The sequence below is a fragment of the Micromonospora sp. NPDC049529 genome, from assembly GCF_055586685.1.
In genome coordinates, this window is sequence record NZ_JBVJHT010000001.1 from 375890 (window position 1) to 491232 (window position 115343).

94 protein-coding genes and 3 tRNA genes (2 of these 97 running past the window's edge) are annotated in these 115343 nt (G+C 70.8%); 55 read left to right on the forward strand and 42 right to left on the reverse strand.

The features are described 5' to 3' along the window. Both ACZ6QQ_RS01780 and ACZ6QQ_RS01785 read right to left on the reverse strand, forming a co-directional pair. Window positions 1–1261, reverse strand: the 5' portion of a protein-coding gene (locus ACZ6QQ_RS01780) for a MinD/ParA family ATP-binding protein (protein WP_465873777.1). It extends 686 nt beyond the left edge of the window; only the first 1261 of its 1947 coding nucleotides appear in the window; it begins with the start codon at window positions 1259–1261; its stop codon lies off the left edge, out of view. A gap of 847 nt (window positions 1262–2108) precedes the next feature. Beyond that, complete coding sequence (locus tag ACZ6QQ_RS01785) at window positions 2109–3110, reverse strand: diacylglycerol kinase family protein (RefSeq protein ID WP_465873468.1); 1002 nt, start codon at window positions 3108–3110, stop codon at window positions 2109–2111. Between the two features lie 127 nt (window positions 3111–3237). Here ACZ6QQ_RS01785 and ACZ6QQ_RS01790 point away from each other — a divergent pair, with 127 nt between their 5' ends. Continuing rightward, complete coding sequence (locus tag ACZ6QQ_RS01790; protein WP_465873470.1) at window positions 3238–4524, forward strand: adenylosuccinate synthase; 1287 nt, start codon at window positions 3238–3240, stop codon at window positions 4522–4524. A gap of 111 nt (window positions 4525–4635) precedes the next feature. Here ACZ6QQ_RS01790 and ACZ6QQ_RS01795 read toward each other — a convergent pair whose 3' ends face one another. After that, a complete protein-coding gene (locus ACZ6QQ_RS01795) occupies window positions 4636–5556 on the reverse strand; it encodes an endonuclease domain-containing protein (protein WP_465873471.1) in 921 nt (306 codons plus the stop codon). Window positions 5557–5775: 219 nt separating this feature from the next. On the opposite strand from ACZ6QQ_RS01795, the gene purD reads away from it, so the two are divergent. From purD to ACZ6QQ_RS01835, 8 genes are all read left to right on the forward strand, one after another. Further along, window positions 5776–7029 carry a phosphoribosylamine--glycine ligase gene (gene purD / locus ACZ6QQ_RS01800; RefSeq protein WP_465873472.1) on the forward strand — a complete coding sequence of 418 codons (1254 nt, stop codon included), beginning with the start codon at window positions 5776–5778 and terminating at the stop codon, window positions 7027–7029. A 157-nt stretch (window positions 7030–7186) separates the two neighbouring features. Further along, window positions 7187–7879, forward strand: coding sequence for a hypothetical protein (locus tag ACZ6QQ_RS01805; protein ID WP_465873474.1), 693 nt, complete (start codon window positions 7187–7189; stop codon window positions 7877–7879). A 204-nt stretch (window positions 7880–8083) separates the two neighbouring features. Beyond that, entirely contained in the window at window positions 8084–8731 is a 648-nt protein-coding gene (locus ACZ6QQ_RS01810) for a hypothetical protein (RefSeq protein WP_465873475.1), read from the forward strand. Further along, window positions 8731–10755 (forward strand): flotillin family protein, encoded by a 2025-nt coding sequence (locus tag ACZ6QQ_RS01815; protein ID WP_465873477.1) that lies wholly within the window; start codon window positions 8731–8733, stop codon window positions 10753–10755. The genes ACZ6QQ_RS01810 and ACZ6QQ_RS01815 overlap by 1 nt, the downstream gene beginning before the upstream one ends. A 19-nt stretch (window positions 10756–10774) precedes the next feature. Then, window positions 10775–15802: a DNA repair ATPase gene (locus tag ACZ6QQ_RS01820; RefSeq protein ID WP_465873478.1), complete on the forward strand. Its 5028-nt coding sequence runs from the start codon at window positions 10775–10777 to the stop codon at window positions 15800–15802. 389 nt (window positions 15803–16191) lie between these two features. After that, window positions 16192–16749, forward strand: a complete 558-nt coding sequence (locus ACZ6QQ_RS01825; RefSeq protein WP_465873479.1) for a hypothetical protein — start codon at window positions 16192–16194, stop codon at window positions 16747–16749. 211 nt (window positions 16750–16960) lie between these two features. After that, window positions 16961–17473 carry a SigE family RNA polymerase sigma factor gene (locus tag ACZ6QQ_RS01830; protein ID WP_465873481.1) on the forward strand — a complete coding sequence of 171 codons (513 nt, stop codon included), beginning with the start codon at window positions 16961–16963 and terminating at the stop codon, window positions 17471–17473. Next, window positions 17466–18245: an RICIN domain-containing protein gene (locus ACZ6QQ_RS01835; protein WP_465873483.1), complete on the forward strand. Its 780-nt coding sequence runs from the start codon at window positions 17466–17468 to the stop codon at window positions 18243–18245. The genes ACZ6QQ_RS01830 and ACZ6QQ_RS01835 overlap by 8 nt, the downstream gene beginning before the upstream one ends. A gap of 33 nt (window positions 18246–18278) precedes the next feature. Here the strand turns inward: ACZ6QQ_RS01835 and ACZ6QQ_RS01840 are convergent, their stop codons facing one another. The 6 genes from ACZ6QQ_RS01840 to ACZ6QQ_RS01865 form a co-directional block, all read right to left on the reverse strand. Beyond that, a complete protein-coding gene (locus tag ACZ6QQ_RS01840; protein ID WP_465873484.1) occupies window positions 18279–18779 on the reverse strand; it encodes a hypothetical protein in 501 nt (166 codons plus the stop codon). A 93-nt stretch (window positions 18780–18872) separates the two neighbouring features. After that, the gene (locus ACZ6QQ_RS01845; RefSeq protein ID WP_465873779.1) at window positions 18873–19067 is read right to left on the reverse strand and encodes a DUF397 domain-containing protein; all 195 of its coding nucleotides are present in this window, start codon (window positions 19065–19067) and stop codon (window positions 18873–18875) included. A 66-nt stretch (window positions 19068–19133) separates the two neighbouring features. Beyond that, window positions 19134–20345, reverse strand: coding sequence for a serine hydrolase domain-containing protein (locus ACZ6QQ_RS01850; protein WP_465873486.1), 1212 nt, complete (start codon window positions 20343–20345; stop codon window positions 19134–19136). Between the two features lie 145 nt (window positions 20346–20490). Beyond that, the gene (locus ACZ6QQ_RS01855) at window positions 20491–21069 is read right to left on the reverse strand and encodes an LURP-one-related family protein (RefSeq protein WP_465873488.1); all 579 of its coding nucleotides are present in this window, start codon (window positions 21067–21069) and stop codon (window positions 20491–20493) included. Window positions 21070–21110: 41 nt separating this feature from the next. Continuing rightward, on the reverse strand, window positions 21111–22325 hold the full coding sequence (locus ACZ6QQ_RS01860) for an acyl-CoA dehydrogenase family protein (protein ID WP_465873490.1): 1215 nt from the start codon (window positions 22323–22325) through the stop codon (window positions 21111–21113). Between the two features lie 34 nt (window positions 22326–22359). Continuing rightward, window positions 22360–22812: an SCP2 sterol-binding domain-containing protein gene (locus ACZ6QQ_RS01865; RefSeq protein ID WP_465873492.1), complete on the reverse strand. Its 453-nt coding sequence runs from the start codon at window positions 22810–22812 to the stop codon at window positions 22360–22362. A gap of 72 nt (window positions 22813–22884) precedes the next feature. On the opposite strand from ACZ6QQ_RS01865, the gene ACZ6QQ_RS01870 reads away from it, so the two are divergent. Beyond that, the gene (locus ACZ6QQ_RS01870) at window positions 22885–23541 is read left to right on the forward strand and encodes a TetR/AcrR family transcriptional regulator (RefSeq protein ID WP_465873494.1); all 657 of its coding nucleotides are present in this window, start codon (window positions 22885–22887) and stop codon (window positions 23539–23541) included. Here the strand turns inward: ACZ6QQ_RS01870 and ACZ6QQ_RS01875 are convergent. From ACZ6QQ_RS01875 to ACZ6QQ_RS01885, 3 genes are all read right to left on the reverse strand, one after another. After that, a complete protein-coding gene (locus ACZ6QQ_RS01875; RefSeq protein ID WP_465873495.1) occupies window positions 23538–24761 on the reverse strand; it encodes an acyltransferase family protein in 1224 nt (407 codons plus the stop codon). The two genes, ACZ6QQ_RS01870 and ACZ6QQ_RS01875, sit on opposite strands and share 4 nt — an antisense overlap. A 111-nt stretch (window positions 24762–24872) precedes the next feature. Beyond that, window positions 24873–25787, reverse strand: coding sequence for a MaoC/PaaZ C-terminal domain-containing protein (locus ACZ6QQ_RS01880; RefSeq protein WP_465873497.1), 915 nt, complete (start codon window positions 25785–25787; stop codon window positions 24873–24875). Continuing rightward, the gene (locus ACZ6QQ_RS01885) at window positions 25784–27298 is read right to left on the reverse strand and encodes a 3-oxoacyl-ACP reductase (protein WP_465873499.1); all 1515 of its coding nucleotides are present in this window, start codon (window positions 27296–27298) and stop codon (window positions 25784–25786) included. The genes ACZ6QQ_RS01880 and ACZ6QQ_RS01885 overlap by 4 nt, the downstream gene beginning before the upstream one ends. 57 nt (window positions 27299–27355) lie before the next feature. Here ACZ6QQ_RS01885 and ACZ6QQ_RS01890 point away from each other — a divergent pair, with 57 nt between their 5' ends. Next, the gene (locus tag ACZ6QQ_RS01890; RefSeq protein WP_465873501.1) at window positions 27356–28681 is read left to right on the forward strand and encodes an acetyl-CoA C-acetyltransferase; all 1326 of its coding nucleotides are present in this window, start codon (window positions 27356–27358) and stop codon (window positions 28679–28681) included. Window positions 28682–28769: 88 nt separating this feature from the next. On the opposite strand, the gene ACZ6QQ_RS01895 is transcribed toward ACZ6QQ_RS01890, so the two are convergent. Next, window positions 28770–29639: an aldo/keto reductase gene (locus ACZ6QQ_RS01895; RefSeq protein ID WP_465873503.1), complete on the reverse strand. Its 870-nt coding sequence runs from the start codon at window positions 29637–29639 to the stop codon at window positions 28770–28772. A 186-nt stretch (window positions 29640–29825) separates the two neighbouring features. On the opposite strand from ACZ6QQ_RS01895, the gene ACZ6QQ_RS01900 reads away from it, so the two are divergent. From ACZ6QQ_RS01900 to purB, 3 genes are all read left to right on the forward strand, one after another. Further along, the gene (locus ACZ6QQ_RS01900) at window positions 29826–31097 is read left to right on the forward strand and encodes an MFS transporter (RefSeq protein ID WP_465873505.1); all 1272 of its coding nucleotides are present in this window, start codon (window positions 29826–29828) and stop codon (window positions 31095–31097) included. Window positions 31098–31185: 88 nt separating this feature from the next. Then, window positions 31186–33117, forward strand: coding sequence for a molecular chaperone HtpG (gene htpG / locus ACZ6QQ_RS01905; protein ID WP_465873507.1), 1932 nt, complete (start codon window positions 31186–31188; stop codon window positions 33115–33117). Between the two features lie 133 nt (window positions 33118–33250). Beyond that, the gene (gene purB, locus ACZ6QQ_RS01910; RefSeq protein WP_465873509.1) at window positions 33251–34696 is read left to right on the forward strand and encodes an adenylosuccinate lyase; all 1446 of its coding nucleotides are present in this window, start codon (window positions 33251–33253) and stop codon (window positions 34694–34696) included. 48 nt (window positions 34697–34744) lie between these two features. Here purB and ACZ6QQ_RS01915 read toward each other — a convergent pair whose 3' ends face one another. Both ACZ6QQ_RS01915 and ACZ6QQ_RS01920 read right to left on the reverse strand, forming a co-directional pair. Continuing rightward, on the reverse strand, window positions 34745–35209 hold the full coding sequence (locus ACZ6QQ_RS01915; protein WP_465873511.1) for a YbjQ family protein: 465 nt from the start codon (window positions 35207–35209) through the stop codon (window positions 34745–34747). Window positions 35210–35461: 252 nt separating this feature from the next. Then, window positions 35462–36142: a S1 family peptidase gene (locus ACZ6QQ_RS01920; RefSeq protein WP_465873513.1), complete on the reverse strand. Its 681-nt coding sequence runs from the start codon at window positions 36140–36142 to the stop codon at window positions 35462–35464. Window positions 36143–36551: 409 nt separating this feature from the next. Here ACZ6QQ_RS01920 and purS point away from each other — a divergent pair, with 409 nt between their 5' ends. From purS to ACZ6QQ_RS01940, 4 genes are read left to right on the forward strand one after another with little or no spacing between them, the layout of a single operon-like run. Then, complete coding sequence (purS, locus tag ACZ6QQ_RS01925; protein ID WP_329105341.1) at window positions 36552–36806, forward strand: phosphoribosylformylglycinamidine synthase subunit PurS; 255 nt, start codon at window positions 36552–36554, stop codon at window positions 36804–36806. Next, window positions 36803–37486 (forward strand): phosphoribosylformylglycinamidine synthase subunit PurQ, encoded by a 684-nt coding sequence (gene purQ / locus ACZ6QQ_RS01930; protein ID WP_465873515.1) that lies wholly within the window; start codon window positions 36803–36805, stop codon window positions 37484–37486. The genes purS and purQ overlap by 4 nt, the downstream gene beginning before the upstream one ends. Then, window positions 37483–40212, forward strand: a complete 2730-nt coding sequence (gene purL, locus ACZ6QQ_RS01935; protein ID WP_465873517.1) for a phosphoribosylformylglycinamidine synthase subunit PurL — start codon at window positions 37483–37485, stop codon at window positions 40210–40212. Before purQ ends, purL begins: the two co-directional genes overlap by 4 nt. Beyond that, window positions 40205–40972: a 2-phosphosulfolactate phosphatase gene (locus ACZ6QQ_RS01940; RefSeq protein WP_465873519.1), complete on the forward strand. Its 768-nt coding sequence runs from the start codon at window positions 40205–40207 to the stop codon at window positions 40970–40972. The genes purL and ACZ6QQ_RS01940 overlap by 8 nt, the downstream gene beginning before the upstream one ends. 123 nt (window positions 40973–41095) lie before the next feature. Here ACZ6QQ_RS01940 and ACZ6QQ_RS01945 read toward each other — a convergent pair whose 3' ends face one another. Next, window positions 41096–43345, reverse strand: coding sequence for a carboxypeptidase-like regulatory domain-containing protein (locus ACZ6QQ_RS01945; RefSeq protein ID WP_465873521.1), 2250 nt, complete (start codon window positions 43343–43345; stop codon window positions 41096–41098). 188 nt (window positions 43346–43533) lie between these two features. Here ACZ6QQ_RS01945 and ACZ6QQ_RS01950 point away from each other — a divergent pair, with 188 nt between their 5' ends. The 5 genes from ACZ6QQ_RS01950 (at window position 43534) to amcA (ending at window position 48339) form a co-directional block, all read left to right on the forward strand. Next, complete coding sequence (locus ACZ6QQ_RS01950; RefSeq protein ID WP_465873780.1) at window positions 43534–43860, forward strand: sterol carrier family protein; 327 nt, start codon at window positions 43534–43536, stop codon at window positions 43858–43860. A 169-nt stretch (window positions 43861–44029) separates the two neighbouring features. Continuing rightward, the gene (gene purF, locus ACZ6QQ_RS01955; protein ID WP_465873522.1) at window positions 44030–45601 is read left to right on the forward strand and encodes an amidophosphoribosyltransferase; all 1572 of its coding nucleotides are present in this window, start codon (window positions 44030–44032) and stop codon (window positions 45599–45601) included. 101 nt (window positions 45602–45702) lie between these two features. Then, complete coding sequence (gene purM, locus ACZ6QQ_RS01960) at window positions 45703–46869, forward strand: phosphoribosylformylglycinamidine cyclo-ligase (protein WP_465873524.1); 1167 nt, start codon at window positions 45703–45705, stop codon at window positions 46867–46869. 158 nt (window positions 46870–47027) lie between these two features. After that, window positions 47028–48131: a cyclophane-forming radical SAM peptide maturase AmcB gene (gene amcB / locus ACZ6QQ_RS01965; protein ID WP_465873525.1), complete on the forward strand. Its 1104-nt coding sequence runs from the start codon at window positions 47028–47030 to the stop codon at window positions 48129–48131. Beyond that, on the forward strand, window positions 48100–48339 hold the full coding sequence (gene amcA, locus ACZ6QQ_RS01970) for a multiple cyclophane-containing RiPP AmcA (protein ID WP_465873526.1): 240 nt from the start codon (window positions 48100–48102) through the stop codon (window positions 48337–48339). The genes amcB and amcA overlap by 32 nt, the downstream gene beginning before the upstream one ends. Window positions 48340–48529: 190 nt before the next feature. Here the strand turns inward: amcA and ACZ6QQ_RS01975 are convergent, their stop codons facing one another. After that, window positions 48530–48748, reverse strand: a complete 219-nt coding sequence (locus tag ACZ6QQ_RS01975; RefSeq protein WP_329105325.1) for a DUF3073 domain-containing protein — start codon at window positions 48746–48748, stop codon at window positions 48530–48532. A gap of 494 nt (window positions 48749–49242) precedes the next feature. Then, entirely contained in the window at window positions 49243–50325 is a 1083-nt protein-coding gene (locus ACZ6QQ_RS01980) for a Glu/Leu/Phe/Val family dehydrogenase (protein WP_465873528.1), read from the reverse strand. Between the two features lie 207 nt (window positions 50326–50532). On the opposite strand from ACZ6QQ_RS01980, the gene ACZ6QQ_RS01985 reads away from it, so the two are divergent. Beyond that, the gene (locus ACZ6QQ_RS01985; RefSeq protein ID WP_465873529.1) at window positions 50533–51372 is read left to right on the forward strand and encodes a DUF8083 family protein; all 840 of its coding nucleotides are present in this window, start codon (window positions 50533–50535) and stop codon (window positions 51370–51372) included. 357 nt (window positions 51373–51729) lie between these two features. Further along, window positions 51730–51939 (forward strand): BldC family transcriptional regulator, encoded by a 210-nt coding sequence (locus tag ACZ6QQ_RS01990; RefSeq protein WP_007073996.1) that lies wholly within the window; start codon window positions 51730–51732, stop codon window positions 51937–51939. 113 nt (window positions 51940–52052) lie between these two features. Here ACZ6QQ_RS01990 and ACZ6QQ_RS01995 read toward each other — a convergent pair whose 3' ends face one another. The 4 genes from ACZ6QQ_RS01995 to ACZ6QQ_RS02010 all read right to left on the reverse strand — a co-directional run bounded on the left by ACZ6QQ_RS01995 (window position 52053) and on the right by ACZ6QQ_RS02010 (window position 59735). Beyond that, on the reverse strand, window positions 52053–52760 hold the full coding sequence (locus tag ACZ6QQ_RS01995; RefSeq protein ID WP_465873530.1) for an ABC transporter ATP-binding protein: 708 nt from the start codon (window positions 52758–52760) through the stop codon (window positions 52053–52055). Beyond that, entirely contained in the window at window positions 52757–53740 is a 984-nt protein-coding gene (locus ACZ6QQ_RS02000; protein WP_465873532.1) for an ABC transporter ATP-binding protein, read from the reverse strand. Before ACZ6QQ_RS02000 ends, ACZ6QQ_RS01995 begins: the two co-directional genes overlap by 4 nt. After that, the gene (locus tag ACZ6QQ_RS02005; RefSeq protein WP_465873533.1) at window positions 53740–56463 is read right to left on the reverse strand and encodes an FtsX-like permease family protein; all 2724 of its coding nucleotides are present in this window, start codon (window positions 56461–56463) and stop codon (window positions 53740–53742) included. The genes ACZ6QQ_RS02000 and ACZ6QQ_RS02005 overlap by 1 nt, the downstream gene beginning before the upstream one ends. 68 nt (window positions 56464–56531) lie before the next feature. Next, complete coding sequence (locus ACZ6QQ_RS02010; RefSeq protein WP_465873535.1) at window positions 56532–59735, reverse strand: FtsX-like permease family protein; 3204 nt, start codon at window positions 59733–59735, stop codon at window positions 56532–56534. A 258-nt stretch (window positions 59736–59993) separates the two neighbouring features. On the opposite strand from ACZ6QQ_RS02010, the gene ACZ6QQ_RS02015 reads away from it, so the two are divergent. Together ACZ6QQ_RS02015 and ACZ6QQ_RS02020 are read left to right on the forward strand one after the other, a co-directional pair. Continuing rightward, complete coding sequence (locus tag ACZ6QQ_RS02015) at window positions 59994–60773, forward strand: class I SAM-dependent methyltransferase (RefSeq protein ID WP_465873537.1); 780 nt, start codon at window positions 59994–59996, stop codon at window positions 60771–60773. Continuing rightward, window positions 60773–61363, forward strand: coding sequence for an RNA 2'-phosphotransferase (locus ACZ6QQ_RS02020; RefSeq protein WP_465873539.1), 591 nt, complete (start codon window positions 60773–60775; stop codon window positions 61361–61363). The genes ACZ6QQ_RS02015 and ACZ6QQ_RS02020 overlap by 1 nt, the downstream gene beginning before the upstream one ends. A 72-nt stretch (window positions 61364–61435) precedes the next feature. Here the strand turns inward: ACZ6QQ_RS02020 and ACZ6QQ_RS02025 are convergent, their stop codons facing one another. Next, window positions 61436–61723 carry a hypothetical protein gene (locus ACZ6QQ_RS02025; protein WP_465873541.1) on the reverse strand — a complete coding sequence of 96 codons (288 nt, stop codon included), beginning with the start codon at window positions 61721–61723 and terminating at the stop codon, window positions 61436–61438. Between the two features lie 222 nt (window positions 61724–61945). On the opposite strand from ACZ6QQ_RS02025, the gene ACZ6QQ_RS02030 reads away from it, so the two are divergent. The 4 genes from ACZ6QQ_RS02030 (at window position 61946) to ACZ6QQ_RS02045 (ending at window position 65207) form a co-directional block, all read left to right on the forward strand. Continuing rightward, window positions 61946–62494 carry a hypothetical protein gene (locus tag ACZ6QQ_RS02030; RefSeq protein WP_465873542.1) on the forward strand — a complete coding sequence of 183 codons (549 nt, stop codon included), beginning with the start codon at window positions 61946–61948 and terminating at the stop codon, window positions 62492–62494. Between the two features lie 52 nt (window positions 62495–62546). After that, window positions 62547–63527 (forward strand): hypothetical protein, encoded by a 981-nt coding sequence (locus ACZ6QQ_RS02035; protein ID WP_465873544.1) that lies wholly within the window; start codon window positions 62547–62549, stop codon window positions 63525–63527. Between the two features lie 70 nt (window positions 63528–63597). Further along, on the forward strand, window positions 63598–64455 hold the full coding sequence (locus tag ACZ6QQ_RS02040) for a 3-hydroxyacyl-CoA dehydrogenase family protein (protein WP_465873546.1): 858 nt from the start codon (window positions 63598–63600) through the stop codon (window positions 64453–64455). Continuing rightward, a complete protein-coding gene (locus ACZ6QQ_RS02045) occupies window positions 64431–65207 on the forward strand; it encodes an enoyl-CoA hydratase/isomerase family protein (protein WP_465873782.1) in 777 nt (258 codons plus the stop codon). The genes ACZ6QQ_RS02040 and ACZ6QQ_RS02045 overlap by 25 nt, the downstream gene beginning before the upstream one ends. A gap of 10 nt (window positions 65208–65217) precedes the next feature. Here the strand turns inward: ACZ6QQ_RS02045 and ACZ6QQ_RS02050 are convergent, their stop codons facing one another. Then, a complete protein-coding gene (locus tag ACZ6QQ_RS02050; RefSeq protein ID WP_465873548.1) occupies window positions 65218–65823 on the reverse strand; it encodes a hypothetical protein in 606 nt (201 codons plus the stop codon). Window positions 65824–65952: 129 nt separating this feature from the next. Further along, window positions 65953–67305, reverse strand: a complete 1353-nt coding sequence (locus tag ACZ6QQ_RS02055) for an ABC transporter substrate-binding protein (RefSeq protein ID WP_465873549.1) — start codon at window positions 67303–67305, stop codon at window positions 65953–65955. Between the two features lie 205 nt (window positions 67306–67510). Between ACZ6QQ_RS02055 and ACZ6QQ_RS02060 the strand changes: the two genes are divergently transcribed. Together ACZ6QQ_RS02060 and ACZ6QQ_RS02065 are read left to right on the forward strand one after the other, a co-directional pair. Then, the gene (locus ACZ6QQ_RS02060; protein WP_465873784.1) at window positions 67511–67897 is read left to right on the forward strand and encodes a hypothetical protein; all 387 of its coding nucleotides are present in this window, start codon (window positions 67511–67513) and stop codon (window positions 67895–67897) included. A gap of 44 nt (window positions 67898–67941) precedes the next feature. Then, the gene (locus ACZ6QQ_RS02065; protein WP_465873550.1) at window positions 67942–68697 is read left to right on the forward strand and encodes a DUF2786 domain-containing protein; all 756 of its coding nucleotides are present in this window, start codon (window positions 67942–67944) and stop codon (window positions 68695–68697) included. Here ACZ6QQ_RS02065 and ACZ6QQ_RS02070 read toward each other — a convergent pair. After that, window positions 68653–69168 (reverse strand): SRPBCC family protein, encoded by a 516-nt coding sequence (locus ACZ6QQ_RS02070; protein ID WP_465873552.1) that lies wholly within the window; start codon window positions 69166–69168, stop codon window positions 68653–68655. The genes ACZ6QQ_RS02065 and ACZ6QQ_RS02070 overlap by 45 nt on opposite strands. Window positions 69169–69406: 238 nt before the next feature. On the opposite strand from ACZ6QQ_RS02070, the gene ACZ6QQ_RS02075 reads away from it, so the two are divergent. Next, on the forward strand, window positions 69407–69973 hold the full coding sequence (locus ACZ6QQ_RS02075) for a snapalysin family zinc-dependent metalloprotease (protein WP_465873553.1): 567 nt from the start codon (window positions 69407–69409) through the stop codon (window positions 69971–69973). An 83-nt stretch (window positions 69974–70056) separates the two neighbouring features. On the opposite strand, the gene ACZ6QQ_RS02080 is transcribed toward ACZ6QQ_RS02075, so the two are convergent. Continuing rightward, window positions 70057–70647: a hypothetical protein gene (locus ACZ6QQ_RS02080; RefSeq protein ID WP_465873555.1), complete on the reverse strand. Its 591-nt coding sequence runs from the start codon at window positions 70645–70647 to the stop codon at window positions 70057–70059. A gap of 193 nt (window positions 70648–70840) precedes the next feature. Here ACZ6QQ_RS02080 and ACZ6QQ_RS02085 point away from each other — a divergent pair, with 193 nt between their 5' ends. The 8 genes from ACZ6QQ_RS02085 (at window position 70841) to ACZ6QQ_RS02120 (ending at window position 76175) form a co-directional block, all read left to right on the forward strand. Further along, complete coding sequence (locus tag ACZ6QQ_RS02085) at window positions 70841–71422, forward strand: helix-turn-helix domain-containing protein (protein WP_465873556.1); 582 nt, start codon at window positions 70841–70843, stop codon at window positions 71420–71422. Further along, on the forward strand, window positions 71419–71781 hold the full coding sequence (locus ACZ6QQ_RS02090) for a hypothetical protein (RefSeq protein WP_465873558.1): 363 nt from the start codon (window positions 71419–71421) through the stop codon (window positions 71779–71781). The genes ACZ6QQ_RS02085 and ACZ6QQ_RS02090 overlap by 4 nt, the downstream gene beginning before the upstream one ends. Before the next feature lie 35 nt (window positions 71782–71816). After that, window positions 71817–72206: a DUF2304 family protein gene (locus ACZ6QQ_RS02095; protein ID WP_465873559.1), complete on the forward strand. Its 390-nt coding sequence runs from the start codon at window positions 71817–71819 to the stop codon at window positions 72204–72206. 262 nt (window positions 72207–72468) lie between these two features. Next, window positions 72469–72969 (forward strand): hypothetical protein, encoded by a 501-nt coding sequence (locus ACZ6QQ_RS02100; protein ID WP_465873560.1) that lies wholly within the window; start codon window positions 72469–72471, stop codon window positions 72967–72969. Window positions 72970–73027: 58 nt separating this feature from the next. After that, window positions 73028–73762 carry a glycosyltransferase family 2 protein gene (locus tag ACZ6QQ_RS02105; protein ID WP_465873562.1) on the forward strand — a complete coding sequence of 245 codons (735 nt, stop codon included), beginning with the start codon at window positions 73028–73030 and terminating at the stop codon, window positions 73760–73762. Between the two features lie 174 nt (window positions 73763–73936). Continuing rightward, window positions 73937–75127, forward strand: coding sequence for a helix-turn-helix domain-containing protein (locus tag ACZ6QQ_RS02110; RefSeq protein ID WP_465873564.1), 1191 nt, complete (start codon window positions 73937–73939; stop codon window positions 75125–75127). Between the two features lie 163 nt (window positions 75128–75290). Next, the gene (locus ACZ6QQ_RS02115; RefSeq protein ID WP_465873565.1) at window positions 75291–75488 is read left to right on the forward strand and encodes a hypothetical protein; all 198 of its coding nucleotides are present in this window, start codon (window positions 75291–75293) and stop codon (window positions 75486–75488) included. Window positions 75489–75941: 453 nt separating this feature from the next. After that, a complete protein-coding gene (locus ACZ6QQ_RS02120) occupies window positions 75942–76175 on the forward strand; it encodes a hypothetical protein (RefSeq protein WP_465873567.1) in 234 nt (77 codons plus the stop codon). Between the two features lie 174 nt (window positions 76176–76349). Here the strand turns inward: ACZ6QQ_RS02120 and ACZ6QQ_RS02125 are convergent. From ACZ6QQ_RS02125 to crtI, 7 genes are all read right to left on the reverse strand, one after another. Further along, window positions 76350–76423: transfer RNA gene (locus ACZ6QQ_RS02125), tRNA-Phe, on the reverse strand. 106 nt (window positions 76424–76529) lie between these two features. After that, window positions 76530–76606: transfer RNA gene (locus ACZ6QQ_RS02130), tRNA-Asp, on the reverse strand. A 68-nt stretch (window positions 76607–76674) separates the two neighbouring features. Continuing rightward, window positions 76675–76747 (reverse strand) — tRNA-Glu (locus ACZ6QQ_RS02135). Window positions 76748–76879: 132 nt separating this feature from the next. Continuing rightward, window positions 76880–77695: a polysaccharide deacetylase family protein gene (locus ACZ6QQ_RS02140; RefSeq protein WP_465873569.1), complete on the reverse strand. Its 816-nt coding sequence runs from the start codon at window positions 77693–77695 to the stop codon at window positions 76880–76882. A gap of 126 nt (window positions 77696–77821) precedes the next feature. Continuing rightward, a complete protein-coding gene (locus tag ACZ6QQ_RS02145) occupies window positions 77822–78814 on the reverse strand; it encodes a MerR family transcriptional regulator (RefSeq protein WP_465873570.1) in 993 nt (330 codons plus the stop codon). Then, complete coding sequence (gene idi, locus ACZ6QQ_RS02150) at window positions 78804–79427, reverse strand: isopentenyl-diphosphate Delta-isomerase (RefSeq protein WP_465873571.1); 624 nt, start codon at window positions 79425–79427, stop codon at window positions 78804–78806. The genes ACZ6QQ_RS02145 and idi overlap by 11 nt, the downstream gene beginning before the upstream one ends. Then, on the reverse strand, window positions 79424–80905 hold the full coding sequence (gene crtI, locus ACZ6QQ_RS02155; protein ID WP_465873573.1) for a phytoene desaturase family protein: 1482 nt from the start codon (window positions 80903–80905) through the stop codon (window positions 79424–79426). Before crtI ends, idi begins: the two co-directional genes overlap by 4 nt. Before the next feature lie 239 nt (window positions 80906–81144). On the opposite strand from crtI, the gene ACZ6QQ_RS02160 reads away from it, so the two are divergent. Then, window positions 81145–82053, forward strand: coding sequence for a phytoene/squalene synthase family protein (locus ACZ6QQ_RS02160; RefSeq protein WP_465873575.1), 909 nt, complete (start codon window positions 81145–81147; stop codon window positions 82051–82053). Here ACZ6QQ_RS02160 and ACZ6QQ_RS02165 read toward each other — a convergent pair. Further along, window positions 82050–83252 carry a serine hydrolase domain-containing protein gene (locus tag ACZ6QQ_RS02165; protein ID WP_465873576.1) on the reverse strand — a complete coding sequence of 401 codons (1203 nt, stop codon included), beginning with the start codon at window positions 83250–83252 and terminating at the stop codon, window positions 82050–82052. The genes ACZ6QQ_RS02160 and ACZ6QQ_RS02165 overlap by 4 nt on opposite strands. 178 nt (window positions 83253–83430) lie before the next feature. Between ACZ6QQ_RS02165 and ACZ6QQ_RS02170 the strand changes: the two genes are divergently transcribed. The 11 genes from ACZ6QQ_RS02170 to ACZ6QQ_RS02220 all read left to right on the forward strand — a co-directional run bounded on the left by ACZ6QQ_RS02170 (window position 83431) and on the right by ACZ6QQ_RS02220 (window position 101116). After that, entirely contained in the window at window positions 83431–84825 is a 1395-nt protein-coding gene (locus ACZ6QQ_RS02170) for a dihydrolipoyl dehydrogenase family protein (protein ID WP_465873578.1), read from the forward strand. Between the two features lie 76 nt (window positions 84826–84901). Next, complete coding sequence (locus tag ACZ6QQ_RS02175; RefSeq protein WP_465873579.1) at window positions 84902–85903, forward strand: LacI family DNA-binding transcriptional regulator; 1002 nt, start codon at window positions 84902–84904, stop codon at window positions 85901–85903. 268 nt (window positions 85904–86171) lie between these two features. Then, a complete protein-coding gene (locus tag ACZ6QQ_RS02180) occupies window positions 86172–87548 on the forward strand; it encodes an ABC transporter substrate-binding protein (RefSeq protein WP_465873581.1) in 1377 nt (458 codons plus the stop codon). Window positions 87549–87633: 85 nt separating this feature from the next. Further along, window positions 87634–88590, forward strand: coding sequence for a carbohydrate ABC transporter permease (locus ACZ6QQ_RS02185; protein WP_465873582.1), 957 nt, complete (start codon window positions 87634–87636; stop codon window positions 88588–88590). Between the two features lie 13 nt (window positions 88591–88603). Next, entirely contained in the window at window positions 88604–89491 is an 888-nt protein-coding gene (locus tag ACZ6QQ_RS02190) for a carbohydrate ABC transporter permease (RefSeq protein ID WP_465873584.1), read from the forward strand. Between the two features lie 100 nt (window positions 89492–89591). Beyond that, window positions 89592–91220, forward strand: coding sequence for a glycoside hydrolase family 13 protein (locus ACZ6QQ_RS02195; RefSeq protein WP_465873585.1), 1629 nt, complete (start codon window positions 89592–89594; stop codon window positions 91218–91220). 2 nt (window positions 91221–91222) lie between these two features. Then, window positions 91223–91525, forward strand: coding sequence for a hypothetical protein (locus ACZ6QQ_RS02200; RefSeq protein WP_465873587.1), 303 nt, complete (start codon window positions 91223–91225; stop codon window positions 91523–91525). Window positions 91526–91595: 70 nt separating this feature from the next. Continuing rightward, entirely contained in the window at window positions 91596–94538 is a 2943-nt protein-coding gene (locus ACZ6QQ_RS02205) for a galactose-binding domain-containing protein (RefSeq protein WP_465873589.1), read from the forward strand. 226 nt (window positions 94539–94764) lie between these two features. Further along, window positions 94765–99075, forward strand: a complete 4311-nt coding sequence (locus ACZ6QQ_RS02210; RefSeq protein ID WP_465873590.1) for a discoidin domain-containing protein — start codon at window positions 94765–94767, stop codon at window positions 99073–99075. Window positions 99076–99218: 143 nt separating this feature from the next. Further along, window positions 99219–100253: a Gfo/Idh/MocA family protein gene (locus ACZ6QQ_RS02215; protein WP_465873592.1), complete on the forward strand. Its 1035-nt coding sequence runs from the start codon at window positions 99219–99221 to the stop codon at window positions 100251–100253. A gap of 119 nt (window positions 100254–100372) precedes the next feature. Beyond that, complete coding sequence (locus tag ACZ6QQ_RS02220; protein WP_465873594.1) at window positions 100373–101116, forward strand: hypothetical protein; 744 nt, start codon at window positions 100373–100375, stop codon at window positions 101114–101116. A gap of 117 nt (window positions 101117–101233) precedes the next feature. On the opposite strand, the gene ACZ6QQ_RS02225 is transcribed toward ACZ6QQ_RS02220, so the two are convergent. From ACZ6QQ_RS02225 to ACZ6QQ_RS02255, 7 genes are all read right to left on the reverse strand, one after another. Then, complete coding sequence (locus tag ACZ6QQ_RS02225) at window positions 101234–101749, reverse strand: hypothetical protein (RefSeq protein ID WP_465873596.1); 516 nt, start codon at window positions 101747–101749, stop codon at window positions 101234–101236. A 180-nt stretch (window positions 101750–101929) separates the two neighbouring features. Then, window positions 101930–103159: a hypothetical protein gene (locus tag ACZ6QQ_RS02230; protein WP_465873597.1), complete on the reverse strand. Its 1230-nt coding sequence runs from the start codon at window positions 103157–103159 to the stop codon at window positions 101930–101932. 106 nt (window positions 103160–103265) lie between these two features. Next, entirely contained in the window at window positions 103266–103787 is a 522-nt protein-coding gene (locus ACZ6QQ_RS02235) for a pyridoxamine 5'-phosphate oxidase family protein (RefSeq protein ID WP_465873599.1), read from the reverse strand. 207 nt (window positions 103788–103994) lie between these two features. Next, window positions 103995–105023, reverse strand: a complete 1029-nt coding sequence (locus tag ACZ6QQ_RS02240; RefSeq protein ID WP_465873601.1) for a zinc-binding dehydrogenase — start codon at window positions 105021–105023, stop codon at window positions 103995–103997. A 97-nt stretch (window positions 105024–105120) separates the two neighbouring features. After that, window positions 105121–105780, reverse strand: coding sequence for a response regulator transcription factor (locus tag ACZ6QQ_RS02245; protein WP_329105237.1), 660 nt, complete (start codon window positions 105778–105780; stop codon window positions 105121–105123). After that, a complete protein-coding gene (locus ACZ6QQ_RS02250; RefSeq protein ID WP_465873604.1) occupies window positions 105777–107264 on the reverse strand; it encodes a sensor histidine kinase in 1488 nt (495 codons plus the stop codon). Before ACZ6QQ_RS02250 ends, ACZ6QQ_RS02245 begins: the two co-directional genes overlap by 4 nt. Continuing rightward, window positions 107242–107712, reverse strand: coding sequence for a hypothetical protein (locus ACZ6QQ_RS02255; RefSeq protein WP_465873605.1), 471 nt, complete (start codon window positions 107710–107712; stop codon window positions 107242–107244). The genes ACZ6QQ_RS02250 and ACZ6QQ_RS02255 overlap by 23 nt, the downstream gene beginning before the upstream one ends. A 294-nt stretch (window positions 107713–108006) precedes the next feature. Between ACZ6QQ_RS02255 and ACZ6QQ_RS02260 the strand changes: the two genes are divergently transcribed. Then, window positions 108007–115343, forward strand: partial view of a right-handed parallel beta-helix repeat-containing protein gene (locus ACZ6QQ_RS02260; RefSeq protein ID WP_465873786.1) — the 5' portion only. It continues 1168 nt past the right edge of the window; only the first 7337 of its 8505 coding nucleotides appear in the window; the start codon lies at window positions 108007–108009; its stop codon lies beyond the right edge, outside the window.

Here is a 115343-nt window from a genome sequence, read left to right on the forward strand (position 1 = left end):
GCAGCAGGATGGCCACCGTCTTGCCCGCCCCGCCCTTCGGGTTGACCACGGTCACCTGGCGCAGCCCACCGAAGTTCCGGCGCACCATCTCGATGTCCTGCCGGATCTCCTGCTCGTGCCGTCCCGGTGAGAGCCGGACCAGCCCGAGCGTGGTCTTGTTGACCGCCGCCCGTACGCCCATCGTGGCGACCGGGTCGGCCGGCCGGCTCGCCCGGCGCCGGGCGAACTCCTCGGCGGTGGGGGTCGACGAGTCCGGCGTCCAGGCCGGCTCGGGGTACGCCGTCGCTGGCGGCATCCTGGTCACCCCGGCCGCCTCCCGGTACGGCTGCTGCGACACCTCGGCCACCCCGGGATACACCTCGGCCCCCGGCTGCCGCCCACCCACCGGCGGGTACGGCACCGGCTGCCCCGGCCCAGCCGTATACCCCGGCCCTCCGGTCGGCCCCGGATAGCTCCCGCCGGCCTGGCCATGCTCGGCCGCTGGATGCTGCTGCCCGGCGTATCCCGGCTGGCTGTCGTAACCCGGCTGGCTGCCGTATCCCTGCTGGCTGCTGTGGCCCGGCTGGCTGCTGTAGCCCGGCTGGCCGGAATGGCCCTGCTGGCTGCTGTGGCCCGGCTGGCCGGGGTGGCCCGGCTGGGCTGGCATCGGGTGGTGCTGGCCGGCGTGACCGGGCTCCACCGGTACGGGGTGATCCCCGCCGGTCGGGTAGCCGTGGCCGGACGGGGGAATCCGGTCGGACGACGTCGATGGCTGGGCCGGTCCGGCTGGCGTCGTGGCCGGGTACCCGGCTCCGCCCGGCACCGCTGCCGCTCCCCGTGGCACCGGCGCCGTTCGCTGCACCGCCGCTGTTCCGTGTGCCGCCGATGCCGCCGCTGGTCCCGGTGCTGCCGGTGCGGCTCCTTGCGCGGCCGTTGCTCCGTGTGCCGCCGGTGCCGGCGCTGGTTCCTGTGTTGCCGGTGCCGCTACTCGCGCTGCGGCTGCCGGTTCCCGTGGTGCCGGGGACGGCGGTGCCGGGCGGTCGGTGCCGGGTTCGGTTACCGCTGGCGGTGCCGCCGGATGGTCGACGGCGGGGCGCTGTGGTGGCTGCGCCCAGGGCGACTCGGGAGCAGTCACCCGACCGGTCCGGCTTCCGGTGCCCGGTGTCCCGTCCGTCGTACCGGTCGAGGCCTCGGGGCCACCGGCAAACAGGGTGTCGATGGTGAACGGGTCGTCGAGGCGTACCGAGGGGATCGCTGGTCCGGGTGCCGTACGCCGGTTCAGGGTGCCGCCGGTCGGAGCCCAGGGATCCGGCGGTGACTGGTGGGGCGCGGGTGGGACCGGGGTCGAGTCATCACCGGCTCGGGTCGGTTGACCCGCCGGTCGCCCGGCGGCCGCGCTCGTGATCAGCGGCCAGGCCCGGGTGGGCTGCTCGACCGCCGCCCGCGTCTGTTCCGTCGCACCCCCGGTCGAGACGCGCCCACCCGACCCATCCCCTTCCGCTCCCGTCCCGCCTGCTCCCGTCCCGCCTGCTCCCGTCCCGCCTGCTCCCGTCCCGGTCGCTCCGGGGCCGGACGCCAGGGAGGTGCTTGTTCCGGGGCCGGTCGCTCCGGAGATGGTTGTTCCGGGGCCGGTTGTTCCGGGGGTGGCGGTGGTCTCCGGGGTGAGGGGGAGCGGCGGCGGGGCAGGTGGTGTCGACGGCACGGGCGGCACCGGCGCGACCTGGGTCAGCGCCAGCACCGTCGGTGGCATCGCGGGAGGTGGTGCCGCTGGTGGCATCGCGGGAGGTGGTGCCGCTGGTGGCACCGTCGGACGGGGCGGCTCGGGGGAGGGGACCGGACCGCCGCCCCAGGCGACGTCCGCGCCGACCCCCGGAAGCTGCGACGGGCTGCCGATGCCCGACCCCGCGTGGGTCCCCGGTGCGCCGCCGCCGGGCGGTGGCGGTTCGGCGACGATCTCGTCCGGCGGCCAGAACGGCTCCACGTCACGGGGCGCCGCCCCCTGGCCCGGCCCGCGGAACTGGTCCGGTTGGTCGTCCACCACGGCTAACTCCCCCCTGCTCCGCCCGAGGATATGCCCGCCGGGCGGGATCAGCCGGGCACCGAGCCCGGCTGTCGGCCGACGTACGCGGTCAGCGGGCGTACACCGCCCATGCTCCTGGCTCGATCCACCAGGACCGTTTGCGGCTCAGGTCCCCGCTCACGCCGTCGTCCACGTACGGCAGGTCACCGTCACGGGGGACGACGGCGACCGCGCGTCCCCGGGCGCGGCGGACCTCGATGCGTACCTTCTTGCGTCCCCAACGGCTACCGGTGAGCACCGGGACCGCCACCGCGACCTCGATTGTCCCGCTGGCCGGGTCCGCCTCGGTCAGCAGCGGCAGCCCGGCGAGTTCGGAGTACCCGCGCCCGTTGCCGATCGCGCAGGCCAGCACCGGGTCGTCGCCTCCGGTGAGGATGGTGTCGTCCACCTCGACCCGACCACGCCAGGGGATGGTCCGGCCCTCCTCGTCGCCACCGCCGAGCAGCACCCCGTCCAGGGTGACCGAGCCGCCGTCGTTGCGGAGCAGGTCGAGTCGGCGGACCGGGCCGTCGAGCAGCGCGGCGGCGACCTCGGCCGGATCGCGGGGCAGCCCGAGTTGGGCGACCAGGTCGACGGGTGCCCCGGCGCCCGCGCCGGACGTCCCGGCCGGGTCGAGCGGGAGCAGGCCGATCGCCGGCAGGTCCGGCACGGTCCGGTTGCCGGCGAGGTCGGCTGGGCGGCGGCTGGGCGGCGGGGCGTACCGACGGACCATGCGGCGGATTACAGCGCGTAACTGGCCGTCACTCGCGGTGGCGATGATCAGGCGGGTCTTGCTGTCCCCGTCCGGCCAGGTGAGGCCGTCCGGGCGGGTCGGGCCGTCCAGTCGGGCCAGCACCTCGTCGATCTCCGCGTCCGATCCGGCGGTGATCATCTCCACTCGGGCACCCCGGGCGGTGAGCGCGTCCGCGCAGTTCAGAACCGGTACCCGAGGGGTATCGGTGCAGCTGTCGGCGGCACCCTCGGTGCTCGTACCGCAGCATCCGTCGCCGCCTGCGCAGCCGCCGGAACCGTCCCGGCCCGACCCGAGGGTGAGCAGCACCACGTCGTACACGGGCGGTGGCCTCCTGCCTGTCTCCCCGGCCACTACCGGCGGGGCTGTCACTTCTTGTTAATCTGACACCTCGGGCTCGCCACGCGGTCGCCGACCTGGCACCCGAGCCCCTCGAAGGCGGGTTGAGATGCCAGCGATCGTGCTCATCGGGGCGCAGTGGGGCGACGAGGGCAAAGGCAAGGTTACCGACCTGCTCGGCGAGCAGGTCCACTACGTCGTCCGTTACTCCGGCGGTAACAATGCCGGACACACCGTGATCACCCCGGACGGGCAGAAGTACGCACTGCACCTGATGCCGTCCGGTGCACTCTCGCCGAACGCGATGATCGTGATCGGCAACGGTGTGGTGGTCGACCCGAAGGTGCTGCTCGACGAGATCGACGGACTGGCCGAGCGGGGCGTCGACGTCTCCCGGCTGCGGATCTCCGGCGACGCGCACCTGATCATGCCGCACCACCGGGCCCTGGACCGGGTGGTCGAGCGTTACCTCGGCTCGGCCCGGATCGGCACCACCGGCCGGGGCATCGGCCCGGCGTACGGCGACAAGGTCGCCCGGATGGGTATCCGGCTGCAGGACCTGCTCGATCCGGGCATCCTGCGCAAGAAGCTGGAACTCGCGCTGCGCGAGAAGAACCAGATGCTGTTCAAGGTCTACAACCGCAAGGCGCTGGACGTCGACGCGGTGACCGACGAGTACCTGGAGTACGCGAAGCGGCTGCGGCCGTACATCGCGGAGACCCGGGCGATCCTCTGGGACGCGCTGGACCGGGGCGAGACGGTGCTGCTGGAGGGTGCCCAGGCGACCATGCTCGACATGGACCACGGCACGTACCCGTTCGTGACCTCGTCGAATCCGACCGCGGGTGGGGCCTGCGTGGGTGCCGGCATCCCACCGACCGCGATCACGAAGGTGATCGGGGTGACGAAGGCGTACACCACGCGGGTGGGCTCGGGTCCCTTCCCGACGGAGTTGTTCGACGACAACGGCACGCACCTGCGCAAGGTCGGCGCCGAGTACGGCACCACCACCGGCCGCGAGCGGCGGACCGGCTGGTTCGACGCCGTCGTCGCCCGGTACGCGACCCGCCTGAACGGCATCACGGATCTGGTCGTCACCAAGCTCGACGTGCTGACCGGCCTGGAGAAGGTGCCGATCTGCGTCGGCTACGAGATCGACGGTGAGCGGTTCAGCGACATGCCGATGACGCAGACCGCGTTCCACCACGCGACGCCGATCTACGAGGAGCACGACGGTTGGTGGGAGGACATCACCAAGGCTCGTACGGAGGCCGAGCTGCCGGAGAACGCCCGCCGCTACATCGCCCGCATCGAAGAACTCTGCGGCACCCGAGTGAGCGTCGTGGGCGTAGGCCCCGGCCGCGAGGAAAACGTAGTCCGCCACCCCCTCCTCTAACCGCCCCCGCGACCCCCGCGACCCCCGCGACCTCTTCGGCCCCTTCGACCTCTTCGTTGATCATGAAGTTAGCGACACGGAAAGTGCCCCGGGCCCGCGCTAACTTCATGATCAACGGACTGGGTGGGTCAGGAGCGCGGTGCGGATGGTGTCGGGGATGTAGGTGGGGTTGAGGGTGTCGGACCAGGTGAAACGGAGGATGCGCCAGCCGGCGTTGGCGATCCGGTTCTGGCGTCGGCGGTCGCGGTAGAGGGCCTCCGGGGTGGCGTGCACCCTGGTGCCGTCGGCTTCGCCGATGATCCGTTCGCGAAGCCAGGCCAGGTCACCCACGGCCAACAGGTGGCCGTCCTCGTCGCGTACCGGGTGCTGTAGCTCGTCGGGCGGGACTTCGCCGTCCACGCAACGCAGGCGTACCCGGGTCTCCAGTGGGGACTCGGCGCGACCGTCCGCCTCGGCCAGGTAACGCCGGGCGGCCACCGCTCCCCGGCGCCGAGCGAGCATGGACCGTACGACCGGCAGATCCGGCTCGGTGATCGATCCCTGGTGCAGTGCCGAGTCCAGCACCGACACGGCAGCGAAGCGGTCCGTTCGGAGTAGCAGGTCGGCGGCCGTACGGATGGAAATGGTGGTCCGGATTCCGGCGACCGTGCCGATCTCCCCGGAGGGGATGACCAGCTGGTGCACCACGACGGCCGGATCCCTCGGCCGCAGCGGTCGGGCGGCCGGGCCGGGCACGGAGACGTGGATCCGTGGATCCGTCCGCAGTCCCGCGAACCCGTGCAACTCGGCGGCGGTCCCGAGCACCGCCGTCGCCGGCACCCCGAGCGATGCCACCGCCGCCCGAATCCGGGCTCGTCGGGCGGCCAACTGACTCGGCGCCGGTTCCACGAGGTACGCCGCCCGAGCCAGCCTCCGCCACCTCCGGCTGCGGCACAGCCGCTCGATCTCGCGCACCGTCAACCCCGCGGCCAACGCCTGTTCCCGAGTGACGACCCCGTCCTGCCCCGCCGCCACCCGGCGAACCACCGCCATGCCATCCACGCCCCCACCCAACCGCCCCCACCCCACCCCCGCCACCACCCCTGTGGATAACCCCCCGCCCCACCTGTGGATAACCCCGCCCCGGCCCCGTTGATCATGAAGTTGGCGACAGGGAACGAGCCCTGGGCCGTCGCTAACTTCATGATCAACCGGGCCGGGGCGGGGTTGATCGAGTAGCGGGGGGTGGTGGGGTGCGTAGGATCTGGGGTCGTGCGGGTTCTTGTGGTGGGTGGTGGTGGGCGGGAGCATGCGCTCGCGCTCGGGTTGGATGCTGATCCGGCCGTCGAGGCGGTGGTGGCGGCGCCGGGCAATCCGGGGATCGCGGCGGTGGCGGAATGTCTGCCGGTCGACGCGCTCGATCCGGGAGCCGTTGCCGCGCTGGCCGTGGAGACCGGTGCGGATCTGGTGGTGATCGGGCCCGAGGCGCCACTCGTCGCCGGGGTCGCCGACGCGGTCCGCGCCAAGGGCATCGCGGTCTTCGGCCCGTCCCAGGCGGCCGCCCAGTTGGAGGGCTCCAAGGCGTTCGCCAAGGAGATCATGACCGCCGCCGGGGTGCCGACGGCCCGCGCGTACACCTGTGTCGACGCGGCCGAGGTGGCTCGGGCGCTGGACGAGTTCGGTCCGCCCTACGTGGTGAAGGACGACGGACTGGCCGCAGGCAAGGGCGTGGTGGTGACCGAGGACCGGAACCGGGCACTCGCCCACGCCGCCCAGTGCGCCCGGGTCGTCGTCGAGGAATATCTCGCCGGACCCGAGGTCTCGCTCTTCGTGGTGACCGACGGGGAGGCGGCGTTGCCGCTGCTGCCGGCCCAGGACTTCAAGCGGGTCGGAGACGGCGACACCGGTCCGAACACCGGCGGCATGGGGGCGTACGCGCCACTGCCGTGGGCGGCACCGGACCTGGTAGACGACGTGATGACCCGGGTGGTCGAGCCGACCCTGGCCGAGATGCGCCGACGTGGCACCCCGTTCTCCGGGCTGCTCTACGTGGGTCTGGCGATCACCGCCACGGGACCGAGGGTGATCGAGTTCAACGCGCGCTTCGGGGATCCGGAGACGCAGGTCGTACTCGCGCTGCTGGAGACGCCGCTGGCCGGCCTGCTGCACGCGGCCGCGACCGGGACGCTCGCCGAGCACCCGCCGCTGACCTGGCGCGGCGGTGCCGGGGTCGCGGTGGTGGTGGCCTCGGCCGGCTATCCGGAGGCGGCCCGCACCGGCGACGTGATCACGGGCGCCGACCGGCCCGGCATCATCCACGCCGGGACCGCGCGCCGGGACAGCGACGGTGCCCTGGTCTCCGCCGGGGGCCGGGTCCTCTGCGGTACGGCGATCGGCCCCGACCTGGAGGTCGCGCGGGACGCGGCATACGCCCTGGTCGAGGAGATCGAGTTGGCCGACTCGCACTATCGGCGGGACATCGCGTTGGCGGCGATCGAGGGTCGGGTCGCCCCGCCCAGCCGCTGACCCCCGCCGCTGACCCGCCCCCGCCGCTGACCCGCCCGAGCGGCACGGGACCGGTACGGCACGAAAGCGGGATTCGCCGGAGCCGGTCCGGTCCTTACCTTGGGATCCGACACCCGGTCGATCATCGGCCGGGGCCGAGTTTCCGCAGGGAGTGACCATGAACACGATCGTGGCCAGCCGGTACGTCGGGCGGCGCGCCGACGACGAGCCCACCCGCCGGGTGTCGTGGCGTACGGCCGGCCGGCTGACGATTCCGCTGCTGGTGGGCGTGTTGGCGGTGGCGGGCGGAGCCGGCTGTTCGGCGAAGGACCGCGCCCCGGCGTCGTCGGCGGGTCAGGTCTCCGGTGGTTCGGCGACCGGCCCGGTCCCGAGCGCGTCGGCGACGGACACCGGTGCCGGGCCGAGCGCCACCTCCGGTGGTGAACCGGGCGGCAATCCCGGTGCGCCGGGTCAGCCGGGTCAGCCGGGCGGCGGTCCGGGGAAGCCGGGTTCCGGTCCCACCGGCCCGGCCAAGCCCGGCGCGGCGACGTCGCCGGTGCAGATCGTGCAGTTCCGGATCGAGCAGAAGCCGACCTGCCCGCAGGGTGCCTCGGAGTTTCCGGTGGAGGCGACGCCGCTGGTGATCGAGTGGAACGTGACCGGCGCGGAGACGGTGGAGTTGGCCGTGGACGGGCCGGGACTCTACGGCCGCTATCCCGCAAAGGGTACGGAGAGCTTCACCTTCTCCTGCGGCGGAACTCCCGGCAGCACGGAGAAGCACACGTACAAGCTCACCGCCAAGCACGGAACATACGTCGAAACCCGTACGCTCACCGCCACCGCGACGGTGTACGACACCGCGACCGTCTGAGGAGGTGGTGCCGGTCGGGCCGCCCCGATCGGCACCGCTGACCGATCGGCCTTTTCGGACCATCCGATCGGTGTAACGACCGGGCATCCGTCGTTGACACCCCGTGCCATGATCAGCCTGTCGCGCGGATCGGATCGATGTCCAGCTCTGTATGGGCAGGCTCCGCGCCGTGCGTTGGCAGCGTGGGGAGGTCGACGAATTTCGATGGGTGAGTTCCTGGGCGTGGCGTTCGGCTTTCCGACCGCGCTCTTCAGCTCCCTGCTCGTGGTGGTGGTCGGCTACTGGCTGCTGGTGCTGTTCGGCGTGGTCGGACTCGATGACGACACGACGGCGGAGCCCGGCGGGGCGGCCGGTTTCCTGGCCGGACTCGGGCTCGGCGGCCCACCGGCCACGGTTGTCCTGTCACTGCTGATCGCGGTGGCCTGGTTCGTCAGCCTCGCCGGCACCGTGCTGCTGGAGCAGCCCGACCTCTCCGGCGTACCGGCGGCGCTGCTCGCCACGCTCCTGCTCCTGGCCGCCCTGGCCGGCGGGTGGCTGGCCACCCGAGCACTGGTTCGGCCACTGCGGCAGTTCTTCCAGACCGATCAGACCGTTTCCCGTAACTCCTTCGTCGGTCGGGTCTGCGTGATCCGCACCGGCCTGGTCAGCGTCGACTTCGGGCAGGCCGAGGTGACCTCCCCCGACGGCTCGTCGGCGGTGATCCAGGTCCGGCAGGCCAGCGGCGACAATCTCGGCTCCGGCAGCCGCGCGCTCATCTACGACTACGACGCCGACCGCGAGTTCTTCTGGGTGCTGCCGGTGGAGGCCACCGGTGACCCCGACTACCACCCCCACGGACAGAAGGACCACTGATGGATGTGATCACCACCGGCGTCGGCGTGCTCCTGGCCGTCGTGCTGCTCGTCGCGATCGGCGTGGTTTTCCTGGTCAGCCGCCTGTTCAAGAAGGTCGAACAGGGCAAGGCGCTGATCATCTCCAAGGTCCGCCGGGTGGACGTGACGTTCACCGGTGCGGTCGTGCTGCCGGTGCTGCACAAGTCCGAGACCATGGACATCTCGGTGAAGACGATCGACATCGAGCGGACCGGCCAGGAGGGTCTGATCTGCCGGGACAACATCCGGGCCGACATCAGGATCACGTTCTTCGTCCGGGTGAACAAGACCACCGAAGACGTGATCAAGGTGGCGCAGGCGATCGGCACCGCGCGGGCCAGTGACCGGGAGACGTTGCAGGAACTGTTCAACGCGAAGTTCTCCGAGGCGCTGAAGACGGTCGGCAAGCAGCTCGACTTCGTCGACCTCTACACCAAGCGGAACGAGTTCCGGGACCAGATCATCCGGGTGATCGGCACCGACCTCAACGGCTACAGCCTGGAGGACGCGGCGATCGACTTCCTGGAGCAGACCCCGCTGTCCAAACTGGACGCGGCGAACATCCTCGACGCCCAGGGCATCCGGAAGATCACCGAGCTGACCGCAATCGAGCACATCCGTACCAACGAGTTCCAGCGCAACGAGCAGAAGGAAATCACCCGGCAGAACGTCGACGCCCGGGAGGCCATCCTGGAACTGGAACGGCGCCAGGCCGACGCCGAGCTCAAGCAGAATCGCGAGATCGAGACGCTGCGGGCCCGCGAGGACGCGGAAATCTCCCGGGTACGGGCGGAGGAGCGGCTCCGGGCGGAAACCGCGCACATCCGTACGGACGAGCAGTTGGGCATCCAGAAGGAGAACAAGGCTCGGGAGATCGCGGTCGCGGAGAAGAACCGGGAACGGGTCATCGCGATCGAGTCGGAGCGGATCGAGAAGGACCGGATGCTGGAGGTGATCGGCCGGCAGCGGGAGACCGAACTGTCCACCATCTCCAAGGACAAAGAGGTCGAGGTCGAGAAGCGGGCGATCGCCGAGGTGATCCGGGAGCGGATCGCGGTCGACAAGACCGTCGCCGAGCAGGAGGAGAACATCAAGCGCCTGCGGGTGGTCGAGGAGGCCGAGCGGACCCGGCAGGCGGTGATCATCCAGGCCGAGGCGGAGGCGCAGGAGGCGCTGGTCAAGGACATCAAGGCGGCCGAGGCGTCGGAGCAGGCGGCCAAGCACAAGGCGCGGGAGAACCTGGTCCTGGCCGAGGCCCGGCAGCAGGCCGCCGAACTGGAGACCCGAGCCAAGATCCGGCTGGCGGAGGGTGCGCAGGCCGAGGCCGCCGCGACCGGTCTGGCCGAGGTCCAGGTACGCGAGCGCGGCGCCGAGGCCATCGAGAAGGAAGGCCGGGCCGAGGCGATGGTCGAACGCGAGAAGGCGCTGGTGCTGGCCGACGCGTTGCGCGACAAGCTCAAGGGCGAGGCGGAGGGTCTGACCGAGAAGGCTGCCGCGATGGCCGCGCTGACCGACGCGAGCCGGGGGCACGAGGAGTTCCGGCTGCGGTTGGAGGCGGAGAAGGATCTCCGGCTGGCCGAGATCAACGCGCAGCACCGGGTGGCCGAGTCGCAGGCGATGGTGCTCGCCGCCGGGCTGGAGAAGGCGAACATCGACATCGTCGGCGGGGACACCATGTTCTTCGACCGGCTGGTCAACTCGATCACGCTCGGCAAGAGCGTCGACGGCTTCGTCCAGCATTCCGAGGTCGCGCAGAGCCTGGCCAAGCCGTGGCTGGACGGGGAGGCGAGCTTCCCCGCCGACCTGACCCGGATGATCGGCTCACTGAGCACCGGAGACGTACAGAACCTGACCGTGTCGGCGTGGCTGTTGCAGCAGATCAAGGCCGGCGGCTCCAACTCGGACAAGTTGCAGGACCTGCTCCGGTCGGCGCAACAGCTCGGCCTGGCCGACCAGCCGATCGCCGCCCTGAGCGGCCCGAGGCAACGGGGTACGGGTGAGTGACCCCTCGACCACCAGCGGCGTGACCAGCACAATCGACCCGCCCGCCGACACCGGTGCCGGCGGCGGCGTCGACGCCGGCACGTACGAGGTGTTGCGGGCCCGGCTCGCCGAGCGGGCCGGGGAGCTGGCTCGGCGGGCCGAATGGCTGAACAGCCGCCGGTTGGAGGTGTTCGGCGGCACCGAGTTGCGGCTGATCGGCACCGAGCGGATCCGTACCCGGAACAACTGCGTACCCCGGGACATCGTCTCGGTCGGCGGCCTGATGCTGTTCGGCTACAACGTCTTCATCGGGCTCAAGCCCGAGACGACCGTGGACGACGTCTTCTCGCTGCACCACTTCACCCGTGGCCGGGCCGCGAGCGACGACCCCACCAACGAGGACGAGGACGAGGACGCGTTCCGGTTCGACGACGTCGATCCGGGGCAGCTCGCCGGGCTGCTGCGCGACCCGCAGTTCGAACGCGACTTCGGTGAGCTGTACCGCTACTACCGGGAGACCCGGCTGGTGCAGTTGCGGCGCCTCGACGGCCGACTGCTCGCCGTTTTCCAGACCGGGCCGCGTACCGAGGACATCCGGGTGCTGCGGTGGCAGGTCGACGTCGACGGCAGCGTCACGTACCTGGACAACCGGGGCGAGCGGGACCATGTCTTTCCGCCCTCGCACGACTTCGAGTGGACGCCGACCACCCGCGACGACCACATTCTCGGCCGGCACCCGCACATCTCGATCGAGGACGAGGTGTTCGTCGAGACGGTCGGCGGCACCCTCACGGTCAAGCTGGAGAACAACACCGAGACCGGTGAGGGGATCTACTCCGAGCCGGTCGACGAGCCGTTGCAGAGCCTCGCCGACGCCGACGTCCAGCATGCCCGGATCGGGCCGTTGATCCTGCTGCGGATGCGGCCGTACAAGGAGACGCGGTGGCGGCACCTGGTCTTCAACACCAGGACCAAGGAGGTGGTCCGGCTCGACGGTATCGGGCAGGCCTGCCAGCGGCTGCCGGAGGACCACGGCATCATCTTCCCCGGCGGCTACTACCTGGCGACCGGGGTCAGCCGGACCTTCGACACCGACACCGAGGGGCTGGAGTTCGAGCGGACCATCCGGTCGACCAACGGCGAGGACGTGCTCTTCGTCTTCCACGCCCGAGGCGCCGGGCGGACGCTGCTGCTGCCGTACAACGTGATCCGCAAGGAGGTCGCCACCCCGGTTCCGTGTCACGGTTACTCGCTCTTCGACGACGGGACGCTGGTGGTGTTCCGGGCCACCTCGGACGAGCCGACCCGGGTGCACCCGATGCAGGTGTGGCAGACGCCGTACCTCTCCGACAGTTACGCCGCCCGGCAGCCGGTCGGCACCGGTCCGCTGGAACGGGTCGGCAACGCGGACCTCGTACGCGGAATCTCGGACTGCCTGTCGGTGGCCCGGATGGTCAACGAGATGACCCCGACCCTCGGGGTGTTCGAGGCGCTGATCGTCGCCTGCGCCCGGATCTTCGACCACTACCACTGGCTCGGCGAGGCCGACCTCGGTGACCTGCGGGCTCCGCTGAGCGAGGTACGGGCCACCGGCAAGCAGGTGCTGGACGAGTTCGAGAAGGTCCAGTCGCTCACCGCGCACGCCGCCGCCACCCTGGACGAGGCCGCCGACCGGACCGCTTCCCTGGTCCGGCAGGTACGCGGTGAGGCCCCGCGCACCGCCGACGACTGGGTACGCCAGCTCGCCGGTCTCCGCCAGGCGCAGGGCCAGCTCGTCACCCTGCGCGACCTGCGGTACGTCGACCTGGCCCGGATCGACGTGCTGAGCGAGGACCTCGCCGCCGAGCTGACCAACACCGGACAGCGGGTGGTCGCCTTCCTGCAACGCGACGACGCGTTCGGCGACTACCAGGCCGAGGTGGAGCGGCTGCGGAGCGGCGCCGCCGCGATCGGTACGGTGGCCGAGGCCGCCCCGCTGCGCGACCGGCTCGCCGAGCAGGCCGAGGGCCTACAGGTGGTGACCGAGGTGGTCGGCTCACTGGAGATCGCCGACGCGACCGTACGGACCGGGATCCTGGCCCGCATCGGTGAGGTGCTCGGCGCGGTGAACCGGGCTCGGGCCACCCTCGACGGCCGCCGCGCACAGTTGCTCACGGCCGAGGGGCGGGCCGGGTTCGCGGCCGAGTTCGCCCTGCTCGGGCAGGCGGTGACCGGTGCGCTCGCGGTCGCCGACACGGCGCAGCGGTGCGACGAGCAACTGGGCCGGCTGCTGCTCCAGGTGGAGAACCTGGAGTCACGCTTCGGAGAGTTCGACGACTTCCTCGCCGAGCTGACCACCCGCCGGGCCGACATCTACGAGGCCTTCTCCGCCCGCAAGCAGGCCCTGCTGGACGAGCGGGCCCGCCGCTCCGACCGGCTGGTCGGCTCGGCCGAACGGATCCTGGTCAGCGTGCACCGGCGGCTGTCCGGGCTGCGCTCACTGGACGAGATCAACACGTACTTTGCCTCCGATCCGATGGTGGCGAAGCTGCGCGGGGTCGCCGACGAGCTGCGTACGCTGGGCGACCCGGTCCGGGCCGAGGAGCTGGCCGGGCGGATCAAGGCCGCCCGGCAGGAGGCCGGCCGGGCGCTGCGCGACCAGCAGGACCTGTACCTCGACGGCGGTGCGACGATCCGGCTCGGCCGGCACAGCTTCTCGGTCAACACCCAGGAGATCGACGTCACGCTGGTGCCGCAGGACGGCCGGTTGGCGGTCGCGGTGACCGGCACCGACTACCGGGCACCGATCCTGGACGAGACGTTCCAGCAGACCAGCGCCTTCTGGGACCAGTTGCTGGTCTCCGAGTCGCCCGAGGTGAGCCGGGCCGAACACCTCGCCACCTCGATCCTCACCGACGCCGAGTCTCATGCGGGTGGGACGAACCTGGAGGCGTTGCACGAGGCCGCGGTGAGCCAGCCGGCGCTGCTGGACCTGGTCCGCCGGGTCGCCGAGGGCCGGTACGACGAGGGTTACGAACGCGGCATCCACGACCACGACGCGGCGGCGATCCTGGAACCGCTGCTCCGCCTCTACGACGGCGCCGGGCTGCTCCGGTTCCCGCCGGCGGCCCGTGCCGCCGCGCAGCTCTTCTGGACCTTCGGGCCGGACGAGTCGACCCGTACCGCCTGGTCCACCCGTGCCGGTTCGCTGGCCCGGGCCCGGACCGCGTTCGGCGGCACGGACGCGATCACGGAACTCTGTACGGAACTGTCCGGCGCGGCGGAGGCGTTCCTGCGTACGGCAGGGTTGCCGGAGCAGGCGGAGGTGGCGCCGCTCGCCGCCGCGTACCTGTTCGAGGAGCTGTCCCGGGCGCCGTTCGGCTTCGTCACCGGCGCCGGTGCCCGCGCGCTGCTCGACCGGTTCCGGCGCACCCTCGGCGGGCCGGCGTCAAAGTCGGTGCAGGAGTTCGACGAGGACCTGCGGGCGCTCGGCGACGACCTGGCCGCCCGGCACCAACTGGTCGAGGCGTGGCTGGAGTCGTTCCTGCGTACGGCGGACGGGTCGGCGTCGACCGGGCAACCGCTGGACGCGTACGACCTGCCGGAGGCGGTGGCGATCGAACTCTGCGGCACCGCCCTGCCCCGGCACGAGTCGGCGGCGACCCTGACCGCAGAGGTGACCGGGCTGCTCGCCACCCATCCCCGGATCGTCGACGCCCGGCTGCCGCTGCGGATCGACGAGCTGCTGTCGCGTACCCGCGAGTTCCGGACCGTACGGGTGCCGGCGTACCGGGCGTACCAGAAGCGGCGCAACGAACTGGTGGCCAGTGAGCGCAAGCGGCTTCGGCTGGCCGAGCACCAACCGAAGGTGCTCGGTTCGTTCGTCCGCAACCGGCTGCTGGACGAGGTCTACCTGCCGCTGATCGGGGACAACCTGGCCCGCCAGATCGGCGCGACCGGCGACGGCAAGCGGGTCGACCAGATGGGTCTGCTGCTGCTCATCTCCCCACCGGGCTACGGCAAGACAACCCTGATGGAGTACGTCGCCAGCCGGCTCGGCCTGGTCTTCGTCAAGGTGAACGGGCCGGCCCTCGGTTCGGCGGTCACCTCGGTCGACCCGGCCGAGGCACCGAACGCCACCGCCCGGCAGGAGGTGGAGAAGATCTCGTTCGCGTTGGAGCTGGGCAACAACGTCATGCTCTACCTGGACGACATCCAGCACACCTCGCCGGAGCTGTTGCAGAAGTTCATCTCGCTCTGTGACGGGCAGCGCCGGATGGAGGGAGTGTGGGACGGCCGTACCCGAAGCTACGACCTGCGCGGCAAGCGGTTCGCGGTGTGCATGGCGGGCAATCCGTACACGGAGTCGGGGCGGCGGTTCCGGGTGCCGGACATGCTGGCGAACCGGGCGGACGTGTGGAACCTCGGTGACGTGCTCTCCGGTCGGGAGGAGGTGTTCGCCCTCAGCTACCTGGAGAACGCGGTCACCTCGAACCCGGTGCTGGCACCGCTCGCCGGCCGGGACCGTGGTGACCTGCAACTGCTGGTACGGCTGGCCCGAGGCGACGAGTCGGTCCGCGCCGACCAGCTCACCCACCCGTACGCGGCGGTCGACTTGGACCAGATCCTGTCGGTGCTGCGCAAACTGCTGCGGGTGCAGGAGGTGGTGCTGGCGAACAACCGGGCGTACATCGCCTCGGCGGCGCAGGCGGACGCGTCGCGTACGGAGCCGCCGTTCCTGCTCCAGGGTTCGTACCGGAACATGAACAAGCTGACCGAGCGCATTGTGCCGGTGATGAACGACGAGGAGTTGGAACGGGCCGTTGACGACCACTACCTCGGTGAGGCGCAGACCCTGGCCGCCGGTGCCGAGGCGAACCTCCTCAAACTGGCCGAACTACGCGGCCGCCTGACCCCCGACCAGGCGCGCCGCTGGTCCGAGGTCAAGGCCGGCTACCTGCGTGAACGCGCCCTCGGCAGCAACCCCGACGACGGCATCGGTCGAGCCATCGGCGCCCTAGGCCTCCTAGCCGACCGAATAGCCGCCATCGAATCCGCCATAACCCGAGCCACCCACCCCACCCCCTAACCAGCCCCCGCCCCGCCCCCGCCCCGCCCCCGCCCCGCCCCGTTGATCATGAAGTTAGCGCAGATTCTTCGCGTTCAGAGCGCGCTAACTTCATGATCAACGCGCACCTGGGGGGATTCCTTGGGAGGGGGTGAAACCGGGGGGTGGGGGTGGGCGTGTTGGGGGTGTGTCGGTGTGGTGGGGGCCGGCGCGTGTCCATGGTGATCGCCCGGCGGACAGGTGCGGCGGGCAGTGCGTGTGAGGAGTTCGGCATGTCCAAGGTGAAATGGTTGACCGGGGCGACGATGCTGGCGTGTACCGGAGCGCTGGTGGCGTGCCAGAGCGGTTCGCCCGCGAGCCCTACCGCATCCGCCGGGCCCACCGCCTCTGCTTCCGCGACGGCATCACCGGTGGCCACTGTCACGGCACCGGCCTCGCCGTCCGTCGCGCCGCCGCCCGCACCGGGCAGTCCGTCCGTCGCACCGCCGCCGGCACCGGGGGGTTCGACCGACGCCGTGCTGTCGGGCAAGCGGGAGGTGACGATCGTACGGGTGCAGGCGTCCGAGGGCGGGGTGTCGCTCGACGGTCGGCTGGTCGAGGCCGACGACGACAGTGGTCGCCAGTTGTTCGTGCCGACGCCGCTCGGCGGGGACACGTACCTGGTCAAGGCGTTCGGCAAGGCCAACAACCACCCCGCCGCCGACGAGCCATCGTGCTGGCAGGTGCACAACCCGCGTACGTCGGAGCCACTGACGGTCGAGGGGGCCGTTTGTGACCAGGCCAATCCGGCTCAGCGGTTCACGATCTCCGCCAAGGGCAAGGGGACCTACGCGATCAGCAACTCCTCGGCGTACCTCCAGTTCCCCTCGTCCCGGGGTCTGATTCTGGAGGAGTTGGGCGACGCGCCGCTGCTCAGCACGTTCCGGTTCGTCGACAATGGCCCCGCGCGCCGTCCGGCCGGCGGCTGACCGCGTACGGGCGCGACGGTGGTCGGGGAGGCGGCGGCAGCGACCGTCTTCCCGACCACTCGGGGAGCGCTCCACCCCCGTGCCTGACGGTCGGTGTCGGGCGCCTACCCTCCTCGACGGAAGTCGATGACGGTCAGGCGCGTATCGAAGCCGCACGCTGGGTAAATGGGTCAGCCGGATGTGGTCCGGTCGGGGTGGGAGTGCATGGCACATGCGTAACGCCGAGGAGTTCGACGACTTCTACGCCGCGTCCTCCCGGCGGGTACTCGGTCAGGTGTACGCGATGGTCGGCAACCGCACCGAAGCCGAGGACGCGGTGGCAGAGGCGTACCTGCGGGCGTGGGACCGGTGGAGCCGGGTGCGCGAGTGCGACAGCCCCGAGGCGTGGGTGCGCCGGGTCGCGTACCGGATCGCGGTCTCGGCTTGGCGGAAGGCGGCGAACCGTCTGCGGGCGCATCGCCGGGAGGTGACCGACGACCATGTCGATCCGGTGAACCCGGACCATGTGGCGCTGGTGCAGGCTCTGCGCCGGATCTCGGCCGATCAACGTAGGGTCGTTGTCCTGCATCATCTCGTCGGTCTCAGTGTCGCCGAGATCGCGGCGGAGATCGGAACCTCCGCCAACACGGTCAAGACCTGGCTTGCCCGGGGCCGCCGGGCCCTGGCCGAGCACCTGACCGGCAGCGAGCAGTACGTCATGGGCGGGAGGGGCCGTGATGCGTGACGACCATCTCGACGACGGTCTGCGTTCGCTGGCCGCACACGCTGCCCGTACCGGTCGGCTCACCACCGTCGCGGGCGACATCCGCCGGCGCGGCGACGCGCGCCGCAGGCGCCGGCACGTCGCCACGGCAACGCTCGGTGTGGCGCTGGTGGGTCTGCTCGGCGCGGGCATCGCCGTGACCCGGCCGGACAGCCGGCCGTACCCGGGTCTGCCGGCGGCTCCGTCCGCGTCCGCCGGACCCACCGATGCGCCGACCGCGACGCCGACGCCGATGCTGTCGCCCCCACCGCCCGTTCCGGGGAGTGCGACCGATCTGCTGCTTTCCGGTACGCGTGAGGTCACGATCGTGCGGGTGCAGGCGTCGTCCGGGTCGGCCTTGTCGCTCGACGGTGGGTTGGCGGAGGTGGACGACGACAGCGGTCGCCAGTTGTTCGTCCCGACGCCGCTCGGTGGGGACACGTACCTGATCAAAGCGTTCGGCCGGCCGAACAACCACCCGGCCTCGGATGAGCCGTCCTGCTGGCAGGTGCTGAATCCGGGCACCTCGGAGTCGCTGACCGTCGAGGCGGCGGTCTGTGACGCGGACAGTCCGGGTCAGCGGTTCACCATCACCGCCAAGGGCGCGGGCGCGTACGCGATCAGCAACTCCTCGGCGTTCCTCCAGCGTACGGCCGCCGGTGGTCTGATTCTGGAGGAGTTGGGCGACGCCCCGTTGCGCAGCACCTTCCGCTTCGTCGACAACGGTCCGGCTCGCCGTCCGGCCGGCGGCTGATGGTGTTTCGAGACGTGGTCCCCGGGGTGATCGTCAGCCGCGTTTCCAGTCGACGTGGGCGCCGTCGGTCAGACTGTCCTTGTCGGCGTCGTACCGGTAGTTCTCGATGACCTCGGCGGGTGGCGCGTTGGTGACGCAGGAGAACTCGTAGTCGACGCGCAGCGTGTCGCCGGAGAGAACGCCGAGGCCGGAAAACTCGACCGGGTTGCCGTCGCACTCGCTCGCGCCGTCGTCGGTCTGGATGACGTCGTGGTCCACGGACGACCCACGTTGGGTGATCTTGAGAACCCGTTTGCTGCCGTCGTGGTCGGTGGTGGTCCAGGTGCCCGAAAGGGTCGTACCGGCGACGTGGGGCTTCTGCGACGGGCTGGCCTGCCCCGTGCTCTCCGATGTGCCGACCCGATCGGAGTTGCCCGGCCTGCTGTCGAGGTAGGCGAACAGGCCGACGACCGCGCTGATCAATGCCGCTACGGCGCCGACCATCACGGCGACGGCCTGCCACCGACCGTCGCTACCGGTGCCTGTTGTCTCCATGGAGCCATTGAATAGCAGCCCCGCATACGCCCGGAAGCAGCCGATCCGGCTGAGCCGGGCGACTCCCCGGCTCAGCCCACCCGCGCTACGCGATCAGCGGGTCTTCGCGAGTTCCACGAAGGCGCGCCAGACGTCGGGGGCGAAGCCGAGGGCGCCGCCGTCGCGGTCCTTGGTGTCGCGTACGAGCACGCGGGGCAGGTTGTCCGCCACCTCGACGCACGCTCCGCCGTTGCCGCTGCGCATGGTGCTCTCGGTGCTCTTGCGCCAGTCGGCCTCGGCCACGTCCATCATGTCTCCGCACGTATTTGCCCTAGATCGACGAGGAGAGAGGGGAGCGGAGGCGCGGCGCGTGGGTTAGTGCAGGGCGAGGGCGGCGTTGATGATCGCCCCGCTGACCTTCGTCTGGTCGTCGCCTTTGGCGTCGGTCGAGGTGATCGAGAAGGCGATCCGGAAGGTGCCGTCCCGGCTGGCCGCGATCGCGCTGGAGTAGCCGTACCGGGAACCGCTCTTGACCCAGAGCACCTCACCCGTCGGCAGGGTGAACGCGGTCAGCCCGATGCTGTACGCCGCCCGCCCACCGTCGACGTCGTCGACCTGTGGCAGGGTGAACATCTCGTCCAACTGCGCCGCCGGCAGCAGCCGACCACCGAACAGTGCAGCGCCGAAGCGGTCCAGGTCGGCGAGGGTGGAAATGATGTCACCCGACGCCGGGGTGATCGACTGGTTCCAGTTGGTCACGTCCACCAGCTCGGTCCGCCCGTCGCGGACCACCTGCTGGTAGCCGTGGGCGTGCGGGCCGTCGATGGTCGGGTCGTTTCCGGGTACGGAGGTGTCCCGCAGCCCGAGCGGCCTAAAGATCCGGTCCTGCATCTCCCGCGCGTACGAGTGCCCGGTGACCTTCTCGATCAGCATCCCGGCCACGATGTAGCCCATGTTCGTGTACTGCTGCTTCGAGCCCGGCGGGGTGAACACCGGGTCGTTGCGCAGTGCCTCCCGGACGATCCGTTCCTGCGTCCAGCGGTCGTACCGGTGGTCGATCGCCCACTCGATGTCGTCCGGCCGCGTCGGGCTCGGCAGTCCGCTGGTGTGGTCCAGCAGCTGCCGTACGGTCACCCGGTCGTAGTCGGCGGTCAGCAGACCGGGCAGGTAGCGGCGGACCGGGGCGTCCAGGTCCACCCGGTGCTCGGCGGCGAGTTGCAGGACGACGGTGGCGGTGAAGACCTTCGTGACGCTGCCGATCCGGAACCGGGCGCCGCGTGGGACCGGTGCCCCGGTCCGGAGGTTGCCGACCCCGTCGGCGCCGGTCCAGCAGCCGACCGGGGTGGTCAGCCGGACCTGGGCACTGGTCGCCTCGTCGGTCGGCAGGTCGTCGATGGCGTCCCGCAGTCCGGTGCCGTCGAGGGTGCCGGCCGGGCAGGTGACGGGCAGGTGTGCGGCGGCCCCCTGAGCAGACGGCAGTGCGGCGGTTCCCCGAGATGCCGCGAGCGCGGGGCCGGCAGTGCCGACGGCGAGGGTCGTACCGAGCAGGAGCGCGAGGGCGCCGGTCTGGCTCTTGGTGAATCTCATGCGACCCACCCTCTCGGGCGGCGACCCGCGTCACATCCGGGTCACGACCCCCGGCTTCCCCGGAGCCGTCGCCCTACGGGTCGCACGAGGCCCGCCCACACCGGAGGTCCGATGTGGGCGGGGCGGATCGAGACGTGCCGGTCGGTCAGCGGGCCTGGAGGGCGTCCAGTCCGATCGCCATGGCGATCACCAGTCGGCGGTCGAGCTGCGGGTTCTGCACCTCGATGAGGTACTTGTCGCGCAGGCCCCACTTCTTGACCACCGAGAACGCCGGCTGCTCGCCGAGCAGGAAGTCGAAGTGGTACGGCAACCAACTCAGCGAGTCCACGAACCGGCGCAGCAGCGCCACCGGCAGGCTGCGCTCCTGGCCACGGGCGGCGCCGAGGCCGGGCTGCTCGACGATCCAGGTGGAGCGGAGCAGCGACGCCTTGAAGTCCTTGCGGAACAGGCCGATGGCGTTGCCGGCGGCGTCGGTGATGTCGTACGTCGCGCCGAGGTCGATCCTCTGCCGTGCCTTGAAGCCGAGCACCGGCTGCTGCTTGGTGTCGTCGGTGTAGAGCGTGACCTGCTCCTTGAAGGCCATCCGCTTCTGCTGGGCGAAGGCGAGCAGTTGGCCCTCGGAACCGTCGGGTGCGACCGTGTGCACCTCGTACTGGTTCACCATCATGCGCAGCCGCTGCCGTACGTAGAACTGTTGCTGACCCTGAATGAGATCGACGGACATAGTGCTTGCCTCGTTCTGACGAGAGGGAATGTGGCGGCCCGTCAGCGGATCGAGGATCCGGAGATGGCCCGGCCGATGACCATACGCTGGATCTCCGACGTTCCCTCGAAAATTGTGTATATCTTGGCGTCCCGGTACCACCGTTCTACCGGATGGTCGCGGAGGAATCCGGCGCCGCCGAGGATCTGTACGGCCTTTTCGGTGACCGACACGGCCACCTCGCCGGCCTTGAGTTTTGCCATCGAGCCCTCGCCGGCCAGGAACGGGCGGTCGTTGCGCCCCATCCAGGCGGCCCGCCAGACGAGCAACCGGGCGGCGTCGATCTCCATCCGCATGTCGGCCAGGGCGAACGCGACCGCCTGGTGCTCCACGATCGGCCGGCCGAACTGGACCCGCTCCTTCGCGTAGTCGAGGGCGTACTCGTACGCGGCGCGGGCGACGCCGAGGGCCTGTGCGCCGACGGTGGGCCGGGACAACTCGAAGGTGCGCATCGCGGCCTGTCCGGTCGACCGCTGTCCGGAGCGCGCCCGGTCCAGGCGTTCGAGCAGCCGTTCCCGGCCGCCGAGCAGGCACTGTCCGGGTACGCGTACGTCGTCGAGGAAGACGTCGGCGGTGTGCGAGGCGCGCAGCCCGAGCTTGCGTAGTTTCCTGGTCGCGTGCAGTCCGGCGGTTCCCGGCGGTACGACGAAGGCGGCCTGCCCGCGCGAGCCGAGGGCGGGGTCGACGGAGGCGGTCACCACGTGCACCCCGGCGATCCCGCCGTTCGTCGCGTACGCCTTCTGTCCGCTCAGCACCCACTCGTCGGTGGCCTCGTCGTACCGGGCCCGGGTACGGATGGCGCTGACGTCGGAGCCGGCTTCGGGTTCGGTGCTGCAGAACGCGGCGACCGCCGGCTCGTCGACGGTGCCGTAGCACTGCGGCACCCATTCGACCAGTTGGTCGGGGGTGCCGGTGCCGTAGATGGCGGCGACCGCGAGGGAGGTGCCGAAGATGCCCAGGCCGATGCCGGCGTCGCCCCAGAAGAGTTCCTCGTTGGCGATCGGCAGGCTGAGCCCGCTCGGGTCGGCCCAGCAGTTGGCGACGAACTCGAAGCCGTAGAGGCCGATTTTTGCCGCTTCCTGGATGACCGGCCACGGGGTTTCCTCGCGGGCGTCCCACTCGGCGGCCGCCGGGCGCACGACCTCTTCGGCGAAGCCGTGCACCCAGTCCCGTAGGTCGCGCTGTTCCTCGTTCAGGTCGAGCGAGAATTCGGTCACGCCGTCGCCGCCCGGCCGTACGCGGTCACGCTGGTCAGTTCTTGGGGATGTCGAAGAGGCTGGCGATCTTGGAGGCCAGGGCCAGGTCGCCCTTTGCCTTCAGCTTGCCGGTCATGAACAGCATCACCGGGTTGGCGCCACCAGAGACGATTTTGAGGAACTCGACCGGGCCGAGGGTGAGGGCGAGCTTCGGGTCCTGCACCGGGGTGCTGGTGACCGTGCAGGTGCCGTTGTCGATGACAACCTCGTAGGTGTCGATGCCGCCGTCCGGGCGACCGGAGATGTTCCAGTGGATGACGGTGCTGGTCGAGCCGGCGCGCTCGGGCCGGAACAGCGACGGCATCCGCTCGAAGATCTGGTCGAGGATGGGAGCCCGGCTGTCGCCCTTCATGATCGTGGCGATCTGCGCGTCCGGAGTGGTCTTCACCAGCTTGGCGAACTCCTTCGGCTCCAGGGTGGCGAACCGGGCCGGGTCGAAGTCACTCATAAGGTGCACCTTCCGGGAGAGATTCAGGTTACTCTAGCGTAACCTTACGGGCGAGTAGGTATGCTCGCAAGGATGTCGAGCATCCCCAATTTCAAGCGGTTGCCCCGAGCCGTCCGGGAGCAGCAGATGCTCGACGCCGCCGTGAAGGTCTTCTCCCGTCGTGGGTACCACAGCGCCAGCATGGACGACATCGCCGAGGATGCGGGCATCTCGAAACCCATGGTCTACGCCTACCTCGGCACCAAGGAGAGCCTCTTCGTCGCCTGCCTGCACCGCGAGGGCACCCGGATGATGGAGGCGATCGTGAGCGCGGTCGCGGCCGAACTACCACCGGACGAACAGCTCTGGCGCGCCCTGCGGGCCTTCTTCGGTTTCGTCGGCGCGCACCGGGACGGCTGGGCGGTGCTCTACCGGCAGGCCCGCAGCGAGCAGCGGTTCGCCGGCGAGATCGCCACCATGCGCGCCCAGGTGGTCGACGTGGTCGCCGCGCTGCTGCGCCGCAACCTGCCCGCCCCGGCCGCCGACCGCCGCCCGGTCCGCGACACCGACCTGGAGGTGATGGCGTACGCGCTGGTCGGTGCCGCCGAGTCGCTGGCCGACTGGCTCACCGACAACCCGACCGAGGATCCCGAGCGGCTGGCCACCCGGCTGATGAACGCCACCTGGCTCGGCGCCGGGGAACTCCGCCTCGGCGAGGTCTGGCGCCCGCCCGCCGCAGACCAGCTCTAGCCGGCCACTGGCACGACAGCCGGGACCCGACCGGTCTCCGGTGCTTCCGGCGGTGCCGGGTCGTCGGCTCTCGGCGGTGCCGGATCATCGGGCCGCTCGCGCAGCCCGGCCGGTGTCCAGTCCTTGAGCCGCAGGGCCGGCTTCTGCACCAGATGCCAGGAGAGCACCGCGATTCCGAAACTGACCAGGCAACTGGCCACGAAGAAACCGACGAAACCGATCGCCTGCACCCCGGCCTTCGCCATCAGCTGCTGTACCAGGAACGAGTAGATGTACACCCCGTACGAGTAGTCGTTGGTCTGGCCGACCCGGTGCAGGACCTTCGGCAGCCGCACCGCGAGCCAGATCATCGCGTACGCGTACGCGAGCAGGCCGGGGCCGAAGATCGTCCCGTCGTGGACGAACCAGCCGATCGCCGCCAGCGAGAGCACCCCGAGCAGGTCGTTGATCGGCAACCGGTCGCTGTACTGCTCGGCGACCCACCCGGCGAGGAACATGAACCCGAACCAGAGCAGGTAACTCTTCTGGAGCAGGCCGAGTGGCGGCAGCAGGCCGATGGCACCGGTGGTCCAGATCGTCGACTGGCCACCGGTCAGCTGCTGGTAGTAGTTCCAGCAGAGCACACCGAACACGACGGTCAACGCCAGCAGCGGCAGCCAACGCAGCTGCCGGCGCAGGAGGGTGAGCACGGAGAGGACGGCAACCAGCAGGTACCAGAAGATCTCGTACGCGAGGGTCCAGAGCGAGCCGTTGAGCGTCGTCCCGCCCTGCCAGTGCCAGTACGGCGTGTCACCGCGCAGCAGATCGGCGATGCTCAGCTGCCGCAGGCCGCCCCACCAGTTCTGCCGCAGGTAGTCGAGGACACCGCCCGGACCACGCCACAGGCCGTCGAGCGTGCCGTGCCGCTGCTGGTAGAGCAGGGGTGCGACGACCAGGGCCGTGAACAGGAGCCCGACCCACAGGCCGGGCCAGATCCGGATCGCGCGGTGCCAGAGGAAGCGGGGTACCGAATTACGTCTGGCGCTGCGGGTGATGAGAAAACCGGACACCACGAAAAAACCCGCAGTCAGGGTTCCCGCGTCGATTCCCCCCATGAACGGACGCCCGAAACCGAGCGCGGCCGTGTGGGTCAGCACCACACCGAACGCGAACATCAGCCGGAGGAAGCCGAAACTGTTAGCGCGACCGGCGTACGCCTGGGCCAGGGGCACTGACGACATCGACAGTCGGGCAGCACCCCGTGCGAGCGAGATCAACAAGGACCGCCCTAGCGGAGGAGATTTGAGGCATGACAGGATCCCACAACCTCAAAAATCCGTCAGAGCTGCCCCTCAGTGGATCGCTCCGACCAGATGCGGTCGGCCGGAATCGGCGTCGTGCAGGGCGAAATCCCAGGCGGGAGTGGCGCTGAAGGCGACCGTTTCCGGGAGAAATATCGGCAGTTTGAATGACACTTCAACCGTGTACGCGTCCGGCAGTCGCCCCTCCAACGCCGCCAGGCAACGGGCCTTGCTCCACATGCCGTGCGCGATCGGGCGCGGAAAACCGAGCAGGCGGGCGCCGAACCGGGAGGTGTGGATCGGGTTCCGGTCGCCGGAGACGCGCGCGTAGGCCGTACCCGTCGACGGGGTGACCCGCCACTGTCCGGTGGCGGCCGGCGGCGCCGGGCGGTCACCGGGCTCGTGCCGCTCGTCCGCCGTCGCGGTCGGCTCCCGGCGCAGGTACGTCGACACCTCCTGCCAGACCGGCTCCCCGGTCACCGACGCGGTGGTGAGCACGTCGAACTGCCGGCCGCGCGGGTGCGGGCGCGCGTCGGCGGTCCGCACCGACAGGTCCAGCAACTCGCCCGCGTCGATCGGCCGGTGCAGGGTGATCCGGTTCGCCACGTGCACCAGCCCGAGCAGCGGGAACGGGAAGTCCGGGGCGGTCATCAGCCGCATCGCCAGCGGAAACGCCAGCACGTGCGGGTACGTCGCCGGCAGCGTGTCGGTGAGCCGGAACCCGCACACCCTGTCGTACGCGGCCAGCTGCCCCCGGTCGACGCCGACCCCGTACAGCAGCAGTTCGGTACGCGGCAGCGGCGCCTCGACGTCGGACTGTCCGCCCTCCGCCCCCGCCCTGGCCTGCGGCGACGTCGACCGGCGGCGGCCGGGCAGCAGTGCGGTGACCGCCCGCCGGTAGAGCGCCCCGGTGGCCGGAGCCCTGCTCAGCTCGACCCTCTCCGCCCGATCCGGGTTGGACATCATGCCCCCAGCAGGCTCTGGCCGCAGACGCGGACGATGTTGCCGGTGACACCGGCGGAGGTGGGTGCGGCGAACCAGGCGATCGTCTCGGCGACGTCGACCGGGAGTCCGCCCTGCGCCATGCTGTTCAGTCGCCGGCCGGCCTCGCGCAGGCCGATCGGCATCCTCGCGGTCAGCCGGGTCTCGATGAAGCCCGGCGCGACCGCGTTGATGGTGATGCCCCGTTCGGCGAGGACCGGGGTCATCGACTGCACCAGCCCGATCACGCCGGCCTTGGCGGTGGCGTAGTTGGTCTGGCCCCGGTTGCCGGCGATGCCGGCGATCGAGGAGACGCTGACCATCCGCCCGCCGGCCGGAATCAGTTCGCGGTAGAGCAGCAGGTCGTTGATTCGTTCCTGGCTGGAGAGGTTCACCGCCAGCACCTGGTCCCAACCGTCGGCGTCCATCCGGGCGATGGTCCGGTCCCGGGTGATGCCGGCGTTGTGCACCACGATGTCGACCCGGCCGTGCCGGTCGCCGAACAGGTCGGCGAGGCGGGCCGGCGCGTCGGACGCGGTCAGATCCAGTTGTACGGCGCTGCCCCGGATGTCGTTCGCCACCTCGGCGAGCAGGTCCCCGACGGCCGGTACGTCCAACGCGACCACGTGCGCGCCGTCGCGGGCCAGCACCCGGGCGACCGCCGTACCGATTCCGCGCGCGGCACCGGTGACCAGGGCGACCTTGCCGACGAGCGGCCGGTCCCAGTCGATCCGTTCCCGATGGCCCCCGTCACCGGGGCCTGGTTCGGTGATCCGGACGACCTGCCCGGAGACGTACGCGGACCGGCCGGAGAGCAGGAAACGCAGCGTCGACTCGATAGCGGTCCCGGCGTTCCGGTCGACGTAGACGAGTTGGGCGGTGATGCCCCGACCGAACTCCTTGCCGATGCTGCGGATCAGTCCTTCGAGAGCGCGTTGGGCGGTGGCTTCGCGCGGGGCCGCGCAGACCTCCGGCGGGGTGCCGAGCACGATCACCCGCCCGCTCGGTCGCACCGACCGGGCGTGCGCGTGGAAGAAGTCGTAGAGCGGCCGGAGTGTGCTGGAGTCGGTCACCCCGGTGGCGTCGTAGACCAGCGCCGCAGGCCGGACCCCGCTGCTCGCTGGTGTCGTGCCGCTGGTTGGTGTCATGGTGCTGTTCGGTGTCATGGTGCTGGTTGCTGTCGTGGTGCTGGTTGCTGTCGTGGTGCTGGTTGCTGTCGTGGTGCTGGTTGCTGTCGTGGTGCTGGTTGCTGTCGTGGTGCTGGCCGGCATGGTGGTGGTCGACGGGTCGGCGAGTTCGACACCGGCGGCGGTGAGCAGCTTGGCGACGGGTTCGCGCAGCCGGCCGCCGGGGGCGGCGTCGAGCAGCACCGGACCCGGTACGAGTGGATCGCCCGGCTGGTATCGGCGCAGTCTGGGCGGATCGGGCAGGCCGAGTCGCTTGACGAGGGCGCGGCCGGCGCCTGAGTTCGCGAAGCTCGCGTACCTGTCACTCATAGGCGTAGCCTACTGGTGAGTAGGTTTGAGGCAAGCCCTGAACGAGGAGACGGGAACGTGGAGACCGTACGTCGCGTCGCGGTGCTCGGGGGCAATCGCATCCCGTTCGCCCGTTCCAACGGCCGCTATGCCGACGCGTCCAACCAGGACATGCTCACCGCCGCGCTCAACGGACTGGTGGCCCGGTTCGGGCTGGCCGGGGAGCAGATCGGCGAGGTGGTGGCCGGGGCGGTACTCAAGCACTCCCGTGACTTCAACCTCACCCGCGAGGTGGTGCTCGGTTCCCGGCTCGACCCGCGCACCCCGGCGTACGACATCCAGCAGGCCTGCGGCACCGGGCTGGAGGCGACCATCCTGGTCGGCAACAAGATCGCCCTCGGGCAGATCGACGTCGGCATCGCCGGTGGCGTCGACACCACCTCCGACGCCCCGCTCGCGGTCAACGAGGAGTTCCGGCGCACCCTGCTCAAACTCAACTCCGCCCGTACGCCGCTCGCCCGGTTGCGCGCGGCGGCCCGGCTCCGCCCGCACCAACCGTTCCTGCCCGAGACGCCGCGCAACGCCGAACCGCGTACCGGGCTGTCGATGGGCGACCATGCGGCGGTCACCGCCCTGCGCTGGGGCATCGGCCGGCAGGCCCAGGACGCGCTCGCGCTCGCCTCGCACCGGCGGCTCGCCGCCGCGTACGAGCGCGGTTTCTTCGACGACCTGGTGACTCCCTATCTCGGGCTGACCAGGGACGCGAACCTGCGGCCGGACACCTCGATGGAGAAACTCGGCGCGCTGGCACCGGTCTTCGGCACCAGGGGTCCCGGTCGGGCGGGCGCCACCATGACAGCCGGCAACTCGTCACCGCTCACCGACGGCGCGTCGACCGTGCTGCTCGCCTCCGAGGAGTGGGCCGCCGCCCATCATCTGCCGGTGCTGGCGTACCTGACCTTCTCCGAGGTGGCCGCGGTCGACTTCGTCCACGGTGACGAGGGGCTGTTGATGGCCCCCGCGTACGCGGTGCCCCGGATGCTGGCGCGGGCCAAGCTGAGCCTGACCGACTTCGACTACTACGAGATCCACGAGGCGTTCGCGTCGCAGGTGCTGGCCACCCTCGCCGCCTGGGAGTCGGCCGACTTCTGCAAGGAGCGTCTCGGCCTCGACGGTCCACTGGGCACCATCGACCGGACGAAACTGAACGTCAACGGCTCCTCGCTCGCTGCCGGCCACCCCTTCGCCGCCACCGGCGGCCGGATCGTCGCCACCCTCGCCAAACTCCTGCACGAAGACGCCCGCGACCCCGCCGGCGCCTCCCCCTCCGCCCGCCCCCGCCGAGGCCTCATCTCCATCTGCGCCTCCGGCGGCCAAGGCGTGGCAGCCATCCTCGAACGCTGACCCGCCCACGGTAGGAAACGGAGGTTGATCATGAAGTTAGCGACAGGGTTCGGCTGTTGAGGGCGCGCTAACTTCATGATCAACCACGTTAGTTGGCGGCTTGGGAGAGGGTTTCGTATTCGAGGTCGGTCAGTTTGATGGTGGCGGCGCCGATGTTTTGTTCCAGGTGGGCGATGGACGAGGTGCCGGGGATGGGAAGCATCACCGGTGACCGCTTGAGCAGCCAGGCGAGCGCGAGCTGGGCCGGGGTGGCCCCGTGGTCACGGGCGATCCGGGCCAGCGGGCCTCCGTCACGGGCGAGCGGGCCGTTGGCCAGCGGGAACCACGGGATGAAGCCGATGCCGTGCTCGGTCGAGTAGTCGAGCAGGGCCTCGGCGGACCGGTTGGCGACGTTGTAGAGGTTCTGCACCGAGACGATGTCGGCGAACTTCGACGCGGCCTCGACATCGGCGACCGAGACCTCGCTCAGCCCGATGTGCCGGATCTTGCCCTCGTCCTGGAGTGCCTTCAGCTCGCCGATCTGGTCGGCCAGCGGCACCTTCGGGTCGATCCGGTGCAACTGGAACAGGTCGATCCGCTCCACCCCGAGGTGGCGCAGGCTCAGTTCCGCCTGCTGGCGCAGGTATTCCGGACGACCAAGTGGCGTCCACTGTGCCGGACCCTGGCGGGTGAAGCCGGCCTTGGTCGCGATGACCAGACTCTCCGGGTACGGGTGGAGCGCCTTCTTGATCAGCAGTTCGGCGACGAACGGGCCGTACGAGTCGGCGGTGTCGATGAAATCGACGCCCAGCTCGATCGAGCGGCGCAGGACGCGTACGGCCTCGTCGGGGTCGCGCGGATCGCCCCACACGCCCTCGCCGGTGAGCTGCATCGAACCGAATCCGAGCCGGGTCACCGGCAGGTCTCCGCCGAGCAGGAACGTGCCGCTGGGTGCTGCGGTGACGGGTGTGTCGGTCATCTGAGACTCCCGTTCGATTGGATTCGGTCGATCAAGCTGGACGAAAGTTCAGCTTAGGTCGGGTGGGACGGGCCGACCACCCCTCGGTTGATCAAGGCGGCCCGACCTGGTTGCCTGGTGCGGTCATCCCCCGGTCGAAACGATCAGAGCCTGGTCGATCATTCCCGAGCAGGAAGGAGCGTGGCGATGTCGAGCACGGCTGCCCTCGCGCCACTGCGTCACCGTGCTTTCCGCTACCTCGCCGTCGGGCGGTTCGTCAACGTACTCGGCAACTCGGTGGCGCCGACCGCGCTCGCCTTCGCCGTACTCGATCTGACCGGGTCGGTCCGTGACCTCGGCCTGGTGGTCGGCGCCCGGTCGCTGGCCAACGTGATCTTCCTGCTCTTCGGTGGGGTGATCGCCGACCGGCTGCCCCGGCAGGCGGTGATGGTCGCCTCCTGCACGCTCGCCGCCCTCACCCAGGCGGCCGTCGCCGCGCTCGTGCTGAGCGGACACGCGACGATCCCGCTGCTGCTCGTACTCAGCGCGGTCAACGGCACGGTGAGCGCCTTCGCGTTCCCGGCCGCCGCCGCCCTGATGCCGCAGACCGTGCCGGCGGAACTGCTGCAGTCGGCGAACGCGCTCAGCCGGCTCGGCGTCAACATCGGCTCGATCGGTGGCGCCTCCGCCGGCGGGATCCTGGTCGCCACCGTCGGTCCGGGGTGGGGCATCGCCGTCGACGCGTTCACGTTCGCGCTGGCCGGGCTCGCCTTCGCCGGCGTACGGGTGGCCGGGGTGCGGGACCGGCGCCAGGCTCGACGCAGCACCTGGACCGAGCTGCGGGAGGGCTGGACGGAGTTCGCCTCGCGTACCTGGGTCTGGGTGGTGGTGCTCGGCTTCATGGTGCTCAACGCCGCGCTGAGCAGCGGGATCGGCGTGCTCGGTCCGGCCGTCGCCGACGAGACGATCGGGCGCAAGGCGTGGGGGCTGGTGCTGGCGGCGCAGACCCTGGGCCTGGTGGCCGGGGCACTGATCGCCCTGCGGCTGCGGGTTCGCCGGCTGCTGCTGCTCGGCGTGGCCTGCATGGTCGGGCCGGCGTTGCTGCTGGTCGTGCTCGCGGTGGCACCGGTTTTCGGGCTCCTGCTGCTGACCGCGTTCATCGGTGGCCTGGCGTTGGAACAGTTCGGCGTCGCCTGGGAGACCTCGGTCCAGCGGTACGTGCCGGCCGACCGGCTCGCCCGCGTCTACTCGTACGACGCGCTCGGTTCCTTCCTGGCGATCCCGCTCGGCCAGATCGCGATCGGGCCGGTGGCGCTCGCCCTCGGCAACGCACCGACCCTGCTGATCGCCGCCGGGCTGATCACACTCTCGGTGCTCGGCATGCTCGCCAGTCGGGACGTACGCCACCTGCCCAGCCGGCCGCCGACCGAACCGGTCACGCCGGAACCGGCGCACCCCGCCACCGTCACGGCCGGCTGACCGGGCCGGCGTCCGGCGGCCGACAGTGGAGATCGTGACCGGGGTCGTACGATCCGTCAGGATGGTCCGACAGTCGGAAAGGGGTTCCATGAGCACCGGGGTCGAAACGCTTGAGTTCCAGGCCGAGGCGCGCCAACTCTTGCAGTTGATGATCCACTCGATCTATTCGAACAAGGACATCTTCCTGCGCGAGCTGATCTCCAACGCCTCCGACGCACTGGACAAGCTGAGGCTGGAGTCGCTGGTCGACAAGGAGTTGCAGGTCGACACGTCCGACCTGCACATCGAGATCGAGGTCGACCGGGAACAGCGCACGCTGACCGTACGGGACAACGGCATCGGCATGTCGCGGGACGAGGTCGTCGGGCTCATCGGCACGATCGCGAAGTCCGGCACCGCCGAACTGCTGCGGCAGCTCAAGGAGTCGAAGGACGCGGCGGCCTCACAGGACCTGATCGGCCAGTTCGGCGTCGGTTTCTACTCCACCTTCATGGTGGCCGACAAGGTTTCGCTGGTCAGCCGTCGGGTGGGCGAGGAGAACGGCACCCGTTGGGAGTCCGACGGCGCCGGGACGTACACGATCGAGCCGGTCGCCGACGCACCGCAGGGTACGGCCGTCACCGTGCACCTCAAGCCGGAGGACGAGGAGGACCAGCTCTTCGACTACACCGGCGAATGGAAGATCAGGGAGCTGGTCAAGCGCTACTCCGACTTCATCGCCTGGCCGATCCGGATGCAGGTCGAGCGCCCGGCCACCGACGGCGACGGCGAGGGTGACGAGGCCCCGAAGCACGAGGTCAAGACCCTCAACTCGATGAAGGCGCTCTGGGCCCGGCCACGCAACGAGGTCGGCGACGACGAGTACAACGAGTTCTACCGGCACGTCAGCCGGGACTGGAACGACCCGCTCGAAATCATCCGGATGAAGGGCGAGGGCACCTTCGAGTACGAGGCGCTGCTCTTCATCCCGTCGCAGGCGCCGTTCGACCTGTTCACCCGCGACGCCAAGCTCGGCATCCAGCTCTACGTCAAGCGCGTCTTCATCATGGACGACTGCCAGGCGCTGATGCCGGAGTACCTGCGTTTCGTCAAGGGCGTGGTCGACGCGCACGACCTCTCGCTCAACATCTCGCGGGAGATCCTCCAGCAGGACCGCCAGATCCAGCTCATGCGTCGTCGCCTGGTCAAGAAGGTGCTCTCGACGGTCAAGGACCTGATGACCCAGGACGCCGACAAGTACGCCACCTTCTGGCGGGAGTTCGGTCGGGCGGTCAAGGAGGGCCTGCTCAACGACTTCGAGAACCAGCGCGCGATCCTCGACATCTCCTCCTTCGCCTCGACCCAGGATCCGGAGCAGCTGGTCACGCTCCAGCAGTACGTCGAGCGGATGAAGGAGGGACAGTCGGACATCTACTACATGACCGGCGAGTCCCGGAAGATGATTGAGAACTCGCCGCACATGGAGGCGTTCCACGCCAAGGGCTACGAGGTGCTGCTGCTCACGGACCCGGTCGACGAGATGTGGGTCGAGGCGGTCCGGGACTTCGACGGCAAGCAGTTGCGGTCGATCGCCAAGGGGCAGGTGGATCTCGACGCGGAGCAGGAGAACAAGGCCGACGAGCCCGAGCGCGAGCAGCAGAAGGAGGAATATGCCGCCCTGCTCACCTGGCTGTCGACGCAGCTCGCCGAGCAGGTGAAGGAGGTACGCCTCTCGTCCCGCCTCACCACCTCCCCGGCGATCCTGGTCGGTGACGCCCAGGACATGACCCCGACCCTGGAGCGGATGTACCGCGCCATGGGCCAGGAGTTGCCGCAGATCAAGCGGGTCCTGGAGCTGAACCCGACGCACCCGCTGGTCACCGGCCTGCGCAAGGCCCACGAGCAGCGCCCCGAGGACCCGGCGATCGCCGAGACCGCCGAACTCCTCTACGGCACCGCCCTGCTGGCCGAGGGCGGCGAACTCCCCGACCCCGCCCGCTTCGCCCGCCTCCTCTCCGACCGCCTATCCCGCACCCTCTAACCCCACCCGATAAGGGCGTTGATCATGAAGTTAGCGCGGATTTCCGAGCCCGGGATCCGCGCTAACTTCATGATCGACCGAGGGGCGGCGGGGTGGGGACGGGAGGTGGGGGTGGGTGCGGGAGGATGGGGGCGTGACGGAGAGCAGCCAGGATCGGCCCCGGGTTCCCAACGTTCTTGCGGGGCGGTACGCCTCAATCGAGCTGGTGCGGCTCTGGTCGCCGGAGGAGAAGATCCGGATGGAACGGCGGCTCTGGCTCGCCGTACTCCGGGCCCAGCGGGATCTTGGCGTGGCGCTGCCGGATGGCGTGGTCGAGGCGTACGAGCGGGTGCTCGATCAGGTCGACCTGGAGTCGATCGCCGCCCGTGAGCGAATCACCCGGCACGACGTCAAGGCGCGGATCGAGGAGTTCAGCGCGCTCGCCGGCTACGAGCACGTGCACAAGGGCATGACCTCCCGGGATCTGACCGAAAATGTCGAGCAGTTGCAGATCCGGGCCTCCCTGGAGCTGATCCGGGACCGGGTGGTCGCCACCCTCGCCCGACTCGCCCGGCTCGCGGTCGAGCACTCCGACCTGGTGATGACCGGCCGTTCACACAACGTGGCGGCGCAGGCGACCACGCTGGGCAAGCGGTTCGCGTCGGCAGCCGAGGAACTGCTGATCGCGTACGAGCGGCTCACCGACCTGATCGACCGGTACCCGCTGCGGGGCATCAAGGGACCGGTCGGCACCGCCGCCGACCAGCTCGACCTCTTCGACGGCGACGACGAGCGGCTGGCCGAGTTGGAACGGCGGGTCGCCGGGCACCTCGGCTTCAGCCGGGTGCTGGCCAGCGTCGGCCAGGTCTACCCGCGCTCCCTCGACTTCGACGTGATCGCCGCGCTGGCCCAGACCGCGGCGGCACCCTCGTCGCTGGCGACCACGATCCGGCTGATGGTCGGCCAGGAACTGGTCACCGAGGGCTTCCGCCCCGGCCAGGTCGGGTCCAGCGCGATGCCGCACAAGATGAACACCCGGTCCAGCGAGCGGGTCAACGGACTCGCCGTGATCATCCGGGGTTACCTGTCCATGGTCGGCGAGCTGGCCGGCGACCAGTGGAACGAGGGCGACGTCTCCTGCTCGGTGGTCCGCCGGGTGGCGCTGCCGGACGCGTTCTTCGCCGCCGACGGCCTGTTCCAGACCTTCCTCACCGTGCTCGACGAGTTCGGCGCGTACCCGGCGGTGATCGCCCGTGAGCTGGACCGCTACCTGCCGTTCCTGGCGACCACGAAACTCCTGGTGGCCGCGGTCCGCCGGGGTGTGGGCCGGGAGGTGGCGCACGAGGTGATCAAGGAGCACGCGGTCGCGGTCGCGCTGGCTATGCGGGAGAAGGGCACGACCGAGAACGACCTCTTCGACCGGCTCGCCACCGACGGCCGGCTCGGACTGAGCCGGGCCGAGATCGACGCGCTGGTCGCGGACCGGGCGGCTTTCGCCGGTGCGGCATCGGCCCAGGTACGGGCGGTCGCCGACCGGGTGGCCCAGGTCGTCGCGGCGCACCCGGAGGCGGCAGGGTACGAGCCCGCCCCGATCCTCTAGACCGATCCGGTACTGGTCCAGACAGCTGGACCAGTACCGGCCAGCGGTTCAGGTTTCCGGAGTCGGGGTCGGGGTCTCTGCCGCGCTGCGCAGGTCGGGCGCGCTTGGCGGCTCCGAGACTCCGATCGGATCGGGCAGGATCTCGGCGCTGTGGGCCAGGTTGGCCGCGAGCAGCGGCTCGTCCGGCAGCGGCGTACGCGGTTGTTCGCGGATCACCACGGCCGTGCCGTACGCGCAGAGTTCCATCCACATCTCGCCCACCTCGCGATGGTCGAAACGCATGCCGATCACGGCGTTGGCGCCGAGCCGGCGGGCTTCTTCGCCCAGATTGGCCACCGCCTCCGTCCGCCACCGGGTGAGGTTCTCCGGCGCTTTCGGGTCGTACGCCCCACCGCGGAGGTTCTTCACCCCTTCGCGGTACGGGTTACGGGTTCGGGCCATCGATGACACTACTTCGCCGAGGACTGCGCGGATCTCGTACCCGGGAAGGACATCCGTCGTCACGACCAGCACGTGTTGATGCTGGCAGAGCCGGGGTGACGGCAATTGTGAGGTGTGTTCACGTCGGCTCATGCTGCAAAACCGCGCGCGCCGGTAGAACGGCGTGCGGAGCCCGCAACGGCCCGTTACCTCGTGTCGGACGTGCAACGCGCCTCGTCGTACCCGTTCGTCGCGACCGGCGCGAACGCTGCTGGGAGCGCTGAAACAGTGCGGCGCGGACGGCCGGGGTGATCCGGAACGTCCGCGCCGTACCCCTGAGGAGGACTAGACCCCGGCCACCGAGGTGATCCAGGCCCGGTTGTACGCCACGCTGCCGTAGTTCTGGATGTTGACGCCGTCGGCGGTGGAGGCGACGCCGACCTGGGCGCCGTTGTAGAACTCCGGCCCGCCGGAGTCACCGCGCCAGGCGTTGCCGTTGATCCGGGTGCTGCGGATCGCCCGGCCGCCGTACGCGTCGGTCACGTTGGTGCTGGTGACCCGGACGTTGGCGGTCTTGAGCGTGGTCGAGGCGCCGCAGCCCTCGTAGCAGGTCATGCCCCAGCCGTAGATCGAGTTCGTGGAGTTGACCGGCGGGTAGGCGCTGGACAGCGTCACGTACGAGGTGTTGATCGCGGTCGAGAGCTGGAGCAGGGCCAGGTCGTAGCGGCTGGAGTACGACGACACGCCGCTGGTGACGCCGCCGGAGGTCCGGTTGACGCTCCCGACCCGAACCGACATCGTGCCGCTGACGCAGTGCCGGGCGGTGAGCACCCAGCGGGACGCGATGATGGTGCCGGAGCAGGTGAACGAGCCGTTGCTGAAGACGGCGGCGGCCCAGGGGGCGGACGAGACCGTGCCACCGCCGATGATCAGCGGGGTGACCTCGGTCGCGGCGGCGGCGGAGGGGGCGACGAAGGCACCGACGAGTGCGGTGGCGACCGTCACCAGGGTGAGGCGGATGCGCATGCAGGGGCTCCTTCCGGGGGGTGGCACCCGGGGTGTCCGGGTCGGGCTGAGCCACCGACGGCGGTTGGGTGTCCGCCGTACGGATGGGAAGATCAAACGTTTGGCGTGACGAACCAGACGTTCGACGCCACACGCTAGGAGGTTCGTCGTACATCCACAAGAGTCAAATCGAACCTGCCCGATATGATCCCGCCGCCGGGACCGTCGGGGTCGGGGAAGATCACCACCGGTACGCCCCCGGCGCCCCGGCCACGCCGCCGCGATCATGCCGGTGGGCGGCGGGTGTGCGATTTTCCACAGGGTTGTCCACAGGGCGGCCGGTGCGTCGGGCGAGCGCTCTGCCAGGTAGGCTTGCCCCGCTCGCCCCTATGGGCCGGCACCCAACTGCGTACACAGTCAGGAGTGCCCAGTGCCTCGCGTCGTCGTCGACGTCATGCTCAAGCCGGAGATTCTCGATCCTCAGGGCCAGGCCGTCGCAAACGCGCTGCCTCGCCTGGGCGTCGGCGATGTCTCCTCGGTGCGCATCGGTCGGCGCATCGAGATCGAGTTCGCCGGTGAGCCCGACCTTGATCGGGCTCGGGAGATCGCGGACAAGCTGCTGGCCAACCCCGTGATCGAGGACTTCTCGATCCGGCTGGCCGATGCCGAGGATGAACATCGGTGACGGCCCGGATCGGTGTGGTGACCTTCCCCGGGTCACTGGATGACGGCGATGCGGCCCGCGCGGCGCGCATCGCCGGGGCGGACGTGGTCCGGCTCTGGCACGACGACCCCGACCTGCACCAGGTCGACGCCGTGGTGCTGCCCGGCGGCTTCTCCTACGGCGACTACCTGCGCTGCGGCGCGATCGCCCGGTTCGCCCCGGTGATGGGATCGCTGATCGACGCCGCCCGCGAGGGGATGCCGGTGCTCGGCATCTGCAACGGCTTCCAGATCCTCTGCGAGGCGCACCTGCTGCCCGGCGCGCTGACCCGCAACAAGCACCTGCACTTCCGCAACCGGGACCAGTGGCTGCGGATCGAGACGGTCAAGACCGCCTGGACCAACACCTTCCAGCCCGAGCAGGACGTGCTCATCCCGGTCAAGAACGGTGAGGGCCGGTACGTCGCCGACCGTCACGTCCTCGACCAGCTAGAGGCCGAGGGCCGGGTGGTCGCCCGCTACCAGCGCGGCAACCCGAACGGCTCGGAGCGCGACATCGCCGCGATCACCAACGAGGCGGGCAACGTGGTCGGCATCATGCCGCACCCCGAGCACGCCGTGGAGGCGCTCACCGGCCCGTCGCTCGACGGTCTCGGCTTCTTCACCTCAGTCCTCAAGCACCTCGCGGGAGTGCCGGCATGACCACCCAGCCCGACACGGCGTCGAGCGAGGTCGGTGGGGTGACCCCGCCGGCCGACCAGCCCACGCCCGGTGCGGCCGAGTCCGCCGCGCAGACCCCGGCCGACGAGGCCCCGTCCGGCCCAGCCGGGACATTCCCGCCGGCCCAGGCCACCGGGGCGCACGCCGCCCCGAGCGCCTACCCGGACGACCTCGACACCGTCGAGCGGGCCGTCGACACCCCGGACGAGTTGCAGCCCTACCCCGAGCTGGGCCTGCGCGACGACGAGTACGACCGGATCCGGCAGATCCTCGACCGCCGGCCGACCCAGGCCGAGCTGGCCATGTACTCGATCATGTGGAGCGAGCACTGCTCGTACAAGTCGAGCAAGGTGCACCTGCGCCAGTTCGGCGAGAAGGCGCCGCCGAGCGACCGGATGCTCGCCGGCATCGGTGAGAACGCGGGCGTGATCCAGATCTCGGACAAGCTCGCCGTCACCTTCAAGGTCGAGTCGCACAACCACCCCAGCTACGTCGAGCCCTACCAGGGCGCGGCGACCGGTGTCGGCGGCATCGTCCGGGACATCCTCGCCATGGGTGCACGCCCGATCGCGGTGATGGACTCGCTGCGTTTCGGCGCCGTCGACCACCCCGACACCGCCCGCGTACTGCCCGGCGTGGTGGCCGGCGTCGGCGGGTACGGCAACTGCCTCGGCCTGCCGAACATCGGCGGCGAGATCGTCTTCGACCCCTCCTACCAGGGGAACCCGCTGGTCAACGCCCTGTCTCTCGGCGTACTGCCGGTCGACCGGTTGCAGAACAAGGCCGCCGCCGGACCGGGCAACATCGTCGTGCTGATGGGCGCCAAGACCGGCCGGGACGGCATCGGCGGGGTTTCCGTACTCGCCAGTGCCACCTTCGACGAGGGCAGCGAGCAGCGTCGCCCGGCGGTCCAGGTCGGCGACCCGTTCACCGAGAAGCTGCTGATCGAAGCCTGCCTGGAGCTGTACGACGCCCAACTCGTCGTCGGCATCCAGGACCTCGGCGGCGCCGGTCTCACCTGCGCGCTGACCGAGACCGCCGCCGCGGCCGGCACCGGTATGCGGGTCTGGCTGGAGCGGGTGCCGCTGCGCGAGCCCTCGATGACCCCGCACGAGATCCTGGCCAGCGAGTCGCAGGAGCGGATGCTCCTGGTCGTCACCCCGGAACAGCTCGAAGCGGTGCTCAAGACGGCCGAGAAGTGGGGCGTCATCGCCACCGCCATCGGCGAGGTCACCCCGGCCCAGGCCGACGGGGAGCCGGGACGGCTCCTGATCACCTGGCGGGACCACACGGTGGTCGACGTGCCGCCGGGTTCGCTGGTCGACGACGGCCCGGTCTACGCCCGGCCGATGCGCGAGCCGGCCGACCTGATCCTGCTCCAGGCCGACCGGGCCGAGACGCTGCCCCGCCCGTCGACGCCGGAGGCGCTCCGGGAGACCGTGCTGCGCATGATCGCGTCGCCGAACCTCACCGACAAGTCCTGGGTCACCGAGCAGTACGACCGCTACGTCCTCGGCAACACGGTGCTGGCCCAGCCGGAGGACTCCGGTGTGATCCGGGTGGACGAGGAGACCGGCCTCGGTGTCGCGCTCTCCGTCGACGGCAACGGCCGGTACGCCCGCCTCGACCCGTACAACGGGGCGAAGCTGGCGCTGGCCGAGTCGTACCGGAACGTCGCCGTCACCGGTGCCAAGCCGGTCGCCGTCACCGACTGCCTCAACTTCGGCTCCCCCGAGGACCCGAGCGTGATGTGGCAGTTCGCCGAGGCGGTACGCGGTCTCGCCGACGGCTGCGCCGAACTCGGCATCCCGGTCACCGGCGGCAACGTCAGCTTCTACAACCAGACCGGCGCGGCGGCGATCCACCCGACCCCGGTGGTCGGGGTGCTCGGCCTGCTCGACGACGTGGCGCAGCGGGTGCCGATGGGCTTCGCCGCCAAGGCCGGCGGCGACCACGACGTGGTGTTCCTGCTCGGCGAGACCCGGCTGGAGCTGTCCGGCTCCGAGTGGGCCTGGGTCACCCACGAGCACCTCGGCGGCGTGCCGCCCCGGGTCGACCTCGGCCGCGAGCGGGCCCTGGCCGAGCTGATCGCGGAGGCGTCCCGGCTGGGTCACCTGACCTCGGCGCACGACCTGTCCGACGGTGGCCTGGCCCAGGCGCTGGTCGAGTCCAGCCTGCGCCGTGGCGTCGGTGCCAAGATCGCGCTGCCGGACGAGTTCGGCACCGGTTCGATGCCGTTCGTCTACCTGTTCAGCGAGTCGGCCGGTCGGGCGCTGGTGACCGTGCCGCGCGGCCAGGACAAGGCCTTCATGGCGCTCTGCGACGACCTCGGGGTGCCGGTGACCGCGCTCGGCGTCACCGACCCGGCCGGTGGGGCCCTGGACGTACGCGGCCAGTTCACCATCGGTCTGGACGAGCTGCGGACGGCCTTCGAGTCGACCCTGCCCCGGTTCTTTGGTGACGCCGCCGCAGCGGTGTCGGAGGTCCCGGTGGCACCGGTCGCCGGCACCGAACCGGTCGCCGGCACCGAACCGGTCGCCGCAGCGGCGACGGTCGCAGCGGTGACGGTCGTCACGGACGAGTCCGCCGCCTCGGACGAGGCACCGGCGGCCGACGAGGCACCGATCGACGAGGCGCCGGTGGCGCAGCAGCAGGCAATCGCAGAGGAGCCCGCGACGGAGGCCCCGGCCTCCGGCACGGGTGACTGAGGCGTTGGTCGGCACCGTCTACGCCCAACCAGGATCCGGGGCCCGGTTCGACTGGGGGCTGGGCGGTGCCGCCGAACTCGGCCGGGTCTGTGCCGCCCTGGTCGTGGTCGACGTCCTCTCCTTCACCACGTCGGTGGAGGTCGCGGTCAGCCGGGGGATCCGGGTGCACCCGTTCCCGTGGGGCGCCCAGGCAGCCGAGTACGCCCGCCGGGTCGGCGCGGTCGCGGCGGTCGGACGCGGCGCGGTGACCCCGGAACAGCCGTGGTCGTTGTCGCCGGCCGCGTTGCGTACCGCACCCGTCGTACCGGATCTCGTACTGCCCTCTCCGAACGGTTCGGCGATCTGCGCCGCCGCCAGCGCCACCGGGATGCCGGTGGTCGCGGCCTGCCTCCGTAACGCGCCCGCCGTCGCGCGCTGGCTGGTCAACGAGGGGTACGGCACCGTGCAGGCGCCGATCGGGGTGATCGCCGCCGGTGAGCGTTGGCCGGACGGCACCGTACGCCCCGGTGTGGAGGATCATCTCGGCGCGTCCGCCGTCCTCGATGGACTGGCCACCGTCGCGGGTGGACTGTCGGTGGAGGCCGCGGTGGCGCTGGCGGCGTTGACGGGGGTGCCCGACCTGCCGGCGGCGATCCGGGGCTGTGTCTCCGGCCGGGAACTGATCTACCGGGGCTTCGCCGAGGACGTGGAGATCGCCGTCGAGTTCGGGGTCTCCAACGTGGTGCCGCTGCTGCGCGACGGAGTCTTCGCTGCCGCCTGAACATGCCCTCCGGCGTCTGCCGGAAACGGTGCCATGTCGATGTTGCGCGGCTGTCCGTTCAGGAGTCGCCATGAAGAAACGGGCTGGCCGGGAAAGTTCCCGACCAGCCCGTTTCGTCAGTTGTCAGTCGTCCAGCCAGTCCAGTGAACGGCGCTCGCCGCCCCGGTTCGGCTGCTGCGGTCCGCCCGCGCCGCCCCGGCCGTGCTGCCCGCCCTGCGCCGACTCGTCGTAGTAGCCGCCGCCCTGCTGCTGGTCGTAGCCGCCCCGGTCGTCGTAACCGCCGCGCTGGTCCGGGCCGCCACGCTGGTCGTAACCACCGCGCTGGTCGTAACCGCCGGCCTGGGGCTGGTCGTAACCGCCCGCCGCCGGACCGGCCCCGTAACCGGGCTGGTCACCGTATCCGGCGCCAGCGGCACCGTAGCCGCCCGCGCCCTGCTGCTGGTCGTAACCGCCGCCGGCGCTCGGGGTGCCGTACGCACCGCCACCCTGCTGCCCGTAGCCCTGCTGACCGCCCTGACCGCCGTACGGCTGCTGGTCGGCGCCGTACGCGCGGGTGCCGTCGCTGCCGCCGGCCCCGTAGGAACCGCCCTGGGCGTACGGGTCGGCCGGTGGCGCGTACTCACTGCCGCCGGCACTCGGGCCGTCGTAGCGACCGGTCGGCTCGTCGTACCGGCCACCACCCTGCGCTGCCGGGGTGGGCGGGTACGGGCCGGCGCCCGGACCGGGCGGCGGGTACGCAGCGGGCGCCGGGGGGTACCCCGCGCCGGGCTGCTCGCCACCGTAGTTGCCGCCGTAGCCGCCGGCACCGGAGCCGGGAGTGTTGCCGTAGCCGCCGGCACCGGAGCCGGGTGCGTTGCCGTAACCGCCCGCGCCGGAACCGGGTGCGTTGCCGTAGCCACCGGCACCCGGAGCGTTGCCGTAGCCGGCCGCGCCGGAGCCGGGTGCGTTGCCGTACTCGGCACCGGGGGCGGCGCCGTAGCCGCCGGCCGGGGCGCCGTAGCCACCGGCGCCGGAGCCGGGTGCGTTGCCGTAGCCGGCTCCCGAACCGGGTGCGTTGCCGTAGGCACCGGCACCCGCCGCGTTGCCGTAGCCACCGGGTGCACCGGCACCGTACTCGCCACCGCCCTGCGGGGCGCCGCCGTAGCCGTAACCGGCACCTTGTCCTGCGGCGCCGTACGTCGACCCCTGCGGCTGCTGCGACGGCAGCGGTGCACCGTACGGGTCCGGGAACTCGTCGTCCACCAGCGGCCGGTTGTGCATCATCGTCGGCGCGTCGGCGAGCGAGGCGCTCCGGTTGATCGCGGTGGCGTCGTGGCCCATGCCGGCGCGGTTCGCGACCCGGGTCGGGTCGGCGCCGCTCTGGTAGCCGGCGGCACCCGAGGACCGGGCACCGCTCGGGCCGTCCTCGTCGTCGTCCGAGTTTTCCTTGCGCCGCATCCAGAGCAGCACGATGGCGCCGACGCCGAGGGCGACCAGCAGGCCACCGACGATGATCAGCATCCAGGCGCCGAGTCCACCGCTGGAGCTGGTCTCCTCCGTCGCCTGCTGCGCCGGTGCTTCGCTACCGTCCGCTGCCGGTGCGCCCTCTTCGGACGGCAGCGCCTCGTCACTGGGCAGCGCCTCCGCGCTCGTGGACGGCGAGGCGCTGGCGCTGACGGCCAGCACGACGCGCTGGTTGGTGAGCGTCTGGTTGGCGGCGGCCGTGATCCGCTTCTTCTGGATCTTGTCGCCCAGGCTGGCACCGAGGTCGATCTGCCCCGGAGTGATCGGGGCGGTGGCGGTGCCGACGAACTTGAAGCTGCCGCTGGAACCCGTGGTGGCGTCGTAGCTGTGGCCCCCGGAGTCGACCAGCAGGACCGAGGCGTTCGGCACCGGGGTGCCGTTGGCGTCGGTGACCCGGCCGGAGATCTCCTTGACCGTCGGCGTCGCCGCCGGCTGCGTGGGCTGCGTCGGCTGCTGCGCGGCGGCCTTCACGGTGAGCGAGAAGTCCTTGGTGGCGACGTCGTCGGTCGCGGCGCGAACCGTCACGGAGGCGCCGTTGGCGGCGGGCGCGTTGTCGTTCGCCCTGAGCGTGAGCGCGATCGACTTCGGCACGTTCGGCACCACGTTCGTCCGACCGCAGCCACCGGTGCAGCTCACACCCGTGGGCAGGCCGGTGAGGCTGATGTCCACCGTGACCTCGGTGGCCTCCTTGGTGGTGACGCGCACGGTGACCGTCGTGTCGCTGCCGGCGTTCACCGTGGCCGAGTTGCTGACGTCGAGGTCTGGTTCCGCAGCGAGGGCTGGTGCCGAGGGGAGAGCGAGCAGGGCACTGGCTGCCAGCGCCACGACCACACCGGCCCGTCGCTTCCAGGCATGTCGGTGTGTTGTCACGTCCACCGCCTTCCGGTCTGGCTTCTCCGGCCGACTCAATTCCGGCCAGGGTTCACTACCGTACGAGTACACCGTCGGCAACTATGCCTTGTTCGAGTGGACTCGCGCGACCCAGGGGCAGCGTCAATTGACACGACGGCAGGTCGTATCGTCCCGTCGTGTCCTCTCCGTACAGTAAGTCCTCGGTGGTGGTGGCAGCGGTCGCGGAGCTTGACGCTGGCCGTACCCCGGAGCGGGAGCTGCTTCGGGACGCGGTCCGCGCGCTCCTCGCGGAACTGGCCCGGCGAACACCTGGCCGTTCGGTGGAGGTGCGGGTTCCACCTTACGGTGCGGTTCAGTGTGGTGCCGGGCCGCGACACACCAGGGGTACGCCGCCGAACGTGGTGGAACTGGATCCGGTGACCTGGATTCTGCTGGCAACCGGTCGGCTGGGATGGGCAGACGCGGTCGCGGCCGGACGGGTTCGCGCCAGTGGGAATCGCGCTGACATATCCGCGTATATACCGCTCGAATAACCCATTCCGCGCTAATCGGTCATCACGGTGAGGAGCGAACAGGTGACTTTCTGTATTGTCTCCGGCTCGCGTACACTGTTCGGCGACGGAACTTCCAAATTCCCGCGCGCAAGGCGAGTCCGAGCAGATCCGCACAGAGCAGATCAGCCTTCAGTTTGAGGAGCGGCACGTGCCCCGAGGCGACGGCCGGTTGAGCCACGAACTCGACCCCGAACGGCCCGGCCCGCAAGACGCCTGCGGCGTGTTCGGAGTCTGGGCACCGGGCGAAGAGGTCGCGAAGCTCACCTACTTCGGTCTCTACGCATTGCAGCACCGTGGCCAGGAGGCGGCCGGGATCGCCGTGAGCGACGGCTCGGGCGTGGTGGTCTACAAGGACCTCGGCCTGGTCGCCCAGGTCTTCGACGAGCCCACCCTGGCCAGCCTGCGCGGACACCTCGCGATCGGGCACGCCCGCTACTCGACCACCGGCGGCTCGACCTGGGAGAACGCCCAGCCGACGATCCGCGCCAACACCGCCGGCACCACCATCGCGCTGGCCCACAACGGCAACCTGGTCAACACCGCCGAACTGGCCGGGAAGTCGGCCGAGCGGGGCATGGACTCCGACGGCTCGACCTCGGACACCGCCCTGGTCACCGCGCTGCTGGCCAGCCGCCCGGACCTCTCGGTCGAGGCCGCCGCGCTCGAGGTGCTGCCGATGCTGCGCGGGGCGTTCAGCTTCGTGTTCATGGACGAGAGCACCCTCTACGCCGCCCGCGACCCGCACGGCGTACGTCCGCTCGTGCTCGGCCGGATGGAACGCGGCTGGGTGGTCGCCAGCGAGACCGCCGCCCTCGACATCGTCGGGGCCAGCGTGGTCCGCGAGGTGGAGCCCGGTGAGCTCATCGCGATCGACGAGCACGGCCTGCGCTCGGCCCGGTTCGCCGTACCGGAGCCGAAGGGCTGTCTGTTCGAGTATGTCTACATCGCCCGCCCGGACACCACGATCGCCGGCCGCAACGTCTATTCGACGCGGGTCGCGATCGGGCGGAAACTGGCCATGGAGCACCCGGTCGAGGCCGACCTGGTGATTCCCGTACCGGAATCGGGCACACCGGCCGCGATCGGCTACGCCGAGGCGTCCGGCATCACCTACGGCGCCGGGCTGATGAAGAACCCGTACGTCGGGCGGACCTTCATCCAGCCGTCCCAGACCCTGCGCCAGCTCGGTATCCGACTCAAGCTCAACCCGCTGCGGGAGAACGTCCGGGGCAAGCGGGTGGTGGTCGTCGACGACTCGATCGTCCGCGGCAACACCCAACGGGCGATCGTCCGCATGCTGCGTGAGGCCGGCGCGCTGGAGGTGCATGTCCGCATCTCCTCGCCGCCGGTCAACTGGCCGTGTTTCTACGGCATCGACTTCGCCACCCGGGCGGAGTTGCTGGCCAACGGGCTGGACAACGAGGGCATCCGCCGGTCGATCGGCGCGGACAGCCTCGGCTACGTCTCGCTGGCCGGTCTGATCGCGGCGACCGAGCAGCCGAAGACCCGGCTCTGCCGGGCCTGCTTCGACGGGGAGTACCCGATCGATCTGCCGGCCGGGAACCTGATCGGCAAACACGTACTCGAAGGTGTGGGGCGTCGGGTCGCGGACCAGGCACCGGAGCCCGCACCACAACACTACGACGGCGACTCCGACGTCGACCGCCCGCTACCACTCGTCACCAGCCCCGGCGCGCGTGACGCACTGCAACGCCCGTAACCACCCGACCGGCGCCACCCAGCGTCCGGTGAGTGCCAGAAGTCGAGCCATCCTCGACCGCTACCCGACGCGGCTTGCCGCGAGGAACAAAGGGGAGAACCGTGACGCACGTGACTGAGCGCAATGGCGCAGGTAGTGGGTCGGCCGAGGGCTCCGGCTCCGGTGGCGGCGTGCGCCAGCCGTGGACCGCCGGATCCGGTCGTGCCACCCGCAAGCGCAGCGTCTCGTACGCGGACGCCGGGGTCTCGATCGAGGCCGGCGACCGGGCGGTCGAGCTGATCAAGGGCAAGGTGCGGACCACTCATCGGCCCGAGGTGATGGGCCAGCTCGGCGGCTTTGCCGGCCTGTTCCAGCTGGACACCACCAAGTACCGCAAGCCGGTTCTCTCCGCCTCGACCGACGGTGTCGGCACCAAGCTGGTCATCGCGCAGCAGCTCGGCATCCACGACACGGTCGGCATCGACCTGGTCGCGATGGTCGTCGACGACCTGGTCGCGACCGGTGCCGAGCCGCTCTTCCTGCTCGACTACATCGCCACCGGCGAGGTCGTGCCGGACAAGGTCGCCGAGATCGTCGCCGGCATCACCGACGGCTGCCGGTACGCCGGCTGCGCGCTGCTCGGCGGCGAGACCGCCGAGCACCCGGGGGTGCTCAAGCCCGACGAGTACGACATCTCGGCGACCGGTGTCGGCGTGGTTGAGGAGAGCGAGATCCTCCGCCCGGAGCGGGTCGAGATCGGCGACGCGGTGATCGCGATGCGCTCGTCCGGCCTGCACTCCAACGGCTACTCCCTGGTCCGGCACGTGCTGCTGGGTGCCGGTCGGATGCGGCTGGACACGGTGATCGAGGACTTCGGTCGGCAGCGGACGCTCGGCGAGGAGCTGCTGACCCCGACCAAGATCTACGCGCAGGACTGCCTCAAGCTGATCGCCGAGACCGAGGTGCGGGCGCTGGCCCACATCACCGGCGGCGGCATCCCCGGCAACCTGGTCCGGGTGCTGCCGGAGACGGTCGACGCGGTGGTCAACCGGGCCACCTGGAGGCCGCAGCCGATCTTCGACCTGGTGCAGGCCAAGGGCCGGATCGAGGACCCGGAGATGGAGTCCGCCTTCAACATGGGCGTGGGCATGTTCGCGATCGTCTCCGCCGAGGACGCGGACCGCGCGCTGGCCTGCCTGACCGGTCGGGGCGTCGAGGCGTGGCAGGCCGGCGAGATCATCGAGGGCACCGGCGAGGTGCAGCTGATCGGCCAGCACACCCGAGGGTGACCACCGAACGTACATTCGTGCATACCTGATTCTTTGCCGTGATCCTTCGCATACCCGATCAGGACTTCACCCGAGTGGCCACCGCAACCTAGCCTGAGGGGCACCTCAGGTACGGGGAGGAGGGGCCGATGGCTGTTGTCCGGCGAGCGTCTACGGGGATGCGCGGCATTGCCAGCGTGCCGTCGTACGTGGTGATGCAGCCGACCACACTCTGTAACCTGGACTGCTCGTACTGCTATCTCCCGTTTCGGGCGGATGATCGGAAGATGCCGGTTCCAGTGGCGGAAGCGGTGGCGGGCCCGGTGAACGACTGGGCCCGGTCCGGTCGGTTCTCGGTGGTGTGGCACGGCGGCGAGCCCCTGGCCGCCGGGCGGGAGCACCTGGCCGCGCTGCTGGCCCCGTTCGACGAGCGGGTCGAGCACCATGTGCAGACCAACGCGACCCTGATCGACGACGCCTGGTGCGAGTTCTTCGTCGAGCACGGAATGCGGGTCAGCGTCAGCGTGGACGGGCCCAGGGAGCGCAACGGCGACCGGGTGGGCCGGGGCGGGCGGCCGGCGTACGACCGGATCGAGCGGGGAATCGAGGCGCTGCAGCGCAACGGTGTCGGGTTCTCCGCCCTCTGCGTGGTGACCCGGCCCGAGCCCGGCCTCGCCGCCGAGCTGTACGCGTACTTCCTCGACCTCGGGTGTGACGTGCTCGGCATCAACATCGAGGAGATGGAGGGCGTCAACACCCGGCTCAACAGCCATCCCGCGGCGGCGGTCACCGCCTTCTGGGCCGAGCTGGTCGCCGCCTGGCGTCGTACCCCGACCATCCACCTGCGTGAGGTCGAGTGGTCCCTGCGGTACGCCGCGGCGGTCCTCGACGGTGCGGCGGACGACCTGCTGCCGCGGCGGCTCGACCCGATCCCGACCGTCGGGTACGACGGCTCGGTGGTCCTGCTCTCACCCGAGCTGGCCGGTTTCTCCGATCCCCGCTACGGCGACTTCACCAGCGGAAACGTGCTGGCCACGGGGCTTGCGGAGATCCTTGCCGGGGCCGACGGGCTGCCCTGGGTGCGGGAGTTCCTCGTCGGCGTGGAGGCCTGCCGGTCCACCTGCCCCTACTTCGGCTTCTGCGGCGGCGGTCACGCCGCCAACCGTTACTTCGAGCAAGGACGTTTCGACGGTACGGAGACCAACCACTGCCGTAACAGCAAGATCCGCCTACTCGAGGGAGTGTTGGACCATGCTCGAGATCACCAGCCTGCGGGACACTGAGTCGACCGGGGCCGCCGTCCCCGACCCGGTCGCCGAGCGGGTGCTCGCGGCCCGGAGCGGGCTCACCGCCCTGCTACACGAGGCCGAGGAGGCCCGGCGAGTGCGGGCGGAGGCGACGACGGCGGGCGACAGTGGTGGCGCGGTCTGCGCGTGGAACCACTTCGAGAACATCCCGACCTTCTACAACTGGAACAACCGGCCGCGCTGAAGCGGCCGGCGGTCCGGATCGGCCGGCTCTGGCACGGCCGACCGGTCGAGGACCTGCCGCGCGGGTCGGACAGCGATCCGCACGGCAGACCCTCGACCGGATGGAACCGTGTTGATCAACGGTGTGCCACACCATCCGGACACGCGAGAGCACGCGGGCGTTACCGCGTGCTCAATGTGCCCGACGGAGGTCAGCGGGCTGGAGGCGACCAGTTGTCTGGGTCGTCGTCCGCGTCATGGTCCTCGTCATCGTCGTCGACATACTCTTTGTAGTCGTCGTCGAAGTCGTGGTCCGACTTGCCGCTGCCGCCGAGTTCTCGCTGCAAGGCGGCGAGGTCGGTGTTCGGGGAGTGGTACTTCAACTCCCGGGCCACCTTTGTCTGCTTGGCCTTAGCACGGCCGCGCCCCATGGCTCGACCCCCTCGCACAGAATTCGGGGCAGCCCGAAGGCGGGCCCCGATGACGTCAGGCATCTCTCGTGGCTCTTACGGTACATGGGTATGCCCACGTTCGGCACCTCGGGTTACCGCCGGTGGTGCCCGCGCGTCGAGTTGACCCGACCGGGGCGTTTTTCGGCCGGGTAACGACCGCGGTGGAAAACCGGTCATGACGGCCCGATCACCCTCCGCTGCGGGCGGGACGTCGAGACCGACCTTAGACCCCGATGCGGGACGAAACGAGGTCGTCCCCGCGCGTCGGCACCGATCCGCGCGCGGCCGGCGGCGGGGGTCGGCAGGGCAACCGGCACCGGTCGGCGACGTGAACGGACGGTCGAGCGGGCCGGGTCAGCCCCGCTAGCGGCTCTGAGTGGTCGCTCACGGCCCGATCGGGCCGTGAGCGACGTGGGGGGTGAGTCCGGTGGGACACGCCGGGGAGCGGGCCCCGGCACGCCCCGGTGCCGATGTCAGGCGAGGTGGATCGAGCGGAGCCGGCCGACGTCGGCCATCCGGCGCTCGGCCAGGCGGTCGGCGGCCACCGCCGGCGGTACGCCCTCGGCGTCGGCCAGGCGCAGGATCTCCCGGGTGGTGTCGTAGATCCGGGTGGCCCGCAGCCTGGCGCGCTCGAAGTTGAAGCCCTCGATCTCGTCCGCGACCTGGATCACGCCCCCGGCGTTCACCACATAGTCCGGGGCGTAGAGCACGCCCCGGTCGGCGAGCTGCTTCTCGATGCCCGGGTGGGCGAGCTGGTTGTTCGCCGCACCGGCCACGATCTTGGCCCGGAGGGCGGGCACGGTCTCGTCGTCCAGGGCGCCGCCGAGGGCGCACGGGGCGTACACGTCGATGTCGGAGGTGATCAGCGCGGTCGCGTCCGCGACCAGGTCGACCTCCGGGTACGTGTGCCGGGCCCATTCCAGGGCCTTCTCGCTCACGTCGGTGGCGACCACCGAGGCGCCGTCCTCGATCAGGTGCCCGACCAGGTGCTTGCCGACCTTGCCCAGGCCGGATACGCCGACCCGGCGACCGGTGAGGGTGGCCGACCCCCACTGGTGCTCGGCGGCGGCGCGCATGCCCTGGAACACGCCCCAGGCGGTGAGCACGGACGAGTCGCCGGCTCCGCCGTGCTCGACGCTGCGGCCGGTGACGAAGCGCGTCTCGCGCGCCACCACGTCCATGTCCTGCACGTAGGTGCCGACGTCGCAGGCGGTGTAGTAGCGCCCGCCCAGCGACTGGACGAAGCGGCCGTACGCGCGCAGCAGCGGCTCGGTCTTGAGCTGCTCCGGGTCACCCCAGATGACCGCCTTGCCGCCGCCGAGGTCGAGTCCGGCGAGCGCGTTCTTGTACGCCATGCCCCGGGAGAGGTCGAGCACGTCGTGCAGTGCGTCCGCCTCGCTGGCGTAGGGGTAGAACCGGGTCCCGCCGAGCGCGGGGCCGAGCGCGGTCGAGTAGATGCCGATGATCGCCTTCAGCCCGGTCGGCTTGTCCTGACAGAAGACGACCTGCTCATGCCCGGCCGAGACCTGTTGGTCGGTGCTGGCGAAAACGCCCATGACTGCTCCTGATGTCGGTGTGCGTCCTTGTGGGACGCGGACCTCTCCGGTGGCCGGCGGGGTGACGCCGGTGCTGTCGAGCCTAATATCGGCCGTCGCAACCTGCCGGTCCCGACCGGGGACGGTCCGTCCCACCTGGCGGGGGCGACGGCCCGTGATCGGTGCCGTCGGCGGCAGGGAACCCGGGTTTCATGGGAGGATCGCGCCGTGCCGTCGCTCTTCGCTTCCTACCTGCGCGTGTATGAGCCGTTGACCGCGTTCGACCGGGACCGGCAGATTTTCTGGCGCCGGTACGTCAAGGAGGGCCGGGCGGTCGCCCCGCTGGAGGGCCCCGGCCGGCAGCGTACGGCGGTGATCGAGGCGCTCGGCGCGGGCTGGACCCGGCTACCCGACCTGCCCGACGAGGCGTACGTGCTGGAGGCCGACGACACCCTGCTGGTCTGCCCGTGGAACCTGCGGGTCCGGGTGGCCGAGGCGGCGTTGAGCGCCCGGGACGGGGTGCCGCCGGTGCTCGCCGACGCGTTCGTGCCGCCGATCCTGGCCGGTCAGGCCAAGGCGGTGGTGGAGGACTTCCGCAGCGGGGCGCGGGTGCTGGAGCACGGGGTGCCCCGGCTGCACGAGCAGATCGCCACCTGGGGTGTGCCGCTGCGCTGGTTCGTCTTCGTCGACGCCGCCGAGCGGGAGCTGACGGTCCGCCCGGAGCGGCGGGTGCTGCGCTACCGGACGGAGATCTCGAAGGCCCGGCGTCGGGCGTCCCGGGGGCTGGCGGTGCTGCGCAAGTCGGTCGGGGACGCGCCGATCACCGAGGCGGTCGAGGAGGGCGCCCGCTGGCTGGAGGAGTTCCATCCCCGGTCGGTGGTGGAGCTGGACTACGGCGGCCTGGTGCAGTTGCTGCCGGATCAGGCGCTGGCCGACGACGATTCGCCGGCGCTGGTCGCCGAGGGACTCGCCGGGCTGTCCCGGGGCGACGCGGAAGGGGCCACCGAGGTGTACGAGCGGTTGGTCGCCCGCTGGCGCGCGGTGCAGTTGTTGGAGCGCTGCAACTAGGGCTCGGCCGGGTCCGGCGTTAGGGGCTTCGGGCCGAGCCCCCTAACGCTGCTGTGTTGATCTTGCTGAATGCCGCTTCCCGACACTCGTTCATGTTTCCCGAGGTCAGGGGCTTGGAGAGCGTTTCCAACGTGAGGTCTGCTCGTAATCTTGGCGTTACGATGGGCCACAACCTGCCCGAATAAGACAGTTTTCAGTATAGAAAAGTTGTATAAATCGGTCATTGTTCATCCGTCCATCCAGGGACGTTCGGCCGTTCGGCCCATGTCGGACATCGGGGACTAGCCGGACCATGGGAGACGCGTCGGCCGGCGGGACCCCGGCCGATGTCTATAGGCACCTGTGGAGGAGTGACCGATGGCATCGCGTACGCACGAACCAGAGCCGCTACTCACGCCGGCCGAGGTGGCGTCGATGTTCCGTGTCGACCCGAAAACCGTGACCCGGTGGGCGAAGGCGGGCAAACTCAGCGCAATTCGAACGTTGGGTGGCCACCGGCGTTACCGCGAGTCGGAGGTTCGCGCCCTGCTGCAGGGGCAGATTCCCCAGCAGCGTCAAGGCGACTGACCCCTTACCGGGCCAGCCGCGTTTCGTTTCGTCCCAGGGGCGGCGGAGATACGGGAAACCGTACTCCACCGCCCCTGAGTCGTGCCGGCGGCGCCCACCCGCGCCGCGGGCACTCAACCGGCCGCCACCGCCAGATCGGTCTCCTCGACCAACTGGCCGTCCCGCAGCTGCAGCACCCGGTCCGCCAACTCGATCAACGTCGGGTCGTGGGTGGCCACCAGCGCCGTCATCCCACGCGACCGGACCAGGGCCTGGAGCAGGTCCATCATCGACCGCCCGGTCTCCGAGTCGAGCTGACCGGTCGGCTCGTCCGCGATCAGCAACGGCGGATCGTTGGCCAGCGCCCGCGCGATCGCCACCCGCTGCTGCTGCCCGCCGGAGAGCTCGTACGGCCGCTGACCCGCGTGCCCACCCAACCCGACCAGCTCCAGCAGGATCGCCACCCGCTGCTCCCGCTCCGCCGCCGGCACCTTCGCCAACCGCATCGGCACCCCGACGTTTTCCGCCGCCGACAGGATCGGAATCAGGCCGAACGACTGGAACACGAAACCCATCGTGTCCCGGCGCAGATCCAGCAGGTCCCGCTCGCCGGCCGCGGTCACCTCGCGACCGGCCACGAAGATCCGGCCGGCGGTCGGCCGGTCCAGCCCACCGATCAGGTTCAACAGGGTGGTCTTACCCGCCCCGGACCGGCCCCGGACCGCCACCAGTTCCCCGTGACCGACCCGGAACGACACCTCTCGCAGCGCGTGCACCACCCGGTCACCCGAGCCGTAGTCCCGGCTGACGCCCTCGACCCGTACCAGGTCCTCGCTGCTCACGGCTGCTCCTTCTGGGGTTCGTCGCCGGGGCGGATCTCCACGTGATCCGGTTGCAGGTTGAGCTTCACCCGGTCCCGCAGGACCAGCGCGTCCACGAAGGCCGCCGGTAGCTGCATCCGGCCGGCCCGGTCCAGCACCGCGTACTCCTCGGTGACCACCTCCTCGGAGCCGTCCGCGCCGATCCTGGCCGACCGCCGTACCTCGGAGGCGGTCCGCCCGTCGCGGATCGCGACCGTCCGGCGGACCTGCGTCGCCACGGCGTGATCGTGGGTCACCACCACCACCGTGACGCCCAACTCGGCGTTGATCGTGCGCAACGCCGCGAAGACCTCGGCCGCCGTCGCCTCGTCCAGCTCACCGGTCGGCTCGTCGGCGAAGAGCACCTCCGGGTCGTTCGCCACCGCGACCGCCACCGCGCAGCGCTGCTGCTCCCCGCCGCTCATCTGGTCCGGCCGCCGGTCCGCGCAGTAGCCGACCCCGACCAGCTCCAACAGCTCCAGCGCCCGCTTGCGGGCCGCCCGCCGGGAGGTACGCCGGGACAGCCGCATCGGCAGTTCCACGTTCTCCCGCGCGGTCAGGTACGGCAGCAGGTTTCGCCCGGTCTGCTGCCAGACGAAGCCGACCGTGCTCCGGCGGTAGCGCAGCCGCTGCTTCGCCGACATCGTCAACAGGTCGAACCCGGCCACCCGGGCGATGCCGGCGGTCGGCACGTCCAGCCCGGAGAGGATGTTGAGTACGGTCGACTTGCCCGAACCGGAGGCGCCGACGATGGCGATCAGGTCACCCCGGTCGATCACCAGGTCCAGCCCCTGCAGGGCCACCACCTCGACACCCTCGGTCTTGAAGATACGGACCAGGCCGTCACAGACGATGTGGCCCCGCAGGCGGTCGTTGCCGCCGGCCCGCTCCGCCGCCCGTTCGGCGGCACGGCGTTGCAACGCCGCGAGATCGGGTACGGCGGTGGTCAGGGCAGCGGTCATCAGTTTTCCTCTCCCAGCCGGAGGACCTCGCCGAGGCGCATCCGTCGGTTGACCAGGTTCTCGATCACGAGCGCGGCGGCCAGACCGACCACCACCAGCAGCAACACCCCGCCGACCAGCAGCGGGTCGAGATAGGTCCGGGCGGCCACCCCGGAGGTGAAGGTGGACAGGTTCAGCGCCGGCCCGATCAGGCCGGGAAGCGCCACCCCGACCACCCCGCCGGCCAGCACCGCGGCGCCGATCAGCGGCAGCAACTCGTACACCAGCAGTTGCCGCCCCTGCCGTCCGGACAGGCCCATGGTGCGCAGCCGGGACAGCACCCGTCCCCGGGTCCGTGACTCGGCCAGCACCGCGAAGCCGACCGCGAGCAGTGCCAGCCCGGTCCCGCCCAGCGCGCCGATCAGGAACGCCAGGCTGAGCAGCTCGTTGCCGCCGGTCCGGTCCAACGACGTCCGGTACTCCGACCGGGTGACCACCTGCGCCGGGGCGGCGAGCTCGGCGGCGGGCCGACCGAGCACCGCCGAACGCCACTCCCGCTGCCCGTCGTCGGCGGTCCGCAACAGCGCGGCCCGGTCGAAACCATCCCCGGCGAGCAGGTAGCGGTTCGGCGCGATCGGCTTGAAGTCCGGCACCGGCAACGCCTGCCAGGGCAGCACGACGAACCGTTCGACCCCGACCTCCACCCCGGGGAAACCGTCCGCGACCACGGTCGGGGTGAAGGCGTACAACCGGCCCTGGACGTCCGCCATCGCGCTGTCGCCGACCGACGCGGCGATGGCCGGCGAGACGACCGCCGGCACCGGCCCCTCACCCCGGGTCGCCCGGCGCAACGCCTCCGGCACCCCGTCCACCGGTACGCCGCTGCGCCGCATCACCTCGACGAACGCCGGTACGTCCAGCACGACCACCTGGGCCTGCCCCAACTCCGCGTCCCCGGCCCCGGGGCCGGAGCGCAGTTGCCGGGCGTACTCCAGCGAGACCGCGGTGACCGCGTCCACGCCCGGCAGCGCCCGGATCCGGTCGATGGTCGCCGCCGAGAAGGTGCCCCCGACCAGGTCGGCGTCGGCCGGCACCGTCCGCTCGGTCGCCAGGTCCCGGGCGTGCGAGACGGTCCCCGCCACCACCCCGCTGAACACACCGGTGGTGATCGCGATGACCAGCACCGCGAGCGGGCCGATGGTCACCGGAGCGCCCCGCCCGGCCCGCGCCAGCCCGAGGAACAGCACCGAGCCGCGGGTACGGGCCGCGACCCGGCCCAGCACCCGCAGCGGCCACGGCAGCACCCGCAGCGCGATCAGCGCGGCGCCGGTCGCCAACAGCACCGGCACCGAGACCAGGTACGGATCCACCCCGCCGTCCGGGGCGAGCCCGCGCCGCCGGAGCAGGAACACCCCGAGCGCCGCCACCCCGAGCACGCTGAGCTCGGCGGTGAGCCGCCGGGCCGACGGCCGCTGCCGGACCAGGTCCTGCCGGCGTACGACGAACGTGACCCGGCGCTGGCTGGACATCGCCAGCAGCGGAACCGCCATCGTGGTGACCACCGCGAGCACCGGGACCAGCCACTCCGTGGCCGCCGGGCGACCGGGGACCTGGGTGCCGAGCAGCCAGCCGGCGAGCACCGCCAACGGCTGGACCAGCACCGACTCGGCGAGCGTGCGGGTACCGATGGACACCGCCGAGGCGCCCCGGGCACGCAGCAGCGCCAACTCCTCGCGGCGGCGCTCCAACGACAGCCGGGCGGCGAGCAGGATCAGCCCGAGCAGGCTGGCCAGCACCCCGGCCTGGACCACCCCGAGCAGCGCCCGTACGGAGGCCAGACGCTGCTCGAACTGGATCAGGGACACGTCCAGCGAGGTGACCACCGGGGCACCGGCCAGCGGCGGAACCCGCTTCATCCGGACCAGCGCGGCGGTCAGCGACTCGATCTCCGCGGCGTTCAGCCGCCGTTCGTCGATCCGGTAGTGCCACCTGTAGGTGATCGGGCCCAGGGACGCACCGGCCGCGGCCATCCCGGCCCAGTCGGTCACCGCCAGTGTGTGGAACTTGTCGCCGTCGTTCAACGGCACCAGCGGCTCCAGGGCGAGCCGCATGTCGTTCCAGACCGGCGCGGACGGGTCCAGCGCGGCGAAGATCCCGACCACCTCGACGGGCACCGGAGTCGTACCCGGACCACCGGTGATGTCGAAGTGGCTGCCGAGCCGCAGCGACAGCACCTCCACGGTCGGCTCGGACACCACGATCGCGATCCGTCCGCCGGGTGTCTTGCCGGAGGCGTCCGGCCAGGTGCCGGCAACCATCCGGATCGCCTCCCGGATCCCGGTCTGGGCGCGGATCGCGACGGCCGGTCCGGCGTCGCCGTTGAACGGCACCACATCGCCGGAGGCGGACAACCCCTCCGGGCCGATCGAGGCCGAATACCATTCGCCGCCGATCAGCCGGGGCAACGGCTGGGGCATCGCGTCCCGGTACACCGGAAGCTTTGCCGCCCCGGCGCCCAGATCGTTGGGCGGGCCCGGCGGGACCGAACTCGGCAGGATGACGTCCCGGACCAGGTACGGCAGGCCCGCCACATCCGCGCCGAGCCCCCGGTCGGCGTACTCGTTGGCCAGTCGGGGGGCGCCGGTGAGCAGCGCCGCCGCCGTCAGGCCGAGTACGGCCAGCAGCCCGATCTGCCCGGCGAAGGCGCGTATCCGGCGGACCGGCCCGGAACCGTTGGCTCCCATCGACCTCTTCCCGTTCCCGTTCCCGCTTCCGTTCCCTTTGTCCCCCGGTTGTGACCGCTGCGGATTGTTCACCGGTCGTCTCCGATGCGGAGCTGGGCGGCGACGAGGCGCTGCCGCAGGGTGGTGGCGACCAGCCCGCTGAGCAGCAGCGCGAGCGCCAGCAGCCCGGCCGTGGTGGCGAGCACCGGTGGCCAGTCGACGGCGAGCAGCGGTGGTGGCGATGGTCGGTCGGCCGACGGGGTGAGGATCACCAGGGGGGCCATCGTGGCGGCCACCGCGACCCCGACACCGAGGCCCACCAGGACGCCGATCCCGGAGAGGAACGTCTGCTCGGCGATGAGCGACCGGGCCAGCAGCCGGTGCCCGGCACCGAGGGTGTGCAACACCGCCAGCTCGTTGACCCGGCGTCGGGCGGTGGCGCTGACGTCGACGGCGATCCCGACCGCGGCGAGCAGCAGGGCGCCGAGCGCGGCGGCGAACAACGCCCCCCGGGCGCCCACCCCGTACGGGTCGATCTGGTCGGCGATCGCCTGCCGGTCGAGGACCCGCAGGCCGGGGAGTTGCGCGGCGGCCTGCGCGGTGGCCGACCGCTGGGCGGGGTCGGTGCCGACCCACCACTCCTCGTTGGTCCGCAGGATGCCGTGGTCGTGGAAGAACCGGGCGCTCAGCGAGGGCAGGTCGGTCAGGATCGCGGCCGGTTCGGTGTCGCCGGGGATCGAGTCGACCGTACCGACGACTTTGATCTGGGTGTCCGCCAACCCGAGCGGGAGGCCGGTCACGTCGCCGACACCGAGTCGCAGTGCGGCCAGCGCGGGCGGGGTGGCGAGCACCGGGATCGGGCCGGTGTCGGCGGTCCGGACCAGTGCCATCCGCAGGGTCGAGCTGTTCCACGGGGTGGAGTTGCTGTCGTCGAGCTCGTACCGGGTCGCCATGGTGCCGGCGTTGGCGGACGCCGAACCCTCCCGGTCGAGCCGGTCCATGGTTCGCCAGCCGCCGCCGACGGTCAGGTCGACCGGGGTGCCGGTGCCTGCGGCGGGACCGGCGGTGAGGTCGGTGAGCGTCCAGTCGAGCCGCATGCCGTTCGGGCCGATCCCGTCGGTGACGAACCCGGCGAGTCGGGCCGGCGACGTGCCGGCCGGCAGGTCGACGGAGAAGCGCAGCGGCGCACCGTTGCGACTGGCACCCAGCGGCACCCGGCGGTAGTCACCGGTCGGCTCGACCAGGACGGCGGCGGTGCGGATCTCGTCCGACAGCGGGGACCGTCCGACCGTGGTGCGGATGACCCCGGACAGTTTCCGGGCACCGGCCGGCAGTTCGGTGTACGGCGCCTCGATGCGCTGCCGGGCCACCTCGCCGAGCAGGCCGGCGGCGGAGCCGCCGTCGACCAGGTCGTCCCGGATCCGGAGCACGTCCGCCCCGGCGGCGGTGTCGATGGCTATCAGCGACGCCGGCTCGGCGGCCGGACCGAGCCGCAGGCTCTCCCGCCACGCCGGCAGCACCTCGCGTACGCCGGGCAGGCCGGCGAGCGCCTCGGTCCGGCCGGGCGGCGGGGCGCCCTCCGTCTCGACCAGCCGCAGATCGGCGCCGACCCCGTGGGTGGCCTGGTCGACCAGCGACCGTTCCGAGGTGCTCGCCAGGCACCAGGCCAGGGTGCTGACGGCGACGGCGAGGGCGAGCAGCAGGACCGGGCCGGCGTGCGGGCGCCGACCGGCCTGCCAGGTGCCGAACATGGTGGCGGTCCACGGCTTGCGCTCGACGTACCGCTCGGCCAGTCGGGTCAGCGGCGGCAGCAGCCGCAGCGCGAGCACCGCCCCGGCCAGTACGCCGAGCGTCGGGGTGGCGGCGAGCAGCGGGTCGATGCCCAGCTGGTTTCCGCTGCGGGCGCCGGCCAGGGGTGAGGAGTACTGCCGCAGTTGCAGCCAGCCGAGCACCGCGAGGGCGATCAGGGCCAGGTCGACACCGGCCCGCTGGGCGACCGCGCGGCGGCTGGGCCGGGAGCGGCTGGCGAGTTCGGCGACGTACGTTCCGCTGCGGCGCAGCGAGGGGCCGATGATCGCCACGGCGCAGCCGACGGCGGCGAGCCCGGCGACCAGCCAGCTCAGCGGTGGCGGCGAGGAGTCGAACCGAAGCCCGACCGCCGCCAGCATCGGCACCCGGTCGGCCAGCCGCAGGCCCTCGGTGGCGAGCAGCGGCGCGAGCAGGGCGGCCGGCAGGACCACCAGCGTGGCTTCCCGTACGGCCAGCCCGGCGAGCTGGTTGCGGGCCGCGCCCCGGGCCCGGAGCAGGGAACTCTCGCCCCGGCGCTGCTCGACCAGGAGTACGGCGACCAGCACCAGCGCGTACCCGCCGAGCACGATGACCAGCAGCATCGGGGTGACGAGTGCGGACCGGCCGACCAGGTTGGCGCGTTCGAGTCGTTCGGCCAGCCGGTCGATGCTGGTGGTCATGATCCCGGAGGTGCCGAGCCCGGCCGCCTCCGGCAACTCCTCGGTGAGCCGGTCGACGGTGTCGGCGAGCTGGTTCAGCTGGGCCACGCTGGCGCCGGCGAGCTTCGGTTCGATCAGCCAGGCGGCGCTGGCGTTGGTGGAGAAGTGGCTGACGAAGTCGGCCCGGTCGACGACCAGCGGCCCGTACGTGGACGACTGCGGGACCTTCCCGTCGGCGACCTCGGGCGTGAGCCGCCAGTAGGCGGCCTCCGGATCCCGTGGGTGCCAGATGCCGGCGACGACGAGGTCGCTGACCCGCCCGGTGACCCGGTCGGTGACCGGGATCCGGTCGCCGACGGCCACCCCCAGGATCGTGGCGACCGGTTCGGCGAGCGCGGTCTGCACTGGGCTGCCGCCCGGTCGGGGCCATTCGCCGGAGCTGAGTTCGGCCTGCTCGGAGAGGCCGTCGAGGAAGACCACGGAGCCGAAGACGACCCCGTCGTCGTCGGGCACCGCCTCGCCGACCGGGCCGGAGAGTTGCCGCCCGGCGGCGTAGCCGGCGGCCGAGACGGGCGCGGGTAGGCCGGCGATGCCGCCGGACACCTCCTCGCGGAGGGCTGCGTCCCGGTCCCGCAGGGCGTCCGGCGAGCCGCCGGTCGAGCCCCGGACGAGCATCGAGCGTTCCGGTGGGTCGGACGAGTCGATGGCGTTGGCGGTGCCGGTGTCGACGACCTGCCGGCTGTAGCCGGCGAGGCCGGTGAGCAGCGCGGCAGCGATCAGGGTCGCCCCGGTTGCCGCGAGTAGCAGGCCCCTCACCGTACGGGCGCGCCGTAGCACCAGCCTCATTCCACCGCGTCCCCTCGTCACCCGTCCGGGCGACGTGTTCGACCGCCCCTCACCGCACCTGATCGGCGAGGGGGTCGGAAAGGTTCGCAGAGGTCGTGAAAAATCTTTTGACCCGCCGGTTCGTGACGTGACGATGACCCAATCGAGATCCACTCGTTGCAGAGCGGCGCAACACGGGCCACCGGCTCGATCGCTCGGGGCGGCGGCTCGGGGGATACGCCGGTGCGTGCCCCCGCGCCGGCGGATAGCGTCTACCCCATGCTGGGAGAGCCGCAGGTCGGCGACGTCTTCGGCGAGCTGCTGCGGGACGCGCTCGCGGTGGCGACCGGAGTGGGGCCACGCCCGCTGGTCGGGGGCCGGTTGCCCCGCCCGGTCGTCGAGATCATCGAACGCGACGACGGTCTGATCAACGGTGCCCCGGCCGCCCACTACCTCGACGGACCGGCGCAGTGGCAGCCGTACGACCACCGGGCCGTCGAGCGGGTCCGGGGGCGGGTGCTCGACATCGGTGTCGGTGCCGGCCGGATCGCCCTGGAGTTGCAGGAGCACGAGGTGCCGGTGACCGGGCTGGACATCTCACCCGGCGCGATCCGGGTCGCCCGCAAGCGGGGCGTACGGAACCTGGTGCTCGGCACCGTCGACGAGTACGCGACCAACCGGCACCGGTTCGACACCTTCCTCCTGCTCGGCAACAACCTGGGGCTGATCGAGGGGCGGGACCGGGCACCGGCGTTCCTGGCCGCGCTCGCCGCCCTGGCGAATCCGGGCGCCGAGATCATCGCGCACGGCACCGACCCGTACGGCACCACCGACCCGGTGCACACCGGTTACCACGAGCGCAACCGGGCCCGGGGGCGGCTCGGCGGGCAGCTGCGGCTGCGGTTGCGCTACCGAGAACTCGGCACACCCTGGTTCGACTACCTGGTCTGTACGCCGGACGAGCTGGGCGAGCTGGTCCGGGGCAGCGCCTGGCGGCTGGTCGACGTGGACGACGCGGACGCCCCGTACTACCTGGCCACGCTGCGGCTGGTGGGCTGATGGAGCCGGCCGAGCTGCGTACGGTCAGCAAGCGGATGTCCCGGGTGCTGCGGCACGCGCCGGAGAGCGTCGGGCTGACCCTGGACGCCAACGGCTGGGTGCCGGTGTCGGACCTGCTCGCCGCGCTGTCCCGGCACGGTCGGCGGGTCACCCCGGAGGACCTGGACGCGGTGGTGGCCGGCAACGACAAACAGCGGTTCGCGGTGCGTACGGGACCGGACGGGGTCGCGTGGATCCGGGCCAGTCAGGGGCATTCGGCGCGGGTGGCGGTGGATCTGGCGCTCACCCCGGTCACCCCGCCCGAGCTGCTGTACCACGGCACCGGCACGGTCAACGTACCGGCGATCCTGGCGCAGGGGCTGCGGCCGGGGCGGCGGCATCACGTACACCTGTCGGTTGACGTGGCGACGGCGGTGACGGTCGGTCGGCGCCGGGGCGGGCCGGTGTCGGTGCTGGTCGTGGACGCGGCGAAGCTGGCCGCGCGGGGGCACGAGTTCTACCGCAGTGACAACGGGGTGTGGCTGACCGGGTCCGTCCCGCCGGACGTCATCCGGCCGTCGGGGGAGTCGGTGCCGACCACCCGCACCTGACCCGCACCAGCAAGGAAGGGCCCGTTCTCGTCGTTGAGAACGGGCCCTTCCTTGCTGCGGAGGGGTCGGCGGTCAGACCGTGACGGTCGGCGGCGCCGGGGTCGGCGGGTGGCCACCGTCGCCGTCGACGACCTCGTCCGGCGTACCGTCCTCGTCGAGATCGACCATCGTGATGTCCACCGTGCCGTCGCCGGTGGTGTCGAACTGGAACAGGTCAGCCTTGCCGTCGCCGTCGGTGTCGGCCACCCAGAGGTCGACCTTGCCGTCGTGGTTGGTGTCCGCGCGGATCAGGTCGACCCGCTCGTCGCCCCGCGTCTCGACGATCTCCTGCGGCTCGGTGGTTGCCTGCGACTCGCTCATGAAGGGAAGCCCTTTCTCCGGCTGACTGAGGCGTGCTCGTCCGCAGTACCCAGAACCGCGGTCCCGCATACGCTAACGGCCCGCCATGGGACGACGTGTCCGGCAAGGGACCAACGACGCGGCCGGCACAGAGCGCTCATTCCCTGTGTTTTCGCCCTCTTGACGAGCCGGATCGATAAGCTCGCAAATGCGCCATATGTAGCTTTCAGACACGGGGGACTCATGAGGAAGAGACTGATTTTCACCGGCTTGGCGAGCCTCGCGCTGGTTGCCGGACTGGCCGCACCCGCCCAGGCCGACGACATCGGGAGCACCATCGTCACGTTCAGCGTCACCGGCGCGGGTGGCCTCGACATCACCGTGCCCGCCACCGCGAACCTCGGCTCCGGGACGGCGGGGGCGACCGTGTCCGGGCAGCTCGGCCCGATCACCGTGCTCGACCAGCGCGCGTCGTTGACCCCGAACTGGACCGCCACCGTCACCGGGTCGGACTTCGTCACCGGCGACGGCACCGCCGAGGAGACGATCCCGGCCATCAACGTCACCTACTGGTCCGGACCCGCCACCTCGACCGCCGGCACCGGAACCTTCACGCCCGGCCAGCCCACCTCGGCCCAGGCCGTGATCATCAACGTGCCGAGGACCGCGTTCAGCCACACCGGTGGGACCGGCAGCAACTTCGCGACCTGGAACCCCACCGTGCTGGTCGCCATCCCCGCCGACGCCGTCGGCGGCACCTACACCGGGACGGTGACACATTCGGTGCTCTGACCGGGTCCGTCGGCTGGCGCTGCTGGCCTCCATCGCCATCCTGGCGGCCGGGGTGCCCGCGGCACCAGCCGACGCGCAACCCGGGCTGCGGCAGGAGCCCATCGGAGAAGCCGGCGGGCTCGGCCTCCAACTGCTGGACGTCCCGGTGAGCCGGGCCGAGGATCCGCGCGCCCGGGCGTACATCATCGACCATCTCAAGCCCGGCATGACGATCCAACGCCGGGTCGAGGTCCGCAACTCCTCCCCGGGGCGTCAGCACATCGAGCTGTACGCGGGCGCCGCCTCGGTGGAGAAGAACGTGTTCACCGTTCCGGCCGCGCGAGAGGGCAACGAACTCAGCGGCTGGGTGAGCCTGGAGTCGACCAGTGTCGACCTGTCCCCGGGAGAGCGGACGGTGGTGCCGGTGACCGTCGCCGTACCGAGGACCGCATCGAAGGGAGAGCGGTACGGCGCCGTCTGGGCCCAGATCACCAGAGCGCCGACGCAGCAGGACAACGTCGGTCAGATTCACCGGGTCGGCATCAGGATGTACCTCGACATCGGCGCCGGAGGCGAACCACCGACCGATTTCAGCATCGACGGGCTCGCAGCCGCACGGGGCGACGGCGAGTGGCCCGTGGTCACCGCCCAGGTGCACAACACGGGCGGCCGGGCCCTGGACATGGTCGGCACCCTCTCCCTGACCAGCGCGTCCGGCGCGGTCAAGGCCGGGCTGTTCGCCGTGGGGACCGGCGTGACCATCCTTCCCGGTCAGCGGGGTCAGGTCAGCGCGTTGGTGGACCAGCCGCTGGCGGCGGGACGCTGGAACGCCCGGATGACGCTGGTCAGCGGGACCGTGGAGCGTACCGGTGAAGGGTCGATCATCCTTTCCGGGGCAAAGGTCGCGGAGTCCGTGGAGTCCGGAGCGGGCGCGCTCGTACTCTCCCTCTCGGTTGGCGCCGCCATCGTGCTGCTGGTGGTGGTCGCGGCACTCGCCCGGCATCTCGTCCGTCGGGGGCGCCGGCGGTCCAGCGAGGGTGCCCATCGAGTGTGAGTCCGGACCACCTGGTTCCCGGGGGGGGCCAGCGGGGACGCCACCGTCCGCACTGCATAGGGTCGCCACCATGAACGATCGTTTCGTGGTGGTGGGTGCCGGCACCATGGGGCTGGGCATCGCCTACGTCGCGGCCACCGCCGGTTACCGGGTCGAACTGGTCGAGGTTGACGCCGGGCGGGCCGAGGCGGCCGGTGCGACGCTGGGCAAACTGCTGGACCGGGCGGTCGATCGGGGCAAGCTGACCGCCGACGGGGCGGCCGACGCGCGTACCCGGTTGGTGCTCCGGGGTGACCTGGCCGAGGTGGCCGACGGCCCGGACGTGATCGTCGAGGCCGTGCCGGAACGCCCCGACCTCAAGCGGGCCGTGCTGGCCGCCGCCGCCGCCCGCCGCCCGACGTTGCTCGCCACCAACACCTCCAGCATCCCCATCGCGGACCTGGCCACCGCGGTACCCGACCCGGGGCGCTTCATCGGCCTGCACTTCTTCAACCCGGTCTGGGCGATGGCCCTGATCGAGATCGTCGTCGGGCCGGCCACCGCCGAGGCGACCACCGCGGCGGCCGTCGCCCTCGCCGGCCGGCTGGGCAAGGACCCCGTCGTCGTACGCGACCTGCCCGGCTTCGCCACCTCCCGGCTCGGCGTCACGCTCGGCCTGGAGGCGATCCGGATGGTGGCCGACGGAGTCGCCAGCGCGGCCGACATCGACAAGGCGATGACCCTCGGTTACCGGCACCCGGTCGGTCCCCTGGAACTCACCGACCTGGTGGGACTGGACGTACGGCTGGACATCGCCCGCACCCTCCAGGCGGCGTACGGCGACCGGTTCGCCCCGCCGCCGCTGCTGGTCGAGCTGGTCGGGCAGGGCCGGCTCGGCAAGAAGTCCGGGCAGGGTTTCTACCGCTGGGTGGACGGGGTCAAGCAGTGAGCACAGTGGAGTCCGGCGGGCTGCGGATCGAGGAGCGGGACGACCGGCTGGTGGTCACCCTGGACCGGCCGGAGAAGCGCAACGCGATCGACGCCGACCTGGTCGCCGCCCTGCACGAGGTGTGCGGGCGGTTGGAACGGGAGCCGAAACTGCTGCTGCTCACCGGCGGCGCGGACGGCATCTTCGCGGCCGGGGCGGACATCGCCCAACTGCGCGACCGGGACCGGCTCGACGCCCTCGCCGCGATCAACTCGGCCGTTTTCGCCCGGCTCCGGGCGCTGCCGATGCCCACCGTGGCGGCGGTCGACGGCCCGGCCCTGGGCGGCGGCGCAGAGCTGTCGTACGCCTGCGACCTGCGAGTCTGTACGTCCCGCGCCTTCTTCGGCCAACCCGAGGTACGGCTGGGCATCATCGCCGGGGCCGGTGCCACCCACCGGTTGCCGGCCCTGATCGGCGAGACCCGGGCCAAGGAACTGCTCTTCACCGGTCGCCGGGTCGACGCCGCCGAGGCGCTGCGGATCGGGCTGGTCAACCGGGTGGTGGACGAGCCGGGCGACCTGCTCGGGACCGCGCACGAGCTGCTGGACGAGATCGCCAAGGCGTCGCCGCTGGCCGTACGCCTGACCAAACTGGCGGTCGACGCACCCGCCGCCGCGCACCCGCAACTCGACCTGCTCAGTCAGGCGGTGCTCTTCGAGGATCCGGAGAAGCACCGCCGGATGACCGCGTTCCTCGACCGGAAGAGCCGCTGACGGCCCCTGATCAGCGGCTGGTGTACGGGTTGCTGTCCGAGTCGAGGTAGGCGACCTGGTCGGCCACCCCGTCGAAGTCGGTGTCGACGATCAGCGCGTCGGCCCGGCCGTCCTCGTCCAGGTCGGTGACGGTGTGGTCGGGGCGCCCGTCGTGGTTGAGGTCCCGTACCCAGGTGTCCGGCTGGCCGTCGAGGTCGGTGTCCCGGGCCACCTCGTCGATCACGCCGTCGGCGTTGGTGTCGGTGGCGACCCGGTCGATCACGCCGTCCTCGTTGGCGTCACCGATGATCCGGTCCACGGTGCCGTTGTCGTCGTAGTCGCGCAGCATGGTGTCCAACGCGCCGTCGTGGTCACCGTCGATCAGCGTGGTCTCGGCGATGCCGTCGCTGTCGAGGTCCTGTTGGACCAGGTCGGCGATGCCATCGCCGTCGAAGTCGGTGAGCACCTCGGTGGAACCGTCGACGTGGTGCTCGACCACCGTCTCCGGCTGGTACGGCGCCGGGTCGTACACGGGCAGTTCGGGTCCCGGGTCGAGTCCCGGTCCGAAGCCCTCCTCCGCGTTGGCGGAACCGAAGTCGATCTCCTCGGCCGGCGGGTTGTAGGTGAAGTCGCTCATCGTCAGGTGCCCTTCGGATCGGCTCGTCCGGTGTCCGGGAAACCGTACGGCGAAATGCCGCCGCGATTGCTCCCGGAAACGTGCCAGACCGTGGCTGGACCGTCGTGGCCCGCCGCCGCGTGAGGACGGTCAGTGCCGGATCTGCACCCCGGCGGCGGAGAGTGCCTTGATCACCTGGGCCGACTCGGCGAACCCGATGACCAGGACGGCGTCCGCACCGAACTGCTTGATCTCCTCGGCGCCGCTGGTGAAGTCGACCGGCGGCGAGTCCGGCCTGGCCGGCGGGTCGTAGGTGAGCAGCTTGACCCGGTCGGCGGCGAACCCGGCCCGCTCCAGCTCGGCCCGGACGTTGCCCTGGAGGCCCTCGCCGTACGAGTCCTTCCGGGCGACCAGGGCGATCCGGTGCGGCCCGTCCCGCATGATCACGTCGGCCAGCGCCCGGCCCTGGAGGATGTCCGAGGGGGCGGTGCGGAAGTAGCGGCCCTGGTCGTCGATGGTGGTCAGGCCGGCGTCGGTATTCGACGGGGAGAAGAGGATCAGGCCGGCGGCGACCACGTCGGGCAGCACCGCGCGGGAGATCCCGGACGCGGCGGCACCGATGATCACGTGTACGCCGGCCGCGACGTGCTGCGCGACGGTCGCCTTCGCGACGTCCGGGTTGGTCCCGTCGTCGCCGTCGACCCAGACCGCCGGTTCGCCGAGTACGCCGCCCGCGTCGTTGATCTCCTTCATGGCCAGCTTCGCGCCGGCCCCGAGCGGCGGGTACGCCAGAGCGAGGTCACCGGTCTTCGGCAGCAGTCCACCGATTTTGAGGGGGGAGCCGTCCCGCTTGTCGTTCTTCCCGCCGACCTGCTTCTTCGGCGCGGGCGGGGCCTGGGTGCTGGCCGCCGACTCGTCACCGGCCCCGACGAACTCGGTCTTCCCGTCGTCGATCTTCGCCTGCTCGCCGAAGTGCATGGTCGCGTAGCTGGCGGTGGACGGCTCGCCCGCGTCGGTGAAGCCGCCCCGGTTGAGCGACGCGCCCCGGTACTCGATGTCCACCCCGTTGCGGGCGATCGTCAGGCAGGCCGCGATCGAGTCGCAGCGCTCTCCGCCCACGGTGACCCCGTTGATCTGCTTGGCGATCTCGGCCGGCGCGGTCGAGCCGGCCAGTTGGGCGGCGAGCGCGCTCACCGCGATGGCGTCGTAGACCTCGGCGGAGTAGAGGAAGTCGGTCAGGCCCGGGTCGATGGCGGTGACCCGGTCCTTGAAGTCCTTGGAGAGCGGGGTGAGCGGAATGGTGCCCTTCATGCCGTCCAGCAGCTTGGTCTGCCCGTCGAACTCCCTGACGAAGGAGTTCTGCATGTTGCCGTCCGTGCCGTAGAGGCGCGTCGGAAGGGCAGCGGACTCCTCGGGCTCGTCCCCGCCGCACGCGGCGGTGGCGAGCACGAGTGTCGCGCAGGCGGCAAGGGCAGCACCGCGCGAACCGCGTGGTACGAGCATGAGGTCGTCCTTCCTCCCCGAAGGTCCGCTGCGCACACTAGCGTGCCCCTGGTCGGCGGTGTGACTGTGGTCGCTCGTGGTGCGGCGGATCGGTGCGCGGGCGGCGTTCGATCGATCTTCTACCCGGCGGTAATATACGCCGACCGATCGCTTTCGGGCATTCCCGGGCGCCTGCTTGACCTGGCGGCATACCCTTCCGCACGTGATGGACGAACCCCAGGACACGCTGGACGACGCCAACGCGGTGCTGCGTTCCGCGCTGGTCGGTGACAGTGACGCCGTGGTCGGCACGTTCGACGCGGTGGTGGACCGGTCCGGTGTCGCTGGGGCCTACGAGGTGGCCTGGCGGCTCGCCGCCACGATGGTCGGTGACCAGGTGCCACGCGGGAGTTGGACGCTGGAGTTCCCCGGCATCGACGAGGCCGGCTACGACGCGCGCTGGGTGGCCCGGTTCGTCAGCGCGTACGCGAACTCCGACATCGACACCGCCGAGGCGCTCTTCGGTGCCGCGCTGACCGACGGCCAACTCCCCGACTGCCTGCTCACCCTCGCCGGTTCGGCCGTGGCGACCATCCGCCACCGCAAGCCGTAACCGTCGGCGGTTCCGGCCCGCCCCCGGCGTGGGAGCCTGGGGCAATGCTCGACAAGGTGCGCAAGCTGCTGGCGATGGCCGAGGACCCGGCCTGTACCGAGGCCGAGGCGGCGGCGTTCATGGCCAAGGCCACCGACCTGATCGCCCGGTACGGGGTGGACCGGGCGCTGCTCGCCGCCCGGGATCCGGCCAGCGATCCGGTCGGCGACCGGGTGGTCGAACTGCTGGCGCCGTACGCGTTGGACAAGGCGGGGCTGCTCGCCGCGGTGGCCGGCGCGCTGCGCTGCCGGAGCGTACGGCGGCGGTCCGGATCCGGTTTCGCGATGCACCTGTTCGGGTTCGCCAGCGATCTGGAGCGGGTGGAGTTGCTCTTCACCTCTCTCCTGGTGCAGGCCGCGCACGGGCTCGCCGCGACCCCGGTGCCACCGGGCGACCAGCCGGCCGCGTTCCGGCGCTCCTGGCTCGCCGGGTTCGCCTACTCGGTGGCGGAACGGCTGCGGGCGGCCGAGTCCGCCGCGGCGGCCGACCCGGCGGGTGCGCCGGTCGGGCAGGCGTCGATGGCGCTGGTGCTGGCCGATCGGAGCACGCGGGTGCAGTCACGGCTGGCCGAGGTGTACCCGAGGCTGCGTACCGCTTCGGCCCGCCGGCTGGCCGGCGGTGGCGCGGGCCAGGGCGCCGAGGCCGGACGCCGCGCCGACCTGGGCGGTACGAGCGTGCCCGCCGGTACGACCTCCGCAGTGGCGGGCCGGTCGGCGTCAGCTGGCGATCGCGTTGACCGAGGCGGCGTACCGGGAAAGTAGTTCGTGCCAGCCGGCGGTGAGTGCCTCGCGGTAGCCCTCGGCGGCCTCGCCGTGCCGGTCGAAGCCGCGGTGCTCGACCTCGACCCGGGTCCGGTCGTCGCCCTCGGCGACGAACCGTACGTCCACCTCGCTGGCGTTGGCCGGGTCGGGGACCGGCACCCGGTCGGGCCCGATCTGCCAGGTGAAGACGAGCCGGTACGGCGGCTGCCAGTCGACCACCCGGCCCCAGTCGGTACGGAAGCCGTGCGGCCCGATCTCGTACGCCATGCCGCCGACGTGCGGTTCGAAGCCGATCGCGGCCAGGGCGGTCGGTCCGGACCAGGTGTACTCCATCACCCACCAGTCGGCGACGCCACCGGTGAAGACGGCGAAGGCGTGGTCGGGCGGGGCGGAGACCCACAGGGTGCTGCGCAGGGAGTATCTCGCCACGTCCTGGTGGATGCCGCCCGGTTCGGTGGTCTCCTGTCCCATAGGCCCGGACCCTACCGGCCGTCGACCCCGCAGAGCAGCGTCGAGCCGACCAGCGGTTGAATCTCTGCGCCGAGCGTGTGGTTACCGGGTGTGGTGATGGGCCGTGGTGGATGTTCCCATGGGTCGCGCTCGATATGAGGCAAGTGCTATGCGGGCGGCCGGTGGCACCCGCATTAGATTAATGACCGTCGATTAAATCGGAGATCCACTCCGTGTCCCGTCGAGTTGGGAGCCCGCGATGCTCAGACGACAACTCCTCCGTACCGCCGTGGCCGCGCTGGTGGCGGCCGCCTCCATGATGGGCGTGCAGGTCGCCAGCGGATCGGCCGCGGCGGCGGACGCCAACATCGCCGTACGCACCATCTACTACGACGCCAGCCGGGCCGGCGAGTTCACCACCAACTTCACCCAGGCCGCCCAGATCTGGAACAGCCGGGTGAGCAACGTACGGCTGGTCGCCGGTACCCCGGCCAGCGTGATCATCTACGTCGACAGCGGCTGGCCCCGGGCGTACGTGACCGGACTCGGCTCCGGCCGGGTCTACATGGGCTGGCAGGCGGTCAACCAGGGATACAACCGGACCCGGATCGCGACCCACGAGATCGGCCACATCCTCGGCCTGCCCGACAACCGGACCGGCCTCTGCTCCGACCTGATGTCCGGCAGCAGCGCACCGGTCTCCTGCGCCAACGCCAACCCGAGCGCGGCCGAGGCGGCCAGGGTCAACCAACTCTTCGCCGGCAGCGCGGCGGCCGCACAGCTCGACCCGGCGAACCCCAAGGTGTACGTCTGGAACGGCAGCTGACCCGATCCGCGTCCGTGGGACGGGGCCGATCGGCGGTGACGCCGGTCGGCCCCGTGGTCCGTACGGGGTGAGTCGCGCCCGGCTCAGCGCACCACCACTCCCGAGTTGTGCCGGGCCACCCCGCCCGCCGCCACCACCGAACCGACGACCGCGTACGCCACCCAGGTCAACGGCATGGTCACCAGGCCGATCCCGATGCCGATCAGCACGACATTGATCCAGAACAGCACCCAGAACGACAGCATCAGGGCGATGCCGACACCGACCCGGCCGGCGTAGATGTTCCCGATCCCGAAGATGCCCAGCACCCCGAGCCCGAGTTCCAGCGCGACCGCCGACCCGGTGGACTTCATCGGCACCACCGGCACGGCGTAGACCGGCTGCGGTACGGGCAGGTGCGGTGCCTGCGGGTGCGGATAGTGCTGCTGGGCCGGGGCGTACTGCTGCACGGGGGCGTACTGCTGTGCCGGTTGGTGGTGCGGTGCCGGCGCGTACGGCGGTGGTGTGGGCGGGTGGTGCGGTGCCGGCGGGTACGGCGGCGCCGAGGTGGGGGCCGGCGGGTGGTTCGCCGCGGGGAGCTGCATCGGCAGTGTCGGCGGCAGCTGTGCGGGCGGGGGCGGTGACGCTGTCGTCGGATCCGCCCACGGATCCTGCTGCGGGTATGGATAGGTCATAACTGGCAGTCTGGTCAGCCGACGATGGCGGCCGCTACGCCCGACCGGGCCGGTGTATGTCACGGTTCGATGGAGCACGTCCCGACGGTCCGAATCCGGGGCCGCCCGGTTGCCGGAGCGCCCCGACGGGTGGGCGGTGGCGACGCGCCGAACGGTACGGCGGGGCCGACGCCTCCGTGGTTAGGATCCGGGGATGGCGGATGAGCAGGCGGCACGGGGAGAAGGCTTCGCGAACCTCGTGCACGAAGCCCGGCTGCGCAAAGGCTGGAGCCAGCAGACCCTCGCCGAGCGGTCCGGGCTCCCCGAGAAGGTGATCCAGGCCTGGGAAGAGGGCGACCTGCGCGGCTCGGAGCCGGCGAGCAGGCTGCGGTCGGTGCTGGTCACGCTGGACATCGAACCGGCCGACGCGCTGGTCGCGCTCGGTTACCTCACCATCGACGACCTGCGCGATCGACCGGCGGGGCAGGTGGACGAGCGCATCCGGCTCGACGTCGAAACCCGCGACCTGCTCAACCAACTCGCCCTCACCAGCCACACCACACCCGAGCGCTACCTCGCCTCGCTGATCGTCGCCGACTACGACCGGCAGTGGCCGGGGCGCCGCGACTACCAGCAGATCCCACTGGAGGCCCGCCGGCAGCGGGTCCGGGAGTTGCTCGGACAGACCGAGCTGCTGGACGACGCGGAGGCCGAACGGCGTCTGGACGAAGCGGTGGCACGGGCACAGGAAGAGGCGCTGCGCATCTACGGTCCGCCGGACCAGGCAGCCGCGTGAAGCAGCTCTACGTCTACGACAGCTCGGCCCTCATCGGATTCCTCAACAACCACGATCCGTTGCTCCGCCTCTACCGTCGCGCCGAGCACGGCCGGATCCTGCTGGGCTTCCCGACCACCGTCATCCACGACGCCAACGCGGTCGTACCGATCGGCTGGGATTCCTGGTACGCCCTGCTCAACCTGCCCGACGTGGTCTGTCTGCCGCTGACCGAGCACGTGGCGGTTGCCATCTCCGGCGGAACCGGCGAACTCTCCGTACGGCACACCGTTTTCGAGGCGAAGAGCGCGAACGGTCTCCTGGTCACCTGTCAGCCCGACCGGTACGTCGGCCGGGGCGTCGCGGTGGTGGCACTCTGACCGGCGGCTTCTGGGTGTACTACTATCGCGATTCGATGCGCCTGACCATTCTTACCGCGTTTGTCGGTATCTGTCTGATCGCCTTCGTCGTCGAGTTGCTCCGGCGGCGTCAACTACGAGAGAAGTACGCGGCTCTGCTGATCACCGTGGCCGTGATCGCACTGCCGCTCGCGTTCTTCCCCCGCCTCCCCGACCGGCTGGCCGACCTGCTCGGGGTGGTCAACGGCGTGAGTCTGGTGCTCTTCGGCGGGGTTGTCTTCCTCTTACTGGTCACCATCCACCTGAGTTGGGAACTCAGCCGGTTGGAAGAGGAGACGCGGGTGCTCGCCGAAGAGGTGTCGCTGTTGCGCGGCAGGTTCGACCGAGCCGACAGCTCCCCGATGACGGGGGAGATGACGGGGGATAAGACCACCCGGACCTGGTGATCCGCGCGGAAAAGCGTGCGCGGTGGCGTGCCGGGCTGCCGCGTACGCGGCTGCGTGATCTGTAACGGCGGCTGCATATGATGTCGGCTCACGAACGCCGACGATCTTCAAGGTGGACGCATGCAGGCAGCGGAACTCGGCAGACTCGCGGCCGACGACCCTGCGGATCCGGTCGTGGTCGACAGCGAGCCGGCTACTGAACCTGCTGACTCAGAAAATAGCGGGGGAGCGAGGCGGCGAGTCCGGGATCGGGCGGGTCAGCTTGCGGCACTGGCCCGGTCGCGCAGGACCGCGCTGGTGTGGCTCGGCATCACCCTCCGCTCGCTGGGACACCCCGCGCTACCTGCTGGCGCTGGCCTGCAACTACACGGCCGGCGCCGCCGACGAACGCTGGTCCCTTCTGCACCACACCAAGAATCGCTGCTCGGATCCGCGCACCCTCCAGGTCCAGCCGGTGCAGGCGGGCCTGCCGGTGGCGGTGCCGAAGGTCGGGCCGGACGAGATCCTGGTCGCCCGCTTCACACCGGAGCCGAGCCCGCTGCTCAACACCCTGGTACACACCGTCCTCAAGGACTGGTCCCCGATCCTGATCGCGGCCGACGGCCAAGCCTTCCGGGTACCGGAGGCGCTGACCGACGGCCCGCTGCTCGCGTCCTTCCCGCAGAAGCTCGGCTGGGCAAAGCCCTTCGACGGCTTCAGCTACCAGCAGCTCAGCTTCAACACCACGGGCGTGGTCGAGTTCCAGGCGATCACGATCCAGTGAGCTGCTCCAGCAGACCAGGCTGTTGCTCGGCGAGCCGACGAGAAGGGAACGTTCGGTAATGATCGGGGACAAGAAAGTTCTGATCATCATTCCGGCCTGGAATGAGGAGAAGTCCATCGCCGACGTCGTACGCGAGGTCCAGCGGGAACTGCCGACGGTCGACGTACTCGTGGTCGACGACGGCTCGATGGACAGCACCGCCGAACAGGGGCGCAGGGCCGGGGCGCACGTGCTGCGGCTGCCGTACAACCTGGGCGTCGGCGGGGCCATGCGGCTCGGCTACCGGTACGCCGAGGACAACGGCTACGACGTCGCCATCCAGATCGACGCCGACGGGCAGCACGACCCGCGTTTCGTACCGCAGCTCGTGGACGCGCTCGACCACGCCGACCTGGTGATCGGAGCCCGCTTCGCCGGCACCGGCGACTACACCGTACGCGGACCCCGCCGCTACGCCATGCGCCTGCTCGCGATCGTGCTCAGCCGGATCACCGGCACCCGGTTGAGCGACACCACCTCCGGGTTCCGGGCGGCGAACCGCCGGGTGATCGAGATGTTCGCCCACGCCTACCCGGTCGAGTACCTCGGCGACACCATCGAGACGGTGGTGCACACCGCCCGGTCCCGGTTCCGGGTGCTCCAGGTCCCGGTCGCCATGCGCCCCCGCGCCGCCGGTACGCCCAGTCAGTCCTCGCTGAAGGCAACGCTGTACCTGACCCGCGCGGTGGCCGTACTCGGCCTGGCCCTGATCCGCCGCTACCCGCTGCCCCAGGAACAGGTCAAGCAGATCTGACCCGTCACCTGCGTGCTGGTCACCAGCACGCAGGTGACGGCCGATCGAGGGAGTGCCCCACCCTGGGGTACTCCCTCGATCGTTTCTCCCGGTGTACCGTCCGAAGTGGCGGCTCGCCGGTTGTAGCGGCTGGCGCGGTCATCGCCCAGACCGCTACCTGGGAGGGCAACATCCATGTCCACAGGCACGATCGGTGCGCGGATCAAGTACTGGCGTCTTCGCCGCGGCGGGATGACCCAGGCCGTCCTCGCCGGGTTCGCGGGAGTCTCTCAGTACTATATCTCGCAGGTCGAAGCCGGCCGCAAGACCATCGAGCGACGCTCCACCCTCATCGGAATTGCCGCCGCCCTCCAGGTCACGGTCTCTGATCTGCTCGATCAGCCCGGCGACCCGACGGACCCGATGAAGGCGGGAGCGGTCGACGCCGTCCCTGCCATCTGGGCCGCCCTGGTCGAGATCGAGGAGGGCGAACGGCGCACGGCGACCTGGACCGCCGAGCAGGTTTCCGTCGGGATCGAGCGAAGCATCGAGCTTCGAGATCGGGCGAACTATCCGGAGATGGCCCGTACGTTGCCGGCCCTGCTTGTGGCTGCCGCCGCGCACGACGACGGCGGCCGGGCGCTCGCGCAGGTCGGGTATCACACGTCGGCCTGTCTGCGGCACCTCGGTTACCGCCACCTGGCGCGGAGCGCGGCGAAGGTAGCCCTGTCCGCCGCCGAGCAGTCCGGACACACCGCCTGGGTCGGCGCGGCTCGATTCGCGACCACCCAGTCGTTGCCGATCGAGGCGGCTGGAGTCACCAGCCGGGTTGCCGGCCGGGCACTCGTGGACCTGCAAAGCGCTGCGGCGGACCTGGACGTACGGCAGATGCTGGGCATGCTCCATCTGTCGGCGGCGTTCAGTTCGGCCGTGGACAGTCGGCCCGACGACGCGCGGGCGCACTTGACCGAGGCGGCTCGGGAAGCCGGCACCCTTGGTGACCCCGAGGACGGGGCAGGCTTCAACCAGGGAGGCTTCGGGCCAACAAACGTCAAGTTGTGGGAGATGTCGATTGCTGCCGAGTTGGGCGAGTACGGCCGCGTCATCGAGGTGGCACGTACGGTACGTCCCGATCCGCTGCGGGCGGTGCTCCGGCATCAGTCGTACTGGTTGGATCTCGGTCGGGCACTCGCGCACTCGGGGCGCAACGATCGGGAGGCGTTGACCTCGTTCATGCGAGCGGAGCGGGCTGCGCCCATGACGTTCACGCTGAACCCGCTCGCCCACGACGCGGTCGTGGCGATGGCGCGCCGGGCGCGCGAGCGGTCGATCTCGGATGATCTGCGTATTCTTGCCCGTCGCGTCGGCGTGGACGTGCACGCATAACCGCGAGTAATACCTCTCCGTTCAGCCGTCCGTAACCTCGTGATCACGGCGTGGTGGCTCGGTCTCCGTCAAGAGTGAATGAGCTGCCGTGTCTCCCGATCGTGCCGGGCCGGCTGCCCCCGTGGCTGGCCCGGCGTCCCCGGCCATCTGACGGAGGTGCGCGATGCGATGGCTCGATCCCCCCGACCCCGCTCCACCGGTACAGCCCGGCCCGGCGACGGAGTATCCCGACCGGTGCGGCGCGTACCTGCCGGCTGACGCGCCGCCGATTCCGGCACTGCCGGTGGCCCGGGACACGCGGGCGCTGGTCCGGATCCTGTGGAACACCCGGCGTCCGCGTTGGGTCTGGCGGCGGCGATGAATGATCGGCATCCGCTGACGCGGGCCTCGCGGTATTTGTGGCCGGCGTTGCTCGGGATCGCCCGGTCGATCGTTGTCCGGCATGAGCGGGGTGAGGAGTGCGGGCTGTGTCCGTGTTACCGGGCGGGTCGGTGCTCTCGGTTGCGGTGGGCGCGGAAAGTGGTGGTCGATCCGGAGATGCTGGCCGTCGAGGCGGAGGTGCGGGGGTGACTCAGTCGCGGAACACGGTTGTCGGCGATGTGACCCACAAGGGTTCCGGCAACCGGTGGGACTGCGGTAGATGCGGGAAGCTGTGGCCGTGCGAGACCGCTCGGGAAGAGCTGCTCGCGTCGTTCGGTGGTGACCGGGTGAGCCTGGCGATGTCCATGGCGACTGATCTGGTTCGCGCGGCTCGGGATCTGAGCGAGTCGACGCCGGCCGAGTTGTACGTCCGGTTCATCGCCTGGACCCGCTGATGACCGCACCCGAGCCGGACCGGTCCGTACTCGTGAAGGTGACGGTCAACCTGATCCCGCGCGCCGTCGATGCCCTCGATGCGGCGTGCGCCCGAACCAGGGACACGAAGACCGACACGATCAACCGGGCACTCGTCGTCTACAGCCTGGTGCTCGACCTGCTGGAACGCGGCGGCGGGAGCCTGACCGTACGGAGTCTGGACGGTAACACCGAACGAGTACACCTGCTGTGAAAACGTTCCGACCGAGTATGTGTCGGGAACCGGTGCGTCCACTGGAACCATTCGATGCGACCACTTCGGCTGTTCATTGATCCGTCAAACCGATTCCGGGCACAGAAATAGAGCAACCCCGCTCCGGCGTTTCCGCTGGTCGGGGTTGCTCTGATAGCCCGGCGAAAGGCTATGTGGCCAGGGGCGGGGTCGAACCGCCGACCTTCCGATTTTCAGTCGGACGCTCGTACCAACTGAGCTACCTGGCCTGGGTGTTGCTCGGCTCATGTTACCTGTCCGGCGGGGTGGCCGCAGCACAGGTGACCTGCTCCGAAACGCAGAGCGCCGCGCGTTGTTACGCGCGGCGGACGGCGCTGGCGGTCCTGACGGGACTTGAACCCGCGACCTCCGCCTTGACAGGGCGGCGAGCACTCCAACTGCTCCACAGGACCTAGCTCGTACATCCTTGCATGTTGCTCTTTCCGGTCTTGCACCGGCCGGCTGGCCGGGGTGGTGCACGTGCCCCCAACGGGATTCGAACCCGTGCTACCGCCTTGAAAGGGCGGCGTCCTGGGCCACTAGACGATGAGGGCGGCCCCGCCATCATTGCACAAGACAACTCAAGCAGTTGCACCCATCCGGCCCCGCCGGAGGCTTGGAAAGCATACGTGATCGCCGCCCGCAGGATCAAACCGGTAGCGCGCGGGGGCAGAATGCCCCCAAACCTACTTCAGCCGTACGATCCCGTACTTCTGTTTCAAAGCGGCGAGCATGGTCGGGCAGGCGGTGAGCGTGCCGCTGCGGTCCCCACCCCCGTCGTGCAGCAGGATGATCGAACCCGGCCGGGCCTGGATGATCACCCGCTTGCTGATGGCCTCGGCACCGGGCTTTTCCCAGTCCCTCGGGTCGACGTCCCAGTGCAGGGGCGTCATGCCCAGGTCCCGGCTCACCCGGACCACCGCCGGGGTCCACTCGCCGCCCGGCTGCCGGTAGTAACCGATCTTGGCTCCCGGCACCGCCCGGCGGATCTCCCGGTTGGTCCGGATCAGGTCGGCCCGGATCTCCGCCTCCGACTTCCGGCCCAGCTTGAGATCGTGCTGCCAGCTGTGGTTGCACAGGGCGTGGCCCTCGCGCACGATCCGGGCGACCAACTGCGGGTACTTGCGGGCCCGCGAACCGACCAGGCAGAACGTCGCCTTGACCTTGGCCGCCCGGAGCTGGTCGAGCACCTTCGGGGTCCACTCCGGGTTGGGGCCGTCGTCGAAGGTGAGCGCGACCCCCTTCGACCCGGTCAGCCGCCTGGTGTCGTACGGGCCGATCGTGGCGCGCGGCGCCGGGGGACGGCTCGGCGTCGGCTGGAGCGTCGGGGCGGGCGGTGCGCTGGTGGCCGGCACGGTCGGGACGGGCGCCGGTGCGCTGGTGGCCGGGGTGAACGGAGAGAAGCTGGGCAGGGCGGCCAGGCCGCCTTGATCATTGGCGCAGGCACCGGTGAAGAGCGCCACCAGGACCAGCCCGGCCGCGAGCGCGGCGGGTCGGATCATCGTCGACTCCCGAGGGGTATCGGGCGAGGGAGCATCGGGGGCAAGCGGGGCTCACGCTAGCCCACCACGACGTCGGCCGTGGCCCCGGTGAGCCTCGATTCCGGCCGATCCCGGCTGATTCCGGAGTCAGCCGGTCAGGGACCGGTCGGCCGTCGCGGCAACCGCCATGGTGAGTGTCAGTGCCTCGCTCAGGCTGGCCGGGTGCGGCACCCCGGCGGGCAGCGCCTCGGCCCGCCAACCGGGCCCGGCGGCGACCAGCAGCACCGGCCGGTGCGGGCGGTCGAGCACCGCGCGGAGCTGGGCCGGGTCGGCGGTGGACCGGGCGTGCGACCAGAGGACGACCACCGCCGGTCCGGTCCGGGCCACCGCGTCGGCCAGCGCCGCCACCGGCACCCGGGCGCCGAGCTGGCGGGCGGCCACCCCGGCCTGCGCCAACGCGGCGGCCAACGCCTCCAGCGGCAGGGTGTGCTGTTCCTCGTCGGCGCAGGAGAGCAGGATCCGGGGCGGCCCGGTGGGCGCAGCGGTCCGGGTGACCACCGCGAGCACCTCGGAGACGCAGCGCGAGACCAGGTGCTCCACCTCGATCAGGCCGGCCGTGGCGGCGTGCCGCTCGCCGAGCCCGGCGAGCACCGGCCGCAGCAACCCGTCCCACGTCGCCACCACGCCGTCGGCGGCGATCACCCGTTCGATGGTTTCGCAGACACCGGTCGCGTCGAGCCGCATCGCCGCGCGGGCCAGTCCGCGCGCGGCCGGGCCGGCGGCCCGGACCGGGATGGTCCGCCCGCCGCCGTCGCGCGGCCGGATCGTCGCCCGGCGCGGTGCCGGGACCCGACCGGGTACGTCGGCCGCCGCCCCGCCGCCCGGAGCCGCTTCACCCCGATCGGGTACGTCGTGCGCCCGTTGCGCCCAGTGGGCCGCCTCGGCCGGCACCACCCCCTCGGCGGTGAGCCGGCGCATGATCTCCAGGCGGGCGAGATCCTGCGGGGTGTAACGCCGGTGTTGGCCGGGCACGTGGCGGCTCGGCCCGAGGCCGTACCGCTGGTGCCAGGTGCGCAGGGTGGTGACCGCCACGCCGAGCCGGCGAGCGACCGCCCCGGCGCTCAGTCCGTCATCGCCCACCCGGCGGCTCCGCCGCGTTGTCCACCGGGCCGGTCGTGGCGCTCGCCCGCACCCCGGTGGCAGCGGCGTCGGCCGGGATCGACCGCAGGTACGCCTCGATGACGCCGACGAGCCAGGGGGCGTACCGGTCCGGGTTGGCGGCCAGGTCGGCGCGCAGTTCGTCGGGGTCGACCCAGCGCAGGTCGGCCACCTCCGCCGGGTCCGGCAGCACCGGTTGGTCCGGTGCGAAGTCGGCGCGCAGGACGTGGTCGTACTCGAACTCGACCCGTCCGGTCGCGGGGTCCTCGGCGAAGTACTGGTAGACCCCGACCTCGGTCAGCTCGACCGGGCCGACGCCCAACTCCTCCATCAGCCGCCGGTTGGCCGCCGTACGCAGGGACTGGCCCGGTTCCGGGTGTCCGCAGCACGAGTTGGCCCAGCGCAGCGGGAACCGGGTCTTGACCGTGGCCCGCTGTTGCAGCAGCACCCGGCCGGACGGGTCGACCAGCAGCACCGAGAACGCCCGGTGCAGTTGCCCCGGCGGCTGGTGGGCTGCCGCGACCGTGGTCTCGCCGAGCACGGTGCCGCCGTCGTCAACGAGCTCGACCAGGTGTTCCTCCCGTGCGGCGGTCATCGTCCACCGCCGGTGACCCGCGCCGCGGCCAGCTTGCCAGAGATCAGCACCATCGGAACTCCCACTCCAGGCTGCGTACCCGATCCAACGAACACCACATTGGAGAGTCTGCGGTGCAGATTCGTTGGACGGAATGGTCCGGTCTGGAAAAGGCTGTGCGCGGCGGCGAACGGGGTCCCGCCGGCCATCCCGGCATCGGCCCAGTCGGCCGGGGTGACGATCTCCGACACCTCGATCCCGTCGGAGAACCCGACGTATCCCCGGCTCTCCAGGGTGGCGGCCAACTCGGCCGCGTACCGCCGGGCCAGGTCGCCGCGCCAGTGAAGCGGCGCCCGGTCGAGGTTCGGCACGGGGGCGAGCACGTAGTAGGAGTGCCGGCCGGCCGGGGCGACGGACGGGTCGGTCCGGCTCGGGTTGGTGACCAGCAGGGACGGGTCCGACATCAACTGACCGCGCTTGATCACCTCCTGGAAGGTGCCCCGCCAGGAGCGGCCGAAGTGGATGTTGTGGTGGGCGATGCCGGAGTAGGCCCGGTCCGAGCCGACGTGCAGCACCACGCACGAGGGGGAGTAGCGCAGCCGGCGCTGCCGGGTCGGCGGCAGCAGCTCGCGGTAGGCGACCGGCAGGTCCGGGTTGAGGACCACCACGTCGGCCGGTATCCGTTCACCGTCTGCGGTGGTGACCCCGGTGGCCCGGCCGGCCGAGGTCTCCACCCGGCTGACGGTGGTGCCGTACCGGATCTGGACGCCGTGTTTCTCGGCCGCCCCGGCCAGGGCGCGGGAGACGGCGTGGATGCCGCCGCGCGGGAAGTAGACCCCGGCGACCGAGTCGAGGTACGAGATCACGGTGTAGATGGCGAGCGCGTCGTGCGGGGCGAGTCCGGCGTACATCGCCTGGAAGGAGAAGATCCGCTGGGTGCGGGGGTCGCGGAAGAACTGGTTGACCTTCGTCTGGAGGCGGCGGAAGGCGCCGGCCGCGACGAGTTTGAGCAGGTTGCCGGTGAGCAGGTCGGTCGGCGAGTCGAGGTTGCGCTCGATGAAGTCGGCACGTTCCAGCTGCCACAGGTTCCGGGCGTAGTCGACGAAGCGCAGGTAGCCGTCGGCCTCGCGGGCGCCGCAGACGCGGGAGATCTCGGCCGCCATCGCCGCCGTGTCGGTGTGTACGTCGAGCGTCGAGCCGTCCGGATAGTGCGCCCGGTACGCCGGGTCGAGCGGGATCAGGTCCAGCCAGTCGGTCAGCTCCTCGCCGACCGCGTCCAGCGCCTCGGCGATCAGGTCGGGCATGGTGAGCACCGTCGGGCCGGTGTCGAACTCGTACCCGCCGAGGCTGAGCCGGCCGGCCCGGCCGCCCGGCACCGGTTCGCGTTCCAGCACGGTGACCTGCCGGCCGCTGCCGGCGAGGTGCAGGGCACAGGCGAGCCCGCCGAGTCCCGCCCCGACCACCACGACCCGATCGGTCGGTCCGCTCACGGTCCGCACGCGACCACCTCCCTACTGCGATCCCTCATCATGCCCGCCGATGAGTCGTTACCACAGCAAGACGGGTAAGTGCGGGGCCGATTGTGGTGCGGCCCGGTGCCTTGGCCGTTGCCGGAGCGTACCCTAGGGTTGCGAGTTGCGTCGATTGGTGCGTCGATTACTGGTGGTAGGCCGATCACCGGCGAAGGATCAGGACGAGTAACTCGGAGGACCGGGCGGTGGACCAGGAACGGGCAACGGTGCGAACCGATCTCGCCGCGGCCTACGGGCGCTGCCGTGAGCTGCACCGACAGCACGGTCGCACCTACTATCTGGCGACCCGCCTGCTGCCGGCGTGGAAGCGGCGGCACGTACACGCGCTCTACGGCTTCACCCGCTACGCCGACGAGATCGTCGACCGTACCGATGCGTTGCCGCCGGCCGAGCGGGCCGCCCGGCTCACCGACTGGTCCGACCGGTTCGTCGCCGGGCTGCACGGCGCCCCGGTCGACGATCCGCTGCTGCCGGCGGTGCTGCACACCATCAACGGCTTCGGACTCGACCCGGACGACTTCACGTCGTTCCTGCGCAGCATGGCGATGGATCTCACGGTCACCTCGTACGCCGGCTACGACGACCTGCTCGACTACATGGAGGGCTCGGCGGCGGTGATCGGCACCATGATGCTGCCGATCCTCGGCTCGTCCGACCCGGTCGCCGCCCGCGAACCGGCCCGCCAGCTCGGCCTGGCGTTCCAACTGACCAACTTCATCCGGGACGTCGCCGAGGACCTGGACCGGGGACGCACCTACCTGCCCGACGAGGACCTGGCGAAGTTCGGCGTGAGCCGGCACGACCTGGTCGAGGCCGCCGCCCGGCGCCGGGCCAGCGCACCGATCCGGGAGCTGATCGCGTACGAGGTGGCCCGCGCACAGGTGCACTACGCCGCCGCCGCACCGGGGATCGTGCTGCTCAACCCCGCCTCGCAGGCGTGCATGCGGACCGCGTACCTGCTCTACGGGGGGATCCTGGACGAGGTGGCCGCCGCCGGTTACGACGTGTTCGTCCGCCGGGCCGCCGTGCCGAACCGGCGCCGGGCGGCGGTCGCCGCACGGGCCCTGCTGACCCGCCCCGGCACTCCGGTGGCGGTGCCCGGTCCGGCCGGTTAGCCGTCGAGGCAGGTGTGCAGGACGTCGACCAGCCCCTCCACCCGGTTGAAGCCGGCCAGGTGCCGGGTGGCGTACGCGAACGTGTAGTCGCGTACCGGGTCGGCCCAGGCCACGCTGCCGCCGATCCCACCCATGCCCCAGCTCCCGTCCTCTTCGAGCTGCATGCCGAGCGTCCACTGTGCGGGGCGCTCCAGCAGCAGGTCGTCGCCGACGTACTGGGCCCGGGTCAGCTCGGCCACGAGTTCGGCACCGAACAGCCGTACGCCGTCCAGTTCGCCACCGGCGAGCAGCCCGGCGTAGCAGCGGGCCAGGCCGGCGGCGGTGGCGTGCAGGTTCACCGCCGGCAGTTCGGCCGAGCGCCAGAGCGGGCCGTTGAGGACCGCGAGGTCCAGGCAGCCGGCCGGGTTGCCGAGCGCTCGGGCGCGCAGTGAGCCCGGTGTGCCCAGGACGGTGACCGGCCAGTCCGGGTCGCCGTAGCCGAGGTCGGCGCAGCGGGCCTGGTCGGCCGGGGCGAGGCCGAAGTGCAGGTCGAGCCGCCACGGGCCGGCGATCTCGTCGGCCAGGAAGCGGCCGATCGACCGGCCGTCGACCCGGCGGACCAGCTCGCCGACGAGGTGCCCGTAGGTCAGCGCGTGTTCGGCGGCGACGGTGCCCGGCGCCCAGACCGGCTCGGCGTCGGCGAGGTCGCCGGTGAGCAGGTCCCAGTCGCGCAGGGCCGACTCCGGCCGGGGCACCGGGAACACCGGCAGCCCGGCGGTGTGGCTCAGCACGTGCCGTACGGTCGCCCCGGCGGCGCGGAATTCCGGCCAGTGCCGGACCACCGGGTCGTCCAGCCCGATCCGACCCCGCTCGACCAGCAGCAGCAGGCAGAGCGCGGCCACCGGTTTGCCCACCGAATAGACGTTGACCAGGGTGTCCGGGGTCCAGGGCCGGGTCCGGGCGCTGTCCCGCCAGCCGCCGACCAGGTCCAGCACCGGTCGGCCGCGATGCCAGACGGCGAGCGACGCCCCGGTCTCGACCGCGCCGCCGAGCCGGCCGCCGCCGGCCGAGTCGTCGGGCAGGTCGCCGGTTGCGCCGACCTTCCGATTTTCAGTCGGACGCTCGTCGCTCAGCAGCGCCGCGAAGGCGTCCCGTACGGCGACGAACCGCCGGTCCCAGTCGCCTTCCACCCGATCCTCACGCACCCGGTCCGCATCCACCCGCACACGGTAGGCCGCCGTACGGGGACGCCGACACACGTTATGTGGGCCGTCACCGGTCCCGGATCGATTCCGCTGGATCGGCCGGCTGATCCGGGGGCGGCGGCGCCCCGGATCGGTGGTCGGCTGAATCGGCAGCCGAGTGGTCCGGGTCCTTTCGGTGCGGGATGCTGACGGGGTGACGGAGCCGGAGCAGTTCGACGTGATCGTGATGGGACTCGGTGTCGGGGGCGAGGAGGTCGCCGGCCGGCTGGCCGAGGCCGGTCTCTCCGTACTCGGGGTCGAGCGCCGGCTCGTCGGGGGCGAGTGCCCGTACTGGGGCTGTATTCCGAGCAAGATGATGATCAGGGCGGGGAACGCGCTGGCCGAGGCGAAGCGGGTCGGGATGCTGGGCGGCCGGGCGGAGGTCGTACCGGACTGGGCGCCGGTCGCGGCCCGGATCCGGGACGAGGCGACCGCGGGCTGGACCGACAAGCGGGCCGCCGACCGGTTCACCGGCAAGGGCGGTCGGCTGGTCCGGGGTACGGCCGAGCTGGTCGGGCCCGGCCTGGTCGAGGTCGACGGGATCCGCTACCGGGCCCGTCGGGGCATCGTCGTCGGCACCGGTACGGAACCGGTGATCCCGCCGGTCGAGGGGCTGGCCGGCACGCCGTACTGGACGAATCACGAGGCGATCGAGGCGGCCGAACTGCCCGGTTCGATCGCGGTGCTCGGTGGCGGGGCGATCGGCCTGGAGTTGGCGCAGGTGTTCGCCCGGTTCGGGGTCCGGGTGCACGTGGTGGAGCGGTCCGACCGGCTGCTGGCGATGGAGGAGCCGGAGTCGTCGGAGCTGGCCACGACCGCGCTGCGGGCCGACGGGGTGGAGATCCACACCGGGATGCGGACCGAGCGGGTCGAGCACGGCACGGGCGGGTTCACCCTGCACCTGACCGGCGGCGGCTCCGTACGCGCGGACCGGTTGCTGGTCGCCAGCGGCCGGCGGGCCCGGCTGGACGAGCTCGGTCTGCCGAGTGTGGGTCTGGACCCGCAGCAGCGTTATCTCGACACCGACGACCGGATGCGGGTGGCCGACGGCATCTGGGCGGTCGGCGACGTCACCGGTCACGGCGCATTCACGCACATGGCTATGTACCAGGCCGGAATTGTGATCCAGGACATCCTGAGCGGTGGCGGCTCGGGCGCCGCGGCGGTTGATCGGGACGGGCCGAGGGCCGACTATCGGGCGCTGCCCCGGGTGACGTTCACCGATCCGGAAATCGGTGCGGTGGGGCTGACCGAGCGCCAGGCTCGGGAGGCCGGGCTGCGGCTGCGGGTGGGGCAGACCCGGCTGCCGGATTCCTCGCGCGGGTGGATCCACAAGGTCGGCAACGAGGGATTCATCAAGCTGATCGCGGATGCCGATCGGGACGTCCTGGTCGGCGCCACCTCGGCCGGTCCGGCCGGTGGCGAGGTGCTCGGTGCGCTGGCCGTGGCGGTGCACGCGGCCGTCCCGGTGGCCCAACTGCGGCAGATGATTTGGGCTTACCCGACTTTCCATCGGGCCATCGGGGACGCCGTGAACAATCTGAAGTAGCCGCACGGCAGCCGGAGAGACCACGCCGGCAGATTCGCGTTAAATTCTTGCAAGAAACTGCCGTACCATTGCGGCCGTGACTAAACGCCTCACCGAAGTAGCGAAGAAGGCCGGCGTCAGCGAGGCCACGGTGAGCCGGGTGCTCAACGGTCGCGATGGCGTCTCCGAGGCCACTCGGACCGCCGTGCTCACCGCTTTGGACGTGCTCGGCTACGAACGGCCGACAAAGCTCCGGGGTGAACGCGCCCGGCTGGTCGGCCTGGTCCTGCCCGAATTGCAGAACCCGATCTTCCCGGCACTCGCCGAGGTGGTCACCGGTTCGCTCGCCCAGCGCGGCTTCACCCCGGCGCTCTGTGCGCGCACGATCGGCGGCGTCTCGGAGATGGACTACGTCGAGATGCTGCTGGACCACCAGGTCTCCGGGGTGATCTTCGCTGGTGGCTCGTACGCGCTCGCCGACGCCCGGCACGACCACTACCGCCGGCTGACCGACCGGGGCCTGCCGGTGGTGCTGGTCAACGCCGGGGTGGACGAGTTGGAGTTCCCCCGGGTCTCCACCGACGACGCGGTGGCGGTGGAGCAGGCGTACGGGCACCTGCGCTCGCTCGGCCACGAGCGGATCGGCATGGTCCTCGGGCCGGAGGACCACGTGCCGTCCAGGCGCAAGCTGGCCGCGATGGCCCAGGTGTCCGGCTGGGCTCCTGGCGACGAGTGCGTGGAGCGGTCCAGCTTCTCCATGGAGGGGGCCAGGGTCGCCGCGACCAAGCTGGTCGAGCGGGGGGTGACCGGCATCATCTGCGCCAGCGACGTGCTGGCCCTGGGCACCATCCGGGCGGCCCGTCGGTTGGGGCGCTCGGTGCCAGCCGACATCTCGGTGGTGGGCTTCGACGACTCCGCGTTCATGACCTGCACCGATCCGCCGCTGACCACGGTCCGGCAGCCGATCGAGACGATGGGGCAGGCGGCGGTGGACCTGCTGGTGACCCAGATCGAGGGGGCCGGGGTGCTGCACGACGAGTTGCTCTTCGAGCCCGAGCTGGTGGTACGCGGCTCGACCGCGCCCGTACCCAGCCGCTGACCGACCTTCCTGTCCTGAAAACCCTCTGACCAGCCCCGACGCGTACGACCAAGGGCGGACCGGCCTCCGGTCCGCCCTTTCGTGTCGCTGTGCCGGCCGGGGTGGCGTCGTACGCCGCCGACCTGGGGCAAACAGTCGCAGTCTTTCGATTTTCGGTCGAGTTCTTGCGTGGAGCGATTCGACTTTGTATCGTCATCGCCACGAAACATTGCGTGTTAGAGAGCTAGATCACAATCCCGCGTGCCCACCCAGGGGAGGGTGTTCGTTCATGGACAGATCCACGTTGCGGAAGGCTGCGGCGTTAGCGCTCGTAGCCGGCCTCGGGGTCAGCCTCACGGCCTGCTCCACGAAGAGCGACGACTCGTCGACCGCCAACGGCAAGGTCACCATCACGGTCGACTGCCAGCCGGTCGGCGCCCAGAAAGAGATCCTGCAAAACTGGAACGACGACGTCGTGGAGTTCCAGAAGCAGAACCCGGACATCATCGTCAAGAGCGTGAGCGTCGGCGAGCAGTGCAACAACCCGCCGGACTTCACCGCCCGCCTCGCCGGTGGCACCGTGACCGACCTGTTCTACGGCTACATGACCGATCTCCAGCAGGTGCTCGACTCCGGTCAGGCCATGGACATCTCCCAGTACGCCAACAAGGACACCGTCCCGACCTGGGACAGCATCGACCCGGCACTCAAGGAGGTCTTCACCGACGGCGGCAAGCTCTACGCCGTACCGGTGAAGAACTACTCGATGGGCCTGGTCTACAACAAGGTCCTGTTCCAGCAGGCCGGGCTCGACCCGAACAGCCCGCCGAAGACCTGGGCCGACGTCCGGGCCGCCGCCAAGAAGATCTCCGCACTCGGCAACGGCATCGCCGGCTACTCGGAGTACAGCGCCGGCAACACCGGCGGCTGGCACTTCACCTCCCTGCTCTACTCGCAGGGCGGCCAGGTGCTGACCCCGGACGGCAAGAAGGCCGACTTCAACAACGCGCAGGGCAAGCAGGTCCTCCAGAACCTCAAGGACATGCGCTACGGCGACAACAGCATGGGCGACCGGCAGCTGCTCCAGTGGGGTGACCTGCTGACGAACGCCGGTGCGGGCAAGGTCGGCATGTTCATCGGCGCGCCGGACGCCACCCAGGCGATCGTCAGCCAGTTCCAGGGCAAGTTCCAGGACTGGGCGATGGGCCCGCTGCCCGGCCAGGACGGCCCGGCGAAGGCCACGCTCGGTGGTGGCGAGGGTTACTTCTTCAAGAAGGACCTCTCCCCCGAGCAGGTCAAGGCCGGTCTGAAGTGGATCGCGTACCAGAAGCTGACGCCGGGCAAGGGCCAGTTCGACTACGTCCGGGCCAAGCCGCAGAACTACCCGGTCGGCCTGCCCCAGCCGCTGCTCTTCGCGAACGGCACCGACGCGCAGAAGCAGGAGTTCGACCTGCGCAAGGCCAACGCCAACGTCGACACCGCGAACTTCGCCGCCTTCGAGGCGAACCCGGTCCCGATCAAGGGTGAGCCGCGCAACGCACAGGCGATCTACGCCGTCCTCGACGCCGCGATGTCCGGGGTGCTGACCAGCCCGAACTCGAACATCGACGCGCTGCTCAAGACGGCCGAAGAAAAGGTCAACCAGCTCCTCGCCGCAGAGAGCTGATCGGCGACGGTGTGGGGGCCGGTGCGCCCGGCCCCCACACCGTCCAGCCGCACCATCGGTGTCACCGACTCACCCAGGAGTTGCCTTGGCGCTCACCACCGCCCCGGAGACCAGCAGGAAACCGGGACGCCCCGCGTCGCCGTACCAGGCACGGCCGCAGCGTACGAGCCTCGGCCGCAAGGTACGGGACAACCTCACCGGTCACGCGTTCCTGATCGGGGCGGTGCTCTGCTTCATCGTCTTCTCCTGGTACCCGATGATCCGCGGCATCGTCATGAGCTTCCAGCGCACCCGGCGCGGGGAGACAACCTGGGTCGGCTGGGACAACTACGTCCGCATCGTGGCCGACCCCAGCTTCTGGACCGCCTGGCAGAACACCTTCTACTTCACGGTCCTCGCGCTCGTCCTCGGGTACGCGGTGCCGTTCTTCGTGGCGATCCTGCTCAACGAGTTCCGCCACGCCAAGGGCTACCTGCGGATCCTGGTCTATCTGCCGGTGATGCTGCCGCCGGCCTCGGCGCTGTTCCTGTTCAAGTTCTACGCGTACGACCCCAGCGAGGCCGGGCTGTTCAACGCCATCCTCAAGGCACTGCACCTGCCGACCTCGCAGTGGATGCAGTCGCCCGAGATGACGATGCCGGCCATGGTGATCGCGTCGACCTGGATGAACATGGGCAGCGCGGTGCTGATCTACCTGGCGGCGCTGCAGAACGTGCCCGGCGAACTCTACGAGGCGGCCGAACTCGACGGCGCCGGGATCTGGCGACGGATCGTCAACGTCACCATCCCGCAGACCCGGTTGATCCTCGCCCTGTTGGCGATGCTCCAGATCGTCGCCACCATGCAGCTCTTCATCGAGCCGCTGATCCTCGCCAACGGCGCGGGCGCGGAGGACTCGGCGACCTCGGTCGCGTACCTCATCTACCAGCACGGGTTCTTCCAGAACGACCTCAACGGCGCTGCGGCGCTCGGCGTGATCATGCTCGTGGTGCTGGCCGGCTTCTCGGCCGTCTACGTACGACTGACCGCGAAACAGGACTAGGACGGGCGAGGCAATGGCACAGGATTCCGGGACCCGGACACTCATCTCCCATGCCCAGCTCACCCGAGGGCGCGGCAAGGTCATCTACTGGACGCTGCTGGCCGTCGTCGTCACCGGCTTCACGCTCGTCTTCCTCGGGCCGCTCTACTGGATGGTCACCGGCGCGCTCAAGTCTGGCCAGGAGATCGCCCAGACCCCGCCGTCGCTGTTCCCGCAGGACCCCGACTGGCAGAACTACACCGACGCGTGGAACAACCTGGACCTCGGCAAGCTGCTGTTCAACACGTTCTACTACGCGGCCGGCGCGGTGCTGTTCCAACTCGTCTTCGACACCGCCGCCGCGTACGCCCTGTCGAAGCTCCGACCGATCTTCGGCAACGTGATCCTCGGCGCGATGCTGGCGACGCTGATGATCCCGGCGATGGTCCTCATCGTCCCGCAGTACGTGACCGTGATCGACCTGCCGATCGTGCACATCAACCTGCTCGACTCGCCGTTCGCGATCTGGCTGCCCCTGGTCGCGAACGCGTTCAACATCTTCCTGCTGAAGCGGTTCTTCGACTCGATCCCCGAGGAGTTGATGGCGGCGGCGCTGATGGACGGGGCGACGCCGCTGCGTACGCTCTGGTCGATCATCCTGCCGATGTCGCGCCCCATCCTCGGCGTGGTCGCGATCTTCTCCGTGACGGCGGTCTGGAAGGACTTCCTCTGGCCGAAGCTGGTCATGCCGTCGCCCGAGACCCGGACGGTCAGCGTCGGCATCTACGCCTTCGCCGGTGGTACGCCCCAGAACGTGGTGATCGCCGCGTCGGTGATCGCCGCGATCCCGACCGTCATCATCTTCCTGATCTTCCAGCGGAACATCATGTCCGGTCTGACCACGGGCAGCCTCAAGGGATAGCACTGCGTTACCTCCCGCGCGGCGGACAACGACAGTTCGCCCGATACACATCCAGGTCCGGCGAACCCGCCCGACGTACTGACGCAGAAAGCAGGTGCTCGTGTCCACAGCAGACAACAGTCCGTGGTGGCGTGGAGCGGTGATCTACCAGGTGTATCCACGGAGCTTCGCCGACGGCAACGGCGACGGCATCGGTGACATCGCCGGCATCCGGTCCCGGCTGAATCACCTGTCCGCGCTTGGCGTCGACGCGATCTGGTTCAGTCCCTGGTACCCGTCCCCGATGGCCGACGCCGGCTACGACGTCGCCGACTACCGCGACATCGACCCGATCTTCGGGACCCTGCCTGAGGTCGAGTCGCTGATCGCCGAGGCGCACGCGCTCGGCATCCGGACCATCGTCGACGTGGTACCCAACCACTGCTCGGACAAGCACCCGTGGTTCCAGGCCGCGCTCGCCGGTGGACCCGGCGCACCCGAACGGGACCTGTTCTGGTTCCGCCCCGGCCGGGGCCCGAACGGAGACCAGCGGCCCACCGACTGGGTCGGCGAGTTCGGCGGCGAGACCTGGACCCGGACCACCAACCCGGACGGCACCCCCGGCGACTGGTACCTGCACCTGTTCACCGCCGAACAACCCGACTTCAACTGGGAACACCCGCTGGTCCGGGCCGAGTTCGAGGACATCCTGCGGTTCTGGTTCGACCGGGGCGTGGACGGCATCCGGATCGACTCCGCCGGCCTGCTGGTCAAGGACGGGAACCTGCCGGAGACCCTGCCGGGCAGGCCGCACCCGTTCCGCGACCTCGACGGGGTGCACGACGTCTACCGGGCCTGGCGGCGGATCGCCGACGAGTACCCCGGCGACCGGGCCCTGATCGGCGAGGTGTGGATGCCCGACCGGCAGCGGTTCGCCAACTACCTGCGCCCGGACGAGCTGCACGCCGCGTTCAACTTCGACTTCCTCGGCTGCGCCTGGGACGCGGCCGCGCTGCGCGAGAGCATCGACGGCACCCTGGCGGCGCACGCCCCGGTCGGCGCCCCCGCCACCTGGGTTCTGTCCAACCACGACGTCACCCGGCACGTCACCCGGTACGGCCGGGAGGACACCACGTTCAGCTTCGCCAAGAAGCGCGAGGGCATCTTCACCGACCTCGAACTCGGCACCGTACGGGCCCGCGCGGCAGCCCTGCTCTCCCTCGCCCTGCCCGGCGCCGCGTACGTCTACCAGGGCGAGGAACTCGGCCTCTGGGAGGTCGACGTCCCACCGGCGGAGCGTACGGACCCGATGTGGCCCCGGTCGGGCTACGTCGACCCCGGTCGGGACGGCTGCCGGGTGCCGTTGCCGTGGTCCGGTGACGCGCCGCCGTTCGGCTTCAGCCCCGAGGGCGCGACCACCGCCCCCTGGCTGTCCCAGCCGGCGGAGTGGAAGGGGCGTACCGCCCAGGCGCAGACCGGGGACCCGTCCTCGATGCTGGCGCTCTACCAGGCGGCGATCCGGATCCGGCGGGCCGAGTCCGGCCTCGGCGACGGGCCGATGAGCTGGATCGACGCCCCGGACGACGTGCTCGCCTTCACCCGCGGCGACGGGTTCGCCTGCGTGGTGAACCTCTCCGGCGTACCGGTGCCGTTGCCGGCGCACGAGAGCATCCTGCTGGCCAGCGGACCGCTCGACGGGGACCTGCTCGCGCCGGACACGGCCGTCTGGCTCCGGACCGGAACGGTCTAGTCATGACCCGCCCAGCCGTCGCCGAGCGTTGCACCGGGACAGCGGTGTGCTGTTCCCACCGGCCGTCGGCGGCGGCGTACGCGGGTCAGTGGATCGCCGGGTACGTCCGGCTCGGCCCCGGGCCCACCCGGGCCGAGTCGGCCGGCACGGTGGTGGCCGCCGGCGGTGGGGACGCCGACCCCGCCGCCGGCGGACACGCCGTACCCCATGGTTTTTCCGGCGGCGGCGCGACGCGTCCCAGTCGCCGCCACCACCACCGGCCGGCCCGCCGGCCCGGTAGCGAACGGGAGGTCTACGCGCCCTGAACCATTGCTGATTGCGGCTCCACGCGGCTCCACGCACGGGGGAATTGGTTTTCCTGACGAAAGGGATCCAATGGCCATCCATACTGCCGGCACGCCCATGCCCGGCACCGCCACCGCACCACGCACCAACCGCGCCCGGGTCGGGCTGGCAGTCATCGCCAGCACCGCGATGGCCGCGGCCTCGATCAGTGTTCTCACGCTCACGCCGGCAACGCCCGCCCAGGCCGCCGGCCTCTCCCCGTTCGACATCGTCGGTCGCGGTGCCACCGTGCCCTTCGTCGAGCAGGAGGCGGAGAACGTCGCCCACAACGGATCGAAGATCGGCCCGACCCGCTACTACGGTCAGCTACCCTCCGAGGCCTCCGGTCGCGAAGCGGTGACCCTGGACGCGGTCGGCGAGTACGTCGAGTTCACCCTGACCAAGCCGGCCGACGCGGTGACGTTCCGGTACAGCATCCCGGACAGCCCGTCCGGCACCGGCCGGGATGCCAGCATCGACCTGCGGATCAACGGCAACGTGGTCAAGGCCGTCCCGGTGACCTCGAAGTACGGCTGGTACTACGGGGGATACCCGTTCAACAACAACCCCGGCGACACCAACCCGCACCACTTCTACGACGAGGCCCGGACCCTGTTCGGGGCGACCTACCCGGCCGGTAGCAAGGTCCGGTTGCAGGTCAGCTCGACCGCGCAGTCACCCACGTTCACCATCGACCTGGCCGACTTCGAGCTGGTCGGCGGGCCGATCGCGAAGCCGGCGAACGTGATCGACGTGGTGACCGACTTCGGTGCCGACCCGACCGGCGCGACCGACTCCACTGCCGACTTCCAGGCGGCGGTCGACGCGGGCGCGGCCCAGGGCCGGGCGGTCTGGATCCCGCCGGGCAACTTCACCCTCTGGGACCACGTGGTGGTCGACCGGGTGACGCTGCGCGGCGCCGGACCGTGGTACTCGGTGCTCGGTGGCCGGCACCCCACCCAGCGCAACCGGGCGGCCGGCATCTACGGCAAGTACGTGCCCGGTGGCGGTTACACCGGGGGCGTACGCCCGCACGAGGCGAACGGCCCGAGCCGGAACGTGACCGTACGGGACTTCGCCATCATCGGCGACATCCAGGAGCGGATCGACGACGACCAGGTGAACGCGTTCGGTGGGGCGATGACCGACTCGGTCATCGACAACATCTGGATGCAGCACACCAAGGTCGGCGCCTGGATGGACGGCCCGATGGACAACTTCACCATCCGCAACAGCCGGATCCTGGACCAGACCGCGGACGGGGTGAACTTCCACACCGGGGTCACCAACTCCACGGTGACGAACACGTTCGTCCGCAACACCGGTGACGACGCGCTGGCGATGTGGGCGCAGAACGTGCCGAACGTCAACAACTCATTCACCCACAACACCATCGGGGTCACCCTGCTGGCGAACCACCTGGTCAGCTACGGCGGTCGGGACATCAAGATCACCGACAACGTGACCGCCGACTCGCTCACCAACGGCGGCGGCATCCACGTCGCCAACCGCTACCCCGGCGTACAGGGGGCGACGTCGGTGCTGGGCACCTGGACGATCGCCCGCAACACCCTGATCCGCAACGGGAACTCCGACTACAACTGGAACTTCGGCGTCGGGGCGATCTGGTTCTCCGCCCTGAACCAGGGGTTCCAGAACCCCACCATCAACATCACCGACACCGACATCCTGGACAGCTCGTACGCGGCGCTGCACTGGATCGAGGGGCAGACGAACGGCATCAACCTCAACAACGTCAACATCGTCGGCGCCGGCACGTACGCGCTCCAGGTCCAGGCGGCCAGCCAGGTCTCCTTCACCAACGTACGGGCCAGCGGGATCGCCCAGCCGAAGCCGATCCACAACTGCGTCGGCAGCGGTTTCCAGATCACCCAGGGCGCCGGCAACTCGGGTTGGTACACCGCCACCCCGGACTGCGGCCCGTGGCCGGCACCGGTCTGGAACAACGGGCCGACCAGCCCGCCGCCGACCGGTACGCCGCCGCCGACGACCCCGCCCACCACGCCGCCGACGACGCCCCCGACGACCCCGCCGACCACGCCGCCGACCAACGGCAACCTGGCCCAGGGCAAGGTCGTCACGGCGACCAGCACCTCGCAGGCGTACGTGCCGGCGAACGCCAACGACGGCAACGCCGCCAGCTACTGGGAGAGCGTGAACGGCGCCTTCCCGCAGTCGCTGACGGTCGACCTCGGCGCGGTGGTGAACACCGACCGGGTGGTGGTGAAGTTGCCGCCGGGCTGGGAGACCCGTACCCAGACCTTCGTCGTGCAGGGCTCGGCCGACGGGTCCTTCCCGCCGATCGTCCCGGCGGCCGGCTACACCTTCAACCCGGCCACCGGTAACTCGGTGTCGATCACGCTGCCCTCGGCGAACCGCCGCTACCTGCGGTTGGCCTTCACCGGCAACACCGGCTGGCCGGCCGCGCAGGTGTCCGAGTTCGAGGTGTACGGCAGCGGCACCACGCCGCCGCCCACCACGCCTCCGGTGACGACACCCCCGCCGACCACCGCGCCGCCGACCACACCCCCGCCCACCACGCCGCCGGTCAACAGCAACCTGGCGCTCGGCCGGCCCACGACGGTGACCAGCACGGTCGACGTCTACGGCGGCGCCAACGCGGTCGACGGGAACCCGAACACCTACTGGGAGAGCGCCAACAACCAGTTCCCCCAGTCGATCACGGTGGATCTCGGGCAGGTCCGGTCGGTCTCCCGGGTGGTGCTGAAGCTGCCTCCGGCGGCAGCGTGGCAGACCCGTACGCAGACGCTGTCGGTGCTCGGTTCCACCACCGGCCAGGTCCCGTACGCGACGCTCAAGGCATCGGCCGGCTACTCCTTCAATCCCGCCTCGGGTAACACCGCCACGGTCACCTTCCCGGCGACCTCGCAGCGCTACCTGCGGCTCACCTTCACGGGCAACACCGGCTGGCCAGCGGCCCAGCTCTCCGAGTTCGAGATCTACGCCTCCTGAGGCGTACGGCAGGAGCCCTTCCCGTCACCCCGGTAACGGGAGGGCCCTGCCACACCCATCGGCTCGGAGGGTGCCGTCGGCGTACCCGTGGCAGGAAGGTGTCGTTCCGTATGTCCAGGTTCAGCAGTGATCGGGGTCGGGCAACGTCCGCCCGCCCCGCTGCCCCTCGTGGGCTTGCGCACCACCGCCCCCATCTGACGTTCCAGCCCGAAGTTGGAGGAACGCAATGAGATCCCACCCCGTCCCCTGGCGCCCGCTGGCGGCGATCCTCGCGACCGGCATGGTCGCGACGCTCGCCCCGGCGGTCCCCGCCTCCGCCGCACCCGCCAGCCCGGCGAGTGCGACCAACCTCGCCGCCGGCAAGGCCGCCGCGGCGACCAGCGCCAGCACCGGTCACACCGCCGACAGAATCGCCGACGGTGACCAGGCCAGTTACTGGCAGGGCAGCGGCGCCTTCCCGCAGACCGCCGCCGTCGACCTCGGCAGCAGCACCAGCATCGACCGGGTCACGCTGAAGCTGCCGAAGGGCTGGGCGAAGCGGACCCAGACCCTCGCCCTCCAGGGCAGCCCCGACGGTACGTCGTACAGCACGATCGTCGGTCGGGCCAGCTACACGTTCAGCCCCACCTCGGGCAACCTGGTGACGGTCAAGTTCCCGGCCACCACCACCCGGTACGTGAAGGCCGACATCACCGCCAACAGCGGTGCCACCGCCGGTCAGCTCGCCGAGTTGGAGGTCCACCCGGCGGCGGTGTCGAACGTCAACCTCGCCGCCGCAGCGGCGGTGGTGTCGTTGACCGCCAGCAGCACCGCCGACGTGTACGGGCCGGGCAACGCCGGTGACGGCAACGCCAGCACCTACTGGGAGAGCGCGAACAACGCCTTCCCGCAGTGGCTCCAGGCCGACCTCGGTTCCGCCGTCGGGGTGAACCGGGTGGTGCTGAAGCTGCCGCCGGCCGCCGCCTGGGCGACCCGTACGCAGACGCTGAGCGTGCAGGGCAGCACCAACAGCGGTGGCCCGTTCAGCACGATCGTCGGCTCGGCCGGGTACACCTTCAACCCGTCCACCGGCAACACCGTGACGATCAACTTCAACCAGACCACCGCCCGGTACATCCGGCTGAACATCACCGGCAACACCGGTTGGCCGGCCGGTCAGATCTCGGAGTTCGAGGTCTACGGGCCGACCGAGGGCGACACCCAGGCGCCGTCGGCGCCGGGCAGCCTGGCGTACACCGAGCCGGGGTCCGGGCAGATCCGGTTGACCTGGAACGCCTCGACCGACAACGTCGGCGTCACCGGGTACGACATCTACGCCAACGGCACGCTGCGCACCAGCGTCGCCGGGAACGTGTTGACGTACACCGACAGCCAGCCGGCGACCGCGACGGTCGCGTACTACGTGCGGGCCAAGGACGCGGCGGGCAACCAGTCCGGCAACAGCAACACGGTCACCCGTACCGGCACGCCGGGCGGGGACACCCAGGCGCCGACCACACCGGGCACGCTCTCCTTCACCGAGCCGGCCGCCGGGCAGATCCGGTTGGCCTGGGGCGCGTCGTCGGACAACACCGCCGTGACCGGGTACGACATCTACGCCAACGGAGCGGTCCGGGCGAGCGTCGCCGGGAACGTGTTGACGTACACCGACAGCCAGCCGGCGACCGCGACGGTCGCCTACTACGTCCGGGCGAAGGACGCGGCGGGCAACGTCTCCGGCAACAGCAACACGGTCACCCGCACCGGCAGCACCCCCGGCGGCTCGAACCTGGCCGTCGGCAAGCCGGTCACCGCCTCGGGCTCGACCTTCACCTTCGTTCCGGCGAACGCGAACGACAACAGCCTCACCACCTACTGGGAGGGGAACAACTTCCCGAGCGTGCTGACCGTGGCGCTCGGCGCGAACGCCTCCGTCAACTCGATCGTGGTGAAGCTGAACCCGGACTCCGCCTGGGGTCCGCGTACGCAGAACATCACCGTGCTCGGCCGGGAGCAGAGCAGCAGCACCTTCACCACCATCTCGGCCGCGCAGGGTTACAGCTTCAGCCCGTCGACCGGTAACACGGTGACCATCCCGGTCAGCGCCACGGTCGCCGACGTGCGGCTGTCGATCGCCTCGAACAGCGGCGCTCCGGGTGGGCAGGTCGCGGAGATCCAGATCATCGGCGTACCCGCGCCGAACCCGGACCTGACCATCACCGGCCTGTCGTTCACCCCGGCCGCGCCGGTGGAGACCGACGCGGTCACCCTGTCCGGCACGGTCCGCAACGCGGGAACCGCCGCGTCGCCCGCGACCAACGTCAACTTCTACCTGGGTACGACGCTGGCCGGCACCGCCGCCGTCGGCGCGCTGGCGGCGGGCGCCTCCACCACCGTCACCGCGAACGTCGGTCCGCGCGACGCGGGTACGTACCCGCTGAGCGCCAGGGTCGACGAGGCCAACACGGTGATCGAGCAGAACGACGCGAACAACAGCTACACCAACCCGTCGTCGCTGGTCGTCTCGCCGGTGGCCAGTTCCGACCTGGTGGCCAACGTGAGCTGGTCGCCGAGCAACCCGGCGGCCGGCAGCACGGTCACCTTCACGGTGGCGATCAAGAACCAGGGCACGATCGCCTCCGCCGGTGGCGCCCACGGCATCACGCTGACCGTCGTCAACCCGGCCAACGGTGCGGTGGTGCGTACGCTCACCGGCTCCTACACCGGTGCGATCGCGGCCGGTGCCACCACCGCCCCGGTCACCCTCGGCACCTGGGTCGCCGTCAACGGCCGGTACGACGTCCGGACGGTGCTCGCCGACGACGCCAACGAGTTGCCGGTGAAGCGGGGCAACAACACCAGCGTCACCGGCTTCTTCTCCGGTCGCGGCGCGAACCTGCCGTACGAGATGTACGAGGCGGAGGAGGCCGTGGTCGGCGGCGGCGCGCAGGTCGTCGGGCCGAACCGGATCATCGGCGACCTCGCCGGTGAGGCGTCCGGTCGTCGGGCGGTGACCCTGAACTCGACCGGCAACTTCGTCGAGTTCACCACCAAGGCCAGCACGAACACGCTGGTCACCCGCTTCTCCATCCCGGACGCGCCGGGCGGTGGCGGGATCAACTCGACGCTGAACGTCTACGTCAACAACGTGTTCCACAAGGCGATCCCGCTGACCTCGAAGTACATCTGGCTCTACGGGGCCGAGGCCAGCCCGGGTAACTCTCCGGGTGCGGGTGCGCCGAGGCACATCTACGACGAGGCGAACATCTTCCTGGACTCGACCATCCCGGCGGGCAGCAAGATCAAGCTCCAGAAGGACGCCGCGAACACCACCACGTACGCGATCGACTTCATCAACACGGAGCTGGTCGCCGCGGCCGGCAACCCGGACCCGGCCCGGTACGCCGTACCGGCCGGCTTCACCCACCAGGACGTGCAGAACGCCCTGGACCGGGCCCGGCAGGACGCCAACCTGATCGGTGTCTACCTGCCGGCGGGCACCTACCAGACCCAGTCGAAGTTCCAGGTGTACGGCAAGGCGCTCCAGGTCGTCGGTGCCGGTCCCTGGTACACCCGGTTCGCCGCCCCGGCGAACCAGGAGAACACCGACGTCGGCTTCCGGGCCGAGGCGTCGGCGAACGGCTCGACCTTCGCCGGCTTCTCGTACTTCGGTAACTACACCAGCCGCAACGACGGTCCGGGCAAGGTCTTCGACCTGTCCCGGGTGTCGAACATGACGTTCGACAACATCTGGGTGGAGCACCAGATGTGCATGTTCTGGGGCCTCGGGGTCAGCAACATCACGATCAAGAACTCCCGGATCCGGAACACGTACGCCGACGGCACGAACATGACCAACGGCAGCACCAACAACCTGATCACCAACGTCGAGGGGCGGAGCAACGGTGACGACGCGTTCGCACTCTTCTCCGCGACCGACGGCGGCGGCGGGGCGAACACCGACAACGTGTTCGAGAACCTGACGGCCACGCTGACCTGGCGTGCGGCCGGTCTGGCGGTGTACGGCGGACAGAACAACGTCTTCCGCAACCTGTACATCGCGGACATGCTCACGTACTCCGGCATCACCGTCAGCTCGCTGGACTTCGGGTACTCGTTCACCGGGTTCGGCCCCGGTCCGACAACTATCGAGAACGCCTCGATCGTCCGGGCCGGTGGTCACTTCTGGGGTTCGCAGACCTTCCCGGCGATCTGGATATTCGCCGCCTCGAAGGAACTCCGCGCCATCCGCATCAACAATGTGGACATCGTGGACCCGACGTACCACGGCATTATGTTCCAGTCGAACTACAGCGGCGGCCAGGCGACCCAGGCCGTCACGGACACCGTCTTCACCAACATCTCGATCAGCGGTGCCCAGAAGAGCGGTGACGCGTTCGACGCCAAGTCCGGCTTCGGCATCTGGGCGAACGAGTTGCCCGAGCCCGGTCAGGGCCCGGTCGTGGGCTCGGCCACCTTCAACAATGTCCGGTTCAGCAACAACTTCCAGAACATCCGCAACACCACGTCGACCTTCACCCTCAACATCAACCCCTGACCGGGGACGATGCGTGTAGGTAGGCGGTAACAGGTGCCGCCGGGAGGCCAGTCCTCCCGGCGGCATCGCCGTGTCCGGCCCCGCCCGACTACCGCCGAACGGGGTTCGTGATGACGTTCGGTAATCGGTCGTATGATCACCCAATGTCAGCAGCTCCGGTACGGTTCGGCCTGGTCGGCTACGGCTTCGGCGGGCGATACTTCCACGCGCCACTACTCGCCTCGGCGCCCGAGTGCGAGCTGGTCGGCGTCGTGACGACGTCACCCGCGCGCCGCGACGAGCTGGCCTCGGACCAGCCGGGTACGCGCGCCTTCGACTCGCTCGCCGCCCTGGTCGCCGAGGGCGTGGAGGCGGTCGCGATCTCCACCCCGGCGGCCACCCACCTGGCCCTGGCGCGGGAGGCGATCGGGCTCGGGCTGGCGGTGGTCGTGGACAAGCCGTTCGTGCTCGACCCGGTGGCGGCACGGGAGACCGTCGAGCTGGCCGAGCGTTCCGGCGTCGTACTCAGCGTGTACCAGAACCGGCGCTGGGACTCGGATCTGCTCACCGTACGTAAGCTCATCGCGGATGGGGAGTTGGGCACCGTCACCCGCTTCGAGTCGCGGTTCGAGCGGTTCGCCCCGCAGCCCGGCCCGCCCGCCGCCGGTGGCGGGACCCTGCTCGACTTCGGCAGTCACCTGGTCGACCAGGCGTTGACCCTGTTCGGACCGGTCGACCGGGTCTACGCCGAGATGCGGGTACGCGACGATCTCGACGGCCGCGACGACGACTTCTTCGTCGCGTTGCAGCACACCGGCGGGGTCCGGTCCCAACTCTGGGGTAGCTGGGTCCAGGGTGCGCCCGGTCCCCGGTTCCGGGTCACCGGCACCACCGGAAGTTACCTGGTCGACGGGGTCGACGGGCAGGAGGAGGCACTCATCGCCGGCCGGTCACCGGCCACCGAGGGCGACCGTTGGGGCGTGGAACCAGAGGACCGCTGGGGCCGGATCCGGCGCGGCACGACCACCACCGTCGTACCCACCGAGCGCGGCCGTTGGGACACCTACTACCCGGCCTTCGCCGCCGCCGTACGCGGAACCGCCCCGGTCCCCGTCGACCCCCGCGACGCCGTCACCAGCCTCCAAATCCTCACCGCCGCCCGCCGCAGCGCCACCCAGGGCGAGGTCATCACCTGTTGATCATGAAGTTAGCGCAACTTTTGAGCCCGGCGGGCGCGCTAACCTCATGATCAACGGCGTCGGGGTGGTGGTGGGGTGGCAGGGTGAGGGGGTGGGGGCGCGGGGGGCGGGGGGCGGTTGTGCGTAACTGGCGGCGGGTGCTCGCGCTGGGCGTACGCGGGTTGTTGGTGGTGCTCTGGGTGCTGTGGGCGGCGCTGGCGTGGTGGTCGGCGCCCCGCCCCGCCGACGCGGACCAGGCGCGACGGGACATCGCGGCCGGTGTGGTGACCAATGTCGACAGTGGGACGGGTTGGGGCCGGGAGGGGTTCTGGGGCTGGAGACCGAGTCTGTGGGGCGGACCCGACGGGAACCTCGTCGCCTGGACGACGGAGACCGGACGGATCAGGTACACCGACGTCGGGGTCGGACGCTCGGTGCAGACGCCGGACCCTCGGGGCGGCACCGAAGCGGTGTGGGTCCGACCGCTGGTCGAGGAGTTGCGGGCGGCGGCGGGAGTCGAACGTACGGACATCGTCCACCCGATCACCCGTACGGCGTACTGGCTCGCGGTGTCCATGATGGCGGTGTTCCTGATCGCCCTGGTCTCCGGTCCGGCACCGATCCGGGGTACGAAGTTGTACTGGTTCTGGCTCTCCTGGATCCCGTTCGGGCTGGGCGTGCTCGCCTGGCTCGCCACGGAACAGTGGCTTCACAAACCGCAGACCGTCGCGGCGACGCGCCTCGTCGGCATCGACGGGCCGGTCGCGAACCGTCGTCGGGGCGGAGTCGAGGGCTTCGTGCTCGCCATCGTCATGGGGGTCGCGATCGACCTCGTGACGTACGGAGTGCGCCAACTGCTCGGGTCGGGCCTCGTACCGGGCTGAGCGGGGCACCCCGACACCGGTGAGTGCGACGGGCGGCCGTCGGGGTAACCGGGGACGGACGGCGGCGCGGCCCGACCGGGAGTGGTCGGGCCGCGCGTACCTCGGGAGGCGGGCCGGTCAGTCGGCCGAGCCGCCGGAGTCGGCGGAACCGCCCGAGTTCGCCGAGTCACCGCCCCCGCCGCCGCGCTTGCGTACCGGGGCCGGCGAGTCGTCCGGGCTGTCGTTTCCCGCCTTCTGCTTCGCCGGGGCCTTCGCCGGGGCCGGCTTGCCCTTGTCACCCGCGCCGGTCGCCTTCTTCGCCGGCGGCGCCGGGGCGGGCGAGTCGGCGGCCGAGTCGCCCGCGCTGTCCGCCGACTCGGGCGACGGGTCGACCCACTGCGGATCACCGGGGCTGTCGGACGCCGAGTTCGTGGAGTCGAACGGCGACTGGTGCGGGCTGTCGGCCGACTCCGGCGAGTCGTCGGCGGCGGCACCCTGGCCGGCCTGGTCCACCTGGGTGTTCACCTGGATCGGGCTGACCTTGTCGCGTAGCTCGATGCTGTCGCTGGCGGTCGCCGCGCCGGCCGTGAGCCCGGCCACCAGTGCGGCGGCACCCGCCCCGGCGATGATCCGCCACGGTCGATTGATGCGCATGACATCCTCCTCGGTGTTTTCCTGCCTGTGTCTCCAGCGTCGGTCCCGTCGATGAGGTGCGACTGAGCCGGACGTGAGACCTCCTTCATCGGCTCCTTCGTCATCCCGGTCCCATCGCCTCGATCCACGAGCGCTGAGCTGTTGCCGGGGGCACCGGGAGAACAGCTCAGCGCGCGTGGATCAAGCGTGATCGGGCTGGCGGAGGCGGCGGGCGCTGTCGAGCCACTGGGCGGCCAGGTCCAACCGGTCCCGGGTGTTCGCCGGCCAGTCCTGTTCCTGCACCCGGTGCGGGCCGGTGGCCAGCGACAACACGACTGCGGCGGTCCGGTAACGCAGGTCGGCGGGGTCCACCACCCGCTCGAACGCGGCCAGGTACGCCGCCCCCGCCCGCAGGATCGTGCCGGCCCGGTCCCGGTTCATCCGGGCCAGCACCGACAGGTGCCCGAGCAGGCAGGCGAGATCGTCGAGCCGTTCGCCCGGTCCGGCGGTGTCGACATCGAGCAGACCGCAGATCCGGCCACCGGAGACGAGCAGTTGACCCTCGTACAGGTCGCCGTGCACGACGGTCGCCGGCTCCGGGCCGGCCTCGCACATGACCGCCTCGGCCACCTCCCGGGCCTGCTCCGCCACGCTGGGCAGCGCGGCGGCGAGCACCGAGGCGTAGTGCGGTGCCTTCTCCCGCCAGGACCGGCGGGGCGACCCGTACGCCAACTCGGGAGGCAGCCGGTCGAGCAGGCTCAGCACGGCCTGACCGGACGGCGGCGTCTGCCGGGCGTGCAGTGCCTGCCGCAGCGTACGACCGGGAAGCGCCTGCAACACCAGCAACCCGTCCGGGGTGTAACCCAGGCTCGGCGCGGCCGGCAGGCCGGCACCGACCAGCAGCCGGTGCCGATCGTGCAGGTCCCGCACCTTGTCCGGGCGGACCACCTTCAGGAAGAGCCGGTGCCGGCGGCCGATCGCCTCGATCACCGCCCGCCGCCGTGGGCGGTACGCCCGGACCTCCAACCGCACCGGCCCGCCACCGTCGAGGCCGAGGTCGCGCAGGAGTACGGCAACCGCCCGCTCGTCGTACGCGGTGCGCAGCGCCGGCAGATCCGGGTCGTACGGGAAACGCCAGGTCGCCACCTGCTCGGTGCCGTCGTCCAGTACCACGGTGCCGCGCGGTGGTCGACCGGTGCTGGCGGCCAGCCGCTCCTCCCGTACATGTCCGTCCGCCCACCGGATCCGGGCCTGGTACGCGGCCGTGGACCGGCGGCCCGGCTGGTGCTCGACCTGCGTGGCCCGCCAGGTGAGCAGTTCACCACCGGCCGGTCGCAGGGCGGTCCGCAGCAACTCCCCGGCGCCCGGCCCGGTGAGCAGGTCAAGATCGGGGTCGGGGCTGCTCCCCGGCCCGTCGGTGCTGGTGGTCATCGACATAATGGCGACGATCCCGGCACGGGATGAGCCCCGGATTAGCCGACGATGAGAATGCCCTCAGCTGTCGCGAATCCGCTGCGAGCCGGTCGTGTGTCGCGGATCAGCGGGGGAAACGCCAGCGGGTCTGGCTGTAGCGGCCCTTGCCGAAGCCGAAGGCGGTGGTCGGGGCGACCTCGAACACCAGCGCCTTACCACCCGGTCCGCCGGAGTGCTGGAACGCTCCGTCGTGGACGTCGAACCGCCAGTCGTCGCCGTACTTCGTGACGTAGGCGTCGGCGACCCGGCGCAGCCGCGCGTCGTCGGTCAGCCGGACCGCGTTGCCCTCGACCACCAGGTCCAGGCCCTCGTGCAGTTTGTTGCTGCCGGTGGTGAGCACACAGTGCGGGTTACCGGCGAGGTTGCCGGCCTTGCGCTCGTCGGGGCCGGTACAGAAGTAGAGCGCGGGTTCGAGCCAGACCCCGAGCAGGGGAGTGACGTGCGGCCGCCCGTCCGGTCGGACGGTCGACAGCCAGTAGATCTCGGCGGCGGCCAGGGTCTCGCGAGCCTGCGTCCAGCCGATGGCCTCGGCGTTGTCGTCGCTGTACCGGGCGTCCAGGTCGGTCACCGGTTCCAGGATGTCCATTACCAGCCCCCATCACAGCGCGTAGTTCGGTCGTCGCCGACGCTACCGCCCCGGTACGACACGTACGGGCAGGTCCGGGCCCCTCCCGCCGCCCCCGCCCGTACGCACCCATGAACGGCTCGTCGCCCACCAGCTCACCCCACCCGCCCCGCTGATCTAGGGCATATACGTGCTTGTTGATCTCCATTCACCACCATTTGCCCTAGATCAACGGGGCGAGGGGCGGGGCGAGGGGCGGGGCGAGGGGCGGGGCGGGTGGGCGGGGAGGGGCGGGGAGGGAGGGGTGGGGGTCAGGAGGGTTTTGCCGGTGGTGGTGCGGGACTCGATGGCGGTGTGGGCGGCGGGGGCGTGGTCGAGGGGGAAGCGCTGGCCGATCACGGGGCGGAGGCGGCCGGCTGCCGCCTCGGCCAGGGCACTCTCGGTGTACGGGCGGATGTCGGCGGGGCGGAAGGCCGGCCGGATCGCCCGTACACCGCGCCGCTCGGCGGCCTCCTCGTCGATGTCCGCCCACTCGCCACTGGCCAGGCCGAAACTGAACATCCGGCCGCCCCGGTCCAGCAACTCGAAGGCGGCACGGGCGATGGTGCCGCCGACGCCGTCGAAGACGACGTCGACACCGCCGACGGCGGCGCGTACCCGATCGGTCCAGTCCGGTTGGCGGTAGTCGACGGCGACGTCGGCGCCGAGGTCCCGCGCCAGTCCGAGCTTGTCCGGGCCGCCGGCCGCCGCGACCACGGTGGCGCCGGCCGCCCTGGCGAGTTGCACCAGCAGTGTGCCGACCCCGCCGGCCGCCGCCTCCACCAGCACCCGTTCCCCGCCGACCAGCCCGGCTGTCCGGACCAGCCAGGTCGCTGTACGCCCGTCGGCGAGCAACGCCACCGCGCTGTCCAGGGCCAGCCCGTCCGGCACCGGGAACAGGCCGGCGGCGTCGACCGCGACCCGTTCGGCGTACCCGCCGGAGCCGCCGGTGCTGCTCACCACCGACCGGCCGACGAGGTCCGGGTCGACACCGGGGCCGACCGCGCTCACCACGCCACCCACCCCGTTGCCCGGGATCATCGGCAGTTCCGGCCGGTACGGGCCGGCGCCGGTCGCCCGGAACTGGGTCTCGACGAAGGTGATGTTGACGAACGCCACCTCGATCAGTGCCTGTCCGGGCCCGGCGACCGGGTCCGGGGCCTCGCCGGGCACGAGCTTGTCCGGCCCGCCGAACTCGGTCAACCACACTGCGCGCATGACGCGTACCTCCGGCGTCGTTCCCGATCCCTACCCCGTAGAGCATGCAACCTCAACCATGGTTGAGGTCAACCACTCCCGCGACGACGCCGGCAGGTCAGCCGGCCAGGCGGTAGCCGATCCCGCGTACGGTCTGGATCAGGTTGGTGCCGAGCTTGCGGCGCAGGTAACCGATGTAGACGTCCACCACGTTCGAGCCGGGATCGTGCGCCAGTCCCCAGACCCGGTCGAGCAACTGCTCCCGGCTGAGCACCTGACCCGGATGGCGCAACAGCGTCTCGGCGAGCAGGAACTCCCGCCCGGTCAACTCGACCAGTTCCCCGTTCACGGTCGCGGTACGGCGTACCAGGTCGAGCCGGATCGGCCCGGCCTGGACCACGGTCGGGGTGGCCTGCCCGTGCTCGCGCAGCCGGGCCCGCACCCGGGCCAGCAGCTCGTCGAAGCTGAACGGCTTGGTCATGTAGTCGTCGGCGCCGAGGTCGAGCCCGGCGACCCGGTCCGGCACCGCGTCCCGGGCGGTCAGCACGATCACCGGCAGCCGCTCGCCCCGCGCCCGGAGCTGGGCCAGTGCGGCCAACCCGTCCTGGCCGGGCAGCCCGAGGTCCAGGATGAGCACGTCGAAGTCACCGCTGCGGGCGGCGACGGCGACCTCCACCCCGCTGGTCACCACCGTCGTCACGTAGCCGGCCGCGCGCAGGCCCTTGGTCAGGAACGAGGCGATCCGCGGCTCGTCTTCGGCGATCAGCACCCGGTTCACCGCAGACCTCCGATCGGCTCGGGCACGACCGCGGTGGCGGGCAGGACCAGGGTGAAGGTGGAGCCCACGCCGGGGACGCTGTCCACCGCGACGGCACCCCGGTGGGCCTCGGCGATCACCGAGACGATCGCCAGCCCCAACCCGGCGCCCTCGGCTCGGGCACGGGCGTGTTCGGCGCGGGCGAACCGGCCGAAGATCCGTTCCCGGTCCTCGGGCTCGATGCCCACCCCGGTGTCCCGTACGGCGAGCAGCACCCGGCCCGGTTCGGCCTGGCCGGGGTGTTCCACCCGGGCGGAGAGTTCGATGGTGTCTCCCGCGCTGGTGAACTGGACCGCGTTCTGGGCGAGCTGCATCAGCGCCTGGGTCAGCCGCTGCCGGTCGGCGACGACGGTGACCTCCTCGATGGCGCCGATCCGCCAGTCCCGGTCGCCCAGGGCGACGGCCTTGGCGTACACGTCGTGCATCATCAGCGCGACCTCCACATGGTCGGGGTGCAGGAAGTCGGGTTGCTCGGCCTTGGCGAGCATGAGCAGGTCGTTCACCATCCGGTTCATCCGGTCCAGCTCGTCGGTGACCAGTGCGATGGTCTCGGCCCGGTCGTCCGGGTCGTCGCCCATCAGCTCCAGGTGCCCCCGGACGATGGTGATCGGGGTACGCAGTTCGTGCCCGGCGTCGGAGACGAACGCCTGCTGCGCGGCGAACGCCCGGTGCAGCCGGCCGAGCATGCCGTTGAAGGTGTGCGCCAGGTCGGCGACCTCGTCGGTGCCGGTGACCTCGATCCGGCGGGAGAGGTCGGTCTCCTCGATCGTGCGCGCGGTCTCGGTGACCGTCCGCAGTGGACGCAGTGCCCGGCCCATGGCCAGGTAGCCGCCGGCCGCGACGACCACGATCACCAGCAGGCAGGCGAGCGCCATCAGGCGTACGGCGTCGTCGATGTCAGCCCGCCGCTCGGCGCCGAACTCGACCACGACCACCTGGCCGCGTACCGCGCCGTCGATCATCAACGGTACGGCGAGCCAGCGCGCCGGACCCTCGGGGCCGTCGTTGATCCGCCCGTACGCGCTCTCGGTCAGCCCCGCCCAGCGGCGCATCAGTTCGGCGTCACCGCTGAGGTCGTACGGTGGCGCCTCGGTCGCCCGGTAGAACGCCCCGTCGACCAGGACCAGCACCGCCTCACCGGCCTGCGGTTCGTTGCGCAGCAGGTACGTGTCGGCGATGGCGCGCAGATCGGGGCCGAACGGCTGCCCGCTCGCCGGGTCACGGCCGCCGACCAGTCGACGGAACTCGGTCACCTCCTGACGCATGTCGGTGCCGATCCTGTTCTCCAGCTGGTTGAGCAGCACCTGACGGATCACCACCACCGAGGCGAGGCTGGCGACCGCGAGCAGGGCCAGGGCCCACCCCAGCAGCCGCAGCCGCAGGCCGAGGCCGAGCAGCCGCCGCAGCGGTCGTACCGCCGGTTCAGTCGTCCCCGTCGTCGTCATCGCCGGCATCGTCGTCGTCATCGCCGCCGGACCGCTCGTCATCGTCATCGTCGTCATCGCCGCCGGAGCGCTCGGAACCGGAACCGGAACCGGCAGGTCCGTCGTCGTCTCCGCCAGCGGGTCCGTCGTCGTCCCCGCCGGTCGGTCCGTCGTCGTCCCCACCAGCGGGTCCGTCGTCGTCTCCGCCGGTCGGTCCGTCGTCGTCCCCGTCGTCGCCGACGGCGGGTTGGCCGGCGTCGCGGTCATCGTCGCCTCCGGGGTTGGCGGGGCCGAGGCTCGAACTGCCGGTCGGGTCGGCTCCATCGTCGGTCTCCGTCTGCGCTGCCGGACTGATGATCTGGATCGCCGGGACCTGGTCGGGCGGGAGCAGCGCCGGCAGACCGACGCCGGTGAGCAGGCCCACCAGCGCCGCCAGACCGATCCCGGTGGCGACCTTCTGTGTGCTCATCGCACCAAGGGTGCCTACCCGCGATAACCAACCGATGAGAGCCGGATGAGAAGCCTCTCATCGAAGGATCGTCCCAGCTCAGCGGCACGACGCCAGATAAAGAAGTTTTCACCTTCGGCTGAGCGTCGACTTACGCACCCGCTGAACACTGGCGGCCACTGACCACAGACCGACCGTGGGGGCGGCATGAGTAACAGCAGACCATCGACCACATCCAAACGCAGATCCGGCGGCAGAACGAGACGCCGCCGGATCTGGCTCTCGGTCATCGCGGCGGCATCCCTGTTGACCACCATGGTCGCCGTACAGCCCGTCTGGGCGATCACCTTCACCGTCAACAGCACCGCCGACGCGGTCGACATCAACATCGGTAACGGCATCTGCCGGACCAGCGCCAACACCTGCACGCTGCGCGCGGCGATCCAGGAGGCGAACGCGACGCTGCCCGGTGACACGATCCAGGTGCCGGCCGGCACCTACCAGATCACCCGTGCGCCGGCCGGTGACAACGGCGACGACACCGGTGACTTCGACATCCTCAGCCCGCTGACCATCATCGGTGCCGGCGCCGCCGGGACCATCCTCGACGGTGGGCAGGCACCGGCCGGCTCCCCGGTCGAACGCCGCGGGCTGGACCGGCTGCTGGAGATCCACGACAGCGCCGGCAACGTCACCGTCTCCGGGCTCACCCTGCGTGAGGGGTACGACTCCGAGCAGGGTGGCGCCGTGCTCAGCGTCTCCGCCGGGGTGGTACGCCTCCAGGGCGTCACCGTCCAGGACAGTTACGCCGGGGTCTCCGGTGGCGGCATCGACCTCGACGGCGAGGGCCGGGTCGAGATCAGCGGCTCGACCATCAAGGGAAACACCACCGGCGGCGACGGCGGCGGCATCTCCAACCAGCACGAGGTCGAGCTGGCACTGACCGACACCGCGCTCACCGGGAACACCGCCGGTGCCGACGGCGGCGGTCTGAGCAGCGTCTCCAAGACCCGGCTGACCGTCACCCGGGGCACCGTCTCCGGCAACGCCGCGCACGGCAGCGGCGGTGGCGTACTCGCCGACTCGGAACGGGCCAGCACGATCCGCAACACCGTCTTCACCGGCAACTCCGCCGGTGACCCGGTCTCCGGTGACGGTGGTGGTGGCGGTCTCTTCCTCGGCGGCAGCGGCGGGGCAACGGTCACCGGGGCCTCGTTCACCGAGAACGAGTCGATCGCCGAGGGCGGCGGTCTCGCCATCGGATCCGACGGCCCGGTCACGGTCAGCGACAGTACGGTCCGGGACAACACGTCCGAGGCCGGCGGCGGTGGTGTCGAGAACGACGGCCAGCGGGTCACCCTGACCCGGCTGACGATCACCGGGAACACCGCGGCAGCCGACGGTGGCGGCATCGAGAGCCAGGGCAGCGGCGCGTTCTCGGTCATCGACACCACGGTCAGCCAGAACACCGCCGAGCACGGTGGCGGCTTCGCCAACGTCGCCGACGGCACCCTCCAGATCACCGGCTCCACCTTCTGGGACAACCGGGCCAAGCAGTACGGCGGTGGCATCTACAACGCCAGCGACGCCGAGGCGCTGATCGAGAACACCACGTCCTCGGGGAACGTCGCCCAGGTCGCCGGTGGTGGGCTCTACACCGACGCGGACGCCGGCCTGCGGGTGGTCAACGCCACCATCAACCGTAACGTCGCCCCGCACGGCGCCGGCATCGGCGACGAGCCGGGCGGCTCGGTCAACTTCCCGGTCGAGCCGAGCCAGTCGGTGATCCTGCGCAACACCATCGTCGCCGGCAACCTCTACAGCCCGGAGTGCAGCTTCGCGGTCGGTTCCGAGGGCGGCAACCTGGACAGCGCCGACTCCTGCTACCTGCGCGGCAGTCGGGACCGGTCCAACGCGGGCGACCCGAAGATCGACGCGATCGCCGACAACGGCGGCCCGTCGATGACGCACGCGATCCAGGACGACAGCTTCGCCCTGGACGGCGGTGTCGCCCCGTGCGCCGAGGTCGACCAGCGTGGCATCACCCGGCCGAAGAACACCACCTGCGACATCGGCGCCCTCGAACACGAGGGACCGTTCCCGGCGGCCGACCTGACCCCGCCGGAAACCTCGGTGGTCTCCGGGCCGACGTTCGCGGCCGAGCGGGCCACGTTCACCTTCGCCGGCACCGACAACTCCACCCCGGTCGCCGAGCTGCTCTACGAGTGCCGGGTGCTGGTCAACGACCCGACCGAGCCGCCGGACCCGCCGGACCCGACCGAACCGCCGGACCCGGAGTTCATGTTCGTCGGCTGCCCGAACCCGTACGAGGTGCTCGACATCGAGTTGGGCGAGAACACCCTCGAAGTACGGGCGATCGACCGGGCCGGCAACGTCGACCCGACCCCGGCGGTCTGGGTCTTCACCGGTGGCGAGGACATCACGCCCCCGGAGACGATCTTCGCCAGCACCCCGCCGAACCCGAGCGCGGGCCGTACGGCCACGTTCTCGTTCCAGGGCACCGACGACCTCACCCCGACCAACCTGCTCGAATACGAGTGCCGGATCGACAGCACCGACGACCTGGCCTGGTTGGAGTGCGCCAGCCCGTGGAGCTTCTCGAACCTCACCACCGGTTCGCACACCGTGCAGGTACGGGCGATCGACGAGGGCGACAACATCGACCCGACCCCGGCGACGTACACCTGGACGGTCGGTTCGCCGGTCGACTGCGACGCGTCGAACGTGATCCTCGGTGCCAACGCGGACTCGTGGATCGACGAGTCGAACACCGTGGAGAACTTCGGCATCTCCGAGGGGCTCAGTGTCCGCTCGCGGGCACCCGGCGAGGACGCCCGTACGCTGATCCGGTTCCCGCTGCCGACCGACGTACCGTCGGCCTGTGAGCTGACCGGGGCGACCCTGCGGATGCACGCGGACGGCGAGACGGGTCGGACCCTGGAGGCGATCCCGATCGCCTCCGCCTGGGACGAGATGCAGGTGACCTGGGCCAACCAGCCCGGCACCGTCGGCGTCGCGGCGACCACCGGCTCCGGTGCCGGCTTCCGCGAGTGGAACGTGACCGGCCAGGTCGCGGCGATGCTCGGCGGGGCGGCGAACCACGGCTTCCTGATCCGGGACTCGGCCGAGGAGGGCGAGGGTGACGACTCCTCGTTCGCCTCGCGCAACACGATCGCCGAGCCGCCGCTGGTGCCGCAGCTCGTGCTCCGGTTCGACGGTCCGGGGGCCCCGCAGCCGCCCGCGCCGCCGACCCCGGTCGCGACGACGGTCACCTGCGGCCAGGTGCTGACCCAGAGCACCCGGCTGCTCAACGACCTGACCAACTGCCCGCTCGACGGGCTGGTCATCGGTGCGCCGAACATCGAGGTCGACCTCGACGGGCACACCATCGACGGGCCGGGTTACTTTCCCGGTCAGCCGGGTTCCCCGATCGAGCTGCCCGAACTGGGCGGCCCGGCCGGCGTACGCAACGTCGGGTTCCAGAACGTCATCGTCACCGGCGGTACCGTGCAGCAGTTCGCGTACGGGATCTCCGCGATGGCCGGCACCCGGTTCAACCTCTACGAGGACCTGACCGTACGCGAGAACGCGGTCGCCGGAATCGAGCTGTCGAACGCCGACGACGGTCGCAACGCCAACCAGGTACGCGGCAACACGTTCGACGGCAACGAGATCGGTGTCGCCCTCGTCGCCGGCTCGGAGAACAGCGTGGTGGCGGAGAACAGCTTCACCGGCAACCTCGGGGTGGCGCTCTGGATGCAGGACGCCAGCGGTCACCTGATCGAGGAGAACACGGTCAGCGGGGTCACCGCCGATCCGACCATCGGCAGCGACGGTGGCTTCCTGCTGGAGGACTCCCGCGACAACCGGCTGATCGGCAACACCCTGTCGGACAGCGGTGACGGCGGCATCCTGATCACCGAGGGTTCGCACCGGACCCTGGTGCAGGGCAACACGATGACCCGTACCGGCGATGCCGGGGTGACGGTCGAGGACTCCGACCAGATCCAGGTGATCGGGAACGTCTCCCACCTGGCGGCGGACTCCGGCATCGGTCTCGGCGGGTCCAGCCACAGCGTGGTCCGGGACAACGACGTCCGGTACAACCCGGGCGGCGTGGAACTGGAGGGTTCCAGCGACAACCTGGTCGAGCTGAACGACGCCAGCTTCTCCGGTGGCGCCGGCATCTCGGTCGGGCCGGGCTCGCTGCGCAACCGCATCCTCGACAACGCCGTCTTCGGCTCGGCCGGCGGCGGTATCGCGGTCGAGGGCGCGGCGGTCGACCCGGAGGGCGTGCCGCTCGGCGCGAACGTGGTCGAGCGCAACGAGGTGATCGGTAACCAGGGCGACGGCATCTCGGTGCCCGAGGCCGGGCACCGGTTGGCCGACAACGTGGTGCACCACAACGCGGCGTTCGGCATCGACGCCGCCGAGGAGGGCACCATCGACGGCGGCGGCAACGTCGCCAGCGGCAACGGTGAGCCGGAGCAGTGCCGAGGCGTGGTCTGCGGTACGGGTACGCCGGGTGCGCCACCGGCAGCGGACATCACCGGGCCGGACACCGTACTGACGTCGACCCCGCCGAACCCGAGCAGCAGCCTCACCACGATCCACTTCGGGTTCACCGGTACCGACAACCAGGCCCCGCCGACCGCACTGCGCTTCCAGTGCCGGCTGGACCCGCCGCCGGACCCGCCGGCGCCGGAGCCGGATCCCGGTGACCCGCCGCAGCCGCCGGACGTCGACAACTGGGTCGAGTGCGTCAGCCTGACCTCGTACCACTTCCTGTTCGCCGGGGTGCACCGGTTCGAGGTACGCGCGATCGACCCGTCGGACAACGTGGACCTGACCCCGGCGACGTACACCTGGACCGTGGCGGCGATCCCGCCCGGCCCGGACTCGACCCCGCCGAACACGACCATCTTCTCCACGCCGGACCAGGCGGCCACGACTCCGGTTGCCGTCTTCGGCTTCCGGGGCAGTGACAACTCGTCGCCCGGCCCGAACCTCAGTTACCAGTGCCGGTTGGACTCCGCGCCGTTCGGGCCGTGTCTGAGCCCGAAGACGTACTCCGGGTTGGCGCTGGGCGTGCACACCTTCGAGGCGCGCGCGGTGGACCTGGCCGGCAACGTCGATCCGACGCCGGCCTCGTACACCTGGACCATCTCGCCGGCTCCGGCGGACAGCACCCCGCCGGACACCACCATCGATTCGGCACCGGACGCCAACACCGTCAGTACGGACGCGAGCTTCACCTTCTCGTCCAGTGAGGCGGACTCGACGTTCGAGTGTTCGTTGGACGGCTCGGCGTTCACGGCGTGCACGTCGCCGGTGACCCACCTCGGGCTCTGGACGACCACGCACGAGTTCCGGGTCCGGGCCACCGACCCGGCGGGTAACACCGACCCGACCCCGGCGGCACACGCCTGGACGATCCGTCCGGCACCGGTACCGACGCAGGTCAGCTGCGGCCAGACGCTCACCCAGAGCGTGCTGCTGACGAACAACCTGACCAACTGCGGCAACGACGGTCTGGTGATCGGGGCGGCCGGTATCACGGTCGACCTGAACGGGTACGGCATCGACGGCATCGGGCAGGGGGTCGGTATCCGGAACAACGGTCACGACCAGGTGACCGTCACCAACGGCACGGTCGGTGGCTTCGACTACGGCCTCCAGCTCAACGCCGGCACCTTCGGCAACATCATCGGCAACCTGACGCTGACCCAGAACCAGGAGGCGGGCATCCAGCTCGCCGACGCGGACAACGGCAACGCCGGCAACCTGCTCCGGGGCAACGAGCTGACCGGGAACGCGGCCGGCATCGTACTGACCGGTGGTACCCAGGGTGCCCTGCTGCTGGACAACACGATCAGCGGCAGTGCGTTGGAGGGCATCCACCTGGTGGGTGCCAGCGGCAACCGGGTCGAGGCGAACCGGGTCAGCGGATCCAGCGGTACGGGCCTGTGGCTGGAGGGGTCGAGCAACAACACGATCGTGGGCAACACGATCCTCGACAACTCCGACGCGGCGGTGACCCTGGAGGCGGCGTCCAACGGCAACAAGCTGGAGGGCAACGAGCTGACCGAGAGCGAAGCCGGCATCAACATCGTCGAGTCCAGCGGCAACGACGTCATCGCGAACATCGCCACGAACCACAGCGATGGCGGGATCAGCCTGGAGGCCGCGCTGAACAACGTACTGCGCGGCAACGACGTGCGGTTCAACAGCAGCGGCATCGACCTGCACCAGTCGTCCGGGAACCGGATCGAGTCCAACGACGCCAGCGACTCCTCGTCGACCGGCATCGGGCTCGGGTCGGAGTCGCTGAACAACGTGGTCACGTTGAACACGGCCAGCGGCAACTCGTCGGAGGGCATCTCGGTCGAGGCGGAGGTGTTGCCGGAGAGCACCGAGCCGGGCAACATCATCGACCGGAACGTCACCGGCAACAACAGCAGTGACGGCATCTCGGTCAACAAGGCGGGGCACCGGATCTCGGCCAACACGGCGAACAACAACGGTGGCTGGGGCATCTACGCCGAAACCGGGAACGTCGACGGTGGCGGTAACCGGGCCTCGGGCAACACCGAACCGATGCAGTGTTACCAGATCTCCTGCGACGGTTCGGCGCCGACACCGCCGGAGGTCGCACCGCCGGACACGTTGATCGTCGACGAGCCGTCGAACCCGAGCAACAGCACGTCGGCGAGCTTCACCTTCACCGGGATCGACGACAACACCCCGCTGTTCGATCTCGGGTTCGAGTGCCGGCTGGACAGCACCAACGAGGCCGACTGGGTGGAGTGTGAGAACCCGCAGACGTACGGCAACCTGACCGCGGGTACGCACACCTTCCAGGTACGGGCGGTGGACCTGTCCGACAAGGTCGACCCGACACCGGCCACGTACACCTGGGTGGTGGCGTTGTCGCCGCCCGGCGTACCGCCGGTGACCACGATCAGTGCCGGGCCGACGGCCGAGACCGCCGCGCGCAGTGCGCTGTTCACCTTCTTCGCCAACGAGGACGCGACGTTCGAGTGTTCGTTGGACGGGTCGGTGTTCGCCGACTGTGTGTCGCCGGTCTTCTACGAGGATCTGCTTCCGGGTACGCACGAGTTCCAGGTCCGGGCACGCGACGCGGAGGGCAACGTCGAGCCGACGCCGGCCACCCGCGCCTGGACGATCACCGGTCCGCCGGTGGTCACCCTGGTCGTCGCTCCGGCGGCCGAGGATCCGAGTACGACCGCCACGTTCGCCTTCACCGCGAACGAGCCGGTGATCCGGTTCGAGTGCTCGCTCGACCTGGGTCCGTTCACCACCTGCGTCTCGCCGGTGGACTTCGCGAACCTGGCCATCGGCGACCACTACCTTCGGGTACGCGCCGTCGACCTGGACGGGGTCACCTCCGGCGAACAGGAGTGGGCCGAGCACGAGTGGGCGGTCGTTCCGGGTCCGGACGCCACCCCGCCGACCACGGTGATCAACACCGGGCCGGCGAACCCGAGCGCGGTCGGTACGGCGAGCTTCACCTTCGCCGGTTCCGACAACGTCACGGCTCCGGCCGGGCTGATCTTCGAATGCCGCCTCGACAGTCAGAACGAGGCCGATTTCGTGGAGTGTGTGAGCCC

What these genes read in the sequence shown, in the direction of transcription:
- ACZ6QQ_RS01980 (WP_465873528.1), bottom strand. Translation starts at nt 50,325, where the DNA reads ATGGGCGTTTTCGCCAGCACCGACCAACAGGTCTCGGCCGGGCATGAG.
- ACZ6QQ_RS02105 (WP_465873562.1), top strand. Translation starts at nt 73,028, where the DNA reads ATGATCGGGGACAAGAAAGTTCTGATCATCATTCCGGCCTGGAATGAG.
- ACZ6QQ_RS01870 (WP_465873494.1), top strand. Translation starts at nt 22,885, where the DNA reads ATGTCGAGCATCCCCAATTTCAAGCGGTTGCCCCGAGCCGTCCGGGAG.
- ACZ6QQ_RS02040 (WP_465873546.1), top strand. Translation starts at nt 63,598, where the DNA reads ATGAACGATCGTTTCGTGGTGGTGGGTGCCGGCACCATGGGGCTGGGC.
- ACZ6QQ_RS02225 (WP_465873596.1), bottom strand. Translation starts at nt 101,749, where the DNA reads ATGCGCATCAATCGACCGTGGCGGATCATCGCCGGGGCGGGTGCCGCC.
- ACZ6QQ_RS02205 (WP_465873589.1), top strand. Translation starts at nt 91,596, where the DNA reads ATGGCCATCCATACTGCCGGCACGCCCATGCCCGGCACCGCCACCGCA.
- ACZ6QQ_RS01810 (WP_465873475.1), top strand. Translation starts at nt 8,084, where the DNA reads ATGGGTGAGTTCCTGGGCGTGGCGTTCGGCTTTCCGACCGCGCTCTTC.
- ACZ6QQ_RS02055 (WP_465873549.1), bottom strand. Translation starts at nt 67,305, where the DNA reads ATGCTCGTACCACGCGGTTCGCGCGGTGCTGCCCTTGCCGCCTGCGCG.
- ACZ6QQ_RS02085 (WP_465873556.1), top strand. Translation starts at nt 70,841, where the DNA reads ATGGCGGATGAGCAGGCGGCACGGGGAGAAGGCTTCGCGAACCTCGTG.
- ACZ6QQ_RS01920 (WP_465873513.1), bottom strand. Translation starts at nt 36,142, where the DNA reads ATGCGCATCCGCCTCACCCTGGTGACGGTCGCCACCGCACTCGTCGGT.
- ACZ6QQ_RS01840 (WP_465873484.1), bottom strand. Translation starts at nt 18,779, where the DNA reads ATGGAGACAACAGGCACCGGTAGCGACGGTCGGTGGCAGGCCGTCGCC.
- ACZ6QQ_RS02215 (WP_465873592.1), top strand. Translation starts at nt 99,219, where the DNA reads ATGTCAGCAGCTCCGGTACGGTTCGGCCTGGTCGGCTACGGCTTCGGC.
- ACZ6QQ_RS02230 (WP_465873597.1), bottom strand. Translation starts at nt 103,159, where the DNA reads ATGACCACCAGCACCGACGGGCCGGGGAGCAGCCCCGACCCCGATCTT.
- ACZ6QQ_RS02025 (WP_465873541.1), bottom strand. Translation starts at nt 61,723, where the DNA reads ATGAGCGAGTCGCAGGCAACCACCGAGCCGCAGGAGATCGTCGAGACG.
- ACZ6QQ_RS01975 (WP_329105325.1), bottom strand. Translation starts at nt 48,748, where the DNA reads ATGGGGCGCGGCCGTGCTAAGGCCAAGCAGACAAAGGTGGCCCGGGAG.
- ACZ6QQ_RS02010 (WP_465873535.1), bottom strand. Translation starts at nt 59,735, where the DNA reads ATGAGGCTGGTGCTACGGCGCGCCCGTACGGTGAGGGGCCTGCTACTC.
- ACZ6QQ_RS02180 (WP_465873581.1), top strand. Translation starts at nt 86,172, where the DNA reads ATGGACAGATCCACGTTGCGGAAGGCTGCGGCGTTAGCGCTCGTAGCC.
- htpG (WP_465873507.1), top strand. Translation starts at nt 31,186, where the DNA reads ATGAGCACCGGGGTCGAAACGCTTGAGTTCCAGGCCGAGGCGCGCCAA.
- ACZ6QQ_RS01790 (WP_465873470.1), top strand. Translation starts at nt 3,238, where the DNA reads ATGCCAGCGATCGTGCTCATCGGGGCGCAGTGGGGCGACGAGGGCAAA.
- ACZ6QQ_RS02020 (WP_465873539.1), top strand. Translation starts at nt 60,773, where the DNA reads ATGGAGCCGGCCGAGCTGCGTACGGTCAGCAAGCGGATGTCCCGGGTG.
- ACZ6QQ_RS02015 (WP_465873537.1), top strand. Translation starts at nt 59,994, where the DNA reads ATGCTGGGAGAGCCGCAGGTCGGCGACGTCTTCGGCGAGCTGCTGCGG.
- ACZ6QQ_RS02050 (WP_465873548.1), bottom strand. Translation starts at nt 65,823, where the DNA reads ATGAGCGACTTCACCTACAACCCGCCGGCCGAGGAGATCGACTTCGGT.
- ACZ6QQ_RS02140 (WP_465873569.1), bottom strand. Translation starts at nt 77,695, where the DNA reads ATGATCCGACCCGCCGCGCTCGCGGCCGGGCTGGTCCTGGTGGCGCTC.
- idi (WP_465873571.1), bottom strand. Translation starts at nt 79,427, where the DNA reads ATGACCGCCGCACGGGAGGAACACCTGGTCGAGCTCGTTGACGACGGC.
- ACZ6QQ_RS02075 (WP_465873553.1), top strand. Translation starts at nt 69,407, where the DNA reads ATGCTCAGACGACAACTCCTCCGTACCGCCGTGGCCGCGCTGGTGGCG.
- ACZ6QQ_RS01815 (WP_465873477.1), top strand. Translation starts at nt 8,731, where the DNA reads ATGGATGTGATCACCACCGGCGTCGGCGTGCTCCTGGCCGTCGTGCTG.
- ACZ6QQ_RS02080 (WP_465873555.1), bottom strand. Translation starts at nt 70,647, where the DNA reads ATGACCTATCCATACCCGCAGCAGGATCCGTGGGCGGATCCGACGACA.
- ACZ6QQ_RS02065 (WP_465873550.1), top strand. Translation starts at nt 67,942, where the DNA reads ATGCTCGACAAGGTGCGCAAGCTGCTGGCGATGGCCGAGGACCCGGCC.
- ACZ6QQ_RS01830 (WP_465873481.1), top strand. Translation starts at nt 16,961, where the DNA reads ATGCGTAACGCCGAGGAGTTCGACGACTTCTACGCCGCGTCCTCCCGG.
- ACZ6QQ_RS02115 (WP_465873565.1), top strand. Translation starts at nt 75,291, where the DNA reads ATGCGATGGCTCGATCCCCCCGACCCCGCTCCACCGGTACAGCCCGGC.
- ACZ6QQ_RS01795 (WP_465873471.1), bottom strand. Translation starts at nt 5,556, where the DNA reads ATGGCGGTGGTTCGCCGGGTGGCGGCGGGGCAGGACGGGGTCGTCACT.
- ACZ6QQ_RS02030 (WP_465873542.1), top strand. Translation starts at nt 61,946, where the DNA reads ATGAGGAAGAGACTGATTTTCACCGGCTTGGCGAGCCTCGCGCTGGTT.
- ACZ6QQ_RS01990 (WP_007073996.1), top strand. Translation starts at nt 51,730, where the DNA reads ATGGCATCGCGTACGCACGAACCAGAGCCGCTACTCACGCCGGCCGAG.
- ACZ6QQ_RS02210 (WP_465873590.1), top strand. Translation starts at nt 94,765, where the DNA reads ATGAGATCCCACCCCGTCCCCTGGCGCCCGCTGGCGGCGATCCTCGCG.
- ACZ6QQ_RS01900 (WP_465873505.1), top strand. Translation starts at nt 29,826, where the DNA reads ATGTCGAGCACGGCTGCCCTCGCGCCACTGCGTCACCGTGCTTTCCGC.
- ACZ6QQ_RS01835 (WP_465873483.1), top strand. Translation starts at nt 17,466, where the DNA reads ATGCGTGACGACCATCTCGACGACGGTCTGCGTTCGCTGGCCGCACAC.
- ACZ6QQ_RS01805 (WP_465873474.1), top strand. Translation starts at nt 7,187, where the DNA reads ATGAACACGATCGTGGCCAGCCGGTACGTCGGGCGGCGCGCCGACGAC.
- ACZ6QQ_RS02000 (WP_465873532.1), bottom strand. Translation starts at nt 53,740, where the DNA reads ATGACCGCTGCCCTGACCACCGCCGTACCCGATCTCGCGGCGTTGCAA.
- ACZ6QQ_RS01865 (WP_465873492.1), bottom strand. Translation starts at nt 22,812, where the DNA reads ATGAGTGACTTCGACCCGGCCCGGTTCGCCACCCTGGAGCCGAAGGAG.
- ACZ6QQ_RS02060 (WP_465873784.1), top strand. Translation starts at nt 67,511, where the DNA reads ATGGACGAACCCCAGGACACGCTGGACGACGCCAACGCGGTGCTGCGT.
- purL (WP_465873517.1), top strand. Translation starts at nt 37,483, where the DNA reads ATGACCACCCAGCCCGACACGGCGTCGAGCGAGGTCGGTGGGGTGACC.
- ACZ6QQ_RS02110 (WP_465873564.1), top strand. Translation starts at nt 73,937, where the DNA reads ATGTCCACAGGCACGATCGGTGCGCGGATCAAGTACTGGCGTCTTCGC.
- ACZ6QQ_RS01885 (WP_465873499.1), bottom strand. Translation starts at nt 27,298, where the DNA reads ATGAGTGACAGGTACGCGAGCTTCGCGAACTCAGGCGCCGGCCGCGCC.
- ACZ6QQ_RS02005 (WP_465873533.1), bottom strand. Translation starts at nt 56,463, where the DNA reads ATGGGAGCCAACGGTTCCGGGCCGGTCCGCCGGATACGCGCCTTCGCC.
- ACZ6QQ_RS02235 (WP_465873599.1), bottom strand. Translation starts at nt 103,787, where the DNA reads ATGGACATCCTGGAACCGGTGACCGACCTGGACGCCCGGTACAGCGAC.
- ACZ6QQ_RS01845 (WP_465873779.1), bottom strand. Translation starts at nt 19,067, where the DNA reads ATGGACGTGGCCGAGGCCGACTGGCGCAAGAGCACCGAGAGCACCATG.
- ACZ6QQ_RS02200 (WP_465873587.1), top strand. Translation starts at nt 91,223, where the DNA reads ATGACCCGCCCAGCCGTCGCCGAGCGTTGCACCGGGACAGCGGTGTGC.
- ACZ6QQ_RS01855 (WP_465873488.1), bottom strand. Translation starts at nt 21,069, where the DNA reads ATGTCCGTCGATCTCATTCAGGGTCAGCAACAGTTCTACGTACGGCAG.
- ACZ6QQ_RS02120 (WP_465873567.1), top strand. Translation starts at nt 75,942, where the DNA reads ATGACCGCACCCGAGCCGGACCGGTCCGTACTCGTGAAGGTGACGGTC.
- ACZ6QQ_RS01895 (WP_465873503.1), bottom strand. Translation starts at nt 29,639, where the DNA reads ATGACCGACACACCCGTCACCGCAGCACCCAGCGGCACGTTCCTGCTC.
- amcA (WP_465873526.1), top strand. Translation starts at nt 48,100, where the DNA reads ATGCTCGAGATCACCAGCCTGCGGGACACTGAGTCGACCGGGGCCGCC.
- ACZ6QQ_RS02250 (WP_465873604.1), bottom strand. Translation starts at nt 107,264, where the DNA reads ATGACGACGACGGGGACGACTGAACCGGCGGTACGACCGCTGCGGCGG.
- ACZ6QQ_RS02070 (WP_465873552.1), bottom strand. Translation starts at nt 69,168, where the DNA reads ATGGGACAGGAGACCACCGAACCGGGCGGCATCCACCAGGACGTGGCG.
- ACZ6QQ_RS02095 (WP_465873559.1), top strand. Translation starts at nt 71,817, where the DNA reads ATGCGCCTGACCATTCTTACCGCGTTTGTCGGTATCTGTCTGATCGCC.
- ACZ6QQ_RS01880 (WP_465873497.1), bottom strand. Translation starts at nt 25,787, where the DNA reads ATGATGTCCAACCCGGATCGGGCGGAGAGGGTCGAGCTGAGCAGGGCT.
- ACZ6QQ_RS01875 (WP_465873495.1), bottom strand. Translation starts at nt 24,761, where the DNA reads ATGTCGTCAGTGCCCCTGGCCCAGGCGTACGCCGGTCGCGCTAACAGT.
- ACZ6QQ_RS02190 (WP_465873584.1), top strand. Translation starts at nt 88,604, where the DNA reads ATGGCACAGGATTCCGGGACCCGGACACTCATCTCCCATGCCCAGCTC.
- amcB (WP_465873525.1), top strand. Translation starts at nt 47,028, where the DNA reads ATGCGCGGCATTGCCAGCGTGCCGTCGTACGTGGTGATGCAGCCGACC.
- ACZ6QQ_RS02240 (WP_465873601.1), bottom strand. Translation starts at nt 105,023, where the DNA reads ATGCGCGCAGTGTGGTTGACCGAGTTCGGCGGGCCGGACAAGCTCGTG.
- ACZ6QQ_RS02255 (WP_465873605.1), bottom strand. Translation starts at nt 107,712, where the DNA reads ATGAGCACACAGAAGGTCGCCACCGGGATCGGTCTGGCGGCGCTGGTG.
- ACZ6QQ_RS01850 (WP_465873486.1), bottom strand. Translation starts at nt 20,345, where the DNA reads ATGAGATTCACCAAGAGCCAGACCGGCGCCCTCGCGCTCCTGCTCGGT.